Here is a 114,219-nt window from a genome sequence, read left to right as displayed (position 1 = left end):
GATCTATCTGGTGGCCGCGCTCGCGGTGGTCCTGATCGCGATCGGCGCGGTGTTCCTGGTCAAGGGTTTGCCGGGCGGCGGCGACAGTCCGTCGAAGACGGACGAGAAGCAGGGCGGCCAGACCACCGGCGGCGAAGGCGGGCAACCGGCGGCGTCGGTCGGTACCACCCCGGACACCAACAACAAGTCGACCCCGACCGCGCCGCCGAGCAGCCCGCAGCAGACCTGGCGGTCCACCTCGACGCCGACGAGCACGTGGCGGGATACGGGCGGGGCCTCGTCGGGGCAGACCCACGCGCCGAGTTCGCCGCCGCCCACCAAGCCGTCGGAGACCGGCAAGGCGACCTCGTCGGCCACCACGAAGCCCGGCGACAACACCTCGGGAAGTTCGGCCGGCGGCGGTACGCCGCCCGCGAGCAGCGGTACCACCAACTGACGTCCCAGGACGCGGAACCCGCGCGGGTCACCATCGGTGACGCGCGCGGGTTCTCGTCTTCGGGGAGCGGCGGCCACTCGACCGCTCAGCCCAGGAAGGCTTCCAGCACCTCGTCGTAGGACATCGTCCACCACACGATCAGCGCGGCGGAGGCGGGAAACAACGGGGCACAGCGCGGGTCGTGTTCGAGGTAGTGCCGGGTGAGCATCCAGAAGTCGTTCAGCCGCTCCCACCACAACCGGTGCACGGCGGCGGCGAGTTGGGTCGGCCCCGGATCCAGCATCGCCCGGTATCCGCCGACGAAGCCGCGCACCCTGTCGAGGTCGAGCGTGCCCGAGATGCGGTCGGTGAAGAAGATCAGCGCGGCCCGGACCAGTTCCTCGGTGTGGGGCAGCGCGGCGAGCCGGTCCCAGTCGATGATCGCCACCGGGTCGTTGCCCTGATAGAGCACGTTGAGCGGGTGGAAGTCGCCGTGTACGTAGCCCGTATGCGGTGCGTCGTGGTCACGAGGTCGCCGGTGTGCGTGCCGCAGCAGCAGCGCGCGCCGCTCGATCAGGCGCAGTTCGGCGAGCCGGTCGAAGGAGTCGCTGTCGGGTCGGGCCCGGATCCCGGTGAGCAGGCGCTCGATGGTGGCCAGGGATTCGTGCGGGTCGGCGGTGGGGACGAGGAGCGGCTGCTGGATGGGCGGCAGCAGGCGCGGCAGCGTGACATGTACGCCGCCGAGCAGCGCGCCCACCCGCGCACACCCCCGGGCGTCGAGTTCGGTGCCGCGCCGATGGATGCCGTCCACCCAGGGATACAGGGCGAACCAGCGGCCGCGCGAGGACAGTACGGTGCGCCCGCGCCGGTCGGTCACCGGTGCGATCGCGGGTATGCCGCAGGCGGCGAGCCGCTGCGTGGTCCGGTGCTGGAACCGGATCGTGTCGGGTCGTTGGTCCAGATAGTGCTTGAGAAACCAGCGTCCCCTGGTGGTGACGACCTCGTAGCCTCGGTTGAGCAGGCCCTCGGCGATGGGCCGGAACGAGAGAGCCTGGCCGACCCGATAGCGGTCGATCGTCACAGCCAGTGGGGACCCTGGCCGGGAGGGGGAGTACACGGCGTCAATCTATGTCACGGAAAGCAATCGGGTAACTACTCTGTGCAACCTTCACGCGTAAGCGTGTCTTCGGCGTCACGCGTTCGTGGAGCCGGTTGGTCCGTACACCGAAACCGGCCGCCATGCCGCCCTCTCAGCCGAACAACTTTTCCAATACCTCGGCCACGCCGTCGTCCTGATTGCTCCCGGTATGCCGGGTCACCGCCGCCAGTACGTCGGGATGGGCGTTGGCGACCGCGTAGGCCTGTCCGGCCCAGGCGAGCAGCGGCAGGTCGTTGGGCATGTCGCCGAACGCCACCACGTCCTCGGTCCGGATACCGCGCTGCGCGCAGAACCAGGCCAGCGTACTGGCCTTGCTGATGCCGAGGGCACTGATCTCGACGAGAGCGATCGAGGAAGAGTGGGTGAACTCCGCGTACGCTCCCGCCCGGTCGCGGGCCAGCGCGAGGAACACGTCCGGGTCGAGGCTGTGGTGTCGGGCGAGCAGCTTGAGCACCGGGCCGGTCAGCAACTCCTCGACCGGGCCCACCGCGTGCACGATCGACACGTCGCGTTCGAGTGCGGGATAGCTCGGCTCGTGCATGAAGCCGGTCTCGGTCTCCACCGCGAAGCTGACGTCGGGCACCGCCTCGCGCAACAGCCGGCTGACCTTGCGCGCGGCGGTGACGTCCATCGTGTGGGTGCCCACCACCCGCTCGCTGCGCAGGTCGTAGACCACCGCGCCGTTGCCGCAGATGGCCAGTCCGCGGTGGCCGGTGACGTCCGCGACGCGCTTCATCCAGCGGGGCGGGCGGCCGGTGACGAAGACCACCTCCGCACCCGAGGACTCGACCAGCTCCAGGGCGGCGAGCGTGCGCGCGGAGATGGACCCGTCGTCACGCACGATGGTGCCGTCGAGGTCGGTGGCCACTAGGCGTGGGCGATTCGTGATGGTCACGGGTACATCCTCGCTCGAAAACGATTCTCCACTCGCGGCGGTCCCCACCCCACCCGAGGCGGGACCGCCTCTGACGGAGCCGCAGAATTCGGGTCGGGTGGCCCGGAGCGAAGCGGAGGGACACCCGACCCCTCGCGAGCCGGAGCGAAGCGCCCGATCAATCGAGTTGCCGCAGCCCCTCCTGCGCGATGCGCTCGAACAGTGCCTGGTCGGCGGCGAAGATCGATTCGGGAACCGGCCAGTGGATCGCCAGCTCGGTGATGCCCAGTTCCCGGTAGCGCCCCGCGTAGTCGACGAACGCGTCCATCGAGTCGAGGGGGCGCTCCAGGGTCGAGCCCTGGAGGAGGACCCGCTCCAGCTCCTCCGGCTTGCGACCCTCGCTCGCGCAGATGTCGGACAGCCGGGCCAGTTGCTCGGCGATCACCTTCGGGCAGACCTCGGCCGGCACCCCCTTGGGGTCGCGGGTGTCCCCGTAGGTGATCCACCCCTGGCCGTGCCGGGCGGCCAGGCGCATGCCGCGCGGTCCGGTGGCCGCGAGGTAGATGGGTACCCGCGGCCGCTGCCGGCCGCCCGGGATCATCCGCACGTCCTCGGCGGTGTAGTAGGTGCCCCGGGAGGTCACGGCCGGCTCGGACAGCAGCCGGTCGAGCAGGGGGACGAACTCGGCGAGCCGATCCGCGCGCTCCCTCGGGGTCCACGGCTGCCCGCCCAGGGCGGTGGCGTCGAAGCCGTTGCCGCCCGCGCCGACCCCCGCGATCAACCGGCCACCGGAGATGTCGTCGATGGCCGCGAGGTCCTTGGCGAGGGTGACCGGATGGCGGAAGTTGGGCGAGGTGACCATCGTGCCCAGGCGCAGCCGCTCGGTGACCGCCGCGGCGGCGGTGAGGGTGGGGAGCGCGCCGAACCAGGTGTGCTCCCGGAAGCTGCGCCAGGACAGGTGGTCGTAGGTGTACGCGGCGTGGAAGCCCAGGTCTTCGGCCTGCCGCCAGATCTTTCGGCCTTCGGTCCAACGGTGGATCGGGAGGATCACGGTGCTCAAGCGCATCCGTCGACCATACGTGCCCGGTCGGGGCGACCCCACGGCCCGGCCCGCCGCTACCGTACGAACGCCCCCGCCCGGGTGGCCGTCTCGGCCGCCGCCGCCGCGCGGTCCGCGCTCGCCTCGTCGAGCGGGTCGCCACTGGCCAGGAGTCGGTAGTACAGCGGCGCCGACACCGCCCTGATCACCTCGTGTGGATCCGTGCCCACCGGCGCCTCGCCGCGTTCGATCGCGGCCGTCACGCAGGGCGCCCATTCGTCCACCCGCGTGGCGTAGAAGGCGTGCAGCGCCGCCGCGGCCCGGGCGTCGCAGGTCGCCGCCGCGATCACCGCTTTGAACAGCGCGCCCTGGCGCTCGTCCACCAGCGTGCGGCGGACCAGGTGTGCGTTGGACCGCAGGTCGCCCAGCAGTGAGCCGGTCTCGGTGCGCGACACCGAGCTGTCCGCCATCTCCACCAGCAGGTCCGCGACCAGGCCGGTGGCGCTGCCCCAGCGTCGGTACACGGTGGTCTTGCCGACCTCGGCGCGCTGTGCCACCTCGGCCAGGTCCAGCCCGGCGAAGCCCCGCTCGGCGAGCAGGTCCCCGGCCGCGCGCAGGACCGCCTCGCGTACCCGGGCGGTGCGTCCACCGGGGCGGACGGTGCCTTCCGATGTCATAACGGGACTCCTGTTCCATTAAGTCGATCCATCGTGCTACCTTCTGGGCATCTTAACGGGAAAGCAGACCCGTTAATACCTTGCCTTGGATTCGCTCGGGAGGCGCACATGTCCACGCTCGATCACCGCACCAGGCCCGTCGAGGCCCCACCCGTCACCCCGGTCGAGCCGACCGACGCGGCCGGCTCGACCGACGCCCGGATGACCGGGCAGCAGAAGCTGGTGCTGACCCTGCTGCTCGGCGCCCAGTTCATGATCGCGGTGGACTTCTCGATCCTGAACGTCGCGCTGCCGGTGGTCGGCGAGGGCCTGGGCTTCTCGCTGAACAACCTCCAGTGGGTGGCCACCGCGTTCGCGCTGACCGCCGCAGGATTCACCCTGCTGTTCGGTCGGGTGGCCGACCTGTTCGGCCGCAAGCGCCTGTTCCTGGGCGGCATGGCCCTGCTCGGCGCCTCCTCCGCCCTGGGTGGCTTCGCCATGTCCCCCGAGATGTTGCTGATCGCCCGGGTGCTCCAGGGGCTGGCCACCGCGGCGGTGACCCCCGCCGGTCTGTCGCTGCTGACCACCGCGTTCAAGGAGGGGCCACAGCGGGATCGGGCGCTGGGGCTCAACGGTGCGCTGATGTCGGCCGGCTTCACCGCCGGCGCGGTGCTCGGCGGGCTGCTCACCGATCTGCTGTCCTGGCGCTGGGCCTTCTTCGTCAACGTGCCCGTCGCCGCGCTGGTGCTGATCCTCGCGCCGTCCGCGATCACCGACTCGCGGCCGAGCGGGCGGCCCCGGCTCGACGTGCCCGGCGCGATCGCGGTCACCGGCGGTCTGCTGGCCCTGGTGTTCGGCCTCACCCAGGCGGGCGCCGAGGGCTGGGGGGAGCCCACCACGCTCGGCGCGCTGGTTTCCGGCGCGGTGCTCCTGGTCGCGTTCTGGTTCATCGAGCAGCGCTCCGCCTCGCCGCTGGTCCCGGTCGGCATCATGAAGCGCCGCACCGTGCTGTGGGGGAACATCACCGGCCTGATCGCCTTCGTCACCGAGACCTCGCTGGTCTTCCTGCTCACGCTCTACCTGCAGGAGGTCCTGGGCTACTCGCCGCTGGCCACCGGGCTCGCGTTCGGCGTCCTGGGCATCGGCACCGTGCTCGGCGGCACTCTCGGCGGCCGGGTGGTGGGCCGCTTCGGCACCCGCACCACGATCGTCGCGGGCGGCGTGGTCCAGGCCCTGGCCACCCTGTCGCTGGTCGCGCTCGGCAGTTCCGGCGGCTGGATCCCGCTGCTGCTCGCGGCCACCTTCGTCGGCGGGGTGGGCAACATGCTGATGATCGTCGGCTTCATGATCACCGCGACCTCCGGCCTGCCGGACGCCGAACAGGGCCTGGCCACCGGCCTGGCCACGATGACCCAGCAGGTCGGCATCACGATGGGCATCCCGATCATGAGCGCGATCGCCACCGCCCGGATGAGCTCGCTCGGCGACACCGGGCCCGACGCGGTGTTGTCCGGGGTCGCCGTAGCGATCCTGGTCGACGCGGCCCTGGTCCTGATCGGCGCCCTGCTCGCGGCGGTGTTCCTGGCGCCGCGCCGGGACCGCGACCGGGTCTGAGGGTGGGGGCGGACCGAGGTGGGGGCCGGGATCGGCCCTCACCTCGATTTCGCATGTGGTGTGCAGCTACTTGTAGGATGACTGGGCAATCCCACGAATCCAGGAGGGTCCATGTCGCTCCAGGCCGCCGGCAGACGCTCGCTCGTCGACGACGCGATCGACCAGCTTCGCGCCCAACTCACCGCCGGAACCTGGCCGGTCGGGTCGCGCATCCCCAGCGAGAGCGTGATCGCCGAGCGGCTCCGGGTCGGCCGGAACACGGTGCGCGAGGCGATCCGGGTGTTGGTGCACGCGGGGATGCTGGAGTCCCGCCAGGGCGACGGGACCTATGTCCGCTCCCTCACCGACCCCGGCGACCTGGTGCGCCGGATCGAACACGCGGACCTGCGGGACATCTTCGAGATGCGCCGGGCGCTGGACGTGGAGGCCGCCCGGCTCGCCGCCCAGCGGCGCGACCTCGCCGACCTGGAACGCATTCGCCGCGCCCTGGTCAGGCGCGGCGCGGCCGACGGCAGCGCGGACACCCCGGAGCCGCACGACTTCGACCGCGGCGACGTTGCCGAGGGCGAGTTGGACGACCTGGTCGAGCAGGACGTGGCCTTCCACACCGCGATCGCGCGCGCGTCGCACAACTCGGCGATGGTGGCCACGTACCGCTGGTTCAGCGACTCGTTGTGGCGTGCCATCCGCACGGTGGTCGGCGACGGCACCCTGCCGGACGCGTCGCACGCGCTGCACGTGGCCCTGGCCGACGCGATCGAGGCGGGCGATCCGGACGCGGCCGAGCGGGCGGTACGGGACATCCTCGAGCCCGCCGTGGTGGCCCTGGACACCCTGCTGCACGACCGTGCCCCGCACGACCACCCGACCGAGCACCATCCGATGGAGCACGACGCATGAGCACGACCGACCTGCGGATGTCCCCGAACACCAAGACCACCGCGAAGGCCGGCGGCGGCGCGCTGTTGCTCGCGGGCATCGTGTTGATCGCGCTGAACATGCGGGCCGGACTGTCCAGTGTGTCGCCGCTGGTGGGCGAACTGCGCGACGTGTTCCACCTGTCCGCGACCACGGGCAGCCTGATCACCGCGATACCCGTGCTGTTCCTGGGCCTGATCTCGCCGCTCGCGCCGGTCGCGGCACGGCGGTACGGCACCGAACTCGTGCTGCTCGGCGCGCTCGTCGTGGTGGGCGCCGGGATCCTGCTGCGGATGGTGCCCGCGTTGGGCGCGCTGTTCGCGGGCGGCGCGCTCGTGGGCGGTGGGATCGCGGTGCTGAACGTGCTGATGCCGGGCGTGGTCAAGCGCGAGTTCCCGGACCGGGCGGCGGTCATGATCGGGGTCTACAGCGCGGCCATGGTGCTCGGCGCGGCGGTCTCGGCGGGGGCGACGGTGCCGCTGGAGAACGCGATCGGACACGGCTGGCAGCCGGCTATGGGCTGCTGGGCGCTGCTCGCCGTCGCGGCGGTGGCGGTCTGGCTGCCGCACGTGCGGCGCCGGCGCGGGGCCGCGGCGGTCGCGATGCCGCGTGTGGCGGGGTTGTGGAAGTCGCCGCTGGCCTGGCTGGTGACGGGCTTCATGGGTCTGCAGTCGTTGCTGTTCTACGTGTTGCTGGCCTGGATGCCGACGATCCTCACCGACCACGGCATGAGCAAGGGCACCGCGGCAGCGATCTTCGCGTTCAACACCTTCGTGCAGATCCCGTCCTCGCTCGCGGGGTCGATCATCGCCGGTCGGATGCGCAACCAGAGCGCGCTGGTGGTCGGCTCGGTCGGTCTGGTCGCGGCCGGGTACGTGGGGCTGATGCTCGCGCCCACGGGCGGGGCGTGGCTTTGGGCGGTGTTGTTGGGGCTGGGCCAGGGGGGCGCGGTGTCGCTGGCGCTGACCCTGATCGTGTTGCGGTCGCCCGATCCGCATACGGCGGCGCAGCTGTCCGGGATGGCGCAGGCGGTCGGCTACGTGGTGGCCGCGTTCGGGCCGTTGGCGGCCGGGGCGCTGCGGCAGGTCACCGGGGGGTGGACGGTGCCGATCGTGGTGATGCTGGTGCTGTGTGCTTGCGCGATGGGGTGTGGGGTGGGGGCTTCGCGGCCGGGGCATGTGCGGGTGGGGTGAGGGTTTTTTGATGCCCACCCGCCCGGCCCGTTGCGTCAGCCGGGAAGGCTGCGGGATTCGGGCATCGGGGACGCCCACAGGGGCCTCGCGCCGGATGAGGCGCCTCGGGCCTCCGGGGTGCGCTCGGGCTCCGGGGCCGGGGCTCGGGCGTTGGGCTCCGGGCTTGGGCTGTAGCACTCAGGGGCCGGGCTCGGGCGTTGGGCTCCGGCTCGGGCCCAAGTGTCGGGCTCGGGTGCAGGCCGCGGGCCGTGGCGTTGGGCTCAGGCTTTGGGCTCGGAGTGTTGAGCTTGGCTCCAGGCTTGGGCTCAGGCTGCGGCCTCGGGCCTCGGGCTCGGGTGCAGGCTGCGGGCCGGGGCGTTGGGGTTTGGGGCTTGGGCTTCGGGTCAGGCGGTGGGGAACAGGCGTTCCAGGACTACCGCTACGCCGTCTTCCATGTTGGACAGGGTTACCTCGTCCGCGACGGCCAGTAGTTCGGCGTGGGCGTTGGCCATGGCCACCCCGTGGGCCGCCCAGCGGAACATGGTGACGTCGTTGGGCATGTCGCCGAACGCGATGGTGTCCGCGGCCTTGGCCCCCAGCCGGCGTGCCGCCAGGGACAGGCCGACCGCCTTGCTCAGGCCCATCGGCAACGCCTCGACGATGCCGGTGCCGGCGTGCGTGACGTCGACCAGGCCGGCGCAGATCTTCCGGGCGCACGCGGTCAACCGGTCGTCGTCGTAGTCCGGGTGGTAGAGGTAGAGCTTGAGGATCGGCTCGGACCACAACTCCTCCCGGTTCGCCACGGTGTACACCGGCAGCAGGGATTCGTAGCGGTAGCCGTCCTCGATCACCACCCGACCGGCAAGACCGTCGCGGCTGACCGCGAACCGTACCTCGCCCAGTTCGGCGGTGAGTCGTTCCACGGCCAGCCGGGCCAGTTGCCGGTCCAGGGTGACCGAGGTCAACAGCCGGTCCTCGCCCGCGTGGTAGACCTGCGCGCCCTGCCCGCAGACGGCGAGCCCCCGGTAGCCGAGCGCGTCGAACACCGGACGGGTCCACCCCACGGCGCGGCCCGTCACTATCACGTGCCGCGCACCGGCCTCGGCGACCCGGACGAGCGCCGCGCGATTGCGCGCGGAGACCGTGTGGTCCTCGCGCAGGAGCGTGCCGTCCAGGTCGGTCGCGATCAGGGTGAAGGTCACGCCTGCACCGGTTCGAGGACCTCACGACCGCCGAGGAAGGGCCGCAGCGCCTCGGGGACGACCACCGAGCCGTCCTCGCGCTGGTGGTTCTCCAGGATCGCCACGATGGTGCGGGGCACCGCGCACAGCGTGCCGTTGAGCGTGGCGAGCGGGCGGGCGCCCTGCTCGTCGCGCATCCGCACCTGGAGCCGGCGGGCCTGGAACTCGGTGCAGTTCGAGGTGGACGTGACCTCGCGGTACTTGCCCTGGGTCGGGATCCACGCCTCGATGTCGAACTTGCGCGCGGCGGAGGCGCCGAGGTCGCCCGACGCGACGTCGATCACCCGGTAGGGGAGTTCGAGCCGGTTCAGGAACTCCTTCTCCCACGCGAGCAGGCGGCGGTGCTCCGCCTCGGCCTCCTCCGGTGCGACGAAGGAGAACATCTCCACCTTGTCGAACTGGTGCACCCGGATGATGCCGCGCGTGTCCTTGCCGTACGTCCCGGCCTCGCGACGGAAGCACGGCGAGAAACCGGCGTAGCGCAACGGCAGTTCGGCGGCCGGGATGATCTCGTCCATGTGGTACGCCGCGAGCGGTACCTCGGCGGTGCCCACGAGGTAGTAGTCGTCGGCCTCCAGGTGGAACACGTTCTCCGCGGCCTGGCCGAGGAACCCGGTGCCCTCCATCGCGGCCGGACGCACCAGCGCGGGCGTCAGCATCGGCGTGAAACCGGCCTCGGTCGCCTGCGCGACGGCCATGTTGACCAGCGCCAGTTCGAGCAGCGCGCCGACGCCGGTGAGGTAGTAGAAGCGCGAGCCGGACACCTTCGCGGCCCGCTCGACGTCGATCGCCTTGAGCATGCGCCCGAGTTCGACGTGGTCACGCGGCTCGAAGCCCTCGACCGCGAAGTCGCGCCGGGCGCCGATCTCCTCGATCGTGACGAAGTCCTCCTCGCCGCCGACCGGTGCGTCGGGGGCGATCAGGTTGGCCAGCGACTTGAGCAGCCGGTCGGTCTCCGCCTTGGCCTCGGCCTGCTCGGCGTCGGCCGCCTTGACCTCCGCGGCCAGCGTCTGGGCGCGCGTCAGCAGCTCCTGCCGCTCGTCGCCCTTGGCCTTGGAGACCTGCTTGCCCATCGACTTCTGCTCGTTGCGCAGCGCGTCGAACCGGGAGCCGGACGAGCGGCGGAGCTCGTCCGCGGCGAGCAGCGCGTCGACGATGGTCTCGTCCTCGCCGCGGGCACGCTGCGAAGCGCGGACACGGTCGGGATCCTCACGGAGCAGTCGCAGGTCGATCACGGGCAAAGCCTACCGGGGCCCCGCCAACGGATTTCGCGACCGCGGGGTCCCCGGACGATTCCGGGCGTCCCGTGTACGACTTCTGCCGAGGAAGTGAACGTGCGGGACCGGATTCGGGTTATGAATGAACAATGACCTCCTCCCCAGGCTGGGTCGGCAGGCGCCTCGACCCCGACCGGCGTTTCGGACTCAGGATGACCCTGGCCGCGCTCGCCCTGCTCGTCGGCGCGTTGCCGTTCGGGGTGCTCGCGGCCCTGGTGGAGACCAAGTGGTCGCCGCTGCTCGACCTCGACCGGGACGTCGCGACCGACCTCAACGACTGGGTCCGCGCACACCCCGCCTGGCAGCACACGCTGCTGTTCCTGACCGACTGGGTCTGGGATCCGAACGTGTACCGGGTGCTGGTCGCGATCATGTGCGGGTGGTTGTGGTGGCGCGGCGCGCGGCGGCTCGTGGTGTGGGCCGCGACGAGCATGCTCGTCGCGGGGCTGCTCGGCGCGCTGCTCAAGTTCGTTTTCACCCGGGCCCGGCCGGACCTGCCGCATCCGGTGCACCACTCCGACGGCTGGTCCTTCCCGTCCGGGCACGCGCTGACCGGCGTGGTCGGCCCCGGCGTGCTGCTGCTGGCGCTGCTGCCGCTGATCCCACGGGTGTGCCGGCCGTTCGCATGGATGCTCGCGATCGGCTCGGCGGTGGGTGTCGCGTTCACCCGGGTCGCGCTCGGCGTGCACTACGTGACGGACGTGGTGGGTGGCGCGGTGCTCGGCCTGATCGTGCTCGCGGTGACCTCCGCGGTGTTCGAGTGGTGGCGCCGCGACGCCGGACTGCGCCCGGTGGACGCCACCGACGAGGGCCTGGAGCCGGAGCTCGACGGCGACGATCCGGATCCGGAGATTGCGCACATTCGCCCCGGAACCGACCGTGACTCCCCGCACGGGCGGAACTGAACGATCCGTCGCCGGGTAAGAATGTCGGTCATGCTGACCGAAGCAGGACGGTTCCTGCGCCGTATCGTCCTGCCCCTCGCCATATTGACGTTCGTCATGGTGGGTCTCGGTCTGCTCGTCACCAGGACGCTCGACGGCGTGTGGCCGTTCACCGCCGAGGACGACCTGGAGCGCACCCTCGCCGAGCACCGCTCGGGGACCTGGAACGACGTCACCCACGCGTTCTCCACGCTGGCCGACACCGGTGTGATCATCGCCACCACGCTGGTCGCGATGGTGCTGATCCGGATCGTCGGCCGCTCCTGGCGCGGCCCGCTTTTCCTGGCCGGGGCGGTGGCCGGGCAGGCGCTGGTGTTCTGGCTCGTACAACTCTTCGTCTCGCGCGATCGCCCGGGCGTCTCGCGCCTGGAGCACGCCGCCGCGACGTCGAGCTTCCCGTCCGGGCACACCGGCGCCGCGTTCGCGCTCTACGGCGGGCTGGCCGTGCTGCTGGCAAGCCGGCTGCGCCCGCGCGCGGCGGTGGTGTCGGTCTGGGTGCTGCTCGGCGCGATTCCGCTGGCGGTGGCCGGGAGCCGGATGTACCGGGGCATGCACCACCCGAGCGACGTGTTGTCCTCGCTGCTCTACGCGGGCGTCGTGCTGGTCGTGATGAACCGCGCGCTGCTGTCGCCGAAGTCGATCTGGGGGTATCGGGGACGACGCGCTCGGCGCGAGGCGCCGACGGGGGCCGACGGCGGGCGGCCGCGGGCGGCCGTGGTGGTCAATCCGATCAAGCTGGACGTCGCCGAATCACGCACTCGGATCGACCGGATCATGCACGACACGGGCTGGGCCGAGCCGCTGTGGCTGGAGACCACGGTGCTCGATCCGGGGGCCGGGGTGACCGCGAAGGCGCTGGCCGAGGGCGTGGATCTGGTGATCGCGGCCGGCGGCGACGGCACCATCCGCGAGTGCGCGGGCGCACTGGCCGGTACCGACACCCCGCTCGCGGTGATCCCGGCCGGCACCGGGAACCTGCTCGCCCGCAACCTCGGCCTGCCGATCGACATCGCCGACGCGTTGCACGTGGCCATGCACGGGCGCGATCGGCGGATCGACCTGGGCATGGTGGAGGCGAACGCGGACGGGGCCGCGGACGCCGGGGCGGGCGAGGCCGAATCCCGCTGCTTCACCGCGATGGCCGGCATCGGCCTGGACGCGGCGATGGTGGCGGACGCGCCGGACGCGCTCAAGAAGAAGGTCGGCTGGCCCGCCTACGTGGTCTCCGGTGCCCGGCACCTGCGCGACCGGCGGATGCGGGTGACGCTGACCGTGGACGACGGCGAGCCGATCCGCCGGCGGGCCCGGATGGTGCTGGTGGGCAACGTCGGCGCGCTCCAGGCCGGCATGCAACTGCTGCCCGGGGCCGCGCCGGACGACGGGCTGCTCGACGTCGTGGTGTTCGCGCCGTACGGGATGACCGGCTGGGCGCACGCCACGGTCCGGGTGATAGGCCGGCGGCGCGACCAGGAACCGGCCGTGGTGCCGGTCAAGCAGCAACGGCTGCGCCCGATCGAGCACTTCACCGGTCGTACGGTGCTGATCGAGACCGATCGCCCCGAGCCGCGCGAGGTGGACGGCGACCCGATCGGGCCCGGCACCCGACTGGCGGTCCGGGTCCGGCCCGGGGCGCTGACGGTGCGCGTCCCCTGAGCCGGCCCCGGTGGGTGCTCGGGTCAGATCTCGCCGCCGCCGCGGGCGCGTGCGAGCCATTCGGCGGCGTTCGCGAACTCGGCGTCGGAGGTGCCGCGGCGCAGTTGCGGACGGACCCGGTCGGCGCGCGGGTAGGAGCCGAGGAAGCGCACGGCCGCGCACACCCGGCGCAGCCCCATCAGGGCCTCGCCCACCCGGGCGTCGGCGACGTGGCCCTCGGCGTCCATCGAGAAGAAGTAGTGGCCGAGGCCGTCCCCGGTGGGGCGCGACTCGATCCGGGTCAGGTTGACGCCGCGGACCGCGAACTCCTGGAGGATCTCCAGGAGCGCGCCGGGGTGGTCGTCGACGATGTAGGCGACCACCGTGGTGCGGTCCGCGCCGGTGGGCACGGTGGGCCGGTCCGGGCGCTCGACCAGGACGAACCGGGTGACCGCGCCCTCGACGTCGTGGATGTCGGTGACCAGCGGCACCAGACCGTACGGGCCGGCCGCGAACTCGCCGGCCAGGGCCGCGTCGTAGCGGCCGTCCTGGACCAGGCGCGCGGCGTCGGCGTTGGACGCGGACGAGAACCAATGCGCGTCGGGCAGGTTGGCCGCGAGCCAGTTGCGCACCTGCGGCTGGGCGTGCGAGTGACTGGAGATGGTCTTGATGTCGTCCAGGGCCGTGCCGGGACGGACCAGCAGCGCGAAGGCGATCGGCAGCAGGATCTCGGCGGTGATCACCAGCGGCGCGCCGGTGGCCAACTCGTCCAGCGTGATGGACACCGCGCCCTCGACCGAGTTCTCCAGCGCGACCACGGCGCCGTCGGCGTCGCCCCTGCGGACCGCGTCCAGGGCGACCGGCACCGACTCCATCGGCGTGGCCTCGGCGTGCTCCGCACCGGGCAGCATGCGCAGGGCGGCCTCGGTAAAGGTGCCCGAGGGGCCGAGGTAGGTCCAGCGGGGCGCGGCTGCGGGGGTGGGGGCGTCGGACATGTCGTCACTGTACTGAGCCGGCCGGTGTGCTCGTCGTGCGTTCCGTGGTGTGGACGCGGGGACGCGATGGGGTCGCTCGCACTGCGCGGTACCGCCGAGGGGGTGAGGCTGGGCCTGTGGAAAACGCCTCGACGTTGTTGCCGGTGACACCGGCCCTGGGGGTCGTCGCCGTGGTGCTCCTGACCGCCGCGACGGCGGTGGCCGCACTGGCGCGGCTCGGCCACGGGCGGGCGGTGGTGCTGTCCGGGGTGCGGGCGACGGCGCAGTTGCTGGCGGTGTCGTTCGTCATCACACACGTGGTGGACCGGCTCGGGTTCGCGGCGCTGTTCGTGGTGATGATGTACACCGTCGCCGCGCTGACCGCGGCCGGGCGGGTGACCGCGACGCGCCGGTTGTTCTGGCCGGCGGTGCCGATCGTGGCGGCGACGGGGCCGACCCTGGTGCTGCTGTGGGCGAGCGGACTGGTGCCGGCGAAGGGCATCGTGCTGATCCCGATCGCGGGGATCCTGATCGGCGGCGCGATGACCGCGACGGTGCTGGCGGGGCGCCGTGCGCTGGAGGAGTTGACACAGCGTCATGGCGAGGTGGAAGCCGCTCTGACCTTGGGTTTCACCGATCGGGACGCGGCGATGGAGATCTGTCGGCCGGCCGCTTCGGGGGCGCTGATCCCGGCCCTGGACCAGACCAGGACGGTGGGGTTGGTGACCCTGCCGGGGGCCTTCGTGGGGATGTTGCTCGGGGGTGCGACGCCGTTGCAGGCGGGGGCGGTGCAGCTGTTCGTGTTGGTCGCGCTGCTTCAGGTCCAGGCGGTCGCGGTGGCCGTGACGATCGAGTTGGCGGCGCGGGGGCGGCTGGTGCGGGCGGCCTCGGGTCAGGGGGACGGGGGCGGCTCGGGCACGTAGCGGTAGGTCTGCCCGCGCACCGCCGAGCGCATGGTCGAGTCGCTCACGCCGTACTCGCGGGCGAGCCGATAGACCGACACACCGTCCCGGGCCCGACGCCGGCAGGCGGCCACGGCCTCGGGGGTGAGGCGACGTCGATCGCCGGGTGTGGGGAAATCCACGGGCCTGTGGATAACCCTGTGGATATCGCTGTGGAGAACCTGGGGATCGCTGTGGGTTTCCGAGGTGGGAGGGGTCGTGTCACGAGTGTCTGTGGACAACGGGGCGGCCGACTCGAAGCCGGCGGTGAGGCGGGCCACGGCCATGGTGTTGATCTCGACGGCCTTGGTGAGATCTCCGGTGCGCTCGGCGAGATCGGCGATCGAGCCGATGGCGCGGGAGAGGAGAGCGTCCATGTTTTCGCTGGTGGCGGGCGTGTAGCGGCCGGTGCGGCGGATGGTGGGGAGGACGTCGTGGGTCACCCAGCGGCGGAAGGGCTTGGCCTGGGGTTTGTTGCTGCGGATGATCAGCGTGTAGAGCCCGGACTCGCTGATGAATGTCATGTTCGGGTTGCCACCCCGGTTGGGGGTTCCTGCAAAATTGTTTCGGGAACCCTGCTGACCTGCGGTTTTATCGATGCGGACGATGGTCCTCTCGTCTTGATCGAGATTTGCCACCGCCATCCGCGAGTTGGAGTGATCCAGCGCGGCGCAGATGTCGAACACACAGAACCAGGGGTCGCCATCGATCATCGTGACGCGCACATGGTCTTTTCCGGCGAATGTGAAGATCTCGATGGTGCCCTCGTGACTCATACCAGCTTCCTTTGCTTGAGTTCGGCCGTTCGGTTTGCCCTGATCTATTCCGTACGGATTTGACACGGTATTCGTCTGACCTGCGGTTTCGAGGACTTTTTGGTGCTCGCCGCGATGTGCTCGCAGCGGCCACCGTCGTTCTTGCCCGACGATCCACCCGTGTCCCCCGAACGGCTCATTGCGTTCGCCCATACGTATGAACGAGCGGGGTGACGGCCCGGTTACGCCTTGGTTGGCTGGTTTGTTCGCTCTCCGGGGATTCGCGAGATCGGGTGACCGACGATGGTTATCGTTGATCCCACTGTGTGATCAGGCGACCACGGGGAGGGGTCTTGGCTGGTAGCGGGGGTGGGGCGGGGCGGATTTGGGTGGACACCGGGGCTCTGCGGCAAGGGGCCGGGGTCGCTCGGGACGTTGCGGAGGGGTTGCGGCGGGCGGCCGGTGGTCCCGATGGGGTGGTCGCCGGGTGTCCGGGGTTGGCGATCGTGGCGGCGGTCGAGGCGGTGACGGCCGCGTGGGTGGCGCATGTGCGGGCGCTTGCCGACGGGTATGCCGGGATGGGCGACCTTCTCGTAGCCAACGCCGACGCGCATGATCGGGCCGATCGGGCGGTGGCCCGTGTGTTCGCCGAGGGTGGGCGCCGATGGTGACGGTTTCCGGCCTGCGGGACGCGGCCCTGGGCGGGCTGGATCGGGCGGTGGCCGAGTGGGCCGAACTGGCCGCCGCGTTGGACGCGTTGGCCGGGCGGGCGACGACCGGTGTGGCCGGCCCGTTGCGCGCCTCGCACTGGACGGGCGCGGATGCCGACGCGGCGGCGCGGGCGGTGGCCGTGCGCGGTGAGCAGGTCGCGGTGGCGGCGCAGGAGGCCCGGTGTGTGCTGACCGTCCTGGACACGGCCGCCGAGCAGCTGCGAGCCGCCCAGCGTGAGGTGCGGGTCGGCTTGGCGGAGGCGGCGAGCGCCGGGTTCACCGTGTCCGAGGCCGGGCGGGTCCTGCCGGCCGACCCGGGCCGGGGAGCCGAGGGGGCGACGGTCGAGCGGCGCTTGGCCGAGCCGGTTCGGCGGGCGGCCGAGATCGACGACCGCTGCGCGCGGGCACTGGCCCGGTTGTATCCGACCCCGGCGGCCGACTGGGCGGATACGGCCGCCGACCGGGTGGCCGTGACGGCGTTGGCGGGGTTGCGTCCCGGTGCGATCCCGAAGGGCGATCCGGCCGCGGCTGCCCGCTGGTGGGCGGGGCTGAGCGCGACCGACCGGGCGCGGTACCAGGCGGCGTACCCGGCGCTGCTCGGTGCGACGGACGGGCTGCCGACGGAGGTGCGGGACCGGGCCAACCGGGTCGCGCTGGCCGAGGCGAAGGCCGCCGTGACCGCCGAACTCGCGAAGGCCCGGGCCGAGCGGGACATGGCGGGCCGGATCGACGACGCCCGCCGGCGACTTCGGGTCACCGAGCTCAAGGGTCGCCTGGCCGCGATCGAGTCCCTGGAGGCCGTCCTCGGCTCCGCCGCCGACCTGTTCCTGATGGGCTTCGACGCCCGGGACGACGGCCGGGCGATCGTGGCCATCGGCAACCCGGACCGGGCCGCCCACACCGCCGTGTACGTCCCCGGCACCGGCGCGCGCTTGGCGCACATCGGCTCGGACGTCGCCCGGATGCGCAGCCTGTGGCAGGCGGCCGGTCGGCTGACCGACCCCGGCGAGGTCTCGGCGATCACGTGGGTCGGCTACGACGCGCCGGACACCCTGGTCCACGCGACGACCACGTCGTACGCGGACACCGCCGCGCCGGCGCTCGCGAAGTTCCTGCGCGGCGTCGGGGTGGCCCAGGGGATCGAGACGAACCGGCATCTGACGGTGATCGGCCACAGCTACGGCTCGGTCGTGCTCGGGCAGGCCGCACGGCGCGACGAAGGGCTGTTCGCCAAGGACGTGATCGTCGTCGGCAGTCCCGGGATGCACGCGACCCGTGCCGCGGATCTCGACCTCGATCCGCGGCACGTCTGGGTGGGCGCCGCGCACGACGACATGGTCGTCGCCCTCGGCTTCGGAGCGCACGCCCCCACCGTGGACGGCAGACCCCGGGGGGTCACCCCGGACGACGCGGGGTTCGGCGCCAACCGCTTCACGACCGACGGCGCCGAGGGGCACAGCGAATACTGGTCCACGCGCCGGCCGACCGCCCTGGACAACCAGGCCGCGATCGTCGTCGGGAACTACGCGGCCGTCCGACTCCTGTGGGGAGTGCGTCCGTGAGGGTCAGGGCGTCACCGGCGGCCGGGCCGGCCGAAGGCGGAAGGTCGCCCAGAAGAGCACGGACAGTACGGCCGCCCCGGCGAAGAGGTACATCGAGCGCAGCCACATGGTCCGGGTGGTGCCGCCGGCGACGCCGGTGGGGTCGAGCAGGGTCAGCGTGAACAGGAACAGGGCCGCCACGTAGATCGCCGCCCAGGCCCAGCGGTTCCACCGCCACAGCGCGTGGCCGTCCATGAAGCGCATCGGGAGCAGGCCGAAGACCAGGCCGACCACGGAGGCCACGAAGCACTGGGTGAGCAGGTCCTCCGCGAGGACCCACCCGAAGGGTGCGCCGTCGGAGTCGTTCAGGACGTGGGTGACCGGGATGCGCCACACCCACGAGACCACCGCGAGCCCGGCCAGCGACCACGAGCCGAGGGCGATCGCGCGGCCCTCGTCGGCCGGCGACAGTCGGCGCAGTCCCGCCGAGGTGAAGGCCAGGAACAGGCCGTACACATAGCCCGGGGCCAGGCCGAGCAGTCGCGACGCCGCCGCGAGGAGCACGGCGACGACCAGCGCCCCCGGCACCAGATGCGGCAGGGCCCGGATGCGCGAGACCCGGCGCCGATACGCCTCGGCCGGGCCCTCGTACACGAGCACCCCGAGCGGCACCGCCGCCACCAGCGCCAGGGCCAGCGCACCGGTCCCGGCGTTCCAGCCCGTGCCGGGTTCCACCGCCACGCACGTGGCCGCCGAGAGCACGACGAAGGCCAGCACCTGCAACTCGGGCACCCGGGGCTGCGATCGTGGTCGGGCCGCGCCCGGCCGCAGTCGGCGCCGGATCCGCAGCCGGTTCTCCGCCCACGTGCGGTTGAACAACTCCGCCGAGAAGCCCAGCACCGGCAGTGCCGCCAGCGCGGTCGCGCCCGCCACGAGCACCGGCCGGGGCTCGTCGAACAGATCGGCCGGACTCGGCAGGTTCACCGCCGCCTCCGAACGATCTCCGACCGGCTCCGCGTCCTTCGTCGCGGCCACCACCGCGAGCTGCACCGACACGTCGCCGTCGTACCCGGCCCCACCCACACAGGCGACCGTCAACGCGCCCTCGCCGTCCGCCAGTCCGCTCGGCACGGTGACCTCGCCCGAGAACCGCCCGTCGGCCGTCACCGGCACCCGCCCGAACTCGTTCGGGCCGTGCCGTACGGTCAGCGCCCCGGCCCCGCCGTCGACCGGCCGGGCACACCCGACGAACCCGCTGCCCTCGACCCGCAGCGGCCGACCTGCCGTCGCCTGCGTGGGCGTCACGGTCAACTTCGGTTCGGGAACCTGGAATTCGGTCCGCAGCGTGACCCCGTTGTCCGGCATCCCGGCGCCCTGGGCGAAGCAGCTCACGGTGATCGGCCGCGGTCCGCGCGTCGGACCCTCGGGCACGATGAAGCGATACGAGGTGCCGGCGGGGTCGAAGATGCTGAGCTTGGCGAGGAAGTGCCCATCCCACGTCACCTCGGCGTCGTCGTCCGCGTTCGCCGGTCCACAGCGCAGGTTGGTCCACAGCGTGACCTCGGTGCCCGGCAGCCCCGTGGCGGGCTCCACGAGGATGCGCCGGGTGCGCAGATCGGCCGGCGGGCTCGCGGTCTCCTCCTTGCGGAACGCGTTGATCTCGATCGGGGTCTGCGCGAGGTTGTCTTCCCGGCCCGGGCAGCGCACCACGATCCGGTTCACCGCCGGGACGTTTTGCCCCGTCGCTCCGTTCGAGCTGTAGATCGGGGTGGGTACGGCGTGCCGGAAGGCGATCGAGTGCCCGTGCGCCGCATCCACCGGCAGTCCCGCGGCGAGCAGGTCGTCGTACTCGCCGGAACTGCCGCCGTTCACCGACGCGAGGTACACATCCACCGTGTTCGTGGGGCAGCCGCTCAGCCCCGAACCCCGGATCGTCACCGTGTCCCCCGGCCGCACCTCCCCGGTCGGCCCGCTCACCGAGGGCCCGTCGGCCGCCGACGCCGCCGATCCGCCCACCCCGATCGGCGCGAGCGTCAGCGCGATCGCCCCGATTCCGCACCCGACCGCAACCCGGAGCGCGGTTCGCCGCCGCGCCGGTGTCTCGTCCATGATCCCCGCCGTCCCCGACCCCCGTGGCCGAGCACCGATGATGACGCCGGCGGGCCCGGGTCACAACCGTTCCCGGCCATGGCCACCCTCCCGGGTCAGGTCCGGCGCTCGACGAACGCCTCCAGGCCGTCCAGAAGCAGGCGCAGGCCGAACTCGAACTCCCCCTCGCCGTCCGCGAGGAAGCTGTCCTGGGACAGCGCGGCCAACTCCGGGTAGTTCCCGCTCGTCATGGCCGCGTTCAGGATCGGGGCCTGGGCCGCCCAGAATTGTTCGTCGCTCACCCCGGTGCGCTGCGCCGCGTGTTTGGCGTTGAAGTGGGTGCGGGCCATGCCGCTGACGTAGCCGCCGTCGATGATCGTCAGGACGGTCATCTTCTCCCGGTCGCTCAGCGCCGCGTCGCCGATCGCGGCGAGGGTGAGCTCCAGGGCCCGGAGCGAGTTGGGGCCGAGCACCGGCCGCGCCTGGTCGACGTTGAGCAGCCACGGATGCCGGTTGTACATCTGCCAGATCCCGCGCGCGACCTGCTCCAGCGCGCCGCGCCAGCCGAGTCCGGGCGGGAACTCGGTTTCGCCGGGGCTGTTGACCTTGTCGACCATCAGATCGAGCAGTTCGGCCTTGCCGGGCACGTAGCGGTAGAGCGACATCGTGCCCGCCCCGACCTCGGCGGCCACCCGCCGCATGGACAGCGCGTCCAGCCCCTCGGCGTCGGCGACGGCGATGCCCGCCGCGACGATCCGGTCCAGGGTCAGCGCCGGCTTGGGGCCTCGGGTCGGCTTCCGGTCCAGGCCCCACATCAGTTCGAGACTGCGGGCCAGGTCGCCGCTGCCGGTGTGGTCGGTGCTCGTCATGGTGCCTCCCATCGTAGGAGCCCCGCCCGCACCGGCCCGGATCGGCGTGCGGGCTCGCGTGACATCGGCCGATTTAAAACTGGGTACTGCGTACGCGAGTCGGGTACGGTGTACTCGGTTGAAGGAGGCTGATGGAAACGACGAGTCACGCGGTCCTCGCCGAGGGCCTGACGAAGCGGTACGGCGCCAAGAGCGCCCTCGACGATTTCGATCTCACCGTGGCGCCGGGCACGGTCCAGGGGCTGCTCGGCCCCAACGGCGCCGGCAAGACCACGGCGGTCCGGATCCTGTCCACCCTGCTGCGCCCGGACGGCGGTCGCGCGCTGGTCGCCGGGCACGACGTGACCACGGACCCCAGGCGGGTGCGCCGGCACATCGGCCTGGTCGGGCAGAACGCGGCGTTGGACGAGGCGGTGACCGGGCGGCGCAACCTGATCCTGTTCGGCCGCCTGTTCCACCTGGACAAGCGCCACGCCGCCCGCCGCGCGGACGAACTGCTCGAACGGTTCGACCTGGTCGAGGCCGCCGATCGGGGCGTCAAGCAGTACAGCGGCGGCATGCGCCGACGGCTCGACCTGGCCGCGAGCATGATCCTCGCGCCGACCGTGCTCTTCCTCGACGAACCGACCACCGGCCTTGACCCGCGCGCCCGCAACGAGGTCTGGGAGGCGGTGCGTTCGCTGCTCGCTGGCGGTACCGCCGTGCTGCTGACCACGCAGTACCTGGACGAGGCGGACAAACTCGCGGACCGCATCGCGGTGTTGGACCGGGGACGCAAGATCGCCGACGACACCCCGGAGCGGCTCAAGCGCGAACTGGGCGGCGACCGGATCGAGATCGTGGTCCGCGAGGCCGCGCACCTGCAGCCCGCGCTGCGGGTGCTGGCCGTGGTCACCGAGGCCGGCGGCGAGCCGCTGGTCGACGCCGAGGAGCGGCGGGTGACCGCTCCGGTGGGGGACCGGGTCGCGGCGCTGACGCATGTCGCGCGGGCATGTCAGGAGGAGGGCATCACGATCGAGGACATCGGCGTCCGTCGCCCCACCCTGGACGAGGTCTTCCTGCGCCTGACCGGGCATCGGGCACACGAGGACGACCCGGATCCGACCACGCCCGCGCGGCCCGATTCCTCGGGTCCGGGTGATCCGGACGACCCATCCGACCCATCCGACCCATCCGATCCGTCCGCGCCGTCCGGAAAGGAGGTGGCGCGCCGGTGAGCGCCGCGACCGTACCCGCCGAGGCCCCCGAGCGTCGGCTCTACTGGGCGATCGCGGACTGCCTGACCGTGGTCCGCAACGAACTCGTCCACATCGCCCGCCAACCGAGCATGCTCGCCTGGCAGTTGGGCTTTCCGATCGTGTCCGTGCTGCTGTTCGTGTACGTCTTCGGCAGCGCCATGAACGTGGGCGGGAGCGTCGACTACAAGGACTACGCGCTGCCGGGGATGTTCGCGATGACCATGGCGCAGGGGTTCATGAACACCGCGACGATCGTCGCCTTCACCCGGCAGCTCGGGGTGATGGACCGCTATCGCTCGATGCCGATGGCCCCCTCGGCGGTGGTCAGCGGGCGCGGGGTGGCCGACGTGCTCGGGGCGAGTCTCGACCTCGCGGTCCTGGCGTCGATCGCGCTCGTGGTCGGGTGGCGACCGCATGGTGGGGTGCCGCAGATCCTGGCCGCGTTCGCGCTGCTCCTGCTCCTGCGCTTCGCGCTGACCTGGGTCGGGGTCTACCTGGGATTGCTGGTGCCGAACGCGGAGGCGGCGGGCAACCTGTTCGCGATCGCCCTGCCGTTCGGCATCGTCTCCAGCGTCTTCACCCCGCCGTCGATGATGCCGCAGTGGCTGGGCACGGTGGCGATGTGGAATCCGGTCTCGTCCACGGCGAACGCGATCCGGGACCTGTTCGGCGATCCGGCCCCGCACGGCGGCGGTTGGATCGAGACGCACGCGCTGCCGATGGCGATGGTCTGGCCGCTGGTGATCACCGCGATCTTCCTCCCCCTCGCGGTGCGGCGGTTCCAGGCGCTGGGACGCTGACGAGAGATCTATTACGAAACAATCTGTCGGCATACCTATCTTGTTACGCTGATCGCATGACCACCGAGCCCCTTGCCCCCACCGTCCTGGATGTGACCGGCATGGTCGTACACGCCGGGCACGTGCTGAACACCCGGCTGGCGGCGGCCCTCGCGGCCATCGACGTCTCGCCGCGCAACTACTGCGTGCTCGTCCACGCGGTCGATCGCGACCTGACCCAGGCGCAGGTGGCCGAGCTGTCCGACCTGGACAAGACCACGATGGTGGTCACGATGGACGAATTGGAGCGGACCGGGCTCGCCGAGCGACGGCCCGCGCCGAGCGACCGCCGGGCGCGGATCATCGTGGTGACCGACGCCGGCCGCGACCTGATCCGGGCCGGGCGCGGGATCGTCGACGGCGTGCACGCCGAGGTGCTGGGCACGCTGCCCGAGGACGAACGCGCGATGTTCCTGTCCGCGCTGTCGCGCCTGGTCGGCGGTGTGCTTGCGAAGCCGGTCGAGTCCGAGGTGAACGTACGCCGGGCCCGGACGCCCAAGCGCTAGCCCGACCGGCCGCGAGCCGAGGACCCCCGCCGTCGGTCGCGGCGGGGGTCCTCGGCGCATGTCGGTTCAGAGCGCCTCGACCCGGTGTGCCTCCGCCTCCGCGTAGGCCAGCTTCGCCGCCGCGATCTCGTCGATGTGGCTCTCGGACCAGTTGCGGATCTCCGCCATCAGGCCGCTCACACTGGTCCCGAGTTCGGTGAGCGAGTATTCGACCTGCGGCGGCACCGTGGCGTAGACCGTGCGGCGGACCAGGCCGTGCCGTTCCAGGTCCCGCAGGGTCTGGGTGAGCATCTTCTTGGTGATCCCGCCGAGCCGCCGGCGCAGCTCCGCGTAGCGCAGGGTCTGCGGGTGGAGGGCCCCGACCACCAGTGCGACCCACTTGTTCGCGATCAGGTCGAGTACGGCGCGGGAGGCGCAGTCGCTGAGGTAGACGTCGGCGCCACCGAAGGGGCGCAGGTCGGGAGGGGTATGCATGAGGTACCCAGGTACCAGGAAGGTGCCTTCTTCACAATGGTGACCGCCACGTCGATGCTTGCCGCATGACGACGAACACGATCGACACGACGGCGAAGATGCGCAAGGCACACCAGGACACACTCGGCGGGCCCGAGGTCCTGCGCGTGATCGAGACCGCGATACCCACGCCCGGACCCGGCGAGGTACTGGTCGAAGTGCGCGCCGCGGGGGTCAACCCCATCGATACCAAGATCCGGGCCGGCGGAATGTGGCTGGTGCCGCCGTTCACGCTCGGCTGGGACGTCTCGGGCGTGGTCGCCGCGGTCGGTGCGGACGTCTCGCGCCTCGCGGTCGGCGACGAGGTGTACGGCATCCCCGACTTCCCGCATCTCGCCGGTGGCTACGCGGAGTTCGTGGTGGCCTCGGAGCGCTCGTTCGCGCGGAAGCCGAGCACCCTCGACCATGAGCACGCCGCGGCTCTGCCGCTGTCCGGCTCGATCGCCTGGCAGGCCTTGGTCGAGGTTGCGCAGGTGGGTCCCGGTCAGCGGGTGCTGATCCACGCGGCGGCGGGCGGCGTCGGGCACCTGGCGGTACAGATCGCCAAGTCGCGCGGCGCGTACGTGATCGGCACCGCGAGCGCGGCCAAGCACGCCCTGCTGCGCGAGCTGGGCGCGGACGAGGTCGTGGACTACACCACCGTCGATTTCGGCACCGCGGTGCGCGACGTCGACGTGGTTCTGGACCTGATCGGCGGCGAGTACGAGGACCGCTCGGCGGCCACGCTGCGGCCCGGCGGCATCCTGCTCAACATCACCAACCCACCCGCGGCCGACGCCACCGCGGCCAAGGCCGAGGCAGCCGGCGTCCGGGGCATCACGGTCGACCTGGACCCGAACCCCACCCGGCTGGCCCTGTTGGCGGAGCTCGCGGAGGCGGGCGAACTGCGCACGATCGTCGCCGAGACCTTCCCGCTGGACGAGGTGGTCAAGGCGCACGAGACGGCCGAGGCGGGCCGCACCACCGGCAAGATCGTGCTGATCCCCTGAGGTCGACCCGCGCCCGCGCGGCGCTGCGGTCGGACCACCCGGCCGCGGCGCCGCGAAACGGCCCATCCGTGGGCGCGATGCGGCTACTCGGTGATCTCGATCGTGCCCGCCATGCCGCTGCCCACGTGATACATGCAGTTGAAGGTGTACGAACCCGCCTTGCCGAAGCTCAGCTTGATGTCCTGCGACGTGCCGCCCTCCGACGGCGCGACCGGCGCACCGCCGGGCAGGATCATCTGATGCGGGGTGATCCCGGTGTCCGCGAGGGTGATCACCAGCGGCCCGGTCCGGGCCCGGATCACCGACGGCGAGAAGCGCAGCTTGTCGTCCACCCGCAAGACGATTCGCTGCACACCGTCGGCGCCCAGCGCCGCGACACCCTCGGACGCGGCGGCGGTCGCCTCGGCCTCGCTCATGTAGGAGCCCGGCCCGCCCTCCGCGCCCCAACTCCCGCAGCCGGCGAGCAGGAACGGCAGGGCGATTGCCCCGACCCACCGGCGACGCCGCCTCGGCATCGGCTCCGCACGCCTCGGCATCAGCCCTCCAACAGGGATTGACCGACGTATCCGCCCGGGGCGCACCCCGGCGGGACGACGAAGATCGCACTCGCCTCGTGCCGCAGGAACGGGGACAGCGCGTCGCCCCGGGCCAGTTTGCGCTGGATCGGTACGAAGCCGTCGTCCGGGTCGTGCTGCCACGCGACGAACAGCAGCCCCGCGTCCGGCGCGCCGTCGGTGCCGAAGCCGTCGTGGTAGGAGTAGCCGCGGCGGAGCATCGTCGCGCCCCGGTTGAACTCCGGCGCCGCCACGCGCATGTGGGCGTTGGCGGTGATCACCAACTCGCCGTCGGGACCACGCTTGCCGAAGTCCGCCGCGCTGTGCTCGCCACCGCCGGTCAGCGGCGCGCCGGTGTCCTTGCTCCGACCGATCACCCGCTCCTGATGGGCCTTGTCGATGCCGTCCCAGGCGTCCAGCAACATCCGGATCCGGCGGAAGACCACGTAGGAGCCGCCGACCAGCCAGCTCTGCTCGGTCCCGGCCGCACCGACGAAGACCTTCTCGTCGAACTTCGGGTCGGACTGCTTGGGGTTGTTGCTGCCGTCGATCTGCCCCATCAGGTTCCGGTGCGTCATCGGCTTGGCCGTGGCGCCGGGCGAGCGGGCGAAGCCGTTCATCTGCCAGCGGATCCGGGCCACACCCTTGGCCGCCTTCTGCAACGCGCGGACCGCACCGAAGCCGACCAGGCCGTCGTCCGCGCACACCTGGACGAACAGGTCGCCGTCGCTGCGGGCCGGATCCAACGCGTCGTCGGGGAACGGCGGCAGCGGCTTGAGCGCCGCGGGTCGTCGGGCGGCGAGGCCCAGCTTGTCGAACAGGCCCGCGCCGAATCCGAAGGTGACGGTCAACGAGCAGGCCCCGGCGTCCGCCGCGACCTGGTCGTCGTCCGGCGCCGACTGCCCGGCGGTGAGCCGCGCGGCGGTGTCCGACCAGCGCCGCATCAGCGCGGCGACCGCGGCCCGGTCCGCACCCGGCTCCAGGTCCCAGGCCAAGAAGACCGCCTTGGCCTGGGCCGGGGTGGTGATGCCGGCCTGATGTTTCCCGTGAAACGGCACCACGGTGGCACCGAGCCGGGTCATCGCCGGGCCGCCGTCGTCGCCGGACTCGCCCGCGAACGCCACCGCGCCGCCGGTCGCGCCGACCACCAGGCCGCCGGCGCCGGCCGCGCTCGCGACACCGACGAAACGACGCCGCGAGACGTGCGCGCCGATGCTCGCTCGCTCGGCGGACGGGTCCGCTCCGTCGGGCGACCCGCTCGCTCGATCGGAGGAATCGTTCGTTCGATTTCGGGAGCTGCTCATCACGTCGTCCCTCACAGGTTCCACCACGTCTTCCACCGCGCCGCGCGCGCCGACCGGCGCATCGGACACGTTCGTCGTCGGCACGGCCGATTCGGCCGACTCGACGGAGTCGACCGGCGCTCCTGCGCCCGCCGGCACCGCCCGGTGCGATCCGCGCCGTACCACCACGACCAGGGCCAGCGCCGTGCCGAGCCCGGCGCCCAGGACCAGCACGGTCAGCGTGCGATCGAGCCCGATGCCGCCCACGAACGGCGACGACGAACGCCACAACACCGGCAGGTCGTACCCGGCCACCCGCAACGCCAGCACGCCGAGCGCCGGCGCGGCCAACCACGCCCCGCCCATCCGGCGCCGCACCAGCAGCACCGCGCCCGCGAACGCCACCGCGCTCGACAACAGTTGCAGCAGGTTGCCGTCGAGGAAGGCGGTCGCCCATGCCCCCGCCCCGCCCGCCCGAACGCCCGCGACCAGGGCCAGGTGCAGCACGCTCGCCGCCGCCACCACCCCCGCGAGCAGGCCGTAGCCGAGCAGGGCCCGGCGCCGGACCGGCGGCAGCCACGCCGCCGCGAACACCAGCGCCGCGAGCCCGATCGAGCCGACGATGCCCGGCCACGGACTCGGCCCCGGCACCCAGCGCAACTCGCCGGTCGCGGCCACCTCGCGGTCGCCGATCCGCATCGGCACGGTCCAGGACTGGACCTTCTGCGCCCGGTCCGGATCGGCCATCACCCGTGGTGGCAACCGCTGTTGCACGATCCAGTGCACCCGCTGGTCGTACCAGCGCGCGACCGGCTCGGCGGAGATCCGGTGCCACTGCGGCGCCCCGGTCGGTTGCAGGTTCGACTTCTCGTCGACCGAGCCCCACCGCTCGCTGCTGAGCGGCACGGCCGGGGACTGGCGGTTCTCGAACACCCCGTCGGGGCCGATTCGCAGGAACGGCTCGCTCATGTAGCCGAGCACGATCACGTCCTGCGGACCGGTGTTGCGCACCTGCATGCGCGCGCCGTTCTCGATCACCCGCACCGTCAGGCCCGGCGCGAGATCGCCCGGCGAGGTCATCACGGTGTGGAAGTTGCTCGGCCCCTGGCCGGACAACTCCTGCGCCACCGCGCTGCCGGCCGGCGCCAGGCAGAGCAACACCCCGACGCACAGCAGCAGGATCCGGCGTACGTGCCTCACCTGACCTCCACGGGCACCGTCACGGTGATCCGGTCGACATCGGAGGTACGGATCGCGAACGACAACTCCCAGCGACCGGCCATCGGCATGGACAGATCGCCCAGCCAGTGCCCGGGACCGCCCCGACGCACCTGGACGTCGGCGCCGTCGATGCCCTTGCCCGGCAGTGCCATCGACACGGTCAACTCCTCGACCTCGCGGATCTGTCCGATCGGGTCGGCGAGGTAGATGTGCAACTCGTTGGGACCGACCCGGGCCGGGTCGACGGTGATGTCGAGCCTGCCCTTGCCCGCCGCGCCGCCGGCGTCGAACGGGACACTGCGGCTGACCGGCCCCGCCGCCTCCACCTGCTTGCGCTCGTGCGCGGTGCGGCCCGGTTCGGTGTCCGTGAGCACCGTGGTGACCCCGAGCACGGCGATGGCCAGCGCGGCCTCGATCACCACCGCCTTGCGCAACACCGCCCACTTCGGGCCGCCCGCCGCGCCCTTGCCGATCGGGGATCGGCCGGCCGTCGCCTCGATGTGCCGCATCAGCCAGCGCCGGGAGACCCAGGCACCGGCCAGCATCAGCAGCACCAGGTCGACCTTGAACACCAGGAGCAGGCCGAACGTGGTGTCGAACAGCGCGGCGAACGAACCCACCTGCCGCCAGGCCGCGTACAACCCGGTGGCCACGAGCACGCACACCGATACGAACGCGGTCCGGGAGAAGACCCGTACCGAGGGCACGTCGAGCCCGGTGCCCGGCGCCGGATCGCCCGGTCGCACCACCAGCGTGACCACCATCGCCAACCCGCCCAGCCAGGTGGACATCGCCAGCAGGTGCACGACGGCCGCGGCCATCGCCGGCTCCACCTGACGGCCCACCGACGCGTGGTCGGCGATCGGCCAGGTGATCGCGATCGCGGTGCACAACACCGCCCAGCCGCCGACGACGATCCGCCGGGTGCGCACGGAGGCGTCCGCGAGCGAGGCGATCAACCAGCCGAGCAGCGCGCCGGCGGCGCCCAGGAGCAACACCCGCGCCGCGATCGCCTTGCCCAGCTTGGTGTCCAGCGTGGCGCGCAACACGTCCGCGTCGAACGCCGACGACAGACCGAGCCCGGACGCGTTCGGGCCGTGCAGCATCAGCACCGCGAGCGAGGACAGCAACAGCCCGCCCCACGCGCCGGACACGAGCAGCCAGACCCGGAACCGACCCATCGCGGCGGGCCGGGCGATCAGCAGGAACAACACCGCGCCGCCGAGCACCGCGAAGGACAGATACGCGACCCCGGTCGCGGCCCGCTCCAGTACGTCGGTCGCGGTGGAGCCGTCGTCGGTCAGATCGCCGACGTTCACCCCGCCCGAGGCCTGGCCGATGTTGAACGTGAACGCGCCGGAGATCGGGTGCGAGTCGGCCGAGACCGCGCGCCAGGCGACGGTGAAGGTGCCGGTCGGCAGGCCGCCCCGGAGCGGGGCGACCACGGTGGTGTCGCCGTCGGGGCCGTGCTTGGTCTGGTTGTTGTCCACCCGGGTGCCGCCGGGGTCGAACACCTTGACCCCGCCGAGCCCGATCTCCACGCCCTCGCTGAACCTCAGCGTGACGGAAGCCGGCGCGGCGGTCAGGGTCGACCCGGACGCCGGGTTGGACGACTCCAGGACGGCGTGCGCCGACGCGGCCCCGGCGCCGCCGAGCACGAGCGCGGCGAGCAGCACGGGCAGCGCGAGCACCCATGCGAGCACCCGCCGGCCGCCCCCGCCACGCATCGGGGCCGGGGTCGACGCCGGGACCGGTCGCCCGGCCGGGTCAGTGGCCCGCATGACCCGTGTGGTCTTCCGCGGGCGTGCCCGTCGCCGGAGCGGGCGGCGCAGCGGGCGGGCCGGCCTCCGATGCGCCCGGCGCGGACGCACCCGGGGCCGGCGCGTCGCCGGGCCGTTCGGTCACTCCGAGCACCGGCACCTGCACGGTGACCGGCCCGGTGTGTTGGAACGTGAGCGTGAGCGGCACGGTGTCGCCCTTCTTCACGGATTTGTTCGGATTCATGAACATGATGTGGTTGCCGCCGCGGGCCAGGACACCCCTGCCGTGCGCGGGCACGTCCAGGCCCGGCACGTGCTGCATCGAGTTCCCGCTGGTCTGGTGCAGCATCACCTCGCCGGAGAGCGGGCTGGCCACCGACAGCAGGCGGTCGGCCGTGTCGCCGTCGTTCTGCACGATCAGGTAGCCCGCCGCGACGTCCGCCGAGGAGGGTTGCGGGATGTACGGGTCGACGATGCGCAGCCGGGGCGCGCCCTGGGCGGCGCCCGCGGCGGTCTTGCGGTCGTCCGTCTTGGCCGACGACGAGGAGCCGGAGTCGGCGCAGGCCACCAGCACACCGCCGATCCCGAGCGCCAGCACACCGCCGACCGCGAGCGGGACGGCCTTGCGGGGGAGGGGGAAGAGCTTCACTTCTTGGTGTCCTCGGGGTGGATCAGCAGGGGCAGGTCGTGCGCGAAGTCGTCGGACGAGTTGCCGTTCGGCGTGCCGTCCGGGGTCAGCCCGCTGCTCGCGCTGTACATGACCGGGCCCTGGTTGTCCGGGCCGAACGCGATCACCTGGGTGCCGTGGGTGCTGACGACCTTGCCGTCGGGGCCGGTGGTCGCCGGTTCGATGGAGACCCCGACCTGGCGGGCCGCGGCCTGGATCCTGTCGAACGGGCCGGTCAGCCCGACGAACGACTTGTCCAGCGAGTCGAGCCATTCGCGCAGGGCCGCCTGGGTGTCCCGCTCCGGATCGGTGGTCACGAACACCACGTCGACCGTGGCCCGGTCCTGCGGGGGCAACTTGCCGAGCGCGCGCACGATGTCGCCCATCACGGTGGGGCACGCGTCCGGGCAGTGCGTGTAGCCGAAGTAGAGCAGGGTGGTGCGCCCGGCCGTCTTGGCCCGGAAGTCGTACGGCTGTCCCGAGGTGTCGGTCAGCGTGAGTTCGGGCTTGGTCCACGGCGGGTCGACCGCGATGCCCTTGTACTTGGACTTGCTCTCGCGCACCTTCACCGGGGCGCCGCTGTCGCTCTTGCCGGAATCGTTGCAGCCCGTGGCGAGCAGCAGCCCGGCCGCGGCCAGGGCGGCGAGGCGAAGACCGGTGCGGCGGCCCCGGCCGAGGGACTTGCTTGCGTTGCTCATCGTTCTCCAGGTCGTTGCTGCCGGGGGCTCGTGCCCGACGCGTCCGGCGTCGGCGCGGGCCCGGTGGCCCGGGTCGCGGGCACGGAGCACATCCGTGCGGGGCGACCCGGGCCGGGACTTCTCCGCCGCGGACCGCGGTGGCGACCGCGGTCCGCGGCGGGACCGCGAGGATCAGGCCGAGCCGGGGCGCCGCGACGCGCGCAGGACGGCGAACACACCGGCGCCCAGGCCGAGCACGCCGACCACGATGCCGACCACGCCCAGGGTGCGCGCAGTGGAGTCGTCACTGTTGTCCTCGGCGACCGCGGCGACGCTCGCCTTGCCGTCGGCGGGCTTGGTCGCCTGGGCGGTGGCGGGTGCCGCGGCGGGTGCCGTGGCACCGGTCTTGGCGGCGAGCTTGAGCACCGGCGCGGGGTACTGCGGCTCCTTGCCGTCGGCGCCCGCCAGGTCGATCCAGCGCACCACCTCGCCGCTGTCGTAGGTCTGCACCGCCTTGAAGACCAGCTTGTCGGTGTCGGTGGGCAGCTTGCCCATGGACACCTCGAAGTCCTCGAACGTGCCCGGGTTGACCCGGGTGCCGGCGTCCGCGGTCCAGGTGATCTTGGAGACCACCTCGGTGAGCGGCTTGCCGTGGTTGTCGATCGGGGTGGTCAGCTTGGTCTTCTCGACCTCGGCCTTCCAGCCGGGCATCGCCCTGGTCTGCACCGAGGTGAGCGGCTTGTCGGCGGGCAGGGTGACCTCGAGCTTGGTGGTCCCCGCGTCGTCGCGCTCGTTGGGGACCCGGAAGGCGACCTTGGCGTACGAGCCCTGGTCGGCGGTGCCCGGCTGCACGCTCACGTGCGCGGCGGCGGAGCCGGCGAACAGCAGCACACCGGCGCCGGCCGAGGCCGCGATCACGGACAGGCGGCGACGCGTGATGGACATGGTCATGGGATGTCTGCTCCATGGATGATCCGGCCGCGGGCGCACGAGGGCACCCCGCGGTACGGGTGGGGACGACGGGAAGGCGGACGCGCGCCACCGCCGATCCGGCACCCGGTGGGCGGGATCAGCAGGCGAGCGCGTACTCCACCGGCGGCCCGCGCCGGGTCACCGCGTGCCGGAGCAGAATCTGATTCGTGGCCGGGTCCGCCGCCGCACCGGTGCGCCGGGCCAGGCCCGGGGTCGCGGCGACCGGGACGACCGGGCCGAACAGCACCGCGAGCACCACCCGCAGCGGCGCCGACGCCAGCGTGATCAGGGCGAACAGCGCCGCCTCGCCGCGCCGCAACCACCAGCCCGTGAGCAGCGCCGCGACCAGGTGCGCGCACAACATGCCGGTGCCGCCGTCGAGCAACATCGGCCCGGAGCCGGACATGTGGTGGTGTCCGCCGGCCGGTTCGCTCGCGAGCAGCGTCGGATCCACCCGGGTGCTGCGCACGATCGCCTCGGGCGTCCAGCCGGCCGGCAGCAGGACGTGCCCGGCCGAGTCCCGGGGCCCGCACAGGAGCCGGTCGAGCAGACCGCTCGACGTCGAGCCGCCCGCGCCGACCGTGCCGGCGGCCCGGGCGGCGGCCGCATAGGTGAAGAGGGTGTGCAGCGCGAGTTGGCCGACCGCGAGCAGCGCGGTGATCGAGCCGAACGAGCGTTGTCGGCCCGCGCCGGCGAAGGCCGACACGAACACCACGCCGAAGCCGGCGACCGGCGCCCACAGCGGCAGCGGCGCGGTCGACATCCACGCGTGACCGCATGCCGCGAGCGCGGCGCAGACCGCCGAGAACACGGCGGCGCGCACGGCGCGGAAAGGTACGGACACGGCCTGCATGACGCCCCATCGTCTCATCGCGCGACGCGCCTTCGACCCCGGGGCCGAAAACTTTCCGTCCGCCCCGACGGGCGGCCGAGCCCGACCCCGACGGCCCGCGAGGTCCGCGCGATGCGGCCGAACGAATCGTCTTTACAGCGTATTGACGACCGATCGCGTGAGGTGCGCATACCGGGACCGACCGGCGGCAATAAAACCAGGTGTGCCTGCCCGTCGATGCGGTGGGCCGGATTCGGCCGCAGTTCCGGAGATGTCGAAAGGCCGCTCATGGACATGAGGTGGACTGTCCACCTGCCACGGGATACGGCGAGCGTGCCGATGGCGCGCAGACTTCTTGTCGGCGCGATGGAGACGGCGGGGGTGGATCGCGAGATCGCGATGGAGATCGGCCTCGCCCTGTCCGAGGCCTGCGCGAATGTCGTGGAGCACGCCCGGGGCGGACCGTATTCGGAATACCAGATCCGGGCCGGGATCACCGGTGACTGCTGTCGGGTCGAGATCATCGACGGCGGCCCGGGGTTCCCCGTGGAGCGCCTGCGCGGCCTGCCGGCGATGGCCGGTCCGGGCGCGGAGAACGGTCGTGGCCTGATGCTGATCCGGGCGATGACCGATCACGTGCAACTGAGCAACCATCCCCGGCGCGGTGCGGTGTTGCGCTTCGAGAAGACGCTGCGTTGGCGCAAGGACGCGCTGGTCCCGGTCTCCTGACCGGCCGCCGGCGCGGCTGCAACGGGTGGGCGTGGCAGGGCTGTTCGGGTCCAGGGCTACGATCGGGGCAGTGAACCGGGCCGAGGTGAGGGAACTGCTCGACCGCGTGGCCGCCGGGGAGGCGGGCGTGGACGAGGCGCTCGACGACCTCGTACGGGCGCCGACGGCGGGTTTCGCCGATCTCGGCTTCGCCCGGGTGGACACCCACCGGGAACTGCGCACCGGAGACCCCGAGGTGGTCTTCGCGGCCGGGAAGACCCCGGAGCAGACCGTCGCGTTGTTCCACCGGCTGCGTGCGGCAAGCCGGCGTCCGGCGTTCGCGACGCGCGCGTCGGCCGCCGTGGTCGACGCGGTGTACGCGGCGTTTCCCGGCGAGGCGTACACCGACGACAGCGGCACGTGTGTCGCGGTGGGCGAGCCGCCCGCCACGCGCGGCCTGGTCCGGGTCGTCTCGGCGGGCACCTCCGATGTGGCGGTCGCCGGCGAGGCCGCGTTCACCGCGCGGCTGTTCGGCGCCGAGGTGGAGCGGATCGAGGACGTGGGCGTGGCCGGCATCCACCGGCTGCTCGCGGTACACGCCGAACTCGACGCCGCGGACTGCCTGGTGGTGGTCGCGGGCATGGAGGGCGCGCTGCCGAGCGTGGTGGCGGGCCTGGTTTCGGTACCGGTGCTCGCGGTGCCCACCAGCGTGGGCTACGGCGCCTCCTTCGGCGGACTGGCCGCGCTGCTCGCGATGCTCAACTCGTGCGCGCCCGGGGTCGCGGTGTGCAATATCGACAACGGATTCGGCGCGGGCGTGTTCGCCGCCCGGGTCGCGCGCGCCGCCGGTCCGAAACGAGGCGGCGCGACGCCGTAGGCGGTATCCGAATATTCGGCGGGATTACGAATTTCGGGCGCGCCGCCAACCACGCGGCAAAATGCACCGTCAAGGGCAAGAAACCGGTCGCTTTCGGTCGCTTCACCGTTTTTCCGGCAGGACCTCCCGATGGCTGCGAAAGTGGCGGCGACGGGAGGTATCCGCTTGGCCATCGCATGGTTTCAGTGCCAGGCCGGTGCGAGCGGCGACATGCTGCTCGGGGCCCTGATCGACGCCGGCGCCCCGCTGGAGGCCGTCCAGCAAGCCGTCGACGCGGTGGGCGTCGAACCGATCCTGATCACCGCCGAGCGCACCGATCGACACGGGATCGCGGCCACCCGCGCCCGGGTCAAGACCGTGCACACCCACGTGCACCGCACCTGGCACGACGTGCGGGTGCTGCTCGACCGTGCCGATCTGCCGGAGCCCGTGCACGAGCGCGCGCACGACGTGTTCGACCGGCTCGCGCGCGCCGAGGCCCGGGCGCACCGGTGCCTGCCGGAGGAGGTGCACTTCCACGAGGTCGGCGCGCTCGACGCGATCGCCGACGTGGTCGGTACGTGCACTGCGCTCCACGCGCTCGGGATCGAGGAGGCGGTCGGCTCGCCGGTCGCGCTCGGCAGCGGCAGCGTGCGGGCGGCGCACGGGGTGCTTCCGGTCCCGGTGCCGGCGGTCCTGGAGTTGATGCGGATGGCCGCAGCCCCGGTCTACGCGGGCCCGGCGCCGTACGAGATGTGCACGCCCACCGGGGCGGCCCTGATCACCTCGGTCTGCCGGTCCTGGGGGCCGCTGCCGGCGCTGCGGATCACCGCCGACGGGACCGGTGCGGGCAGTCGGCGGGTCGAGGAGGTGCCGAACATCCTGCGGGTCGTGCTCGGCGAGCGCTACGCGGTCGAGCGGGAGCGGCCGGCCGGCGAGGATGTGCTGATCGAGACGAACGTGGACGACCTCGACCCGCGCCTGTGGCCGGCGGTGCTGAGCAAACTGCTCGCGATCGGTGCCGGCGACGCGTGGCTGGTGCCGATCCTGATGAAGAAGGGCCGGCCCGCGCACACCCTGTGTGTCCTGGTCCCGGCGGATCGGGTGGACGCGGCGCTGCACACGGTGTTCGTGGAGACCTCGACGATAGGCGCGCGGATCGTGCCGGTGGCGAAGCGGGCCCTGGACCGCGAGTTCGGCACGGTCCGGGTGGAGGGCCTGCCGGTGCGGGTCAAGACCGCGATGTTCGAGGGCCGGGTGGTCAATGCCCAGCCGGAATACGAGGACGTGGCCGCAGCGGCGGCCACGCTCGGCCGCCCGGTCAAGGTGGTGATGGGCGCGGCGACCGCGGCGGCGTACACGGCCGGTCTGCTGCCCTGAGCGTGGCGGCGGACGGCGACGCATAGCCTGGGGCGACCATTCATCCCCGTGTAGGCCGCGTACGTCGAGGAGCAGCACCCGTGATCGCTCGTCCCCTCCGGTTGCTGCCAGGCCCTGTCCGGTGGGGCCTCGCCGCGCTCACGGCGCTGATCGCGCTCGTGGCGCTGCCATCGCAGGCCGGTGCCGCGCCGGCCCGCGCGGCCGGCGCCGACCACGTCGTCCTGCTCGGGATCCCGGGGCTGAGCTGGGCCGACATCGACGGCCGGGGCACCCCGGCGCTGGCCGCGCTGGCCGGTCGTTCGACCTCGGCCGCGATGTCGGTACGAACCGTGCATCCGCGCGCGTGTCCCGTCGACGGGTGGCTCACCACCGGCGCGGGGGCACGCTCGACGGACAACCGCACCAGCGCGAAGAGCGCCGAGCCGTGTGCCGAGCCGCTGCCGCCGACGCTCGCCCCGGACGGGTCGGCGACCGTGCCGAACATGCGCGCGATCGTCAAGCGCAACGACTCGTTCGGCTACAACCCCCGGTTCGGGCAACTCGCCGCCTCGGTCGCCGAGCACGGCGGGGCGGTCACCGCGGTCGGCCCCGGCGCGGCCTACGCGAGCGCGGACAAGGCCGGTCGCGTCCGCGCCGACTACCGGCCCGACCCGGCCGCGGTGGACACCGCCCTGATCGAGCGCTCCGCGCTGACCCTGGTCGACCTCGGCGGCCTGACCGGCCCCGGGATCGCGCGCGCCGACCGGCTGCGCGCGGTGGACGCGCAGGTGGGCCGGATCGCCGCCCTGCTGCCGCCGCGCACCCAACTCGTGGTGGCCGGCCTCGCCGACGACACCGGCACCCCGCACCTGCGCGCACTGCTCGTGTCGGGCCCAGGCACCTCGGCCGGTCATGCCTTCGACTCCGGCTACCTGACCGCGACCTCGACCCGCGACGACGGCATGGTCCAGCTCACCGACCTGGCCCCGAGCCTGCTCGCGCCGCTGGGCATCGACGCGCCGAGCGAGTTGGTCGGCGCGGTGTACACGCGCGTCTCCGGACCCTCCGGGCAAAGCGCGATCGACGAGTTGGGGCTGTTCGACGTGGGCGCGCAGGCGTCGCGCACGGTGCGCGAGGTCTGGTACTTCTTCACCTGGATCACCCTGCTGCCGCTCGTCTGCGCGGCCGTGGCGCTGTGGCTCGCCGTGCGGTTCGGCCGCCGAGGGCGCACCCGGGCGCGCGCCGCGGTGATACGCGCCGCGACCGGGATCGGGGTGTTCTTCGGCGCCATCCCCGGGGGGTCCTTCCTGGTCGGTCTGGTGCCGTGGGAGAAGAGCGGCGACCCGGCGTGGGCGCTGCTCGGGCTCACCGTGGCGTTCGCCGCCGCGTTGACTGCCGGCGCGCTGCTCGGGCCGTGGCGCCGGCATCCGTACGGCCCGGCCGGCGCGGTCGCCGCGGCCACCGCGGTGATCCTGGCGGGCGACGTGATGCTCGGCTCACCGCTCCAGATGAACACCCTGTTCGGGCTGTCCCCGCTGGTCGCGGGCCGGTTCTACGGCTTCGGCAACGTCGCCTGGACGATCTTCGCGATGGCCGTCGTGCTCGCCGTCGCGTGGCCCACGGCACACCTGCTCGCGGCCGGCCGGCGGCGGGCGGCGGTCGTGGTGCTCTCGGTGGTCGGGGCGGTGGCGGTCCTGGCCGACGGATGGCCCGCGTTCGGCAGCGACTTCGGTGGCGTGCTCGCGCTGATCCCCGGCCTGGCGGTGCTCGGCCTGCTGCTCACCGGCACCCGGATCTCCTGGGGCAGGGTCGGCCTGGTCGCGCTCGGCGCGGTCGTGGTGATCGGTGTCATCGCGGTGCTGGACTGGCTGCGCCCGGCGGCGAGCCGCTCGCACCTGGGCCGCTTCGTCCAGGAGGTTATCGACGGCGCCGCCGGCGACACGCTCCACCGCAAGGTGATGGGCAACCTGCACTCGTTCACCACGCCGTTCACGTTGCTGATCCCGGTGGCGTTCGTCCTGCTCGTGCTCGCCGTGCGTGATCCGCTCAAGTGGCGCGCGCCGGCCCTGGCCCGGGCCTTCGCGGCGGTGCCGTGGCTGCGCTCGACGCTGATCGCGTGCTGGGTGACCGCGGTGGTCGGCTACGCGGTGAACGACTCCGGCATCCAGATCCCGGCGGTCGCGCTCACGATCGCGGCACCGCTGGCGATCGCGGTGATCGCGGCAGTGGAGGCCCGCCCGCGCGTCGACTGACCAGCACCACCGCGACCAGGATCGCCGCGCCCGCCCACGGGCCGACGGTGCCGCGCACGGTGCGCTGGAGGGTGTCCACCACGTCCGGCAGCGGGACCACCCGGCCCGGGACGTAGGCGCACACCAGGAGCGTGGTGCGGGCCAGGAGCAGCCCGTCCAGCGCGGACGGGGCCAGCAGCACCAGCGGCGCCCACGCGGCCACGTCGTACCAGGGCAGGCTGTACGGGGTGGTCAGCAGCCAGGCCAGGGACAACAACGCGGCCGCGGCGGCGCTGTCGCGCAGGACGGCGTCCATCGCCGCGGGCCGGGCCCGGGCGGCGGTGCGGGCCAGCAACCACACCACCAGCGCGCCCAGCACCCAGCCGAGCAGCCCGATCAGCGAGCGCGCCGGGTCGTGCCCGAAGGCGGACTCCATCGGCTTGAGCACCAGCCGCAGCGGGACCGCGAGCGAGACCAGCTTCGTGTTCTCCCGCAGCTGGTCGAACGCGCCGAGCCCGACCGGCAGATAGGTCGCCACCCCCACCGCGAGCGCCGAGCCGAGCAGCGCGGCGAGCGCGCGCGGACGCCCGCGCAGGCCCCACGCGAGAGCGAGGACGTACAACCCGAGCGACACCTTCGCCGCGCAGGCGAGGCCGACCAGGACACCCGCGAGCACGGGCGAGCGGCGCACCGCGAGCAGCGCGCCCACCGCGAACACCAGCGCGAACGCGTCCAGATGGCCGGCGCCCACCGCGACGAACAACAGCAGCGGATTGGCCGACCACAGGATCGCCACCCGCGCCCGGGCCACCCGATCGGCGCCGGCCGCCCGCTGGAGCAGCAGCCCGGTCAGCACGAACGTCGCCGCGCCGAGCAGGGTCAGCACCAGCACGATCGTGTGCACCGAGGAGCCGCCGAGCCGGGCGGCGAGCCACTGCTCGGCCGTGGCCACCGGCCCGTACACCGACGGCACGTCCGTCCAGGGTGCCTCGACCGCGCGCCCGACCGGATCCCCGTCGCGCACCAGCGTTGCGGCGGTGTCCCGATACGGGTCGCCGCCGGTGGCCGCGAGTCGGCCGTACGCGGCGTAGACCAGATGGTCGGCCGACCCCATCGGCGGCACGCACACCACCGCGAGCGCGGCCGCCGCTCCGCCGACGGTGAGCCGACCCGGATCCGGCGCCCAGCCGCGCCGGAGCTCGCGCAGCGCCAGACCCAGGCCGAGCGCGCCGAGCAGGGCCGACGCGAGCAGCAGGCCGGTGACCGTACCGGCGGCGGGACGGGCGGTGAACCGATACGGCGGCAACCACGACGGCCCGCCCGGCAGCGGTGGCTGGGCGGCGGAGGGCCCGAGCAGCCCGGTCAGCACGAGCAGGCCGACCGCGAGCGCGCACAGGCCCAGCGCGATACACCCAAACGGGTGTTCCACGTGAAACATCGACGGCCGACGTGCCTGGGTGCGCCGTGCGGTCACCGGTTCAGCCACGCCCGCGGATCGCCCCGGGCAGCGCTCCGGCCGCGCCCCGCGCGGCCAGCGCGCGGGCCACGTGCGCGTACTGCCGGGCCCGATGGCGCTGCGCGGCGAAGTCGGTGCCGGTGACCCGGTGGTGCAACTCGACCTCGACCTCCTCGACCGCGAACCCCTTGCGGACCAGGTCGATCGTCAGCCCCGTCTCCACGCCGAACCCGTCCGCGAGCGGCAGCGCCGCCTCGAACGCCTCGCGGGTCAGACAGCGCTGCCCGGACAGCGGCTGGGTCGCGGCGAACCCGCTGGCCCGGGCGATCCCGTCGCGGGCGGCGCGCACCACGAACCCGTGCCCGCCGCCGGCCCGCGCCTGCGGCGGCAACACCGCGATGGTCATCGCCGCCCCGCCGGCCCGCACCGGCTCGACCAGCGCCGCCGCGGCGGCGGCCGTACCCTCCAGGTCCGCGTCCAAAAACAGCAGGTGACGCGGGCGCTCCCGGCCCTCGCGCAGGTCGATCGCGGCGACCACGGCGGCGCCGGTCTCCATCGCCCCGGCCTTGCCGCGATTGCGGCCGTGTCGGGCGATCACCGCGCCGGCCGCCCGGGCGAGCCCGGCCGTGTCGTCCGCGGACCCGTCGTCCACCACCACCACGAGATCCACGCCCGTGATCGAGCGTGCCGCCTCGACCGTGGCCGTGATCCGCCGTGCCTCGTCGTATGCCGGGATCACCACGGCCGTGTCGCCGGTCGATGTGCCGGTCGTGTGCTCCGCCATGGCGTGATCCTACGAGTCGCTCGCCATTGATCCGGATGACACGGGTTCCACCCGTACTGCCCAACGCCGCGGCGCGGCGGCGTGAAGGTCCGAGGGGATGGGGGTACAACGGAAGGGAGCCACATCGCGGGTATGCTCCAGGAGATCCTGTGATCGCGGTCTCGTGACATCTGCGGAACCTCCGAGGGCCGGCCGTTCGTCGTCCTCGGTGAGGAGTGCTGGAACAGGCGCGGTGTCGATTCGGACGCGGTGCCGGCGCAGGCAGAGACCAACCGACCCAACCGCAGCGCAAACCGCAGCAACGGATGGCACAACGGTCCGCTCGGGAGCCCCCATCTCCCGCCTCGGGGCCGATTCGCGAGGGCAACACCCGTACCGGGCGCCGTAATTCGCCACCCCTGCGCCACCTCGCGCCATGTGCCGCCAAGCGGCCTCGTCATGGTCGGCTGCGGAGTACCTGAGTATCACGCATAGTGCTTCCACGTTCACGGAAAGGAACGAGCGCATGCTGCGCGAGATCCTCGGAAGACGACGGAGGGAACGCACCGCATTGATGTCGGCCGTGCTGACGTGTGCGAGATGGCGCTGGCCCGTGGTTCCCGGCGTCGGATACGACCGCTGGTCGGGCGTGTGTCGATGTGGTGCGACCGATTGCCGTGTGCCGGGCGCCCATCCGGGTGAACCTCCCCTGCTCGCGGCCACCTGTGATGAACGCATGGCGCGTTGGTGGTGGCAGCAGTCACCGGACGCGTCGGTGATCCTGGCGACGGGTGGGCGGGTGGCGGCGTTGAGTGTGCCGTCGGAAGCCGGTGCCCGCTCGCTCGACCAACTCGCCCGGCTCGGTGTGCGTACCGGACCGGTCGTCGCCGCGCCGGGCCGCTACGCGTTCCTGGTCGAGCCCTACGAGTTGGGCGAACTGGGTGACCTGCTGGACCGATACGGGCTCGATCGGTACGGCATGGTGCCCTCGACCCTGCGCTTCCACGGCGACGGCGGCTATCTCGCGCTGCCGCCGTCGCGGGTGCAGGGCGGCCAGTTGCGCTGGGCCCGACCACCGGCGCCGTCGGGTGATCCGACGGCGGGCGGGCCGTGGTTGCCCGCCGTGGCGGACCTGGTCCGCACGCTGGTGGACACCTGCCAACACGCCGAGCCCAGAGCCTGATCCGTACAGTCGACCCGTACAGCCCGATCCGCGGAGCCCGAACCCGGGTGCGAAAAGGGCGCGCCGTCACGCGGTGGAGTGATCGTTGTGGCGTAACCGCAACATGTGGTGATCGCTGCACGTCGTGGCGGCGCGATAGGCTCGGCGCGCCGATCATTCCGGCCCCGTTCCGCACCGAAGTCCCGCTCGTCGGGCCGGATGTGGAAGGGGGCTTCGCGCGCTAGGAGACACCATGCAGCGCCCACGCACCGGTCACGTCCGCACCGTGGCCCTGGGCGCGGTCGTGGGCCTGTGCCTCGTCGTCCCGCTCGCCGCCGCCTCTGCGGACTCGGTGGGCTCGGACAAGGGCCGCCACACCGCCGACTCGGGACCGAGCACCCGCCCGAGCGCGAACAAGGCCGCCGACTTCGGCAACGGTGTCGCCGAGGGCGACCGTTCCGGCTCGGCCGGACTGCTGGAGTTGCTCGGCGGCAAGCCCGCCGCCAAGTCCGGTACACCCGCGGCCACTTCGCCGGCCGCCGGCACGGAGAGCGTGTGCGGCAAGGCGATCGACGGTCCCAAGGGCGTCCGTGCGCAGACCTGTGTCGAGCGCGACGGCTCGGAGGCCTGGGGCCGGGTCTACTACCGAAACCCCACGCCCGACCCGCTGTTGTTGGTGATGAGCGTGCTCCAGCCCGGCGGCACGACGCTGCGGGTGACCTGCACGGTCGAGCCCAAGGACACCGAGGGTCGCTGCGACAGCCCGCGCGTGCGCACCGCCAAGAGCCTCGACGGCTGGTCCGCGGTGGCCGAGTTGGCCTCCAAGGACGGCCTGAACAAGCTGCTCCGTGCGGGGTCGGCGACCGCTCAACGCTGACCCGCGGCACCGCGACACGCCGGTCCGGCGGCACGCCGAATACGACCGGGGCAGTGACCGACGAATGCGGAGAATTCACCGGGGAACGTGGAAAAAATTCCGGTCGGTCGATGCGGAAAGCGCGCGGCGCGAAAGCGGAAAAGGCCCGGAAAATCGAAGGGCCCGGCCGCTGAAGACGGGGGATGCATCAGCGACCGAGCTGCTTCAAAGGTAACAACAAGCCGGCGGATCTCCAATCCGGGGCCCTCCTCGGCCGGTCGTGACCGAGCCCGCACGCCCGATTGCCGGGCGTGCGGGTGATTTTCGGTCCGGCGCCGACACGGGCACGCCGGCCGGATCCGGTCCGCTATCGACCGGCCGGAACCATCTCTTCGCGCGGGTCCTCCTTGGTGCCCGGCGAGTCGCCGACGGGCCGCTCGGGCGGGTCCACCGCCACGTGCGGCAACACCCGGTCGAGCCATCCGGGCAACCACCAGTTGGCGCGGCCGAGGAGATGCATCAGGGCGGGGACGAGCAACATGCGCAGGATGAACGCGTCCAGCGCGACCGCGCCCGCCAAGCCGAGCCCGGCCATCATCGCGCCGCGGTCGCCGCTGAGCACGAACGAGGAGAACACGAAGATCATGATGAGCGCGGCCGAGTTGATCACCCGCCCGGTGCCGGCCTGACCCACGCGTACCGCCCGGGCGTTGTCGCCGGTGTGCAGCCACTCCTCGTGCATCCGGCTGACCAGGAAGACCTGGTAGTCCATCGACAGCCCGAACAGCAGCGGCAGCATGATGACCGGCAGGAAGGAGATGATCGGCCCCTCCTTGCCCAGCCCGAGCAGGTCCATCCCCCAGCCCCACTGGAAGATCGCGACCAGCAGGCCGAACGACGCGCACGCGGCGATCAGGTTCATCAGCGCGCCGGTCAGCGGTACCAGCACGCTGCGGAAGGCGATCAGCATCAGCAGCGCGCCCAGCCCCACGATCAGGGCGATGAACCCCGGCATACGGTCGCCGACCACGGCGGCGAAGTCCTTCTGCAACGCGGTCTCGCCACCGATGTGCACCTTCAGCGTGCTGCCCTCGGCGGCGGTGGGCACGGTGCGGTCGCGCAGGGTGTCGATCAGCTTGTCGGTGGCCTCGGCCTGCGGCGAGGTCGACGGCACGACCTGAATGGCCCGGGTCTCGGCGGCGAGGCCGCCGGCGTCGGCGGGCACCGGCGCCTCGACCACACGCACCACGCCGGGGGTGCGGCGGACGTCGGCGATCAGCGTGTCCAGCGCCTGCCGGTCCTGCGGACCGTGCAGCTCGGCGACCATCAGCAGCGGGCCGTTGAAGCCCGGACCGAAGCCCTCGGCGAGCATGTCGTAGGCCTGTCGCACGGTCTGGGAAGTGGGCTGATTGCCCTGGTCGTTGGCGCCGAGCCGGAGCGACAGGGCCGGGATCGCCAGCAGCCCCATGACCACCAGCGCGACCAGACCCAGGGTGCGGGGGCGACGCTGCACCAGGCGGGCCCAGCGCGCCGCGGTGCGCCCGACCTCCTCGCCCGGCAGGGCGGCGCCGGCCGCGGACCGCGCGGCCAACTGCCGGCGTTCGCGGCGGCTGAGCACACGCGGGCCGAGCAGGCCGAGCAGCGCGGGCAGCAGGGTGGAGGAGGCGAGCACGGTGAGCACCACGACGAGCGTGGTGCTGATCGCGATGCCGTCGAACAGGGTGATGTCGACGGTGAACAGCGCGAGCAGCGCGACGCACACCGTGCCGCCGGCGAACACCACGGCCCGGCCGGAGGTGTCCAGCGCGCGCACCGCCGCCTCCTCGGGCGTGAGCCCCGCCTTGAGGCCGTTGCGATGCCGCGTCACGATGAACAGGGCGTAGTCGATGCCCACGCCGAGCCCGATCAGGCTGCCAAGGAGCGTCGCGGTCTCGGGAATGTCGGTGACGTGGCTGAGCAGGATCACCGACGCGATCCCGGTACCGACCGCGAACACCCCGCTGATCAGCGGGAGCAGCATTGCGAACAGGGATCCGAAGGCGAGGAAGAGGATGACGCCCGCCGCGACCACACCCACCGTCTCGGCGAGTCCGGCCGGCGGTTCCTGAGCGGCCTCGATCGCGGGTCCGCCGAGTTCGACGCGCAGTCCGGGCGCCCGAGCCGCCTCGGCGCGGTCGATCAGGTCCTTGAGATTTCCGGTCTCCAGCTCGAACTGCTGCTTGACGAAGGTGACCTGGGCGAACGCGATCCGGCCGTCCTTGCTGACCTGGCCGGCGCCCTCCGCGTCGTACGGGCCGACCACCCGGCCGACGTCGGGCATCCGCGCGATGTCGGCGAGCAGCGCGGTCATCCGGTCGCGGACCGCGGCGTCGTGCACGCTGCCCCGCTCGGTCTGCCACACCACGTTGTCCACATCGCCGGAGGCGTCGGGGAAGGCCTTCTGCAGGCGCTCGTACGCGGTCGAGGACTCGGTCCCGGGGATCTTGAACACGTTGGAGTACGCGCTGCCCGCGGCTGCGCTCGCCGCGACCGTTCCGAACAGCGCGGCCGCCCACAGCAGCAGCACCGTCCACCGATGTTTGAGACACCATCGCGCCCAGGCGGCCATGCTCGATTCCTTCCTCGTGCGGGCCTCGCGGCCCGGTCGTGCGTCCTGGGCCCAGACTGGTTCGGCGCGATGGGTCGCCCGGCGGGCGCACGGTCGACTCACAGGAAGCTCTCAAGCTGTCCCATGGGGTTCCGCAAACTTCCCCCGGATACTGGGCACATGAGCAGCAGTCAGCCGCGCGCGGGCGCCACGGTCCTGGTCGTCGAGGACGAGCCGAGCATCGCCGACGTCCTGGCGATCACCCTGCGCTTCCACGGGTTCGAGGTGGTCACGGCCGACGGTGTGCACGCGGCGCTGGCCGCGGCCCGGACGGCGCGGCCCGACGTCGTGCTCCTCGACATTTCGCTCCCCGACGGCGACGGACGCCAGGTGTGCCGCGTGTTGCGCGCCGAACGACCGGAGATCGCGGTCGTGTTCCTCACCGCCCGGGACTCGCCCGCCGACGTGGTCAAGGGGCTCACCCTCGGCGGCGACGACTACATCACCAAGCCGTTCAACGTCGACGAGCTGGTCGCCCGCACGCGTGCGGTGCTGCGGCGCACCCGGCCGACGCCGGACGAGAGCACGCCGCCGCCCCCGCCGCCCGTACTGCGGCACGGCGACCTGGAGTTGGACGAGGCGACGTACACCGCACGCCGGGGCGGGCGCGGCGTGGAGCTGACCCCGACCGAGTTCGCGCTGCTGCGCCACCTGATCCGGCACGGCGACCGGATCGTGCCGAAGGAGCAACTGCTGCGCGAGGTGTGGCGGTACGAGCACATGGTGGAGTCGACGGTGGTGGAGACGTACATCTCCTACCTGCGCCGCAAGCTCGACCCGCTCGTGCCGGACGGGCCGCCGCTGATCACCACGCGGCGGGGTGTGGGGTACGGGCTGCGCCGGACGGCGGACCGCGGGGCATGAGCGGCGGGCGCGGGAAAGAGAGCTGCAACGAGATCGTGCCGCCGGGTTCGCGGGGGCGGGGGTTCCTGCGCCGGGCCCGGCAGCGTCCGCACATCGTCGCCATGCGGGCGCACCTGGCGCTGAGCAGCATCGCGGTGCTCGCGATCGGGCTGGCGCTGCTGATCTGGTTCAGCATGATGGGCATTCGGCACTACCTGGAGTCCCGCGTCGACGAGGACCTGACCGCAGGCCGGACCGGCATCGAGCGCACCGGTCTGAACACCGCGCAATTGTCCGTACTCGCCTCGACCGCGAGTCTGCGTGAGGTGCTGATGTCGGCCGGTCTCGACGGCAAGACGTTCGCGCTGGTGGACGAGCGGGGCGTGGCCCTGCCGGTCGGCGACCGCATGCCCGACGCCATGCAGCGGGCCCTGGCGGCGGTGGTCCGGGATCCGGGCGCCCCGGCGTGGCACGACAAACCGCGTGCCATCTCGCTCGCGGGTGAGCACTACCGGGTCGTCTCGGCCCGCCTCGGCGACGGCCACTACATCCTGCTGGCCCGCTCGACCGAGGACGTCGACGGTGTGGTGGACAAGGTGGTCCACTTCGAACTGTTGGCCGGAGGCGCCCTGTTGGTGCTGCTGGGCGCGTTCATGTACTTCGGTGCCCGGTGGCGGCTGCGACCCCTGGAGGACATGGTCGAAACCGCGTCGGGCATCGCCGAGGGTGGCCCGGACCGGCCCGACCTTTCCGCGCGTGTGGGTACGCGCAAACGTTCGTTCAGCGAGGTCGAGCAGCTGCGGACCGCGTTGAACGCGATGTTGCAGCAGGTCGAGTCGGCGTTCGAGATCCGCGAGCACGCGGCGTCGCACCTCAAGCGGTTCGTGGCCGACGCGTCCCACGAGCTGCGTACGCCGCTGGCGGCGATTCGCGGCTACCTGCAGCTGTACGAGAAGGGCATGCTGGCGTCGGAGGAGGAGCGCACCCGGGCCCTGGGCCGGATGGCGGCCGAGGCCGAGCGCATGGCCCGGCTGGTGGACGAACTGCTGGCGCTGGCCCGGCTGGACCAGCGTCCGCGGTTGTTGTCGCGGCCGATCGACCTGGTGGGCGTGGTGCGCGACGCGGTCGCCGACCTGAGCGCGCAGCAGCCGGACCGGCCGGTGCACGTGGACACACCCGAGGTGTGTGTGGCGCTTGCCGACGAGACGACGCTGCGCCAGATCGTCGGCAATCTGCTGGCCAACGTGCGCACGCATACGCCGGTGTCCGCGGCCGTGCACGTGTCGGTGTCCGAGGGCGAGGGCGAGGGCAAGGGCGACGGCGGGGAGCGGCGGGTCGTGTTGCGGGTGCGCGACGAGGGGCCGGGGATGCGGCCGCAGGACGCCGAGCGCATCTTCGACCGCTTCTTCCGGGCCGCGCGGGAGCACGGTGCGAACGGTACGGCGGGCGGCGCCGGCGCCGCCACGGGCAGTGGTCTCGGCATGGCCATCGTGTGGGCGGGCGTGGCCGCCAACCGGGGCGAGGTGCGGATCGAGACCGCGCCGGGGGCGGGCCTGACGGTCGTGGTCGAGCTGCCGGGGGCGGTCGTGGAGGCACGGTCGGAGGACGGCGGGGCGTCGTCCGGGACGAAGGCGGAGGCTGCCGCGGTGAAGGGCGAAGGGGCCGGGGGGAAGGGCACGGTCGTGGGTTCGCCGTCGCTGGTGCCCCGAGTCGCGGAATCCGGCTGAGCCCCCAACCGAGTTCGGCGTGGTGGGCGCGGATGTGCCCGAGCACCCGGATCGGGGTCGATCCGGGTGCTCGGGTAGGGGTTTGCCTCGGGTCAGTTCAGGGTGATCTGGCGGTTCAGCAGACCGTTGCGGGCGCTGCGCTGACGCGGCGTCAGCGGGCTGGTGTCGGCCATCGCTGCGGCCAGACGCTCGCCGAACTCGCGGGCCGGCTTCTCCACGTCCTCGGCGGACATCGAGGTCGGCAGGTCCCACACCGGGACGAGCAGCCCGTGCGCGCGGAACGAGCCGACGAAGCGGGTGCCCTCGCCCAGGCTCGACTCGCCGGCCGCGTGCAGCCGGGCGATCGCGTCGAGCAGTTCCTCCTCCGCGTGTGGCATCACCCAGCGCAGGTGGTTCTTCTCGGTGGTGCCGCACCAGTACGCGGCGTCGACCGAGGTCAGCCGTACGGTCGGCATCGCCGCGGCGTTCGCCCGCTCCAGCGACGCGCTCACCTCGGCGTTCATCGCGGTCGGGTCGTCCACCCAGAAATCGAAGCCCTGGTGGACGGTGATCTCCAGCGGGTGGGACAGGTCGAGCAGGTCCTGGAGGCGGTCGCCCGACTCGGGCAGCGGGCCGGGGGCCACCGACGTGCCGTCCTCCTGCGCGAGCGCGCGCTCCAGCGCGTGCGCCAGGTCCCGGGAGACGTCGCCCGAACTGGTGTGCGTCTGCAGGCCGACCAGGATGGTGCCGTCGGCGCGCCGCAGCGCGGGCCAGGCCATCGGCAGCACGGTCGCAAGCGTGACGGTCTGCTCGGCGTGCTCGCCGGTGAGCTTGAGCTGTGCGGTCGCGGCCGGGACCAGCTCGCGCAGCGCGATCCAGTCGCACTCGTTCGGCAGTCCCTGGAAGGGACGCAGGACGAGCGTCTCGGCGGCGGAGGCCGCCTCGCGCCCGTGACACGCCTTGTACCGGCGGCCCGAATTGCACGGGCAGGGTTCGCGACCGCCGACGGCCGGGACGGATCCCGTGGCGGCTGCGGTCTGGGTCTTGTTGCCGGTGTGGCCCTTCAGCGCGGCCTTCTTGCCCATGCTGCGGTCTCTCCGCCTCGGTGTCGGGGGGATGGTGGTCGACGACTCACCGGATCCGAGGGTACTGAGTTCCGCGGGCATGGGGTGACGCTCGAACACGCGGCCGACGGGGGTGGGTGGTCGGGACGGTCGGGGGCGGGCCGGCCGGGCGAGTCAGTCGAGGGGGTCCACCGCGTCCAGGTCGAATTCGTCCCACAGGCGGTCGGCGGCGCTCGACTCGATCGGGACCAGCGCCCACACGGTGACCTCGTCGGGGGTGCCGCGCACGCCCCAGTCGGCGGCGAGGGTGCCGATGATCGACAATCCTCGGCCGCCGTGCGCGCTCAGGGACGGACTGGCCTGGCGCGGGCGGGTCGAGCTGCCGCCGTCGGTGACCTCGATGGCGAGGAGGCCGTCGGGGCGCACCCACCACGCGGCGCGGACGTTGCCGGAGGGCAGCGCGCGAGCGTGCCGCAGCGCGTTGCTCAACAATTCGGAGAGGATCAGCACCGCGTCGTCCACGACGCCCCGGGCGATGCCGCGGTCGTCGAGGTCGGTGGCGAGACGGTGCCGAGCCGCGGACACCCCGACCGGAGCGTGCGGTACCAACACCGCCGCGGAATCGGGCACCCCACGGGCCACGACCATTGCCACCCCCGGCCTCCTTCGTGCACACGCCTGCCTCGCGCACATCTCGCGCGCGTCGGGCTTGAGATGCCCGATGCCGGAGGACGGGAAACGGCGGCGCGCCACGCGCTCCGACTCGCTCAGGGGCGTATAGGGGTATGCGATCCCGCCAAGTCGGATATAACGCCGCGAAAGGCTCCAGCGTACGCCCCCCAATGGGGGCTAACCGGACACTTGGGCCAGGACCTGTCGTGGCCGATTCGTGATGATGGCATCCACGCCGAGTCGCAGGCACAGCTCGACGTCCTCGGGGGTGTCCACGGTCCACACGTGCACCCGGTGCCCGGCCCGGTGCAGGCGGGCGACGTAGCGCGGATGGGCCCGGACGATGTCGATGCTGGGGCCGGCGATCCGCACCTCGCGGGGCAGCGTGCCGTCGCGGTAGAGCAGCGGGACGTGCTCCATCAGGAACACGGTGGGCAGCGAGGGCGCCATCAGCCGCATCCGGCGCAGGGACAGCTGGGAGAAGCTCATCACCCGGATCAGCGACGGGTCCTCGTCGGCCGGCTCGGCCAGGCCGAACCGCTCCAGCAGGTCGACCAGGCGGCGCTCGACCAGGCCCGCGTACCGGGTGGGGTGTTTGGTCTCGATCGCCAGGCGCACCGTGCGCGGTGCGTCGACCACGAGTTCGAGCAGGCGTTCCAGGGTGAGTACGGAGGTGCGGTCCCAGTCGGGTGCCTCCGGCTCGTCCGGGTGCTCGCGGTCGACGCCGGATTCCCGGCCGGATTCCTTCCAGGAGCCGAAGTCGAGCGCGGACAACTCCGCGAGCTCCAGCGTCGAGACGATGCCGCGGCCGTTGGAGGTGCGGTCGACCTTGCGGTCGTGGACGCAGACCAGGTGGCCGTCGGCGGTCAGTCGGATGTCGCATTCGAGTGCGTCGGCGCCGTCCTCGATGGCCTGGAGATAGGCCGCGAGCGTGTGCTCGGGGACGGTGTCGGAGGCGCCTCGGTGGGCGACGACCTGCACGTTGGCGCGCAGTGGGCGCGCTCCGGTGGTGGACACGCCACAATCGTGCCATCCCGAGGTGAGCGTGGGGTGACGCCGGGATGTCGGGCGGTGGCGCGGGTCGCGGATCGGCTTCCCCGGGGCTGAGAATCGCTCTCCGGCACGCCGCGGGCGGTGGAATTTCCGCCGGTTTCCGCGCTGTTTCCGTTCCGGTACGGGCGGTCCGACCTGCGTGGATAACCCCGGGATAAGGGGCGTGGGCGGCCCGGGCCGTCGGCGCTTACGGTGTTCAGACAGCGTGTCGGGAAGTCTGTCACCAACAACTATTCCGAAGTGTGTGGGAGGAAGACCGTGAGTGACGATCGCGACGTGACCGGCGAAGTCGGTTCACCGGTGCCGGGGGAGGCCCACGGATCGTCTCCCGCCACACCGCAGCCGGCTCACCCGGAGGGGCGGTCCGACGTGTCGGCGGAGCCGGAGTTCCGGGCCGAGGTGCCGGCCAAGCCGGTGCAGGCGCCCACCGTGGGGCAGCCGCAGGATGAGGCGGTGCCGCCGACGCCGGTCGGGCCGCCGACCGCGCAACTGCCGCCGACGGGTGAGCCGGGCGCCGAGGTGCCGGCGGCGTTCGCGGCCGGGTCGGGTGCGGGTGGTGCGGGTGCTCCGCCGTTCGGGACGGGCGGTGCCTATCCCGGCTACCCGGGCTACCCGGGCTTCGGCGCGCCGCCCAAGCCGAAGCGCCGCCCCTCGGGGATCCTGGTCGCGGCCGTGGTGGCCGCGCTGCTCGCCGGCGGGGTCGGCGGCGGCGTGGGCGCGTGGATCGTGGATCGCGACGACAAGCCGTCCTCGGCCGGCGTGAGCCCGTCCTCGTCGCCGGTGGACCCGGCTTCGCTGAACCGCTCGCCCACGAGCGTGGCGGGCATCGCCAAGCAGGCGGTCCCCAGCACGGTGACGATCAAGACCAAGGGCAAGGTGTCCGGGCAGGGCACCGAGACCGGCACCGGGGCCGGCTTCGTCTACGACAAGCAGGGCCACATCCTCACCAACAACCACGTGGTGTCGCTGGCCGCCGCCGGGGGCGAGCTGTCGGTGACCTTCTCCGACGGCACCACCAAGCCGGCCAGGATCGTCGGCCGGGCCGAGGGTTACGACCTCGCCGTGATCAAGGTCGACGACATGCCGGCGAGCGTGCAACCACTGCCGCTCGGCGACAACGACAAGGTCGCGGTCGGCGACCCGGTGATCGCGATCGGCGCGCCGTTCACCCTGTCCAACACGGTGACCACGGGCATCGTGAGCGCCAAGGACCGCCCGGTGGCCTCCGGGGACCAGCAGAAGGTCTCCTACATGAACGCGATCCAGACCGACGCGGCGATCAACCCCGGCAACTCCGGCGGCCCGCTGCTGAACGCGGCCGGCGAGGTGATCGGGATCAACTCGGCGATCCGCTCCACCGGTGGCGGCGGCCAGTCCCCGTTCGGCCAGCAGCAGGAGTCCGGCAGCATCGGCCTCGGCTTCGCCATCCCGATCAACCAGGCCCGGTGGGTCGCCGACACCCTGATCCAGGGCAACAAGCCGGTCTACGCGCAGATGGGCATCCTGCCCGACTCGCGCTACACCGGCACCGGCGCGCAGATCGTCGCCCAGAGCCCCAACGGCCAGGACCCGGTCACCGCCAACGGCCCCGCCGCCAAGGCGGGCCTGAAGGCCGGCGACGTGATCACCAGGCTCAACAACCGCGCGATCGGCTCCTACGAGGACCTGTTCAGCGAGATCTGGAGCCACCGCCCGGGCGACAAGGTCAAGGTCACCTACCAGCGCGACGGCAAGGAGGCCACCACCGAGGTCACCCTGGGCCAACGCGTAGGCGACAACTGACCCGCCGCCTCCGAACGTGTCGGCCCGGAATCCCCAGTGATCCCACGCATCGCTCATGAGAGACTGATGCCGCCCGCACCCGACCAGGGTCGCGGCACTGGAGGACTCGCCTAGTGGCCGATGGCGGCAGTCTTGAAAACTGCTAGCAGGGGTGACTCTGCTCGTGGGTTCGAATCCCACGTCCTCCGCTGAACCGCGGTAATGCGGAGATGAGAGACCGCCGGCGCGTGTCTCGGGACCTACGGTGTACCCGAGGTGTGCCCGGCGGTTTTCTCGTTGGCACGCGGGACGAACTGCTCGGCGGCTTGGGCCGGCGCGGCTGCGACCTCCTCGAAGAGGCTCGCGTGGACGTCTGCGGTGAAGGCGTACGTGGAATGGCCGAGCATGACCTGGGCGCTTGCTTCAGACGTTGGCGCCCGAGGGAACCGTCGACCGAGGCATGCGGAACATCCTCGCGCTTTGCATCATCTTCTCCTGGAATCGCATCGGCTTGCCGCCCTCGACGCGAAGCCTCCTCGCCCGCGCCGCCAGGGGGGTGGTCATGCGTTGGTAGCGGCAAGGGGGTTCCTGTCCTGGGGATCAAGAGCGGAAGCCCGCTTGCGCCGGGCGTTTACGCGGCGGTCGCCGCACCGAAGTAGGGGGCGAAGTGGTCGGCCACCTCTGCAGCCACCGCCGTTGCGTCGAGCGTGCCATCTATTTCGATGACGCGGATGCCGAGGCGGCGCGCGTTCTGTACCACGTCCTCGGCGATCAGCCGGTCGCGGGCGACGCGGTTGGCTTGGGCGCGAGCCTGGTTGGTGACAGGGACGTCGAGGGTTCCTGCGCGCGGAAGGGTGCGGAGTTGGTGGCGACGGAAGTCTTCGGTGGGGACGAGGACGACCATTCGTCGGAGTGAGTCGAGCAGCGGCGCGACGAGCTCCGGTCGCAGTCCCCATCCCTCGGCGATCGCCGGTCGGCCCGTGAACAGTGCGCGTAGGTCGTCCAACGCCCACTCGAAGCGGACCGGGAAGTCGGCCAGCGTTTCGGAGGCCATCTTCTCCGGGCTCTGTTCCACCCAGACGTGGTCGGGGGTGGGATTTCCTACGGGCTCGCCCAGGGCGACTCGGCGCGCGATCCGGCGATCCTGGTGGCTGCGGGCGTCGTGGTAGTCGTAGTGATACACCGTCAGGCCATGCCCCTTGGCGATGGCTTGTGCCACCGTGGTCTTGCCGGACCACTGTGCGCCGCCGATCCACAGCGTGCGTTGCAGGCTGCCATGCGGATCCCGGATTTCTGACATGAGCATCCTCCCGTCGGAAAGCGGAGCAGAGCTCCGCCCGGGGACGAGTGTCCGGGTTTGATGGCAAAAATTGCAGCCTTGTTTTCAATGGATGGTTGGCAGAGAGTGGAAGGGAAGGGAAGATCGTTGCCCGCCGCGCACTTGGTCGTGGCCGCTGTTCAGCGTTTCGCGTGCGCGTCGCGGAGCACGACGCCTTGAAGACACGCCTCAGGGGACTCGCCACTGTTGGGAAGGGCTGCCGGGGGTGCAGGTGACCACCGACAGCGGCTTGCCGTTGCCGTTGTTGGTGAGGCAGGTCTGGCCGCCGAAGTCCTTGATGTAGACCGCGCCCGATGTCGGGGCGGTGACCAGGCGCCAGTTGGTGGAGTAGCCGAAGCCGATGGCGAGTTCGGCGCGGTCGACGTTGCCGTACGGCTGGCCGAGGGCCGGGCCGCTCAGGCTGCAGGTGTTGAAGGAGTCCCAGGTCGAGGTCGAGTGCACCCAGCCGTATCGGGTGTGGCCGCCCATGATCACCTCCTTGCCGGCGGTGGGGCCGTCGGCGGCGAGGCCGATTTGGAGGCCGTCGGCGACGCTGGTGATGGCGCCCCAGTTGGCGCCGCCGCAGCCCTGGGGGGCGGATTGGGCCGGGGGCGCGGCGGGGGTGGTGGGCTTGGGCTTGGTGCCGGTGCCCGCGCTGCTGCCTCCGCCGCCGCTTCCGGCTCCGCCTCCCGGGGAGCCGCCCGCGCCGTTGGAGGTGGACGTGTTGGGGGCGCCGCCGGTTTCGGGGAGGGGTGCGCCGTTCGGTGGTCGGCTGCCGGTGGGGTTGCCGCTCGGGGCAGCGGGGGTGGGGTTCGAGGGGGTGGGTGAGCCCGCGACGGGATCGGCGGACGTGCCTGCGGACGTGTGGATTTCGGCCGGGAAGGTTTTTGCGTCGGCTGCGTTGGGGGTTCGGTCCGCCTGGGCCTGCGAGGGTTTGAGGTACAGGACGGTGACGATGACGCCGGCGATCACGCCGAGTACCAGGAGTACGGCGGCCAGGCCATGCCGCTTCCAGGCTCGGGGGGCCGATGACCCGGGCGGTGCGGCGGGTGGGCCGGCCTCGCCGGCGGGCGTCGGGGGCGGTGTCTCGGCGGGGGCGGGGGTGTGGTCGGCGGTACCGGGTGGCGTGGGCGGTACGGACTTCGACGGAGTGGGCGTCTCGTCGGTGGAGGCGGGTGTCGCAGCCGGATCCGGCTGCGCGGCGTCGGGCTCCGAGGTCGGAACCGACGGCTCCTCGGAGGGCGTAGGGGGCGTGCCCGATGGCTTCTCGATCGACACGGGCGGCGAACCCGGTTGTTTTCCGGTGGTTCCGGGCGTGTCGTCGGTGGTGAGTACGGCGGCGGCCGGCGCCGGCGCCGGGGTCGACGTGCTCGCCAGCGCCTCGCGGGCCGCCGTTGCCATGTGGGCCGCGTCGGGGAATCGATCCTCCGGTTCCTTCGCCAGTGCCCTCGCCACGAAGGCGCGGACCGGCTCGGGGAATTCGGCCGGGAGTTCGGGCGCGGGCTCGCGGATGTGCCGGAGTACCACCTCGAATACCGCGTCGCCCGTGAACAGCGGCTCGCCGGTCAGCAGTTCGTAGCAGACCACGCCGATCGCGTACTGGTCGGACGCGGGCACCGCTCCTTGGCCCCGGGCCTGTTCGGGGGCGATGTAGCGGGCCGTGCCGAGCACCGAGTGCGACGCGGTGAGCCTGGTGCCCGCCGTCGTGGAGTGGGCGATGCCGAAGTCGGTGACGGTCACTCGGTCGTCGGCGCCGATCATCAGGTTCGACGGCTTGACGTCGCGGTGCACGATGTCGCGCCGATGGGCCGCGTGCAGCGCGTCCAGGGCCTGGGCGACGATGCCGAGCGCCCGGTCGGCGGGCATGGTCGCGGCGCCGGCGGCGGCCGACACCGCGTCCAGCGGCAGGCCGTCGACGAGTTCCATCACGATGTAGGCGACGCGCGGCTCCGATCCGCTCTCGCCGTAGTCGTGTACGTCGACGATGCCCGGGTGGTCGAGTGCCGCCAAGACCTTGGCCTCACGTCGGAACCGCTCGGCGAACCTGGCGTCCTCGAGCAGCGCGGGCAGCAGGATCTTGACCGCGACCGGCCGTTCCAGCACGCCGTCGTCGGCGCGCCACACCTCGCCCATGGCACCACCGCCCAGCCGCTCGGCCAGCGTGTAGCGGTCGCCCAGCACCGTGCCCCGACCCCACATGCCCCGTTCCCCCGTAGGCTCCAGAGTTTCCGCGCGTCGGCGACGCACGATTCGTCGGGGGCGCTCTCTCCGGGTCCGGAACCCGGAAGTGCCCTCGGCAGGCGATCATTTCATCGCACCGTGACACCGGGGTCGCATGGGACTCCCTCGATCGGCTTCGGGATCATGGATCCGGTTCCGTCGCCGACGGCACGCGGTCGCATCGGGGCCGGGGCAGGCCCGGGTTCGGGCGGACTGAACGGGGAACGCGCATGATCGATCCGTTGCTACCCGACGACCCTCGCGACGTCGCCGGATATGTGCTGCGCGGCAGGCTCGGGCAGGGCGGCATGGGCAGTGTCTACCTGTCGCATACGCGGGGCGGGCAACCGGTCGCGCTCAAGGTCGTCCGGCCCGAACTGGCCCGGGACGCGGAGTTCCGCAGGCGGTTCGAGCGCGAGGTACAGGCCGCACGGCGCGTGCACGGGCCGTACACGGCGCCGGTCCTGGACAGCAACACCGACGGCCCGCTGCCGTGGCTCGCGGGCGCGTATGTCGCGGGCCCGCCGCTGTCCGAGGCGGTTCGGGTACACGGGCCGCTGCCCGTCGAGTCGGTGCTGCTGCTGGTCGCCGGTGTGGCGGAGGCGCTGGAGGCGGTACACGCGGCCGGCGTGATCCACCGCGATCTCAAGCCGTCCAACGTGCTGTTGGCCGCCGGCGGGCCGCGCGTGATCGACTTCGGCATCGCCCGGGCGGCGGACACCACCGCGCTCACCGGCTCCGACGTGATGGTCGGCACACCCGCGTACATGTCGCCGGAGCAGGTGTCGGGAAAGCCGGTGGGGTTCGCGAGCGACGTGTTCTCGCTCGCGCTGGTCGGGCACTATGCCGCGACCGGGGACCACCCCTTCGGGCAGGGCCACGCCCAGGCGCTGATGTACCGGATCGTCGGCCAGGCCCCGGACCTGAGCGCGAGCCCGGCGGTGTTGCGCGAGCTGTTCGCGGCGTGCCTCGCGAAGGAGCCCGCCGACCGGCCCTCGCTCGCGGACGTGATCGAAGGTTGTCGGCGCGGTGCCGACGTGGCCGTCCTCGTGCGGGGCGCGAACTGGCTGCCGGCGGGCGTCGTCCGGGAGATCGCCGAGCGTGAGGCGGCCCCGTCGCCGGCCGCCGCGGACCGGGCGGTGCCGGCCGGCGCGGCGATCCCACCGCCGCCGAAGCCGGCCGGCCCGCCGTGGGTCCCGCCGCAACCGTCGACGTCGCCGGCGCCACCGGTACGACCGCCCATGGTGGGCCCGGGTCCGTACGCGGCCGGCGCCGCCGGTGTCGGCCCGGCCGGCCCCGTCGCCCCGGCGGGCCCCGTCGGCTTCGCCGGCCCGCCACCCCCGCCCCTGCCCGCCCACCCGCACCCCGACGGCGCCACCCGCCGCCGCCCATGGGCCCGCATCGCAATGGTCGCGGTCGCGGCGGTGGCCGTGGTCGTGGCCGCCGTCCTGGTCGTACCGCCACTGCTGGACGGGGACGGTGACGGAGACGGCGGCAAGGACTCCGGGTCGGCCGACGGCTCCGGCACCGACCCCACCACCGGTCTGAAGCGGATCCGTTCGAAGGTCACCATGGTGATCGAGGCCCCCACGATTCCTGCGGCCTCCTTCCTCGAAGACGACGTCTGCAAGGGAGGTTTCGCCACACTGATCGACCTGGAGAAGCTCGCGGTCACGCCCCGCCGGCCGGACGCCGAGGACCGGGATCTGCTGCCGACGACCACGCTCAAGTACGTGGCGTGCCATACCGATTCGGGTACCGACGCCGACCGTTCGATCACGGCCGAGCTGCGGTTCCTGGACCCCCAAGCCGTCGCGGGCCTGGTCAGCCGCCCCGACGCGACCGCCGCGGAATGCCGGGCCGCCGCCCGCACCGCGGCGTTGCCCAGTTCGGTGCCGCTGACCGTGCTCAATTCGAGTGTCGCGTCGGGCAAGGTGGGGTTCTGCGTCGAGACCGCTCGGCAGACCCTGGTGCTGGTGTGGCTCACCGGAGTCCGGGACGCCGAGGCCGGACACGGCCTGCGTACCTTCACCGTCGACGCCACCCAGTGGAAGCCCGGATCCTGACGGCGCCCCGACCACGGCGCCGGCGGTGACCCTTCCGCGCCGGGGCGCGCCGGATCGCCGTGGAGCACGGCGGAGCACGGTGGAGCACGAGTGGTGCACCCCTATATAAAGGGGCGCGCCCGGCGCGACTTTCGGCGCGAGGGAATCCGCTTTCCCGACGGCCCGGATCGTGATAACACCGGGCCTTTCCCCGGGCCTCGGCTTCCGGAAGGATGTCTTCCGTGTCGGCGTCCTTCGAAAGGGGCGCAAATAGCCCCTCGTACGGGTGAAAGTGGCGCGGGTCACAACTTTCGATGTGGCCTGGATCGCATTCGGCATACTTTTCCGGCCGGTGGTGGAACGCTCTCGCAGCGTACATATGCGCAGGTTGGAAAGGGTGTCCCGGTCGACTGCCGGCCGGTTATACCCGCTGTGCCCACCGACTGCCACGGTCGGATTTGTGATGCCGCTCACTCCACACGTGTAAGTCGGACATAAAGGTGCTTAAGGATCCGGCGAAATACCGCCTCCGGGCCGCTCGGGTGCGTGATCGTTCGATCGCATCCGGTGATAATTCGACACTGTGTCACAGCATGAATGCGTAGCGTGTAGAGCTGGTGGTCAAAACGGGCAAAAGGTTCCCAGGTTTGCGGCCCGGTAAACGCGAATCCGGCCCGGAAGAGGCTCCCGAGCGGTGCTCTCGGCATTTCCGGTACCTATCCTGACCTGCGTAAATGCAAGAGCGGGTTGATAAGGGCCGGATCACCTGTTTATGGTCCTGGCGATGTGCAAATCGCACCTCCTGGGTTCCCGCCGGCACGGCATGGCGGAACTCGCGGTCTGGGAGGGCCGCGGGGTTGCGGCATCGGACATCACGTCTCCGGCGTGAACGTTCGGTTCCGGGCAGGGGTGATCCGCAAGGATCGCGCCGGTCCATCCGCCCCAGGGGAATTCCGAGAGGAATGTATGTCTCTCCGCAACGCTTTCGGTCGCACCAACACGCACCGCGGCATGGGCCGTACCCAGCGCCGCCTGCGCACCGCGACCATCGTCGGCGTCGTCGCCGCCACCCCGCTCGTCGGGCTCGCGACCGCGACCTCGGCCGGCGCTGCCACGACGTCCACCTGGGACAAGGTCGCCGAGTGCGAGAGCGGTGGCAACTGGTCCATCAACACCGGCAACGGCTACTACGGCGGCCTGCAGTTCACGCAGAGCACGTGGCGCGCCAACGGCGGTACGGGCAGCCCGCAGGGCGCCTCGAAGGCCGAGCAGATCCGGGTCGCCGAGAACGTGCTCAAGTCCCAGGGCCCGGGCGCCTGGCCGGTGTGCTCGAAGAAGGCCGGTCTGACCCGCGGCGGCGGCAGCCCGTCCGACTCGGGCAGCACCACCTCCTCGAAGGCGTCGACTCCGAAGAGCACGACTTCGAAGACCACGCCGAAGAAGGCCGTCGCGCCGCAGAGCGAGACGCCGAAGAAGTCCGCTCCGGTCACCAAGTCGGAGCCGACGACCGCCAAGGTCGAGACCACCACCACGGCGACCGAGGGCACCTACGTCGTCAAGACCGGTGACACCCTCAGCGCGATCGCCGCGGCGAACAACGTGAGCGGTGGCTGGCAGTCGCTGTACGCGAAGAACCAGGGCGTGGTCGGCACCAACCCCGACCTGATCCTCCCGGGCCAGAAGCTGGTCCTGCGCTAGAACCACCCGGGGCCGTGGGTCCCGAACGGTTCGGCGTACGCCGTGTGTCGGTCGCGACGCGGTGCACGGCGGTCGAGTGAAGAGCGCGAAGACGGTCGGGGGCGGCCGCATCTCCTGTGTGTACACCGGGAGATGCGGTCGCCTCCGGTCGTTGTGGGAAGACGGCCGCCCGCGGCCGTCATGGGGAACATGTTTCCGGTTCGGTCACCACGGCACCGGCAGCACTACGGCGTGCCGTGGAGGGGACGGAACGTCGCGAGGGCCCCGGGCCGGTCTCGAACAGGCCCCGGTGGTCCGACAGTCGGCCCGGGCGGCACCGTCAGGCGCGGCCCGGGCCGCGCTGCCTCGCGGCCGCCTCGGCGGCGCACAGCGACTCCAGGCGGCGGGCGATCGAGGCCGCGCGCTCGACCAGCAGCCGGGCACGCTCGTGCTCGGCGTCGCTCCACTCGCCGGGGTCCGCGCGATGGCCGCCCGGATGATGACCGTTGTTGCCCATAACCGCTTGGTTCCCACCTGATGGGGAAAATCATTCACGATGTGCCGGCCGATCACTCGTGATGCCGATCACGTCCACCTTCCGGGCGGTGCGGACACCTCTGCGGGAGGCCGCCCGTTCGGGCCACACTGGCGACCATGACGACTCTGATCGCCGGGGCGAACATCCCGGTTCCCGCGGGTCCGTTGACCCTGGTGATCCGCCGTGCGGCGGACGCGCCGAGTGTGGACGCCTCGGCGCTGCTGCTCGGATCGCACGGCAAGGTGCGTACGGACGCGGACTTCGTGTTCTACAACCAGCCCACCGGCGCGGACGGCGCGGTGCGCCACGTCGGTTCGGACGCTGAGGGCGAGAGTGTTCGGGTCGATCCCGGTGCGCTGCCCGCCGATGTGGAGCGGGTGGTGCTGGCCGCCTCCGTGCATGAGGGCACGTTCGCCGGCGTGGGTGGGTTGTCGCTGGTGGCGCTGGACGCCGCGGGCGCGGTCGCGGCGACCTTCGAGGTGCGGGCGGGCGGGGCCGAGACGGTGATGGTGCTCGGCGAGTTGTACCGGCGGCAGGGCGCGTGGAAGTTGCGCGCGATCGGGCAGGGGTACGACAGCGGGCTGGCCGGGCTCGCGAGCGACTACGGCGTGGACGTGGGCGAGGAGGACCAGGTCGCGGAGGCCGCCGGGGCGCCGGTCGGGGCCGCGGTGCCCGTCGGGACGCTGCCGGTGGTGCCGGTGGGCGGTCCGCCGTTGGGTGTCACGCCCGGGTGGGCGCCGCCGCCGTACAGCGACGAGCCGACCATGCGGCTGCCCGCGCCGTCGGACGACCCGCAACTGGCCGGGCTGCCGCCGGAGGTGGGCGCGCGGATCTCGCTGCGCAAGGAGGCGGTGCGGATCTGCCTGGAGAAGAAGGGCCTGCACGGGGTGCGGGCCCGGGTGGCGATCGTGCTCGACCGCTCCGGCTCGATGCGCGCGCAGTACGCCGGGGGCGCGGTGGGGCGCCTGGTGGAGCGCATGGCACCGATCGCGGCTCGGCTCGACGACGACGGCGAGTTGGACGCGTGGATCTTCGCCGACGAGTACGCGCCGCTCGACCCGGTGCGGATCCCGGAACTGCCGCGCTGGATCGCGGACAACGTCTACATCGACGGCGGTGGCCGCCGCCCGCAGTCGCCGCCGCTGCCGGACGGGTCGCAACGTTCGCCGGACCCGCTGGCCGGGGTGTACGGGGGCAACAACGAGCCGGCGGTGATCGAGGACATCATCGCGCGTTACCGGCGTGAGCCGGGCGCGCCGGTGCTGGTGCTGTTCTTCTCGGACGGCGGGGTCAACCGGAGCAAGCAGATCCAGCGGTTGTTGACGGACGCCGCCGGGTTGCCGATCTTCTGGCAGTTCGTCGGTCTCGGCCGGTCCGACTACGGGATCCTGGAGCGGATCGACACGATGCCGGGGCGGCTGGTGGACAACGCCGGGTTCTTCCAGGTGGACGACATCGACCGGATCTCCGACGTCGAGTTGTACGAGCGCATCCTCTCCGAGTTCCCGCAGTGGCTGACGGCGGCGCGGACGGCGGGCGTGGTGCGCTGAGTCGGGGCTCGGGCGGGGTTCGCCTACGCCGTGTGCCGTGTGTCGTGTGTCGCGCGTTTGTGGAGTGCCGCGTGCCCGACGTGATTGGGGGCTGACGCGACGTCACCGGGGCGGTCACAATGGGACATTGCGCCGTCCTTTCACACCACGTCGTCGGGCAGTCGAGGCACGCGGAGGGATTCCATGGCGATATCGGGCGAATTCGCCGATTGGGCCACAGAATTGACGATGCGTCATATTCCGGTCACGGTACGGCGGGCGACGGGTCGGCGGATCCTGACGGCGATCGCGGGCGGGGTCGGCGCGGCCCGGGTGGGCGTCGTCGACCCGGCCGTACACGTCGCGGTCGGCATCGGCGGCCCGCCCGAGGCGGAACTGATCGGCCATGCCGCCGGCCGGCTCGCCGCGCCCGCCGCCGCGCTCGCGAACGGGATGCTGATCGGTGCGGCGGGCCCCGCGCCCGCCGACACCCCGGCCGGCGCGATGGCCGTGGTGCTGCCGGTGGCGCTCGCGGTGGGCCAGGAGGTCAAGGCGCGCGGCGACGAGGTGTTGGTGGCGGTGGTCGCCGGGCACGAGATGGCGTGCCGGCTGGCCGACCGGGACGGCTCGCCCTCGATCGGGATGCTCGGCGCCGCGCTGGCGGCGGCCCGGCTGATGACGCTCGACCGTCGCCGGATCCGGGACGCGGTGGGCATCGCGGGGGAGTTCGCGGGCGGCCCGGTCGGTCGGGGTGGTACCGTCGGGGTGGCCGAGGGGGTCGCGGCCGGCAACGCGGTGATCGCCGCCCGCTTGGCCGCCTCCGGCGCGAGTGGCCCGGTCGGCGGCATCGACGAGTTGTGCCGGGCCCGACGGCTGCGCCCGGAGGCGGTACTCGACGGCCTGGGCGGTCTCGGCGGCAGCTGGGCCTGCGAGCGGCACCCGGCGGCCGAGGTGACGGACTACCAATTCGATCTGGAAACCTGCGAACTCCTCGGCGGCCGGCGCCGCGACGCCAGGGCCTTGGTCGCCGAGATCCGCGCCCTGGCCTTCGCCCCGTCCCTCGACTCGATCCTGTCCCTGACGGTAAAGGTCGCAGCGGGCACGTGACATTGGGCCGATCCGCGCCCGACACCCTCGACGACGCCCCACCGCCGACCGGGCGCGTGGGCCTCGACGCGTTACCAGTCGCAGCCCCAGTCGATGTGGCGCAGGGGGCCGCCGATGTCGTGGCGGGTGACGCGGTGGGTGTTCTCCAGGCCGCGCAGGTGGAGGAGTCGACGGTCGTCCAGCAGGCGGGCGCGCTCGGGGGAGACGTCGCCGACGATGAACCACGACGTCGGCCCACGCTTCGGCGTGAACCACCCACACTCGTGATGCGCCCAGCCGTCGGCGAGCGAGGCGACCACGGCGAGACCGCGACCGAGTTCGAGCCGCCGACGAGGCAAGTGGGTGACCCCGACCTCGCGAAACACCACGGCCAGCACGGGCCGCCCCTCGTCGGTAGCGCCCGTAACGTCCAGGACGTACGAGGTGGCCTCGGCCGCGAAGAGCGCTTCGCTCACCAACTCGGTAACCATCAACCCGACATCGCCCCGCCGCCCATCCCCGATCCCGACCCCGTCACCCACCTCCCACACGAGACGCCGCGCAACCCCCGCCGCCTCCGCAACGGCCGGCAACGACCGCGACACGACGATGAGCACCGCCTGCGGCGCGGCGGGCGCCGATGTCGTGACGTGGCCGAACGACGTGAATGGCTTGCTCACGACGAGCCCCTTTCCGAGATGTTGTTCGCCGAGCCACGGCCCGGGCCCGAACGGGTCGGCACGACTCGGGCGAAAGCGACGTGATGCGGCACTCGACGCCCGGCAATGTCCGTGTGGGTAGCATCAGGCCGAAAATGCGGCGACCGGGGACGGATTGTCCCCGGTCGCTTTGTGTACCCGCTTCGCTACGCGGCGATCAGGCCGATCCGGTCGGCCAGCCGAAGAGCGTCCTCACGCACGGTCGCCCCGCCGTGGTCGACCAAGCCGGAGACCAGCGTCCGGCCGATGGGAGAGTAGGTGAGCGTCTCCGAACTGGTGCGCCAAGACCGATCGAGCAGGCTTGCCGCCGCGAGTTGGTCGCCACGGTGATGGGCACCCCGAGCCAGCTCGATCCAGTGCCGGGCCCGCCGTTCGACGCTGGGGATCGAGAGCGGGTCCAGTCGGTCGGCCTTGCGTTGCGCCTCACCGGCTTGCCCGAGTTCCACGTCGATCATGACGTCGTAGAGGTCGACGATCGCGTGACCGAAGCCGTGCCACGGATGCGAGTATCCGTCCGGCAACTGCGGCACCACTGCGGCAGCCTTGTCGAAGTAGCGGCGCGCTTCGCCCTCTTGGCGCTCCCGTGCTGCGGTCAGTGCGGCACACAGCCACAAGTGCCCGTACATCGGCAACAGCCGATTCGCCGCATCGTCGAGTTGTGGGCGCAACAGTTCGAGGGCACGGAGCACCAAGGTCTGCGCATCCTCTCCCCGGTCGCAGGCACGGATGAGATGGGCGAGGTAGAAGGCGGAACCGGCAAGGGCCAGTGGGTCGTCCGATGCGCGGGCCGCCGCCATCGCTCGATCCGCGACGAGCCAGACCAGCCGCGGCTCGGCCTGCCATGCCAGATACGCCTGCGCCAAGTGGTAGACCTCGGACAACAGCGCCTGTGCGGTCCGCCGTTCCTCTCCGTCGTAGGTCTCGGCCGCTCGCTCGGCCTCGTGCATGAGCCCCGGAAGGGCCCGGCCGATCTCGGTCCGCTGCTGCGTCGATGTGTGCCAGGTCCGCCATGCGCTGTCGAGTTGGGCCCTTACCCGGTCGAGCGTCGGCGGCTCTTCGGTGGCAGCGCCGAGTGGGTACGCCATGAGTGCGCGGCGCACCTTGTCGAGCGTTTCGTGTCCGGGGCGGGTGTAATCCATGGTGCGCACCTGGCGGCCGACCAACTCGGTCAGATCCGCCACGTGCAGTACCTCGGCGAGACGAAGCAGCATCGGCAACGGTGTGCTGCGCTTCCCGATTTCGATCGACTTCAGCCATTCGGCACTTTTGCCGCAAGCCGCCGCGACGGCAACGCGGGTCATGCCCTGTCGGGTTCTCCGGTCGCGGATGCGCCGGCCGATCTCGTGCGCGTGGTCGTCAGCCACTGTGTCCCCTACCCGTGCGTGCGGGTTCGCCCCCGTGGGCGGTGCGGTGTGACGTAGGGCGGGGGCGGTACCCTGCCTGTGATGTGAGTCATCGTCAGGTTACGCCTGCTGGTGACGGATACGGCCCCGTCGTCCGGTTCGTCACCGACGCGGGGCCGTTGTCTCGATGCTGTACCGACCACGGAAAAGGCCCTCTCCGGTTTCCCGGAGAGGGCCTTTGATCTGCTGTGCGCTCGGCAGGATTCGAACCTGCAACCTTCTGATCCGTAGTCAGATGCTCTATCCGTTGAGCTACGAGCGCTTGGTCGGCTTGACCGAGGTCAACAATACATGGTCCCCCGCTCGGGGTGAAATCCATTGTCCGGTGGTGGTGTGAACAGGGCATTTCGTGAGCAATCGGGTTCGGTTGGTGGGGGATCCGCAGCCGAACGGGTGAGTGTGGGCGAGGGGGGCGACGCGTGGTGGGGGCTTGGGTCGTGCGGATGGGTGGCGCGGCGCGTGAGTGTGGCTTGGTTGTGTTCGCTGCCGGCTGAATTGGGCCTTTCGGGCATGTCGGCGGACGGGGGGTATGGCGGGTGTGATCGGCCGGCGCGAAGTCGCGGCGGTGTTCGCTGTGATGGCGGATGTGCGCGGGTCCGGGCGAGGGCTTCGGATATGAGCCTTATATCGGACATCGTGGCCTGAGTCGTGACCCGGGGTCGCCGCGCGATCACGGAAAGGTCACGACGATGGGCGCGAAACAGCCCGCCTGGTGGGACCAGACGGGCTGTTCGTCGAGCGGAGGCTCCGGGATTTGAACCCGGGATGGGGATGAACCCAAACCGCATTAGCAGTGCGGCGCCATAGACCGGACTAGGCGAAGCCTCCATCGGTGTTTGCCGACGAGGAACAGATTACTAGGCTCGTCAACGTGACTGCAAAAACAATGGGATAGTCGGTCGTGACATGCCCCGGCGGCGACGGGCAAGATGGCCGTCGCGCAGTCCGAGGACCGGAGGAGGTACGCGCTTCGTGAGCAGCAGGCCATCCCGAGGCGCTGCTCGCCTCGCCGCCATACTCGACGCCCTGCCGGACGCCCTCCTGCTGGTGAATCGCAACGGCACCGTCGTCAACGCGAACGCCATGGCACTGGAGGTCCTGGAGGCGCCGGGCACTCCCGTGGTGGGTCGCGGTCTCCTCGACCTGCTCCCGTCGTTCGACCACCGGCGTATCCCGGGATCGGTACGGGCCACCAACGACACCCGCGACACCCGGACCAAGCCGACCCGGATGTCCGCGCACCGCACCGACGGCGGGGTCTTCCCGGTCGAGGTGACCAGTGCCAACCTGCCGGCGGGATACGACGACGAGTTGCTGATGATCGTCGTGCGCGACCTCACCGGCAAGGTCGACGTCGAGGCCGAACTCGCGCGCCAGCAACGGCAGACCGAGATGATCCTGCGCGCGGCCTGCGAGGGCATCATCGGCATCGACGCCGAGGGCGACATCGTGCTGGCCAACCCGGCCGCCGCCCGGATCCTCCGCCACCGGGCCAGCGACCTCGGCGGCCGGAATGTGCACGAACTGCTCATGCACGCCCGCGCCGACGGCTCCCCGCTGCCCGCCGAGGAGTGCCCGCCGCTGGTGACCTTGGGCAACGGCCGCCGGCAGCGGCTGCGCGACCAGGTGTTGTGGCGCGGCGACGAGGGCTTCGTGACGGTGGACATGATCACCGCGCCGATCCTGCTCGGCGGTGCCGTGGTCGGTGCCGTGATGACCTTCAGCGACACCGCGCGCGAGAAGTCGCTCGGCGAACGCCGGGCACAGCTGGCCGAGTTGGTGGACACGGAGATACTGGGCCGACTCGAGGCGGTACGCGGTCGGCTGAAGAAGGTGGCCGACGGCGGCGCCGGCGAGGTCGGCCACGGCGCCCGTCGGATGGTGCGTCAGGTCGCGGGCGAGTTGGAAAGCCTGGAGGAACTCGCGAGCGAGGTGCTCGCCCACCAGGCGGCCGACGCCGACCCGACCCCCGCGGCGGACGACGCGGAAACCCCGGCCGAACCCGAGCGCATGCCGACCACGGTGGACGACCTGGTCGACCGCGCCATGGAAACGGTGACCTATCTCGCCCGCGGCGCGGGTGTGGAGTTCGCGGTCAACGCGTCCCCCGTCGGAGTCCGGGTGGACGTCGACGCGATGACCCGCGCCCTGGGTCACCTGCTCGCGGACGTGGTCGCGGCCGGCCCCGAGGGCTCCACCGTCGTGGTCGCGGCGGCCCAGCGCGGCAACCTCGCCCGAATCGAAGTACGCGGCCCCGAGAGCCGCAACAGCAGCGTCCGCGTGCCGCTCGCCCGCGCCGTGGTCGAGGCGCACGGCGGCACGATCGAATCGCACACCGTGGCCGGCCGGGGCAGCACGTACGTCGTCGAACTGCCCGCCGACGAGGAGGCCGCCGAACTGGTGGTCAGCTCCGGCGAACACCGCGCGGCCAAGGGCCGCCGCGCCCGCCAGTCGGGCCGCCCTGACCCGGGCACCGACAAGACCGGCAAGGCCGGCAAGAGCGACAAGACGGATGAGGCCGGCAAGGCGGCCAAGGACGAGCAGGACGCGGACGGCGACGAGGCGGCGAAGCCGGGCAAGGCCGCCGCCGGCGCCCCGAAGCAGGCCGACGAACCCGACGACTCCGACGACTCCACGCCCGCCGCGGACGAGTCACCCGACTCCGACACGGACACCGCGCCCGCATCGACCCCGGCGAAGCAGGCGGCGACCGCCGACCGCACCGCCGCCCCCAAGCGCCGCATCGGCGCGGCCGTCACCCCCCGCAAGTCCGCGACCCCCGACGCACCGGCCGCCGCCGACCGCGAGAGCGCCGACCACGACCCCGAGGACCGCCCCGCCCCCGGCGCCGGCGTCGAACTCGCCGTCCGTGGCCGCGGCGCCCAGCCCCCACGGGCCCGCCTGGAGCCGGCCGGCTCGTCCACCCCGCCCGTACCCGCGCCTCCGCCGCCCGGCTCGGTCGCCCCCGCACCGCAGGGCCCGTTCGCCCTGCCCGCCGGCACCGTCGCACCGGTGCCCCTGGTGCCCGCGAGCGCAGGCTCCGACGAGGGCCGGCACGAGCGGCCCGACGCCGACGCATACGACGAGGCCGAGGAGGCCGCGCGCAACAACAGCGGCGCGTTCGAGGCGGTCTACCCGCCCCGTTCCCGCCGCGGCCGCGCCGCCCGCGAGCTGCCCGAGGCCGCCGACAACCCCGCCGGGGCATCCGGTTCGCACCGCGGCGCCGCCCACCAGGACCCGGCCACCACCCCGGGCCGGCAACCCGCGACCCCGGCGACCCCCGCCGCCGGCGGCCGGCTCAACGGCGCGCACACCCCGCAGGGCGCCCAGACCCGCCGCCGCCTGTCCACGCCGCCCGCGCCGATCCCGGCGCAAAACCGCGCGGCCGACCCGACCGGGCGCACCACCAGCGTGCAGGACCGCCCCGGCCGCCCGGCCGCCGCCGACATGCCGACCGAGGTGTTGCCGCCGATCCCGGCCGCGCCGGACCAGCCGATCCCGTTCCAGGGCCGACGGCCCGGATTCCCGGCCGGCCCGCCCGGTGACGCCGAGGCGATGTCCGGCGCCGACCTGCCGACCATGGTCAGCCCGGCGCCGGACGGACAACCGCGTCGGCTGCTGGTCTGGCCCGAGCCGGACACCGCGACCGCGGGTGCGCTGACCGCGCGCGGCTGGAGTCCGCTCCTGGTGCGCTCGCGCGAGGAGGTCGACGCGAGCGTCCCCGTGCAGCCGGCCGCGCTGTTCGTGGACCCGCTCACCGGCCCGATCACCCGTACCGCGCTCCAGTCGCTGCGCACCGCCGCGACCGCCGCGCAGATCCCGGTCCTGGTCACCGCCGGCCTGATGCAGGCCACCCGCGACGCCGCGTTCGGCGCCGACCCGGCCGTACTGCTGCGCTCGCTCGCCCCCGCGGACAGCGCCGGACACGCCTCGCGGGTGCTGCTCGTCGAGGCCAACCCGGACATCGCGGCCGCGTTCACCGCGTCGCTGGAGCGGCGCGGGATGGACGTGGTGCACGCGGCCTCGGAGAGCGAGGCGGTGTCCAAGGCGTCCAGCGTCGAGCCCAACCTCGTCGTGCTCGACCTGATGCTGGTGCGCCGGCGCCGGATGGGCGTGGTCGACTGGCTGCGCAACAACGCGCGGCTGCACTCGACGCCGATCGTCGTCTACACCACGCTCGACCTCGTCGAACACGACCTGCACCGGCTCCAGACCGGCGAGACCGTGCTGTTCCTGGCCGAGCGCTCGACCCGCGACGACGTACAACAGCGCATCGTCGACCTGCTCGGCAAGATCGCCTCACCCAAGTAGGGGACGACCCCGAGCACCCCGGCCGAGCAAACCGAGCAAACCGAGTAAGCCGAGCAAACCGAGTAAGCCGAGCAAACCGAACAAGCCGGCCGAACCGCCCCGCTCGATCACCCGCACCGCCGCCCCGGCATCCCGGTCCGGCGGCGCGGAATCGTGCACGTCCGCACTCGGATCGCCGGTACCCGCGGCCCGCACGGCACCCGCCTTATCCGCACCGACCCACAACGCCTCACCATGCCGCCGGCCCCCGTGCGTGCAGTCGGCGACTCATCTCACCGACGGTCAGCGCCAGTTCGGTGCCGAGGTCGATCGCCTGCGGGTGATCGTGGTGTTCGCGCATCCACCAACACATGACCTGCACGATAGGCCCGGCGGACTCCGGATGTCCGATGATCGCGGTGCGCGCGCACAACGGCCGGGCCGGGCCGTCCCGGCCGATGTGGAACCAGTAGCCGTTCCGGAAGCCGAGCACGGGGTGGCCCAACGCGTCCGGCAGTACGACGTCGTACGGCGGGTGCGGTTCGGGTCGGACCTCCAACGGGTACACGAGGTGCCCTCCAGGGGGACGTCGAGGGCTCGCCGGTCCCCCTCCGGAAGAGCGGAAAACGGGAGTTACGGAATGCTCGCCGCGTTCCGTCGAAAACGATGTGCCATCCGGAGCAACCGGGACACCGTCGCATTCTTCCGTCCGGCTAGCCCGGTTGGCCGATCGCCACGCCTGGTTCACCCGTACGGGCGCATGGCGGATCGCGACGGGCGCGTGGGTCGGCGCGTGATCCGGCGTCGGTCCGGAAACCGAGCCGCCCGGTCCGCAAACCGAAACGCGCCGCTCAAAGGGCTGACAACGACCCGATCGGCGAGAAAGAATCCCCTACACCTCGACCGGTCCCCGTCCGGCGAACGCAGGGAGGCTCCACTGTGCTGAGCACGATGCAGGACGTGCCGCTGACGATCGCTCGCATCATGCGACACGGCACCACGGTGCACGGCGGCTCGGAGGTGGTGACCTGGACCGGCGGCGCGCCGCGCCGGGCCTCCTACGCCGAGGTCGGCCGACGCTCCGCGCAACTGGCGCACGCCCTGCGCGAACTCGGCGTCACCGGCGACGAACGGGTCGCCACGTTCCTGTGGAACAACCAGGAGCACCTGGAGTGCTACCTGGCGATTCCGTCGATGGGCGCGGTGCTGCACACGCTCAACCTGCGGCTTCCCCCCGAGCAGCTGGTCTACATCGCGAACCACGCCGACGACCGGGTCCTGGTCCTGGACGGCTCGCTGGCCGCGCTCGCCGCCCCACTGCTGCCCATGCTGAGCACGGTCGAACACGTGGTGGTCACCGGCGCGGACACCGACCTGGCCCCGCTCGCCGACTGCGGCAAGCAGGTGCACCGCTACGACGACCTGCTCGCGGGCCGGCCGACCGAGTTCGACTGGGCCGAGGACATCGACGAGCGCCAGGGCGCCGCGATGTGTTACACCTCCGGCACCACCGGCAACCCCAAGGGCGTCGTCTACAGCCACCGGTCGACCTACCTGCACAGCATGCAGGTGTGCACGATGGAGGGCTTCGGCCTGGGCCCCGGTGACCTGCTGTTGCCGGTCGTACCGATGTTCCACGTCAACGCGTGGGGCCTGCCGTACGCGGCGATGTTGTGCGGCGCGTCGATCCTGATGCCGGACCGGTTCCTCCAGCCGGAGCCGCTGGCCACGATGATCGCCGCGGAGAAGCCGACGTTCGCCGCCGCGGTGCCGACCATCTGGACCGGGCTGCTCGACTACCTCGACGTACACAAGACCGACGTGTCCTCGCTGACGGAGGTCGTGGTCGGCGGTTCGGCCTGTCCGCCGGGCCTGATGCACGCGTTCGAGGAGCGGCACGGGGTCCGGATCATCCACGCGTGGGGGATGACCGAGACCTCGCCGCTGGGTTCGGTGGCCCGCCCGCCGGCCGGGCTGACCGGCGACGAGGCGTTCCCGTACCGGATTTCGCAGGGTCGCCTGCCCGCGTCGGTGCAGGCCCGCCTGGTCGGCCCGGACGGCGCCGACATGCCGTTCGACGGCGAGGCGGTGGGCGAACTGCTGGTGCGCGGGCCGTGGATCGCGGGCGCGTACATCGGCGACGAGGGCTCGGCGGACGCCAGTGGCGGCGGCCGGTTCAAGGACGGCTGGCTGTACACCGGCGACGTCGGCACGATCACCGCCGACGGCTTCCTGCGGCTGACCGACCGCGCCAAGGACGTGATCAAGTCGGGCGGCGAATGGATCTCGTCGGTCGAGTTGGAGAACACGCTGATGGGCCACGAGGACGTGGTCGAGGCGGCCGTGGTGGGCGTACCCGACGACAAGTGGGGCGAACGCCCGCTGGCGACGGTCGTGTTGCGCGAGGGCGCGCAGACCACCGTCGAGCAACTGCGCGACTACCTCGCCGGGCAGGTGGCCCGCTGGCAGGTGCCCGAGCGGTGGAGCCTGATCGCCGCCGTGCCGAAGACGAGCGTCGGCAAGTTCGACAAGAAGGTGATCCGCCGGCAGTACGCGGAGGGCACGTTGGAGGTCAGCGAGGTCGACCGCGGCTGACCCGGGGCATCCGTCGGCCGGACCCGTCAAGGGCCCGGCCGACGGCCCGAAAACGCTCAGAACACCCCGACCGGCCCGTCCACCGCGTTGCGGTCGATGGACATGGTCCGGCCGCCGTACGTCTCGGTGACGTTGCCGCTGTACTGGTGCACCCGGCTGCCGTGCCAGTGCCCGTCGGGCAGCGCGCCGTCGCCGCTGGTCACCGCCTTGTCGTCCCAGCGGGCGTACCAGATCGCGTCCGGGATCGAGCGGCTGCCGACCGCCTGGACCACGTCGGCGACGCCGGAGTCCAGGCTGCTGTAGTAGCCGGCCACGAAGCCGCGCTCGCGGACCCGGTCGGACCACGCCGAGACGAAGTCGAGCACGGCGGTGCGGCACGCGGCGTCGGTGTTGTCGTACGCCTCCATGTCGAACCAGACCGCGCTGCCCCGCCGGAACCCGAGTGCGGTGCTGCGGTCCACCATGTCGTCCGCCTCCGCGACCCCCTGGCCCGCGGCCTGCGCCGGATCGATCCGGCCCGGTTTGCGCGACTGCGAGCACGGCGCCTGCAGGCCGACCTGGATGGGCAGGAAGTCCCAGCCCTGGTCGTGCACGGCGGTGACCCAGTCGCGGGTCAGCCGGGTGCTCTTGCAGGCCCGGTTGTCGCCCGCGACATAGATGCCGACCACCTTGTACGGCGACTCGCGCCAGGCCTGCATGGTCTCCACGGTGGGGGTCTCGCAGGTGTCGAAGCCCGGACCGGAGACGAAGAACGACCGCCCCGACCGTGCGGCGGCACCCTCGGCGAGCCCGGCGGGCAGCAGGCCGAGCACGGCGATGAGCAACACGGTCGAGGCGATTCGACGAGTGAGCAGAGGACGCACGAGACCTCCTGGCATGGCGGGAAGGAGCGCTTCCACCACGCTGGGCATGGCCGGCGGCGAAACCGACGGACCGCCCGGACGACACGCCGAAGCGTCACCCGGGCGGCCCAGTGCGGGCGGGCCGGCCGCTACTCCACGCCCAGCACCAGCCCCGACGTCGGCACCCCGGTGCCCGCGGTCACCAGCACGTTGTGCACGTTCTCGACCTGGTTGACCGAGCTGCCCCGGATCTGCCGCACGCCCTCGGCGATGCCGTTCATCCCGTGCAGGTACGCCTCGCCCAGCTGCCCGCCGTGCGTGTTCGTCGGCAGCTTGCCGCCCAGCTCCAGGCCGCCGTTCGCGACGAACGCCGGCGCCTCGCCGCGCCCGCAGAAGCCGAACTCCTCCAGCTGCATCAGCACGAACGGGGTGAAGTGGTCGTAGAGCACCGCGGTCTGGATGTCGTCGGGGGTGAGCCCGGACGTCTGCCACAGCTGCTTGGCGACCACGCCCATTTCGGCCAGGCCGGTCATCTCGTCCCGGTAGAAGCTGGTCATCTGGTCCTGGAGGCGACCCGCGCCCTGCGCCGCCGCGTTGATGATCGCGGGCTTTTGCCTGAGGTCCTTCGCCCGCTCGGCGCCGACGACCACGATCGCCTGCGCGCCGTCGGTCTCCTGGCAGCAGTCGAGCAGGCGCATCGGCTCGACGATCCACCGCGAGTTCTGGTGGTCCTCCAGGGTGATCGGCTTGCCGTGGAAGTACGCCTTCGGGTTGTTCGCCGCGTGCTTGCGGTCGGCCACCGCGACGTGGCCGAACGCCTCGGTGGTCGCGCCGTAGACGTGCAGGTAGCGCTGCGCGAACATGGCCACCCACGAGGCCGGGGTGAGCAGGCCGTGCGGCATGTTCCAGCCCAGGCCCACCCCCTCGACGGTGGGGTCGCGCTGGAGCACGCCGGAGCCGAAGCGGCGGCCGGAGCGCTCGTTGAACGCGCGGTAGCAGACCACCACGTCGGCGACGCCCGTGGCGACCGCCATCGCGGCCTGGGCGACGGTGGCGCAGGCCGCGCCGCCGCCGTAGTGGATCCGGCTGAAGAAGGTCAGGTCGCCGATCCCGGCCGCGGCGGCGACCGCGATCTCGGGGTTGGTGTCCATGGTGAAGCTGACCAGGCCGTCCACCTCGGACGGGGCGATCCCGGCGTCGGCGAGCGCGGCGCCCACCGCCTCGACGGCCAGGCGCAGTTCGCTGCGGCCGGACTCCTTGGAGAACTCGGTCGCGCCGATCCCGGCGATGGCGGCCTTGCCGCGCAGGTTGTCGGCGTGCTTGAGGCTCACGCGTCGGCTCCTTCCAACAGCTTCACCGTGACCGTGCCGGTGACGTGGTTGCCGAGCTTGTTGGCGCCGACGACCGCGATCTCCACGAGCGGGGTGCCGTCCTCGGCGGTGGGCTTGGCGGTCACCGTGCCGGTCAGGGTCATGGTGTCGCCGGGGTAGTTCGGGGCGCCGAGCCGGATCGCGACCTTGCGCAACTCGGTCTCGGGGCCTCCCCAGTCGGTGATGTAGCGCCCGACCAGGCCGTTGCTGGTCAGGATGTTCATGAAGATGTCCGGCGAGCCCTTTTCCGCGGCCAACTGCGGATCGTGGTGCACGTCCTGGAAGTCGCGGGTGGCCAGGGCCGTGGCGACGATCAGCGTGCGGGTCAACGGGATGACCAGCGGCGGCAGTTCGTCGCCGACGGACACCTCCGCGTGGGTCAGGCTCGCCGGGTTCGCGGTGGTCATCGGTTGCCTCCCTGGGCGGGCACGTGGGCGAGCAGGTCGCCGAGCGCGGCGAGGTGCTGGATGCCGCTGCCCAGGGTCACGTCGATCTGACGGCCCCACAGGAAGTGGCGGTGAATCGGATGGTCGATGTCGGAGCCGGTGCCGCCGTGCAGGTGCTGGCACGCGTGCACCACGCGCTTGCCCGCCTCCGAGGCGTACCAGCGGGCCACCAGCGCCTGCTCCGTGGCCGCCTCGCCGCGGTCCATGCGCCACGCGGCCTCCAGCGTGGTGACCCGGATGGCCTCGGTGTCCATGTACGCCTCGGCGGCGCGCAACATCACGCCCTGCTTGGTGGCCAGCGGCTTGCCGAACTGCTCGCGGGTGTTCACGTGTTCGACCGTGCGGGCCAGGCCGCGCTCGCACACGCCCACCTGCTGCGCGGCCAGCGCGACCCGCGCGCGGTCGACGATCCAGTCGGCGATCTCCGTGCCTGCCTCGGCGGTACCGAGCAGCGTGGCCGGCGCGTCGGCCAGCGTCAGGTTGCCCGACGCCCACGGCGCGGTGGTCGGCGCGGCCTCGATCGCCACGCCCGCCGCGTCGGCGTCCACCGTGAACACCGCGAGCGCACCGTCCAGCGACGCGGTGACCAGGATCCGGTGGGCCACGGTCAGCCACGGCACCGCCCGCTTCGCCCCGTCGAGCCGAAAACCCCCGCCGTCGCGCCGGGCGGTGGTCCTCGGCACCGCGGGCAGCGCCGCGCCGACCTCGGCGAGCGCGCCGGCCACGATCCGCGAACCGTCCAGCAGGCCGGGCAGTTCGCTCTCGACGGCCGCCGGCGTACCGAACCGCAGCAGCGGCAGCAGCCCGTAGACGACCGTGTCCAACAGCGGGATCTGCGCGGTGAATCGGCCCTGCTGCTCCACGAGCAGCGCGAGCCCGACCAGGCCCAGGTCGCCGCCGCCGTGCTCCTCCGGGATCAGCGCGCCGACCAGGCCCGCCTCGGCGACCCGGCCCCACAACTCGGCGTCCAGGTCCGCGCCGGACTGGGCGAGCTTCTTCAGCCGCTCGTCGGTGGACTGATCGGCGAAGATGCGCTCGGCCAGCGAGACCAGGTCCCGCTGGTCCTCGGTGAGGTTGAAGTCCATCAGTTCTCCCCGACCACTCGGAACGCGGGCACGGTCAACTCGGCGTCGTGGGTCACGAATTCGACCTGCACGCGCTGTCCGATCCGCACCTCGTCGTGCGCCACGCCCAGCACGTTGCCGAGCATCCGGACACCCTCGTCGAGTTCGATCAGGCCGACCGCGTAGGGCATGTCGAACGCCGGGAACTTCGGGTAGTGCATGGTGACGTGCGAGTAGACGACGCCCGCGCCGGCCGACTCGACGCTCTCCCACTCCAGCGATGCGCAGTGGTTGCAGCCGGGCGCGAACGGGAAGCGCGGGGTGGCGCAGGCCGTGCACTTCTGGAACAGCAGTCTGCCTTCGGCCACGCCGTCCCAGTAGGCCCGGTTGTCCTTGTTGACCACCTTGCGCGGGCGCAGCGCGCGCTCCGCCGGCGCGGCCTTCGGCTTCTTCTTGTGCGGCGTGTAGCGCAGGATCCGGAAGCGGTGCGTGCCGACCAACTCGCGGCCGGCCTCGCCCTCGACGTAGATGTTGACCAGCGTGGTGATGAAGTGGCCGACGCCGAGACCCGTGGTCTTCTCCTCGGACACCGTCTCGATCAGCTGGTCGTACTGCACCACCTCGCCCAGCCGCAGCGGTCGGATGTACTCCTGCTCGCAGTTGGTCGCCACGACCGAGCCGAAGCCGTTGTCGGTGAAGTGTTTGTACAACTCGCCGGTGACCGTGTTGACCGTCAGGCCCGCGTCCATCCCGCGCATGATCCACACCTGGAGCATGGTCGCGGGCGCGACCACCTCGCCGAAGTGGGTCGCCGCGGCGGCCTCGGGATCGGTGTAGACCGGGTTCTTGTCGCCCATGGCCTCGGCCCAGTGCCGGATCATCGGCCCGTTGACCGGATCGAGCGCGAGCACGCCCGACTGGTCGTGCACACCCTCGTACTTCTTGACGACCGCGAGGAAGGCGGCCTTGTCCCGGCTGGTGGTGTCCGTCATGTCGTCCTTCACCGCTTCACTCGCGTCATGCCAAGGCGGACCATGGCGACGATCTCCCGCTGGACCTCGCTGACGCCGCCGCCGAAGGTGTTGATCTGGGCGCGGCGATTCATCGCCTCCAGGAGTCCGTCGCCGAACGCGCCGGGCGACCTCGGTCGCAGCGTCGCGTCGGGGCCGACGATCTCCATCAGGTTGCGATATACCTCGATGGCACCTTCGGTGCCGAAGAACTTCACGCCCGACGCATCACCCGGGTTGAGCGTGTTGTTGCCGACGTCGTGCACCAGACGCCAGCTGAACATGCGTACGGCGGACAGGCGCGCGTAGGTCTCGGCCAGCTTGAGCCGCACCCACGGCTGGTCGATCACCTTGACGCCGGGTTCCACCTCGGTCTCGCGCGCCCACGCCAACACCTCGGCGAAGAAGTCCTCGGCCTGCATGCCGAGCGCGGCGAGCGCGACCCGCTCGTGGTTGAGCTGGTTGGTGAGCAGCTTCCAGCCCGAGTTCTCCTCGAACACCAGGTTGTCGTAGGGCACCCGGATGTCGTCGTAGTACGTCGCCGTGGTGGTCATCCCACCGACGGTGACGATCGGGGTCCAGGAGAAGCCCGGGTCGGTGGTCGGCACCAGGATCATCGTGATGCCCTTGTGCTTGGGGGCGTCCACGTCGGTGCGGCAGGCGAGCCAGATCCAGTCCGCGCCCTGGGCGGTGGAGGTGAAGATCTTCTGCCCGTTGATCACCCACTCGTCGCCGTCGCGCACCGCGCGGGTGCGCAGCGAGGCCAGGTCGGTGCCGGCCGAGGGTTCGCTGTAGCCGATCGCGAAGATGATCTCGCCGGCCAGGATGCGCGGCAGGTAGTAGCTCTTCTGCGCCTCGGTGCCGAACTTCATCAGGGTCGGGCCGACGGTGTTGAGGGTGACCATCGACACGGGCGCGCCGGCGCGATACGCCTCGTCGAAGAAGATGAACTGCATCTCCGGGCCCTTGCCCTGCCCGCCGTACTCGGTCGGCCACCCGATGCCGAGCCAGCCGTCGGAGCCCAACTGTCGGCGCACCCGCCGGGTGGTCGGACCGCCTGCCTCGCCCTCGCGGTCGAGGTCCGCGCGGACGTCGGGGGTGATCAGCCGGGTGAAATAGTCCCGCAGCTCTGCCCGCAGAGCGTCCTGCGCCGGGGTCGGGGCGAGATGCACGTCACTGCTCCTTCACGTGCGTGGATCGCGTGGTCGCGACGCGGGTCGACGCCCGCCGGGCACGGAAGGGTCGCGGTCGGGTCTGCCCCGCGCTGCACATCGATACGGACCGGGAACGCGTGTCACCCGGCACGTCGAATCTCTCCGACTCGGGATCGCTTGTCAATATCAAGCATTTTTTCGATGCCGGCGGACCCGCGGAAAACGGGTGGTTCGGGCCCGGGTGGGGCCGCCACACTGGCGGGCATGGACATACCCGCCCGGCAGATCCGTGCGCTGTGGAGCGAGGACACGATCACCGTGTACCAGGCGTACAAGCCGCAGATCGCCGACGCGGCCGTGCGGGACGGGCGATTTCCGGACACCTGGAGCCGGGAGCGGATGACCTGGGTCAAGCCCAGCTTCACCTGGATGATGTACCGCTGCGGCTGGGCGACCAAGCCGCGCCAGGAGCGGGTGCTCGCCCTGGAGATCGACCGCACGGGTTTCGAGGCGGCGCTCGCGGGGGCGTGCCTGAGCCACTACGAGCCCGGCACCTACCCCGACCGCGACGCGTGGGGCCGACGGCTGCATGCGACCGCGGTGCGGATCCAGTGGGATCCCGAACGCGACTTGGACCTGCGGCCGTTGGCGCATCGTTCACTGCAACTCGGGCTGGCCGGATGGGCGACGCGCGCCTACGCCGACGAGTGGACACGCCGGATCACCGACGTGACCGCGCTCGCGCATCGGGTGCACGACCTGGTCCGCGCCGGTGATCACGACGGCGCCCGCGCGTTGTTGCCGGTCGAGACGGTGTACCCGTTGCCGGCGGAGCTGGTGCCGGTGATCGGGGCCTCGCCGGTGGGCTGAGGGCCTGTCGCCGGGAGCCGTCCGCGGCCCGGCGGCCGGCTCAGTGGACGGTCAGCCCGCCGTCGATGCTGACGATCTGGCCGGTCATGAAGCTGCCCGCGTCGGACGCGAGCAGCAGGGCCAGGCCGGTCATCTCCTCCGGCGCGGCGATTCGGTTCAGCGGCGCCGCGCCCCGCATCCGGGCCATCGTCTCCGGGCCGGTCTTGCGGACCATGTCGGTCTCCACCGCGCCCGGGGCCATCGCGTTGACCCGGATGCCGTGCGCGGCCAGCTCGCCCGCCATGGTGCGCGTGAACGCGACGAGGCCGGCCTTGCCCGCGGCGTACAGGCCCTTGCCCTCGGCACGGGTGAACACGGCCGCGCTGACCACGTTGACCACCGAACCGCGCCCGGAGGCGATCAGGTGCGGCAGCGCGTACTGGACCAGGAACACCGGTCCGCGCAGGTTGACCGAGAACGACTTGTCCCACGCCTGCGGGGTGATCGCGCCGAGCGGCTGGGCGAGTTCGTTCGCCGCGTTGTTGACCACGATGTCGATGCCGCCGAAGTGCGCGACGGTCGTGTCCACCAAAGCGGCCAACTGCTCCAGTTCCCCGCAGTGCGTGGCCACCGCGAGCGCCCGGCCGCCGGCGTCGGTGATCTCCTTCGCCACCGCCTCGCAGGCGTCCGCCTTGCGGCTGGCGATCACCACCGAGGCGCCCGCCGCGGCATAGGCGTGCGCGATGGCCCGCCCGATGCCCCGACTGCCTCCCGTGACGATCGCCACCCGACCACTCAGGTCGAACATCGCGTTCGCGTCCCGTACTTCGCGCGTGTCGCCGCTCATCGGCCACCCGTCCCGTCCGCCACCTCGGTGGCTCGTCCTCCGTGCGTGCCCGTGGATGCGACACGTGTGGAGATTTGTATTGCACAGTCAACTACTTCGGGGCAAGGTGTCGGGCGAATCGACGACCGGCGGAAGGCACGTACATGGCGGGGCTGATCGACGCGCGACGCACGTGGGAACTCGCCGAGAAACGACTGGCCGAGGAGCGTGATCCGCGCCGCCGCGCGATCTTGACCACGCTGGTCGCGCACATGCACGCCGAGCACGAGGGCGATCTCGACGCGCTGATGGCGACCGTCGCACCGAACGCGTGTTATCACCAGTGGGGCGCGTCGGTTGTGGACAGGGCCCCCAAGAGTCACGCCGAGGTCCGCGAGTTCTATCGTGCCGTGGTCGAGAACGACTGCGGCCGACTCGCCCACCACATCGACCGGTTGACGGTGGATCGGGACACCGTGGTCACCGAGGGGATCCTGCGGATCGCCTACCCGGGCCGGGTCCTGGTCGGGATGGGTCGGTCGGTGCCGGACGTCGACGCGTTCTACCTGTACGAGACCCGAATGGCGATCGTGTGGGCCTTCGACGAGCAGGCGCTCGTGGTGTGCGAGGACAGCTACTCCACCGGCGACGGGTTCGCCGACATGCGCCGACTCGGGCCGGACGAGGTGCCCGCGCGGATGGGCGTCTGACGGCGTGTCACCGGGGCCGGCGGCGGCGCCCCGGCCCACCATGGGACTCCCGCGCGGCGGCCGACGCGGGCGGTTCGCGGTCCTGTCGGTGCTGTCGTTGTCCACAGGAGCTGCGCGGCAACCCCCACATATTTCCACAGCCTGTGGATAACTTATGCACAGATGGGATCCCGATCTGTCGGTGGGCCGGCGGATCGGTGATCGCTCGTGTCCACAGGGGCTGGCGGGAATGCATTCATGGTTGGCGTTTCCGCCACTCACTTCGACTTCGCCGCACCGGTCAGGATCGGAGGCGAGCCGGAGGCCCCCCGCTCACCTCCCGACCGCAAGCGCGTTCCGGGGTGAGGACGCCGATCGGCTCGCTCCCTCCATCGAGCACGGGGTCGTTGGAGGAGAGTGCTCCACGGGGGATGGGTCCGCGCACACACGCCGTCGCGGATCGAGGTGCGGCCGTTCCCCGCATCTCCGCGCCGGCCGCGGTCGCGACCGTGAGCCTCCCCCGGTTCGCGGGTCGCACCGGGCCGGCGCGCACACCCACCGCACCTTCGTGAGGGATAGGTTGCCGCCATGCGTCGCGTGGGGATCGTGCTGTTCGACCCGGTTCGAGTGTTCGAGTACGCGGTGGCCTTCGAGGTCTGGGGCGTCGACCGCACCGCCCGGGGCGTGCCGCCGTTCGAGGTGCGCGTGTGCGGCCCGGGGCGGGCGGCGGTCGAACTGGGCGCGGGAGTGGTCTGCGTCCCCGATCACGACCTCGACGGCCTGGCCGACTGCGACCTCGTCGTCGTCCCGGGCAACGAACACCGGACCGCGCCACGCCGCGAGGAATTCCCCGAGGAGGTCCTGGCCGCCCTGCGCGCCGCGCACGCCCGCGGCGCCACCATCGCCTCCCTGTGCTCGGGCGCCTTCGTCCTGGCCGCCGCCGGCCTCCTCGACGGGCGGCGGGCGACGGCGCACTGGATGGACACCGAGGACCTGGCCCGACGCCACCCGGACGTCGCGGTGGACGCCAACGTGCTGTTCGTCGGCGACGGTTCGATCTGGACCTCGGCCGGTTCCGCGGCCGGCATCGACCTGTGCCTGCACCTGGTCCGCCTCGACCACGGCGCGGCCGCCGCCGCCGAGATCGCCCGCACGATGGTGACCGCGCCGTTTCGCTCCGGCGGCCAGGCCCAGTTCATCGACAACCCGGTGCCGGCCGCCCCCGCCGACCCGGGCGACGCGCTCGACCGGCTGCGCGGGCGGGTGCTCGACGACCTGGGCCACCCCTGGACGGTGACCGAACTCGCCGCGCTGGCCGGGATGTCCGAACGCAGCTTCGCCCGCCACTTCGTCCGCGGCACCGGCACCTCGCCCCTGCAATGGTTGTGCACCCAGCGCGTCCTGGCCGCCCAGCGCCTCCTGGAGATCGGCGACCTCTCGATCGCCGCCATCGCCCGCCACTGCGGCTTCGGCTCCCCCCTGACCCTGCGCCAACACTTCACCCGCCGACTCGGCGTGGCCCCCAGGGACTACCGCGCCGGCTTCCGCGGCGTCGGTCCCGCCCGGCCCGGCTAGATCGAATTGCGGCGACCGGTGCGTCGATCGGCGCCGGCGGACCCGGGCCGAATGGCTGAAAGGCCGTTCGAGCGCCCCGTGTCGGGGCACCCCTCCCTTCTCGGACCGTGTGTTTCCAGGGAGGCCGGATTTGCCCGCCAGTCATGTCGCACCCCGGCCGCGCTCCGGCGTACTGCGGACGAAGCCCGTGGACGCCATCCTCGCGGAGAGCGGCCACGGCGAGGGGGAGGCCGGTCTGCGGCGCTCCATGGGGCTGCTCGAACTGACCTTCTTCAGCGTCGGCGCGACGCTGGGCACCGGGATCTTCGTGATCCTGGCCGAGGCGGTGCCCAAGGCCGGCCCGGCGGTGGTGATCTCGTTCGTGCTGGCCGCGGTCACCGCGCTGTTCTCGGCGCTGTCCTACGCCGAACTGGCCGGGACCATCCCGGTGTCCGGCTCGTCCTACTCCTACGCGTACGCCACGCTCGGCGAGGGCATCGCGTGGGTGTGCGGGTGGTGCCTGCTCCTGGAGTACGGCGTGTCCATCTCCGCCGTCGCCGTCGGCTGGGGGCAGTACGTCAACGAACTGCTCGACTCCGCCTTCGGAGTGCGCCTGCCCGACGTGATCAGCCAACCCCCGGGCGACGGCGGCACGTTCAACGTGCCCGCGGTCGTCGTCGTGCTGCTCGCGGTCCTTTTGCTGGTGCGCGGGGTGTCGGAGAGCGCCGTGGCCAACACGATCATGGTCTTCATCAAGCTGATCACCCTCGCGTTCTTCTGCGCCATCGCGTTCACCGCGTTCGAGCACGGCAACCTGACCCCGTTCGCGCCGCTGGGGGCTGCCGGGATCAGTGCCGGCGCGTCCCAGGTGTTCTTCTCCTACATCGGCTTCGACGCCGCCTCCACCGCCGGCGAGGAGGCCAAGAACCCGCGCCGCGACCTGCCGCTCGCGATCCTGATCTCGCTCGGCATCGTCACCATCGTCTACGTGGCGGTCGCCCTCGCCGCGCTCGGCGCCATGCCGTGGGACCAGTTCGAGGGCAGCGAGGCGACGCTGGCGCAGATCGTCACCGACGTCACCGGCGGCTCGTGGGCGTCGACCATCCTGTCCGCCGGGGCGATCATCTCGATCGCCAGCGTCGTGCTCACCGTGCTGTACGGGCAGACCCGGATCCTGTTCGCGATGGCGCGCGACGGCCTGATCCCGCCGATCTTCGCCAAGGTCGACAGCCGCACGCAGAGCCCGGTGGCCAACACGCTGATCACCGGTGCGTGGGTGGCCCTGCTGGCCGCCCTGGTCCCGCTCGGCCGACTCACCGAGGCCACCAGCATCGGCACCCTGTTCGCCTTCACCCTGGTCAACATCGGGGTGATCGTGCTCCGCCGCACCCGCCCCGACCTGCCGCGCGGCTTCACCTCGCCGTTCTTCCCGATCACCCCGCTGCTCGGCGTGGGCTTTTGCATCTACCTGATGGCCCGGCTCTCCGGGACCACCTGGCAGGTCTTCCTGGTCTGGATGGCGGTCGGCGTGGCGATCTACTTCCTGTACGGCTACCGCCACTCGCGCTGGCGCGCCGAAGCCGGCGCAGAGGCGGACCGGTGAGCGCGGACATGCGGATCGTGGTGGGCTGCCGGCCCGAACCGCGCGGGCGGGACGCACTCGCGCTGGGCGCGCTGCTCGCCCGCCAGGCGGGTGCCCGCGTCGTGCTCGCACACATCCGCCCACCCGCCCAGCCCGGCGCCGGGGTCGGCGCGGTGGACGCGGAGTGGCGCGCGTTCCTGCGCGAGGAGACCGATCGGCTGCTCGACGACGCGGAGCGGCAACTGCGGGAGCGGGACCCGGACCTGCCGGTCGAGCGCGCGATCGGCGACAACCGGGGCAGCGGCCGGGGACTGGCCCGGATCGCCGAGGAGCACGACGCCGCGCTCGTGGTGATCGGTCCCGCGCCGGGCGGCCGGACCGGGCGGGTCGCGCTCGGCAGCACCGCGGACCAACTCCTGCACGGCTCGCCGGTGCCGGTGGTGCTGGCGCCGCGCGGCTTCGCCGAACATCCGCCGCCGCGCATCGCCCGCTGCACGATCGCCTACCAGCGCGGCGTGCAGTCGGACCAAGTGGCGGCCTGCGGCGTCGCGTTCGCCCGGCTCCTGGACGCCGACGCGCGGCTGCTCACGCTGGTGTTGCGACCGGTCCGGCTCTACTCGGGCAAGCAGCACCAGACGGCCGAGCAGCAGGTGTTGCGCGCCGTGCGCGAGCAGGCCCGGCAGGACTTGGCGGCGGCGATCGCCGACCTCGACGGGGCGGTCGACGGCGAAACGGTCGAGGGCGACGACGTACGTGCCGCGCTCGACGCCGTCACCTGGGCCGACGACCTGCTGATCTGCGCGTCCGGCACGGTCGGCCCGGTCAAGCGGGTGTTCGTCGGCGACGTCTCGCACAAGATCGTCCGCAACGCCCGCACCCCGGTCATGGTCCTCCCGCGCGGCGTCCGCGCCGACGCCTGGAAGACACCCGCCCCGTCCACGCCCTGACCCACCGCACCCGCCGTCCCGGCCGGCGTAGCCACCCTCCGCGCCTCAGCCCGCCGGCACCGCGGACCCGCTCGACACCGCCGGAATCACCACCGGCTCCACCGTCGCCTGCTCGGCCGGCGCCGCCGGTGCCCAGCGCTCCGGCGCCGCCGCCACCTCGCGCCACCATGGCTCCACCTCGGCCCCGTCCACCAGGGCCGGTTCGAACAGCGCGCCGGGCCGCGGGACCACAAGCCCGGTGCCCAGCGCCCGAGCCGCCGCCACCGACCGCTCGGCCGGCTCCTCCCACGCGTGCGGCGCCAGATCGAACGTGCCCCAGTGGATGGGCAACATCAGCCCGCCGCCCAGATCCGCGTGCGCTTGCACCGCGCCCTCCGGGTGCAGATGCACGTCGGGCCACGCCTCTGCGTACGCCCCGGCCTGAATCATGGTCAGGTCGAACGGCCCATGTTCGCGGCCGATGTCGGCGAAGCCCGGGAAGTAGCCGCTGTCTCCGCTGTGGAAGACCCGGTGTCGGGGCCCGGCGACCACCCACGACGCCCACAACACGGTGCCCAGCACCCGCGCGCCGCGATTGCAGTAGTGCCGCGCGGGCGTCGCGGTGAAGGCGAGCCCGGCGACCTCGGCCGACTCGTGCCAGTCCAACTCGGTGATCCGGTCCTCGGCGACGCCCCACCGCTCCAGATGCGCGCCGATCCCCAACGGCACCACGAACAACACCCGCTCACGCCTGGCCAGCGCCACGATGGTGGCCAGATCCAGATGGTCGTAGTGGTCGTGCGAGACCACCACGACGTCGGGGTCGGGCAGATCGGCGAAGCGCACCGGCACCGCGTGCAGCCGGGCCGGGCCGAACGCCGCCGACGGCGAACATCGGGTGCTCCACACCGGGTCGAACAGGACCCGCACCCCGTCGATCTCCACGAACACCGTCGCGTGCCCCAGCCAGGACGCCCGCAGCCCGGTCGCCGGTGCCGGTGCGAAGTCCGCCGCCGACGCGGTGACCAGGGGAATCGCCCCGGCCGGTCGACGCAGTCCGGACGCGGCCCGTTGCGCGCGCATCATCTTGCCGAGCGCGCCCGGACTGCCACGGCGCGTCGGCACGGGATTTCGGAACGCGCCGTCGCGGAAGTGCGGCGATCTGCGGACACGCTCCAAGCGCTTGCCGGCGGGTCTGGCGCCGAACGCCGCGGGAGCCAATGACGTGAACACGTGCCCGGCCACATGGACTCCTCGGGCAAGCGGGGTCTTCGGCCGACCGTACTGGGGTCGAACCGGCGACCGGTGATCGGGACGAGTGGAGATTAACCCCGCGCCCGACGCTGAAACGTCGTCCACGGGGAGGGGTCGCGGCCCCGATGATCCTCCCGGCGGAGTAGGGGTCGGGAGTACGTCGGAGCACTTTGCCCGACAACGAACCCGTCGGTCCCGAGATGCGCCGGCCGGGTGAACGGGCCCACCCGGCCGGGGGAAGGGGCACCGCGTCCGGGCAACCGTCCGCCCGCCCCCACGCTGTCGGCCGACGTGAGTAGTGTTCGAGTCGTCGCCACCGGGGATGACGGGGCATCAGCCCCCTTGCAACAGCACGGTTTTCCCGCCCCGTCGTGGAGGTTCGGCATCCCCCAACCCACTCAGCGGAGCCAGGAGTCGTCATGCCCGAGACCCGTACCTACCTTGAGCTGTCCGAGGAAGGCGACGGCGCGCACAAGTACTACGAAGTGGTCGTCGACGGCTGCGACGTCACGGTCACGTACGGGCGGATCGGGGCCAAGGGCCAGACCGGGACGACCACCCACGCGACGCCGCAAAAGGCCGAGGCGGACGGCAAGAAGAAGGTCGCCGCGAAGCTGCGCAAGGGCTACGAGCCGGCCGTCCAGGGAGTGCGCAAGCCCAGGGCGATCACCCGCCGCGAGATCGTCTCCCGGCCCAGCACGGCCCGCAACTCGGCGCCGGTGTTGTGGCGCTACCGCACCGGCTCCTCCGCGTTCGGCATCTTCGTCGACTCCGAGCGGGTCCTGGTCGGCAACCAGCGCGGCGACGTCTGGTTCCTCGACCACGCCGGCGAGGTCACCGGCCGCTACCAACTGCCCGACGGCGTCAAGTGCATCGTCGCCGACGACTCGTGGATCTACGCCGGGTGCGACAACGGCAACGTGTACGACGTCGGCGGCAAGGCCCCGCGCGTGGCGTACGAGATCACCGACAACATCGACATCTACTGGCTGGACATCCACGACGGCGTGCTCGGCGTGTCCGACTCCAACGGCGGCTGCACCACGATCGACCACGAGGACGAGTCGCTCTGGGCCGCGGCCACCAACGGCACCGGCGCGTGGATGGTGCGCTGCGACGAGAACGCGATCTACCACGGACACAGCGCCGGGGTGCAGGCGTTCGCCGCCGGCGACGGCAAGGAGTTGTGGACCACCAAGACCAAGGGCGGCGTGCTCTTCGGCTGGCAGGAGCGCGACGACGTGTACGCGGGCACCACCGGCAACAAGGTGCACCGGATCGCCAAGTCCGACGGCAGCATCCGCACCACCTACGACTGCGACGCGTCGGTGTTCTCCTGCGCCACCGCCGAGAACGGCAAGTACGTCTTCGCCGGGGACAGCTCCTCGACGGTGTACTGCTTCACCGAGGACGGCAAGCGGCTGTGGAAGCTGGGCACCACGTGCGGCTCGGCCTTCTCCATGCAGTACCACGACGAGAAGCTGTACATCGTCACCACCGACGGCTCGCTGGCCTGCATCGACGTGAGCGAGGCGGCGATCGCGGCGGCCCAGGACGGCACCGTGCCGCAGGTGCGCGACGTCAAGGTGGCCGCGATGGAGGCCGTGGTGCCGACCACCGAGGTGGCCACCACCACCGAGGCCGGCACCGGCGTGGTGGTCGAGTGCGTCGACCAGGGCAACGGCCGGCTGCGGGTGCACGTGGTCACCGCGGGCTACGAGAGCGGCTGGAACGTGCAGTTCCCGAAGAACGTGCGGGTCGCGGGCGCGCGCTTCGTGGTGGACGCGGTCAGTCCGGCCGAGCGCGGCGGGTTCTACCGGGTACGCGGCGAGATCCGCCGCCTGGTCTGAGCCGACCCGGAGGACCCCGAAGACCCGAACCACACCGAAGTCCCGAACGACCGAAGGGCGGCACCCCCGCGAGGGTGCCGCCCTTCGGCGTGGCCGAGCCCGGTGGTCAGGGCTGCTTGTGCTCGGCCGGCTCGCGCTGCTCCGCGGTCCAGCCGTCCAGCGGCGGCGTCGCCTCGGCGGCCTTGCGCTTGGTCATCGAGGCCACCCGCTGCTCGTGCCGGGCGCCGAACAGCTGCGGCAGCGTCGGCGTGGTCAAGAAGCCCTCGGCCCGGGCGCTCGCGATGCCGATCCGCGGCAGCTCGCTCGCCTTGCGGAAGCAGATGTAGCGCGGCTCCCAGATCGGGCGGTACTTCTCGTTGGCCCGGTACAGCGACTCGATCTGCCACCAGCGGGAGAAGAACACCAGGACCGCGCGCCACAGCCGCAATACCGGCCCGGCGCCGAGCTTGTTGCCGCGCTCGAACACCGAGCGGAACATCGCGAAGTTCAGCGAGATGCGCTCGATGTCGATCGGCGAGGACGCCTCGGCGGGGGCCTCGGCCTCCGGCTCGGCCGGCTTGCCCTTGCCCTTGCCGCCCTTGGCGGGCTTCGTGTTCGCCGCGGCATACGCCTTGGCGCCTTCTATGACGTCGAGCACCATGAACTCGATCAGCCCGTTGTCCGACTCGCGGTCGCGACGCATCAGGTCGAGCGAGACGCCCTTGGCACCCCACGGCACGAAGCTGAGCACCGCGCGCAGCCGTCCCTCGTCGTCCATGCACTCGACCATCAGGCAGCGCCCGTCGTCGGGGTCGCCGAGCCGGCCGAGCGCCATCGAGAAGCCGCGTTCGGTCTGCCCGTCGCGCCAGTGGTCGGCGAGGTCGAGCAGTTCGCGCATCTCCCCCTCTGGGATGTCCTCGTGGCGGCGCACCCGGGTGGTGTACCCGGCGCGCTTGACCCGGTTGTACGCCTGCCGGACACCGCGCATCGCGCGGCCCTCCAGGCTGAACTCGGACACCTCGACGATCGCCTCGTCGCCCAGCTCCAACGCGTCCAGACCGTGCCGGGCGAAGATCGTGCCGGCCTCCTCGCTGGCCCCCATCACGGCCGGCACCCAGGCGCGGTCCTCGGCCTCGGCGAGCCAGCGGTCGATCGCGCCGGGCCACGCCTCGGGGTCGCCGATCGGGTCGCCGGAAGCGAGCGAGACGCCGCCCACGACCCGGTAGGCCACCGCCGCCTTGCCGCTCGGCGACCACATCACCGCCTTGTCCCGACGCAGCGCGAAGTAGCCGAGCGAGTCCCGCTCGCCCTGCTTGTCGAGCAGCTCGCGCAGCAGCACCTCGTCGTCGGGGGTGAGCAGTTCACGACCCTTGGGCGCGCGGAAGAGTACGTAGAGCACCAGCAGGAACAACACCACGCCGGCCACGTTGATCACGATGTCGACCCAGCGCGGCACCGAGACGCTGCCCAGGTCGCTGTCCGGGGCGAGGGTGAAGATGCGCAACACCGCGTACAGGATCCGGTCGCCCATGCTGGAGTCGGCGATCCGGTCGGTGGCGTTGACCAGCGTCGAGCCCAGGACCACACCGACCACCGCGCCGCCGGCCAGCACCAGGCCGGCCTTGAGCACGTTGCCCCGGTCGCCCTTGGCGCCGAACTCGGCGAAGCTCAGCAGCAGCGCGACGCAGATCACGAACGTGAGGATCGTGGAGAACCAGTTGAACGGGTGTTGCCGCAGGTCGTCGAACCACAGCGCCCAGATGTAGACCGCGGTGGACGGGACGAGCAGGATCGCCGTGAACGCCCAGGCGGCCCGCTTGCGGCGGGCGAGCATGATGGCGAGGAACGCGGCCAGCGCGGCCGACGTGAATCCGGACGTGACCAGGAACGGCGTGTAGTACTCGCCCGTGTCGTGGTGACGCACCCGGTCGCGCAGCGGCACCGAGACGGCCGACACGAAGTCGAGTGCCGCCACGATCCGCAGGTACCAGATCAGCACCCCCGCCGAGATCCCGCGCACGCGCTCGGCGGCCGGGGTGCCGGTGCCGTTCTTGTTGTGGCCGTTCGCGGCGGCCCGCGTCGTGGCAGACACCGTGCTCCTCGATTGTGGGGTGGTGGAAGAGTCTCATGGCCTATGTCCAGAATTGCGACTCTTCGTAACGCTCGCAGAACAGCGTAGACACCCACGAAGTAATTTGGATGCGCACGATGGCCCTTTGGTACGTCATCCCACGGAGGGATACCCGATCGTTTGCTAATCCCAATGGTGGACAAGCGCGGTTCGGACATACGGCGGGGCCGGTGCGGCATCAATGGACACGCCGCACCGGCCCCACCGGTTTCACCGGGCTCTCAACCGAATGAGAACCGGTTCGATCAACCCCCGATCGGGAGTCCGCCGAGGGAGGGCACGGCGGGCAGGGACGGCGCCGCGGGGGCGCCGCCACCGGTGAGCTGACCGGCCGCGGGGGCGGCCTGGCCGATCGTCTGGCCGGCGGCGGGAGCGACCGCCGCGGCGCCGTCGCCGACCGTCTTGTTCGCGTTCGTGGCGGTGGTAGCGGCCGTCTGACCTGCGGTCTTCGAGGCTGCGGGGACGGTCTTGGACGCCGTTCCACCGGCCGCGTTGCCCGCGCCCTCGGAGGCCGCGGGGACCTTGTCGGCGAGGCCGCCGACGTCCGGCTGGGTCAGCGCGCCGAGGCCACCCGTGGGCAGTTCCGCCGCGTGCGCGGCGGACGCGCCCAGGATCGGCGCGGCGCCGGCGGCGATCAGCAGGGCGGCCTGGGCTACGCGGCGCGAGATGTGCGTCATGGTGCTCCTCGTGGTGTCACGGTGAGGTCGGGCCCCTCCGGCACCGACCACACTGACTACCGCTCGAAGCACGATCGGGATGCGGGCGCTGTTGGCAAAGTGTTGGCAATGAGCAGGCGTGTCGTCACTATTTGCGGCTGACCGGCTGTTTGTCGGGATCATCCCGCGAATCTGGATCATCCTGCTTTGACTCCGGCAAACGAGTGATCACATCCGACTCACCCGCCCCAGCCGTCACCGGTGTGCTAATCGCGTCGGCGACCCCGACCCCGACCCCGGGTCCGGCCCCCGCCGCGACGGCGACCGGCTCGGCGTCGGGTGCGGCGACCGGGTCGACCGAGAAGGCCGAGCGGCCGGTCAGCAGGTACTGGACCACGAAGCCCAGGGTGACCACCGCGGCGCCACCGACCGCGTCCATGATCCAGTGGTTGGCGGTGCCCATCACCACGATCGTGGTGGACAGCGGGTAGAGCAGACCCAGCCAGCGCCAGCCCTTCGGCGCGATGGCCAGGATCATCAACCCGCACCACAACGACCAGCCCACGTGCAGCGAGGGCATCGCCGCGTACTGGTTGGAGATCTTGGTGAGCGCGCCGAAGTCCGGGTTGTTCAGGTCCTGCACGCCGTGCACGGTGTCGATGTAGTCGTAGCCCGGCATCAGCCGCGGCGGTGCGAGCGGGTAGAGCCAGAACCCGACCAGGCCGGTGAGGGTGGCCACGCTCAGCACGGTGCGCGCCGAGCGATAGGCGGCGGGCTTGCGTACGTACAGGATGGCCAGGATGGTCAGCGGCACGATGAAGTGGAACGTCTCGTAGAAGAAGTTCATGCTGCTCTGCAGCCAGCCGACCTTGGCCACGAAGTGGTTCAGGCCGCGCTCGACGTCGACGTGCAGGAACTTCTCCAGGTCGATGATCTGCTGCCCGTGCTCCTCGGCCACTTGGCGCTGGTCGGGCACCGACGCCCGGATGAACGAGTAGACCTGGTAGCCGACCCGGATCATCAGCAGTTCGAGCAACAGGTTCGGCCGGGACAGCGGACGCCAGCCGAACGGCAGCGCCGGGATCCAGGCGAACCGGCCCTTGTCCGCGACCCCCTGCGGCACCGCCCGCGGACTCCACTTGGCCGACGCCTTGGTGATGAACGGCACCGCGCACGCCGAGGCGATCGCGAGCAGCAGCGGCCCGTTGTCGGCGATCGTGCGGACGGCGGCCAGCTTGCCCCAGACCAGCGTCTTGCTGTCGAAGGTCATGATCATGAAGACCGCGACCGGCCACACCATGCGGTCCGTCTGCCTGGCGCCGAGCCGGGCGACCGCGACGAGCAGGATCCACAACTGCTGGTGCTGCCAGGACACGGGGGAGACCGCGACCATCACACAGCCGGCCAGCGCGGCGCCGAGCAGCGCCTGTCCGTCCTTGGCGTAGGCCACCGCGCGCGGCACGCCGAACCACAACACGGCGGCGGACAGCAGCACCACGAGCACGATCTCCAGCGGCCCGGACAGGCCGACCCGCAGCAGCAGACCGTGCAGCGACTGGTTGGACAGCGCGTCGGCGTCGCCGCCCAGGCCCGCGCCGGCGACGTGGTGCACCCAGTACGTGAAGGAGTCGTGCGGCATCGTGACCCAGGCCAGCGCGGTGCAGCCGAGGAAGGTGGCCGTCGCGTTCGCGGCCGCGCGCTGCTTGCCGGTCAGCCACAGGTGGACGGCGAACAGCAACATCGCCGGATGCAGCGCCGCGGCGACGCCCATCGCTATCGAGGCGACCCGGCCCGGAGCGGCCCTGAGCATCGCGGGCAGCGCGAGCAGGACCGGGAGCAGGCTGAGCTGGCCGAGCGACAGGTTGCCGCGCACCGGAAGGGACACCACGAGCAGGGTGATGATCAGCGGCGTCGCGAGCAGCCGGGCGCGGCGGGTGCGCAGGCCCGGCACCGCCCCTGCGACCAGCACCGCGATCGCGGCCACGATGAGCAGGGTGGCCACCGTCCAGGCGACGCCCAGCGTGTGCTCCGCCGCCCGGGTGAGCGGGCGCAGCACCCAGCCGGCGAAGGGTGTGCCATTGAAGGTGGTGCCCCGCGCGTCGGCGTCGTAGAGCGAGCCCGGCAGGTGCAGTACGCCGTCGGGACCGAGCCACGCGTCCAGGTCCGGCAGCCTGCGGTCCTCGGGTCGGTCGAGTACTTCGTTGGCCTGTCGGACGGCGACGCATGCGGCGAGCAGCCACAGACCCACCAGGGCCAGGGAGAGCCTGGTCCTCCGTATGTCCAGCAGCCGGCGAACGCCTGCCCTCACCATGTACGGCTTCTCCCGTTTTCCTGGAGTTTCTGGGTTTCCCGGGTTTGGTCCTGATTCGTCGCCCGGTGACCCCCGATTCATGGCGGGGCCATCCGGTTGCCGGCTTCCGGACACCTTGTCACCGCCCGACCGCGACCGAAAGCGGAGGGCCCCTCTCGGGACCCACGCCGTACGCTCGGGGACGGCATGGAACACATTGCCGAATCGACGAGGGGCGAGAGACAACCATGGTGCCGCAGGACGCGTGGACCCGAACGCAGGAGTCCCCCGACGAGGTCGTCGCCGTCGGCTTCCGGCAGGCCGGACCGGCGGATATCCCTGCCCTGCTCGAACTGGTCGAATCCGCCTACCGCGGCGAGGCGAGCCGCGCGGGCTGGACCACCGAGGCCGAACTCCTGGAGGGGCAGCGCACCGACGCGGACGGCGTCGCGGCGGTGGTCGAGGGCTCGGACAGTGTGATGTGGATCGCCGAGCGGGACGGCGTATTGCTCGGCTGCTGCCAGTTGGAGCGGCATCCGGATTCGGTCGTGTACTTCGGCATGTTCGCCGTGCGACCCGGTCGCCAGGGCGGCGGCCTGGGCCGAGCGCTGCTCGCCGAGGCGGAGCGGGTCGCGGTACGGCGGTGGGACGCCAAGCGCATGCGGATGACGGTCATCCGCCAGCGCGAGGAGCTGATCGCCTGGTACGAGCGGCGCGGTTTCGTCCGCACCGGGGCGCGCACCCCGTTTCCCTACGGCAACGAGCGGTTCGGCAGGCCACTGCGCGACGACCTGGAGTTCGAGGAGCTGACCAAGGACCTGTGAGCCGCGCGCGGGACGCGGCCGGGCGGTCGGCGCGGCGCGTTCGTCCGGCGGCCCGCGCATCGGCGGTGGTCGGGGTGGGGATTCCCTCGAATCGGTGCTCACTTTGCCCGGACTTCGGTGGACCGGCTCCGGCACGTCCGGATCGTGACAGCATGGATGTTCGGGGACAGTTCGCCCCCGGCACCGGTCGCCTTGGGGGTCGAAGCCCGTGTCGCACCACGAACCGCCGCCGTATCCGCAGCAGCCGCACCGACCGCCGCCGACGCAGGGCGGCGGTCGCCGCGGCAACCCGCTGATCATGCTGGTGATCGCGCTCGTGCTGGTGGCGGGCGTGGTGACCGCGGTCATCCTGATCAGCCGCGGGGACAGCGACGACGACGGTCCGAAGAAGACCCCCTCGACCCAGGGACCCAAGCAGCCGGGTCTGCCCTCGGGGGTGTTGCCGAGCGGGTTGTTGCCCTCGGACATCGACAGCCTGTTGCCGGACCTGCCGTAGGCCCGGTCGGGCGGATCGACGGGCCGTCTCGGCGCGGATCGGCGCGGATCGGCGGGCCGTTTCCGCGCGGCCTCGGTCGGGACGGCCCGACCGCCCGGTGTGGTGCGGGCGTTGCGACAGCCGGGTGATTCCGCGGCCCGCCCCCGGTCGGGTCCCCGGATCGGCGCGCGGGCTGCCTACAGTCGGCTGACATGGCCAAGCTGATCATCCGATCGTCCGTGGTTGTCCTGCTCGCCGGCGTCCTGGGCGCCGGACTCGTCGTGGGGCCGGCCGCGCCCGCCGAGGCGGTCTCGGACGACGTCTGGGACCGACTCGCCGAGTGCGAGAGCAGCGGCCGCTGGAGTCTCGACTCCGGCAACGGCTACTACGGCGGACTCCAGATCCTGCCGAGCACGTGGGACGAGGCGGGCGGACAGGAGTACGCCGACCGGCCGGACCGGGCCACCCGCGAGGAACAGATCGCCGTCGCCGAGCAGATCCTGAGCATGCAGGGCTGGGAGGCCTGGCCGCAGTGCGCCCGACAGATCGGCATGCTCGGCTCGCGGTACACGGTCAAGGCGGGCGACACGCTCTCCTCGATCGCGCGCGACCTCGGCGTGATCGGCGGTTGGCAGGCGCTCTACGCGGCGAACCTGGACGTGATCGGCCCGGATCCGGAGCGCCTGGTGCCGGGCACGGTCCTGAACGTGCCGAAGGCCGCTCGCAGGAGCGGCCCTCGATTGATCAGGATCACGAAGTGATCGGTGCTCACGACTGGGATCGAACCAGTGACTTCCTCGGTGTGAACGAGGCGCTCTCCCGCTGAGCTACGCGAGCGTGCGTAGTTGCGTGCCCATCTTAACCAGTAGTGGCGCCGGGGTTAACCGGCCCCGGGTGAGTGGGTCGCCCCCTCCCCGTGACGGGGCGGCCCACTCGTACTCACCGCCGAGTGGTGCAGACTCCAGGGTGCGGCCTTCGGCGGGGTCGATTCAACCGGATTTCCCCGCCCGGTCCGGCCGCGCAGCGCCACCAGCAGACCGGACAGGCCGAACACCAGGGTGACCAGTGGCGCCGGTTGCCGCAGCAGCCCGATCAGGTTCGGATTCGCCGGGAGCCCGGACCGATGGACCGCCGCCAGGCACAACACGGCGCCGGCCACCGCACAGAGCGCACAGGTGACGAGCGGGGTCGAAATCGGGTGCCTGCGGTCGGTCTGTCGAGCTGTCACGGTGAACTCCCGGACGGGCTTGGCGCGTTTCCTCCAGCCTGGCCGGACGGCCGCCGCGCGACCAGGTAGGTGCCTGGCCGATCGGGGGTGGGGCCAGCCCCACCCTGCGCCGGGTCCCGCCGAAACCGCCACCGTGTCGGTGCCGTGTGCCTATCCTGGCTGCCCGTGATCGCCGACCGGAGGCGCCCCGCTTCATGAAGCTGTTGCACGCCGCCGACCTGCACATCGACAGCCCGCTCCGCGGCCTCTCCGGCTACGAGGGCGCGCCCGCGGCACAGATCCGCGGCGCGGCGCGGCGGGCCGTGGTCAACCTCGTCGACCTGGCGCTCGCCGAGGCGGTCGACGCGGTGCTGCTCGCCGGCGACATCTACGACGGCGACTGGAAGGACTACCACACGGGGTTGTTCTTCGGCGTGCAGATGCGCCGCCTGGAGGAGGCGGGCATCCGCGTCCTGCTGGTCGCGGGCAACCACGACGCCGACAGCCGGATCACCCGGGAGTTGCGGCTGCCGGCCAACGTGCACCGCTTCTCCACCGCGCGCCCCGAGACGGTCGCCTTCGAGGACTTGGGCCTGGCCGTACACGGTCAGGGCTTCGCGGTCCGGGACGTGACCGACAACCTCGCGCTCGCCTATCCCGCGCCGCGCGGGGGGATGTTCAACGTCGGCCTGCTGCACACCGCGCTGACCGGCGCCGAGGGGCACGCCACCTACGCGCCGTGCAGCGTCGGCGACCTCGTCTCGCGCGGCTACGACTACTGGGCGCTCGGCCACGTGCACGCGCGCGAGGTGGTGCACGAGCGCGAGCCGTGGATCGTCTTCCCGGGCAACATCCAGGGCCGGCACGCGCGCGAGACCGGGCCCAAGGGCGCGACGCTGATCACCGTCGACGACCACGGCCGGGCCGCCGTCGAGCACCGCGACCTGGATGTGGTGCGCTGGGCCCGCCTCGACGTCGACGCCTCGACCGCCGGCGGTGTCGACGACGTACTCGACCTGGTTCGGCGCGCCGTGGCCGAACAGCGCGGCGCGGCCGGCGACCGCCTCCTCGCCGGCCGGGTGCGGATCACCGGCGCCACCGACGCGCACGAGGCGCTGTGGCGCGACGAGCGCCGATTCGTGTTCGAGACCCGGGCGCTGGCCGCCGAGTTCTCCGGGGTGTGGCTGGAGAAGATTCGCCTGGAGACCCGACACGCGGACCTGGCCGACGCCGGGTTCGAGGTGCCGACGTTGGTGGAGGACCTGGCCCGGACGGCCAGGGCGCTGCGCGCCGACCCGACCGCGCTGGAGCAACTGGTCCGGACCGTGCCCGGGATGCGCACGCTCGACCCGAAGGTCGCCGAGGAGGGCATAGCCCCCGCCGACGCGGCCTGGCGCGCCGACATCTTCGATCAGGCCGTGGAGTTGCTCACGGCGCTGGTCACCGGGACCGACGGGGAGCACGCGTGAGGATCGACCGGCTCGACCTGATCGCGTTCGGCTGCTTCACCGACCGCCACATCGAACTCGGCGCCCCGGGCGTGCACGTGATCAGCGGCCCGAACGAGGCCGGCAAGTCCACCGTGCGGCACGCCCTGGACCAACTGCTCTACGGGATGGACCGACAGACCTCGTACGACTTCGTCCACGCGATGCGCGACCTCAAGCTCGGCGCGTTGGTGCGCGACGAGCACGGGCGGGTGCTCGACGTGGTGCGGCACAAGCGCGACCGGGATCCGCTCACCCGCGCCGACGGTTCGGTCCTGGCCGAGGCCGAGCTGACCCGGATGCTGGCGGGCGTGGGCCGCGACGACTTCCGCCAGGTGTTCGCGCTCGACCACGCCGGGCTGCGCGCGGGCGGGGCCGAACTGCTGCGCGGCGAGGGCGACGTGGGCCGGGCCCTGTTCGAATCGCGCTCCTCGGCCCGGCTCGGCGAGGTGCTGACCCGCCTCGAGGAACGTGCCGCGCAGTTGTACAAGATCCGCGGCAAGAACCAGCGGATCAACGCGGGCCTGGTCGAACTCGGCCGGCTGCGCAAGCGGGTGCAGGACGACGGCCTGGCCCCCGCGGTCTTCGGCGAGGCGGTCAAGGAGAGCCGGCGCGCCGAGGAGGAGCGCGACCGGCTGGGCCGCGACCGCAGCGACGCGCGGGTCCGGTTCGAACGCCTCGACCGGGTCCGCCAGGCGCTGCCGGTGCTGGCCAAGCGGGCCGAACTGGACGCCGCGCTGGCCGAGACGAGTGCGGGCGGGCCGCCGGTGGGCCCCGACGTGGCGGCAGCGCTGGCCGCGCTCGACGCGCGGGCCGCAGAGGCGGCGGCGGAACTGGCCCAGATCGAGCGGGAGTCGGCCCGGGCCCGGGCCGAGTGGGCCGAACCGGGGGCGGACCGCGACCTGTTGGCGGCCGGCGACGCCGTGGACGCGCTGCACGCCGACGTCGCGGCGATCCGCGACGCGGTCGAACAGGCCGACTACGCCGACGCCGAGGCCACCGAGGCCCGGGGCGTGGCCGCCGAACTGCTGGCCCGGGTGCGCCCGGACCGCGCCCTCGACGACCCGACCGCCTACGAGCTGCCCGCGGGCGTGGCCGCGCGGGTCACCGCGCTGCGCGACGACCTGACGGTGTGCGAGGCCCGACTCGCCGGCGCCGTCGAGCAGGTCGCGCACCGCCGGGCCCGGCTCGACGCGGCGCGCGCGGCCTGTGCGGCGATCCCCGAGCCCGCCGACCCGGCCGTGCTGCGCGCGCTGTTGCGGTCGGTGCCGGGCGATCCGGTCGAGGACGTTGCGCGCGACGAGCGTCGGCTGGCCGAACTCGACCACGAGGCCGCCGATCTGCGGGGCCGACACGGCCTCGCCGACCTGGACGTGCGCGCCGACGAGCACCCGGCGCGGCTGCGGCTGCCGGGGCGGGAGTGGGTCGCCGACCGGCTGGGCCGGCTGCTGCGGGTCCGGGCCGAGCTGGAGGAGACGGCGGCGGCCGAGCGGGCGCTGCTGAGCGAGCACGACCGGCGCCTTCGTGAACTGGCCGAGTCGTCCCTGGCCGACCCGCCGCCCACCCCCGACGACTGGACGGCGGCCCGGGCCGAGCGCGACCGGCTGTGGACGCTGATCTGTGCGAGCCCGCCGCTGACCGACGACCGGATCGACGCCTACGAGCGGGCGGTGGCCGCGGCCGACGAGATCGCCGGACACATCGGGCGACGGGCCGAGGAGGCGGTGCGGCGCGGCCGCTTGGAGGCCGACCTCGCCCACGACGAGCGCACGCTGGCCCGGCTGGCCGAGCAACGGGCGGCGGCGACCGAACGGGCGGCCGAGCTCGACGCGGACTGGGCCCGCGCGTGGGCGCGCAGCGGCCTGCCCGCGCCCGACCCGCACGACGCCGTCGCCGTCCTGGACGCGATCGCCGAACTGGCCCGGGTCGAGGTCGAGGCGCGGGGTGTGCGCGACCGGCTGGCCGCCGGCCGGGCCCGGGTCGCCACGCTGGTGGCCGATTTCCGCACCGCGCTGGCCGAGTCCGGCGCGCCCACCGGGACGAGCACGCTGCCCGCGTTGATCGCGCAGGCCGACGCGCGCCGCGACGCGCTGGTCGACGCGGTGCGCGAGCGGGAGGCGGCGGTCGCGGCGGTACGCGAAGCCGAGGCCGAACTTGCCGAGGCGGTCGCCGAGTCGGAGCGGGCCGAGGGCGAACGGGCGGCCTGGGAGCGGCGGCGGCACGAACTGGCGAGCGAGCTGGACCTGCCCGAGGGCGGCCCGGACACGATCGCCGCCGCGGTGGCCACGCTGGCCGAGGTGGCGGCGGCGGTCGGGCGAACCGACGAGGCGGACCGACGGCGCGTGCGCGCGGCCGACCGGGTGGCCGGATTCGGCGCCCGCGCGGCCGAGGCGTTCCTCGCGTGCGGGCGCCCGGCGCCGAGCGAGCCCGCCGGTCGACCCCCCTTCGCTGCGGTCTTGGACCTGCATCGCGAGCTGACCGCGGCGCGCGGCGTGGAGGCGGCCCGCACCGGCCTCGCCCAGCGCATCGCGGACCTGGACCGGGCGTTGCGCGCCGGCCGCGACGCCGTGGCCCGGATCGAGGCCGAACTCGCCGCGCTGGTCGCCGCGTCCGGTGCCGCCGACCTCGGCGACCTGCGCGCCGCGGTGGAGCGTTCGGCCCGGGTGCGCGAGCTCGAAGCCGCGCTGGCCGAGCACCGCGCGCTGCTGTCGCCCGAGGTCGAACAGGAGGCCGCGCGCTACGCCCCCGACGAACTCGACGTGGAGATCGAGGACGCCGCACGCCGCGTCGAGGAGGCCGACGCCGCCTACGCGCAAGCCGGCGAGACGCTGGGCCGACGCCGACAACGCATGCTCGACCTGGAGCGCGAGTCGGTGGCCGCGGCACAGGCGCAGGAGGAGGTGGCCGGCACGGTCGCCGCGATCGCCGAGGACACCGAGGAGTTCGTCCGGCTGCGGCTGGCCCGCGAGGTGCTGCTGCGGTGCATGGAGGACTACCGCAAGGAGAACCAGGCCCCGGTCCTGGCCCGGGCGGAGGAGGTCTTCACCGCGCTCACCGGGGGCCGCTTCGACCGGCTCGTGGTGGAGACCGAGGGGCGCAAGGGCGCGCCGGTGTTGCGCGCGCGGCGCGCGGGCGCCGGGTCGGGGGCCGGTGTGCTCGGGGTGGACGAGATGAGCGAGGGCACCCGCGATCAGCTCTACCTGGCGCTGCGGCTGGCCTCGCTCGACGCCTACGCCGACGCCGGGCGGGCGATGCCGATCGTGCTCGACGACGTGGCGATGACCTTCGACGACGGCCGCACCCGGGCGATGCTCGCGGTGCTGGACGCGATGGCCGACCGGTTCCAGGTGGTGGTCTTCACCCACCACCCGCACCTGGGCCGGCTCGCCGTGGACACGCTCAAACCGGGCCGGGCGCACGTGCACGAACTGCCGGTCCACGTACCGCCGTCCCGGGCGGGCGTACCGGGGGAGTGACCCGGGCGACCGGGGCCGGCGTGCGGGCCGGCGCGGGGACCGGCGGCGGGTCAGGCGGTCATCGCGAGCCGGAAGCGCACACACTTGCCGCCGGGCTCGGGCACCGATTCCCAGCCGTCGGACAACGATTCGACCAGTATCAGGCCGCGGCCCGTGGTGTCGTCGTCGGCAGCCTCGATCACCTGGGGCGCACGGGCGTCCGTGTCGTGTACCTCGATCCACACGCAGGCGGCGCCGTCGGGCGCGCGATCTCGGCGGACCACGACGCTGAACGGGCGTCCGAGACCCGCGTGACGCACGGCGTTGGTCGCCAGTTCGGAGGCGAGAAGTACGGCGGTGTCGGACAAGGAATCGAGATCCCATACCTGCAGCGCCACGCGGACATGCTCCCGCACGGCGGACACGCACGCGGGCATCGCCGGCAGCGTGATGGTCGGGCTGACCTCGTCCGCTTCGTCCGCCACTTCCGGATCGGCCAGGGTGGTCATGCAGCTACCTCCTGTTGCGTGGGCTGCGTTTGCCCCCGCAAGCGGCCCCGCCCCGTCCCGTCGCTTTAAGTGATCTTGTAAGCGCGTAAAGTGAGGGTGCTCGGTAGGATGCTCCACGAAACCCGGCGGTGCAACTCTCGCCGCCACTTCGGTGTCCGCGTGTACACGGTTCACCCGATCGGGCGATGTCCCTGACCCTCACATGGAGGTCGGCTCCCACCTGGGGGAGGGGTTCGTGTCGCCCGGCGGCGGGACCTCGACAAGTCAGGGGTGACGGGCCGATGGCGACCTGGTCGCAGGAAACCTACGCACCGACGTGGCGACGGAGCTCCTACAGCAGCGTGCAGGGAAACTGCGTCGAAGTGGTGAACCGGCGGCCCAGTGAGGTCGCGGTGCGCGATTCCAAGCAACGGGCCTGCGCGGTCCTGCGGTTCACCGATCGTGAGTGGACCCACCTGTTGGTTGCCCTTGTCTCGCACCGGATTTGATGGCCAGTCAGATCACTCTCCGGGCAGATCGTCGGTAAGCACCGGGGATTGGCTCCAGCGGAAGACGTGAGCCAGTACGGGTTCCACGATCGCCCCGGGTATCTCGCCGTCGAACCAGCGATCCACATGCGCCCAGTGATACGGGTTCAGCAGATATTCGCCGGTCAACCCCTCGATCGTGGCGAACTCCTGTTCCCACGCGTGGGTCCACGCGGTGTCGCCCCCGACCGGGTCCACCCGGGACAACGCCCAGGAGCGGATGGTCCCGATGTGCTCCGGCATCGCGATCAGATCCGATTCGAACTCCGCGAGCACGTCGGCGGGAGTGCCCGCGCGCACGGTCAGCAGCAGGGTGCGCTTGATTCGCGGACCGGTCAGCGGCACGAACCCGGCGCGCACCGGGCGCAGGGCGATCGCGTCGGCGGACGCGGGCAGTTCGGGCCGCGCGTCGGCGCGCAGATCCCACGACCAGCCGAGCCCGCCGACGCTGCCGGGCAGATCCGGCCCCGCCGACAGACCCTCGGCCGCGAGTACCGAAGACCCGGGAGCGGGCGGCCCGTCCGCGCGGACCACCCACCGCCTCACGCGGACACCCCCGAGCCGCCCTCGGCCGGTTGCAGCGCCCGCCGCTGCCGCTCCAGCGCGTAACCGTCGGTAGCCGCCCAGAACGCCGCCACCTCCGGATCGGCCGCCGCGGCCCCGCGCATCGCGTAGAACGCGCGGATCCCCGGCAGGATCCACAGGATGTGCACGGTGGTCGCGTCCCGACCCGCGGGCGAGCGCCAGACCCGCTCCAGGCGCATCCCGCGCCGTTGCGCGCCCGGCAGATAACGATCATGGAACTGGCCCAGCCACCAGGCGACCTGATCGTTCGTCAGGGTCACGTGGTCGAGGATGCTCACGGTCTGTGGGACGGGCGTCGCGGGGGTGTTCACAGCTTGTCCGCGACGGTCTCGCGGTAGTGCGCGATCCGCTCGCGCAACACCCGCAGCCCCCGCGGCCCGGCCAGTTTGGCCGGGTTGGGGGCGAACACCAGGCGGCTCGCGCCCGCGTCGGTGAACCGGCGCACCCAGTTCGGGTCGTACTGGAGGTCGCGATCGCACGAGCCGGGCCACGCGGTGATCTCCACCGCGTCCGGGGCCCGACCGGCCGCGGCCATGCTCGCGCGCAGCACCTCTGCGCGCGCCTCGAACTCGTCGGGGGCGATCGTGTACGGGAACCAGCCGTCGCCGATCCGGCCCGCCCGGCGCACCGCCGGCTCGCTGTTGCCGCCGAGCACCACCGGTACCGCGCCGCGTTCGGGGCGCGGCAGACAGTGCACCCGCTCGAACGTGGTGAACCTGCCGCGGAACGTGGCGGGCGCGTCGGCCCACAGCGCGCGCATCGCGCCCACACACTCCTCGAGCCGGGCGCCGCGCTCGGAGTACGCCGCGCCGACCGCGGCGTACTCCTCCTTCTGCCAGCCGATGCCCAGGCCGAGCAACAACCGGCCGTCCGAGTGCCGGTCGATGGTGGCGGCCCGCTTGGCCAACACCACCGGGCTGTGCAGCGGCGCGACCACCATCGCGGTGCCGAAGCGCAGGGTGCGCGAGGCGCCCGCGAGGAAGGCGATGGTCTCCAGCGGGTCGGGCATCGGCACCACACCCGCCGCGCTGGGGGTGCGGCCGGAATCCGAATACGGGTACAGGGGCTCGTAGTCCTCGGCGACCACGACGTGTTCGACGGTCCACACGGACTCCACGCCGCACTCCTCCAGCGTGCCGGCGAAGTCGCGCAGGAAGCCGCCGGAGGTGATCAGACCGTCCGCGAAGGGCGCCATCACGCCCAGCTTGATCGTCATTCTGACGCCCTTTCAGATCCCGTGTCCGCACCCTGCCCCGGTGGGCGTGCGAGCGCAAGACCCGACCGACGGTGTCGTTGGACACGCGGCCGAGGGGTCGTTCGGGCGGTACGCGCGGCCCGCCGCATGCCGCGCGCGCCCGCCGTCGGGGTGCGGGCGCACGCGGTGGCCGCGAGCGGGCCGGGCGGGAGCGACCTACGAAAGCTCGACCAGCTCGTCGTGGCGGTACAGCGGGCGCAGGCCGTCCGCGAAACGCACCGAATACCACTGATACGGGGACAGCGGTGGCCGGTGTGCGTCCGCGAACACCTCGCAGACCTCGCCGATGTGCCCGGTGCTCAGGCCCACCTGCACCCGTACCCGGGTGCCGACCTCGAATCCCTGCCAACGGGTCGCCCCGCCCCCGAGAACCTGCTCCCGATCTTTCGTCGTCGCGTCGCCCATGACGGGCACCGCCCTTCTGCCGATGGGTAGTTCCTCGACTGTCGAGACAATTCCCCTACCCGATATCGGCCCCGGCGCTCGCCCGCTTGACCGGAGGACTCCGTTCGCGCGCGGACTTCACCCGGAAGGAGCGCCCGGGTGGCGCGACGGAGCCGGCAGGCTTCCGATGTGGACGTCTTGTTGTGGATCACCGCCGTTTCCGGTCTCGCCTGGGTCTATCTGACCCTGTTTCACGGCTGGTTCTGGCGCACCGACGTGCGCCTGGCACGGCCCGCCGCGCCACCCTCGGACAGCGCCTCGGTGGCGGTGATCGTGCCCGCGCGCGACGAGGCCGCGGTGCTCGGGGAGAGCCTGCCCACGCTGCTCGCGCAGGACTTCCCCGGCCGGGCGCGGGTGGTGCTGGTAGACGACGGCAGTACCGACGCGACCGCCGAGGTGGCCCGCTGGTTGGGGGCCGATGCCCGGGTGTCGCTGACCGTGACCTCGCCCGGGGAGCCGCCCTCGGGCTGGACCGGCAAGCTGTGGGCGCTGCGGCACGGCGTGGAGTCGGTCGGCGAGGTGGACTGGATCCTGTTCACCGACGCGGACATCGCGCACGCGCCCGATTCGCTGGCCCGGCTGGTCGGCGAGGCCGAGCGGGACCGGCTCGACCTGCTGTCGGTGATGGCCCGGCTGCGTACGCACACCCGGTGGGAGAAGTTGATCGTGCCGGCCTTCGTGTACTTCTTCGGCAAGCTCTTCCCGTTCCGCCGGGTGAACCGGCCGACATCCCGCGTGGCGGCAGCCGCCGGCGGATGCGTGCTGGTGCGGCGCACCTCGCTGGAGCGGGCCGGCGGGGTGGCGGCGATCCGGGACGCGGTGATCGACGACGTGTCCCTCGGCGCGGCGCTCAAGCGCTCCGGCGGCCGGATCCGGCTGGTGCTCGCGGACGGCCCGGCGCGGCACGTGGACAGCGTGCGGCCCTATCCGGGGCTGGCCGACCTGTGGAACATGGTCGCGCGCAGCGCGTTCGCCCAGCTCCGGCACTCGTGGCTGCTGCTCGCCGGCACCGTGGTGGGACTGGCGCTGGTCTATCTGGCCGCGCCGGTCGCGCTGGTCGCCGGGCTCGTCGGCGGCGATGTGCCGCTTGCGCTGCTCGGGCTCGCGGTATGGGCGCTGATGACCGCGACCTATGTGCCGATGGTGCACTATTACGGACGGCCTGCGGCGGAGGCGGTGTTGTTGCCGGCGGCGGCCACGCTCTACCTGGGGATGACCGTGCACTCGGCGGTGCGGCACGCGCGTGGGCGCGGTGCGGCGTGGAAGGGTCGAACGTACCCGGCGCCGGCCGAATAGGCTCCCTTCGTGCCCAGACCGGACTCCACAGCCCGTCCCTATCGCGACGGCGTTCCCGAACACGGCCGCGTGCCCAAGTCGCACACGGTGAAGATGCGCCTGCTCCAACTCATGGACGAGTTGGGCGAGGACGCCCTGCTGCCCTCCGAACGCGAACTCGCCGCCGACTACGGCGTCGCCCGCTCCACGCTGCGCGCGGCGATCGGCGAGTTGGTGATGGAGGGCCGACTGCGCTCGGCGCGCGGGCGCGGCACCTACGTCGCGCCGCCGAAGCTGATGCAGCCGGTGAGCATGGGCAGCTACACCGAGGCGGTGCGCGCGATGGGGCTGACCCCCAGCCGACGTGTGGTCACCCTCGAACACCACGTCGCCAAGCCCGACCTGGCCGAACGGCTGCGGATCCGGGCCGGCGACCTGACCGTGCACGTGGAGCGGGTGCTGCTCGCCGACGACGAGCCGATCGGCCTGGAGAGCACCTACCTGCCGCTGGACCGGTTCCCCACGATCCTGGACGTGCTGCGCCCGGAGGGGTCGTTGTACAAGTGCCTGCAGGACGACCTCGGGGTGGTCTTCGCGGAGATGCACGAGACGGTGGAGACCGTCCTGGCCGCGCCGCGCGAGGCGCTGCTCCTGGAGACCAACCCGGCGCTGCCGATGTTGCTGGTCATGCGCACCTCCTACGACCCACAGGGGGTGCCCATCGAGCGGGTGCGGGCGCTGTTTCGTGGTGATCGGATGGGATTCGCGACGCGTATGCGGGCCTGACCGACCGACTTTGATAACGACGAGGTAACAGGTTCGGACCTTAACGGACTGTTCACCCGGACGACATACCGCCTCCGTGTGCTCGGCATCGGCCACTCCCAAGCTGGTCGCATTCGCCCCCGAGAACACGGAGGAAGCCGGTGCGAGTCATTGTCGTCGGAGGTGGCGTGCTGGGCACCATGCACGCCTGGCAGGCCATCGAGCGAGGCCACGAGGTCGTGCACATCGAGCGCGAGCGCGAGGCGCGCGGTGCATCGGTGCGCAACTTCGGCCTGGTGTGGATCGGTGGCCGCGCCGGCGGCGACGAACTGGACACCGCGCTGCGGGCCCGCGAGATGTGGGAGCGCATCGGCGCCGACGTGCCCGGCATCGGCTTTCGCCCGGGCGGCTCGCTCACCGTGTGCCGCGGCGCCGAGGAGGTCGCGGTCGCCGAGGCGGCGCTCGCCCTGCCGGACGCCGCCGAACGCGGGCTGAAGCTGCTCACCCCGGAGGAGGCGCGCGGCCACAACCCGGCCCTGCGCGGCTCCTTCGACGCCGCGCTGTGGTGCGAGCGCGACGGCGCGGTCGAGTCCCGCGTCGCGCTGCCCGCGCTGCGCGGCCGGATGGCCGGCTCCGGCCGGTACACCTGGCTGCCCGGACGTGAGGTGCGCGACCTGCTGCCCGCCGGCACCGGGGTGCGCGACGACCACGGGCAGACGCACGAGGGCGACCTGGTGGTGCTGTGCACCGGCGCGTGGCTGAGCGGCCTGGTCCGCGAGCTGGCCCCCGCACTGCCGGTGCGCCGGGTGCGCCTGCAGATGATGCAGACCGACCCGCTCGACGAGGCGCTGACCACCTCGGTCGCCGACGGCGACAGCTTCCGCTACTACCCGGCCTACGCCGGCACCGCGCTCGAGGCGCTGCGCGCCGCCCGCCCGCAGGCGCCGGTGCCCACCGAGCACCGCATGCAGCTGCTGATGGTCCAGCGCCTCGACGGCGGGCTGACCATCGGCGACACGCACGAGTACGACGAGCCGTTCACCTTCGACGTCGACTCCGCGCCCTACACGCACCTGGTCGAGGTGGCCGAGGCCCTGCTCGGCCGACCGCTGCCGGCCGTGCGCCGCCGCTGGGCCGGGGTGTACGCGCAGACCGTCGACACCACCCGCGTCGTGCACCGCGAACAGGTCGCCCCCGGCACCTGGCTGGTGACCGGCCCCGGCGGGCGCGGGATGACCTGCTCGCCCGCGATCGCGGAACGCACCGCCGACACCGTCGGCCTGTGACCCGGCCGCCCCTTCCCGCCCCACCCGTCGTCCAAAGCCCCCCGGAGCACCACTCATGACGAACTATCAGCTCGCCGTCCTGGACATGGCCGGCACCACCGTCGCGGACGACGGCCTCGTGGTCGAGGCGTTCACCCGGGCGATCGGCGCGGTCGGCGTCGAGCCCGGCACGGCCGACTTCGAGCGCAAGCTCGGCTACGTCCACGACACCATGGGCGAAAGCAAGATCACCGTCTTCCGGGCCCTGCTCGACGGCGACGAGGAGCGCGCCCAAGCGGCCAACCTCGCGTTCGAGGGCGCCTACGCCGACCTGGTCGCCGAGGGCCGCTGCGCGCCGATCGAGGGCGCCGAGGACACCATCCGCGCGCTGCGCGCGGCCGGCGTCAAGGTCGCGCTGACCACCGGCTTCGGCCGCCCCACCCAGGATGCGATCCTGGCCGCGCTCGGCTGGGCCGACCTCGCCGACCTCACCCTGTGCCCGGCCGAGGCCGGGCGCGGGCGGCCCTACCCCGACATGGTGCTCACCGCGGTGCTGCGCCTGGGCGTGGACGACCTGCGCGCGGTCGCCGTGGTCGGCGACACCGCGTTCGACGTACTCACCGGACTGCGCTCCGGTGCCTCCATCGCCGCCGGTGTGCTCACCGGCGCGCACGACCGCGCCGTGCTCGAAGCGGCCGGCGCCACCCACGTACTCGGCTCCATCCGCGATCTTCCCGCCCTGCTCCAGGGCTGATTCGACGTCTCGAAAGGGCGATTCCCCATGCGACGCATCCTCGGCCTCACCGCCGCCGCCACCGTGGTCGTGCTCGGCGCGAGCGCCTGCGGCGGGACCGGCGGGAGCGGCTCGGACGACACCAAGCCGGCCGCCAACGCCGCCCCCGGCGGCGCGCCCGCCAAGGGCTCCGGCAGCGTCACCGTCTACTCGGTGGACGGCCTCGCCGACTGGTACACCAAGCGTTTCGCGGACTTCGAGAAGAAGACCGGGGTCAAGGTCAACCTGGTCGAGTCCGGCTCCGGCGAGGTGGTCACGCGCATGGAGAAGGAGAAGGGCAACCCGCAGGCCGACGTGGCGATCACGCTGCCGCCGTTCATCCAGCGCGCCGCCCAGGCCAACCTGCTCACCGCCTACACCCCGGCCGGCTCCGACAAGGTGCCCGCCACCGGCAAGGACGCCCAGGGCCGGTTCACCGCCGTGGTGAACAACTACGCCTCCTGGATCTACAACCCGGACACCGCCAAGCCCGCGCCGACCAAGTGGGCCGAGCTGACCGACGGCCGGTTCAAGTCCAAGCTCCAGTACTCCACGCCCGGCCAGGCCGGCGACGGCACCGCCGTACTGATCCAGCTCCAGCACCTGTACGGCAAGCAGGGCGCGCTCGACTACCTCAAGCGGCTCGAATCCAACAACGTCGGCCCGTCCTCGTCCACCGGCAAGCTCCAGCCCAAGGTCGGCAAGGGCGAACTCAGCGTGGCCAACGGCGACTTGCAGATGAACCTGGCGTCGATCCACAACGACAAGTCCAACTTCAAGGTCTGGTTCCCGGCCGACGACGCGGGCAAGCCCTCGACGTTCGCGCTGCCCTACTTCATGGGCCTGTCCTCGGGCGCCCCGCACGCCGACAACGGCCGCAAGCTGATGGACTACCTGCTCTCCACCGAGGCGCAGACCTCGGTCTCCGCCGACGCGCTCGGCCTGCCGGTCCGCGAGGACGTCAAGCCGACCGACGCGAACGCCGCCGAGATCACCAAGGCCCTGGAGGGCGTGGAGATCTGGGCTCCGGAGTGGGACACCGTCCTCAAGGACCTGGACGCCGACCTGGCCGCCTACAACAAGGCCGTCGGTCGCTGAACCGCCGGCGCACACGTCCGAAATCAACCGCGGACAGGGAGGGAACCCGCATGACCGCACCAGCCATCGAGCGCACCGCGTCCGCCGTCGCGAGTGCCGCGCCGACCGAATCGGCGATCGGCATCCAGGATCTGACGGTCCGTTATGGATCCGTCACGGCCCTGGAGGGGCTGACCCTGGAGGTCGCCCGAGGCGAGACGGTGGCCCTGCTCGGGCCCTCGGGCTCGGGCAAGTCCACCGCGCTCAAGGCGGTCGCGGGTTTCCTCCGGCCCGCCTCGGGCCGGATCACCCTGGCCGGCCGCGACGTCACGTACGAGCCGCCGAACAAGCGCGGCATCGGCGTCGTGGTGCAGAACTACGCGCTGTTCCCGCACATGCGGGTCGCCGACAACGTGGCGTTCGGGCTCAGGGCCCGCCGGGTCTCGCGCGCCGAGGTGGGCCGCCGGGTCACCGAGGCGCTGGACATGGTGGGGATGGCCGGCTACGCCCGGCGCTATCCCCGCGAGTTGTCCGGCGGGCAGCAGCAGCGGGTGGCGATCGCGCGGGCGTTGGCCATCCGGCCGCCCGTGCTGCTGCTCGACGAGCCGCTGTCCGCGCTCGACGCCACGCTGCGCGCCGATCTGCTCGGCGAACTGCAGCGACTGCGCGGGGAGTTGCCCGACGTGGCGATCATGTACGTGACGCACGATCAGACCGAGGCGCTGGCGCTCGCCGACCGGATCGCGGTGATGCGGGACGCGCTCCTGGTCGACCTCGACGCGACGGACCGGCTCTACCGCCGGCCGCCGAGCGAGTTCACCGCGTCCTTCCTGGGCGCGGCCAACCTGCTCGACGCGCGGGTGCTGGCGGATTGCACGGCCGGGGACGACGCGGTGCGGGTGGCGGTGGGCGGGCTGACCGTCGCGGCCGATCCGACCGGGGCGTTCGTCGAGGGCGCTCGGGCGCTGCTCGTGGCCCGCCCGCACACTCTGGGGGTGACCGAGGCCGACCGGGCGGACACGCTGCCCGCGCGACTGGTCGCGACCCAGTGGCGCGGCGCCGACTACCGGCTGACCTGCGTGTTGGAAGGCGACGCCGAGCGGGAGATCCGGATCGACGTCACCGACCTGGCCGCGGTGCCCGCGCTCGGCGAGCGGTTGGGCGTCGCGCTGCCCGCCGAGCCGTGCGTCCTGGTCCCGGCGGGAGCGGGCGGATGACCGCGACGCTGACCGAGCCGCCGATCGCGACGAAGCCGGCCCCGGCCCCGGTCCGCGAGCGGCGGGCCCGCGGCGGCGCGACCCGCGCGTTGTGGGTGCTCCCGCCGCTCGTGCTCGCCGCCGGGTTCTTCCTCTATCCGCTCGCGCTCGTGGTCAAGCAGTCCTTCGTCGACAAGAACGAGAACGTCGGCCTCGACGTGTGGCGCGACGTACTGAACTCGCCCTCGTTCGGCGACGCGCTGTGGAACACGGTCGAGATCGCCGTGTTGTCCACGCTCGGCTGCCTGGTGGTGGGCTTTTTCCTGGCCCTGGTGTTGTCCTTCGTGCCCTTCCCCGGCTCGCGCGCGGTGAGCAGGATCGTGGACACCGTGCTGGCCTTCCCGTCCTTCCTGATCGCGCTCGCCTTCACCTTCCTGTACGGCACGGCGGGCGTGGTCAACGCGGCGGCGGACAAGCTCGGCCTGGGCGAGCCGCTGGTCGGCTTCCTGTACTCGCCGTGGTGCGTGGTGCTGGCCGAGATCACCTTCTACACCCCGTTCGTGATGCGTCCGCTGCTCGCGGCCTTCGCGCTGGTGCCCCGGGAACGCCTCGACGTGGCGGCCTCGCTCGGCGCGGGTCCGCTGCGGGTGATCCGGCAGGTGCTGCTGCCCGAGGCCTGGCCCGCGCTCGCGGCCGGCGGCAGCCTGACCCTGCTGCTCACCCTCAACGAGTTCGGGATCGTGCTGTTCATCGGCGCCAAGGACGTCACCACGCTGCCGATGCTGGTGCACGCCAAGGGCGCGGTCACCTTCGACTACCCGGGCGCGTGTGTGGTCGCGGTGGTCGAGGTCGCGCTGTCGCTGACCCTCTACACCGTGTACCGATTCGTCTTCTCCCGGACAGGAGCCGGCCGTGCTGGTCTGGTCGCGTAGCGGACGCGCCCTCGTCTGGGCGCTGTTCGCACTCGTCTTCGCCCCCCTCGTGCTCGCCCCGCTGGCGATCCTGGGCATCGCCGCCTTCGCCGGCGACTGGAACAGCGTGCTGCCGGCGTCCTGGACGAGCGAGAACATCCGCGAGGCCACCGCGGGCACCAACTACGACAGCCTCGTGGTGAGCATCGAGACCGCGCTCGGCGCGTCGCTGATCGCGATCGTGGTCGGCACGTGGGCGGCGATCGCCGCGCGCGGTGCGCCGCGCCTCGTACGCCGGCTCACCGACGCGGTGTTCCACCTGCCGGTCGCGGTGCCCTCGGTGGTGGTCGGCCTCGGCATGCTGGTGGCCTTCAGCGACGGTCCGATCCTGCTCAACGGCACGAAGTGGATCGTCATCGCGGCGCACGCGGTGCTCGTGGTGACCTTCGCCTACTCGACGGTGTCGGCGGGCCTGGATCGCACCGACGCGGCCTTCGCCGAGGTCGCCGCCTCGCTCGGGGCGAGCCCGGCCCGGGTGCTGCTGCGGGTGCGACTGCCGATGTTGCTGCCCTCGATCACCGCGGCGGCCAGCCTGGCGATCGCCCTGTCCATGGGCGAGGTGGGCGCGACGATCATGGTCTACCCGGCCGAGTGGCGCACCCTGCCGGTGTCGATCTTCACCCTCACCGACCGGGGCAAGGTGCTCCTCGGCTCCGCGGTCACCGTCGTGCTGCTGGTCGCGACCCTGGTCGTGCTCATGGTCGTCGGCCTGCTGAAGGGCCGGGTGGAGGAGCGCCGGCGGCGACGGTAGCGGGTCGGGGCCGGCCCACCGCTCAGTTCTTGCCGAACGTACGCGCGGGCGGGGCCGGCGACGCGACCGCCGTGGTGTCGTGGACCACGGCGGCGCCGCCGGTGAAGTCGGCCAGCGCGGGACCGTGCTCGACCCGGCCGGGGAACGGATCGGCGGCGGTACGCCGGGCCAACTCGGCGATCGGCAGGTCGCCGTGCGAGGCGACCAGCACGACATTGCCGAACCGCCGCCCGCGCAACACCGCCGGATCGGCGACGAGCAACAGGTTCGGGAAGACCGACCGGATCGTGGCCACCTGCGTGCGAACGAAGGAAAGCGGCCCGCCGTCGGCCAGATTCACCGCGTACACCCCGCCGGGGGCCAACGTCCGGGCCACCTCGCCGACGAACTCGGCCGAGGTCAGATGCGCGGGCACCCGCGAGTCGGCGAACACGTCCACCACGGCCAGGTCGAACGCGGCGTCCGGTGCCCGGGCGGCCACCTCGCGGGCGTCACCGGTGCGCACCCGGATCTGCCAGGCGCGATCCCACGGCAACGCGCGCCGAACGAACTCGACGAGTTCCCCGTCCAACTCCACCACCTGCTGCCGCGAACGCGGCCGGGTGGCGGCCACGTAGCGGGGCAGGGTCAGCCCGCCGCCGCCGAGGTGGAGGGCCCGCAGCGGCTTGCCGGCGTCCGCGATCAGGTCGACCAGGTGGCCGAGCCGGCGCACGTACTCGAACTCCAACCAGGTCGGGTCGTCCAGATCCACGTGCGACTGCGGCGAACCGTGCAGCCGCAGCGTCCAGGCCCCGGCCCGATCCGGATCGGGTTCGAGCTCGACACTGCCGGACGCCACCTCGGCCCGGACCGGCTCGGGGGCGCGACCGCGTCGCCGCTGCTTGTCTGCCATCGGTCCAGTATCGAGCCGCCGTGTGCCCCACCCCCGCGGCAGGTCGGCCGGCGTCAGCGGCCGGTGGTGACGAACCGCTCCAGGCGATCGTCCTCGCCGCCGCGCAGCGTCCGGTCGCCGGTCACGGCGGAGACGGTGATGTTCCCCTTGTTCAGTTCGGTCCAGTCGGCCCGCCGCTTGGTCTCCGGACGGCAGAAGGTGCCGGGCGACGCGCAGTCGCCCTGGCCGATCGCGAACGTGGCGCCGTCGGCCTCGGCCGTGTAGCGGATCGCGACCACGGTCTCGGTGCCGATCTCGGTCCAGACCGGTCGGCCGATCCGCTCGCCCGGCACCACGTTCGGGTGGTTGATGTTGACCACGTACCGGTCCGACAGCACGTTGCGGTCCTTCAGCTGTGCCACGTACGAGGGCAGGAAGTCGGCGAACGCCCGGTAGGTGGCCGGGGTCACCTTGAACGTCTCCATGTCGAAGCCGCCGCTGAGCGCGATGGCCGGCTTGCCGTTGTCGTTCGCGGCGATGGCGGCGCCCAGCGTGCCCGAATCGTTGGTGACCGAGGCGACGTTGGGCCCGGAGTTGATGCCGGTGAGCACCAGGTCGGGACCGTCGTGCCAGCCGACCTTGGCGGCGAGGCCGCCGCGCAGGGCCAGTCGTACGGTGTCCACCGGTGTCGCGCTCGGGGTCGTCGGGCCGCACGGGGCGTTGCCCTTGCACACGCCGAAGACGGCTCCCTTGCTCGGTGCCCCGGCACAGTCGCCCTCGAAGCCGGCCGGCAGCGCGGTGCGCCTGGACACGGTGAGCGCGCCGCCGCCGGTGGCCGCGGTACCGAAACCGCTCATGTACTGCCACGGTGCCATCACCACGACGTCGGCCCCGGCGGTACACAGCGCCCGGCGTACCTCGTAGATCCCACGGCCGTCGGCGCCGTCCGGCGTGGCGTTCTGCATCGAGTCGTCGTTGCTCAGCAGGATCCGCATGCCGGCCACGGAGGGGCGGTGGTCACCGTGCTTCGGGGCGGCGTCGGCGCTCCCGGCCAGGGCCAGGAGCAGGGCGCCCGCGCCGAGGGCGGCGGGCAGGGCGGCGATGCGCTTCCGCTGGAGCTTCATGGGTCCTCGACTCGACTTCGTACCGAATGCGGAGGAATCAGTCGGCGAGCGTTCACGACTCGAACACTCGCCACCGATTCGGGTGCGAGTGAACGTAGAAGCTGAACCTAGTGAGTGAAAGGTTTGAGATCTAAACGTTACCGATGAGCTTCAGTCGAGGGCTCTCCGCGGGCGGCAGGGCCTGCCACGAACAGCTCTCCGCGGCGAAGAAGCACTGCGACCGACCGACGACATCGCCTGCGTCGACCGGCTCGTAGGCTCCGGGCCCGTCGACCGGATCGAAGTCCAGATAGAACAGATCGCCGTAGGTCTCGTCGGTGAATCGCGAGAGCACCGGGTCGAAATAGAGCATTCCGGAGAAACCCTTGCCGTGTTCGACCCGATAGTCCCGAAGCCCCGTAAGAGTGAACTCCACGGGAATCCACGGCCAGCCGTGTTCCCGATCCCTGGCATCGACCAGGACGCGGGCGGTGGCGCCGTTCGGACTGAACGGATCCTCGATGTGGACGCGGGTGACACACCCGTTCCCGAAGTCGAACAAGCCCAGGAGGTCGCCCAGGCTGTCCGGGGTGAGCAGCGACATGGGGCCCTCCGGTCGGTGGCGGTGCGATGCGGTCCTTGCACCCATCATCGCGACTGGTGCGCCGCCACCGTACGGAAGTATCGAGCCGATCGTGATCGCGCTCAGACCCGGCGGGCCAGGCGCTCCAGCAGTGCGGCGGCCCCGAGGTACACGAGAACGGCCAGGCCGCAGTTCACCGTGACCCGGACCTTGGGGTTGTCGGGGGTGAAGAAGTCCTTCGCCCAGCGGGTGAGCCAGTCCGACCAGTCGGCGATCGTGTCCACCGCGTCGTTGGCGGGATTGGCCTCGAAGACGAACAGAACGATGTGCAGGACGATGATGACCACGATCACTGTGACCACGGCGCGTATGACGGTCACGATCGGGTTCGCTCGTCGTGCTCGGGAGGTCACCATGCCGGGAGTCTGCTCGCGTTCGAACACCCGAAACGGAGCCCGTCCGCGCCGGTTTGCGGTCGGGACCGGGCACCGGTAAGGTCCTCCAAGTTGCCCGACAGGGAGACCTGAGACAGACACGAGCCTAGGTGCTTGCGCTGGCTGGTCCCGGGGCGGCGAATCCGATCATTCGAACGAAGTGTGCTGCGCCCTGCGCATCACACGCGTAGTTCCGTGCTCGGGTGTCCCCGCAGATTGCCGGAACGCGAATTGCCACCGATTAGACGGTGGGAAATGCGATCCGCTAATGTTCGGGGGTCGCGGAAAGCAGCGGGAAGAACAAATTTCCGAAGCCGAAGCGGTGAGCGAAGCGGGTCGGAAGACCTGCTAGGCTCGAAGGGCCGGAAGCCGAAGGAACGAAAGTCCCGAAGGTGGAAAGCAACAGCAGGAACGGACGAAAAGCGGGTCGGAAGATCTGCTAGAGTCTGAAAGGCGGAAAGCGCGGGAACGCGCCGGACGCCGAAAGCG

The 114,219-nt window shown here is 72.1% G+C and carries 100 protein-coding genes and 4 tRNA genes (1 of these 104 only partly in view); 49 read left to right on the top strand and 55 right to left on the bottom strand.

Going from position 1 to position 114,219, the window contains the following annotated elements; translation table 11 throughout:
- Positions 1-436, top strand: the 3' portion of a protein-coding gene (locus ACFXKZ_RS25280; RefSeq protein ID WP_380003266.1) for a protein kinase. It extends 1,136 nt beyond the left edge of the window; only the last 436 of its 1,572 coding nucleotides appear in the window; its start codon lies off the left edge, out of view; it ends in the stop codon at positions 434-436.
- 85 nt (positions 437-521) lie between these two features.
- Here ACFXKZ_RS25280 and ACFXKZ_RS25275 read toward each other — a convergent pair whose 3' ends face one another.
- From ACFXKZ_RS25275 to ACFXKZ_RS25260, 4 genes are all read right to left on the bottom strand, one after another.
- On the bottom strand, positions 522-1,496 hold the full coding sequence (locus ACFXKZ_RS25275; RefSeq protein ID WP_380003265.1) for a phosphotransferase: 975 nt from the start codon (positions 1,494-1,496) through the stop codon (positions 522-524).
- Positions 1,497-1,665: 169 nt separating this feature from the next.
- Positions 1,666-2,469: an HAD family hydrolase gene (locus ACFXKZ_RS25270; RefSeq protein WP_380003263.1), complete on the bottom strand. Its 804-nt coding sequence runs from the start codon at positions 2,467-2,469 to the stop codon at positions 1,666-1,668.
- A gap of 157 nt (positions 2,470-2,626) precedes the next feature.
- Positions 2,627-3,514 (bottom strand): LLM class flavin-dependent oxidoreductase, encoded by an 888-nt coding sequence (locus ACFXKZ_RS25265; protein ID WP_380003262.1) that lies wholly within the window; start codon positions 3,512-3,514, stop codon positions 2,627-2,629.
- Positions 3,515-3,564: 50 nt separating this feature from the next.
- Entirely contained in the window at positions 3,565-4,164 is a 600-nt protein-coding gene (locus ACFXKZ_RS25260; protein WP_380003261.1) for a TetR/AcrR family transcriptional regulator, read from the bottom strand.
- Positions 4,165-4,365: 201 nt separating this feature from the next.
- Here ACFXKZ_RS25260 and ACFXKZ_RS25255 point away from each other — a divergent pair, with 201 nt between their 5' ends.
- The 3 genes from ACFXKZ_RS25255 to ACFXKZ_RS25245 all read left to right on the top strand — a co-directional run bounded on the left by ACFXKZ_RS25255 (position 4,366) and on the right by ACFXKZ_RS25245 (position 7,868).
- Positions 4,366-5,757: an MFS transporter gene (locus ACFXKZ_RS25255; protein WP_380003529.1), complete on the top strand. Its 1,392-nt coding sequence runs from the start codon at positions 4,366-4,368 to the stop codon at positions 5,755-5,757.
- Positions 5,758-5,868: 111 nt separating this feature from the next.
- Positions 5,869-6,657, top strand: coding sequence for a FadR/GntR family transcriptional regulator (locus tag ACFXKZ_RS25250; RefSeq protein WP_380003260.1), 789 nt, complete (start codon positions 5,869-5,871; stop codon positions 6,655-6,657).
- Entirely contained in the window at positions 6,654-7,868 is a 1,215-nt protein-coding gene (locus ACFXKZ_RS25245) for a CynX/NimT family MFS transporter (RefSeq protein WP_380003259.1), read from the top strand. The genes ACFXKZ_RS25250 and ACFXKZ_RS25245 overlap by 4 nt, the downstream gene beginning before the upstream one ends.
- Positions 7,869-8,251: 383 nt before the next feature.
- Here ACFXKZ_RS25245 and ACFXKZ_RS25240 read toward each other — a convergent pair whose 3' ends face one another.
- Positions 8,252-9,049 (bottom strand): HAD family hydrolase, encoded by a 798-nt coding sequence (locus ACFXKZ_RS25240; RefSeq protein WP_380003258.1) that lies wholly within the window; start codon positions 9,047-9,049, stop codon positions 8,252-8,254.
- On the bottom strand, positions 9,046-10,323 hold the full coding sequence (serS, locus tag ACFXKZ_RS25235) for a serine--tRNA ligase (protein WP_380003257.1): 1,278 nt from the start codon (positions 10,321-10,323) through the stop codon (positions 9,046-9,048). Before serS ends, ACFXKZ_RS25240 begins: the two co-directional genes overlap by 4 nt.
- A 131-nt stretch (positions 10,324-10,454) precedes the next feature.
- Here serS and ACFXKZ_RS25230 point away from each other — a divergent pair, with 131 nt between their 5' ends.
- Together ACFXKZ_RS25230 and ACFXKZ_RS25225 are read left to right on the top strand one after the other, a co-directional pair.
- Positions 10,455-11,270 (top strand): phosphatase PAP2 family protein, encoded by an 816-nt coding sequence (locus tag ACFXKZ_RS25230; RefSeq protein WP_380003256.1) that lies wholly within the window; start codon positions 10,455-10,457, stop codon positions 11,268-11,270.
- A gap of 30 nt (positions 11,271-11,300) precedes the next feature.
- Positions 11,301-12,962 (top strand): diacylglycerol kinase family protein, encoded by a 1,662-nt coding sequence (locus tag ACFXKZ_RS25225; RefSeq protein ID WP_380003255.1) that lies wholly within the window; start codon positions 11,301-11,303, stop codon positions 12,960-12,962.
- A 23-nt stretch (positions 12,963-12,985) separates the two neighbouring features.
- Here ACFXKZ_RS25225 and pheA read toward each other — a convergent pair whose 3' ends face one another.
- Complete coding sequence (gene pheA, locus ACFXKZ_RS25220; RefSeq protein ID WP_380003254.1) at positions 12,986-13,936, bottom strand: prephenate dehydratase; 951 nt, start codon at positions 13,934-13,936, stop codon at positions 12,986-12,988.
- A gap of 116 nt (positions 13,937-14,052) precedes the next feature.
- Here pheA and ACFXKZ_RS25215 point away from each other — a divergent pair, with 116 nt between their 5' ends.
- Entirely contained in the window at positions 14,053-14,838 is a 786-nt protein-coding gene (locus ACFXKZ_RS25215; RefSeq protein WP_380003253.1) for an ABC transporter permease, read from the top strand.
- Here the strand turns inward: ACFXKZ_RS25215 and ACFXKZ_RS25210 are convergent.
- Complete coding sequence (locus ACFXKZ_RS25210; protein WP_380003252.1) at positions 14,808-15,632, bottom strand: Bro-N domain-containing protein; 825 nt, start codon at positions 15,630-15,632, stop codon at positions 14,808-14,810. The two genes, ACFXKZ_RS25215 and ACFXKZ_RS25210, sit on opposite strands and share 31 nt — an antisense overlap.
- Before the next feature lie 476 nt (positions 15,633-16,108).
- Between ACFXKZ_RS25210 and ACFXKZ_RS25205 the strand changes: the two genes are divergently transcribed.
- Together ACFXKZ_RS25205 and ACFXKZ_RS25200 are read left to right on the top strand one after the other, a co-directional pair.
- A complete protein-coding gene (locus tag ACFXKZ_RS25205) occupies positions 16,109-16,282 on the top strand; it encodes a hypothetical protein (RefSeq protein ID WP_380003251.1) in 174 nt (57 codons plus the stop codon).
- The gene (locus ACFXKZ_RS25200; protein ID WP_380003250.1) at positions 16,276-17,883 is read left to right on the top strand and encodes an alpha/beta hydrolase; all 1,608 of its coding nucleotides are present in this window, start codon (positions 16,276-16,278) and stop codon (positions 17,881-17,883) included. The genes ACFXKZ_RS25205 and ACFXKZ_RS25200 overlap by 7 nt, the downstream gene beginning before the upstream one ends.
- Before the next feature lie 3 nt (positions 17,884-17,886).
- On the opposite strand, the gene ACFXKZ_RS25195 is transcribed toward ACFXKZ_RS25200, so the two are convergent.
- Both ACFXKZ_RS25195 and ACFXKZ_RS25190 read right to left on the bottom strand, forming a co-directional pair.
- Positions 17,887-19,971 carry an FGLLP motif-containing membrane protein gene (locus tag ACFXKZ_RS25195; RefSeq protein WP_380003249.1) on the bottom strand — a complete coding sequence of 695 codons (2,085 nt, stop codon included), beginning with the start codon at positions 19,969-19,971 and terminating at the stop codon, positions 17,887-17,889.
- Between the two features lie 95 nt (positions 19,972-20,066).
- Positions 20,067-20,819, bottom strand: coding sequence for a TetR/AcrR family transcriptional regulator (locus ACFXKZ_RS25190; protein WP_380003248.1), 753 nt, complete (start codon positions 20,817-20,819; stop codon positions 20,067-20,069).
- Positions 20,820-20,950: 131 nt separating this feature from the next.
- On the opposite strand from ACFXKZ_RS25190, the gene ACFXKZ_RS25185 reads away from it, so the two are divergent.
- From ACFXKZ_RS25185 to ACFXKZ_RS25175, 3 genes are read left to right on the top strand one after another with little or no spacing between them, the layout of a single operon-like run.
- Positions 20,951-22,036, top strand: a complete 1,086-nt coding sequence (locus tag ACFXKZ_RS25185; RefSeq protein WP_380003247.1) for an ATP-binding cassette domain-containing protein — start codon at positions 20,951-20,953, stop codon at positions 22,034-22,036.
- Positions 22,033-22,857 (top strand): ABC transporter permease, encoded by an 825-nt coding sequence (locus ACFXKZ_RS25180; protein WP_380003246.1) that lies wholly within the window; start codon positions 22,033-22,035, stop codon positions 22,855-22,857. Before ACFXKZ_RS25185 ends, ACFXKZ_RS25180 begins: the two co-directional genes overlap by 4 nt.
- Positions 22,858-22,913: 56 nt before the next feature.
- Positions 22,914-23,402: a MarR family winged helix-turn-helix transcriptional regulator gene (locus tag ACFXKZ_RS25175; protein WP_380003245.1), complete on the top strand. Its 489-nt coding sequence runs from the start codon at positions 22,914-22,916 to the stop codon at positions 23,400-23,402.
- A gap of 66 nt (positions 23,403-23,468) precedes the next feature.
- On the opposite strand, the gene ACFXKZ_RS25170 is transcribed toward ACFXKZ_RS25175, so the two are convergent.
- Entirely contained in the window at positions 23,469-23,876 is a 408-nt protein-coding gene (locus ACFXKZ_RS25170) for a winged helix-turn-helix transcriptional regulator (protein WP_380003244.1), read from the bottom strand.
- 65 nt (positions 23,877-23,941) lie between these two features.
- Here ACFXKZ_RS25170 and ACFXKZ_RS25165 point away from each other — a divergent pair, with 65 nt between their 5' ends.
- Positions 23,942-24,904, top strand: a complete 963-nt coding sequence (locus ACFXKZ_RS25165; RefSeq protein WP_380003243.1) for an NADP-dependent oxidoreductase — start codon at positions 23,942-23,944, stop codon at positions 24,902-24,904.
- 83 nt (positions 24,905-24,987) lie between these two features.
- Here ACFXKZ_RS25165 and ACFXKZ_RS25160 read toward each other — a convergent pair whose 3' ends face one another.
- The 7 genes from ACFXKZ_RS25160 to ACFXKZ_RS25130 form a co-directional block, all read right to left on the bottom strand.
- Positions 24,988-25,440, bottom strand: a complete 453-nt coding sequence (locus ACFXKZ_RS25160) for a hypothetical protein (protein WP_380003242.1) — start codon at positions 25,438-25,440, stop codon at positions 24,988-24,990.
- The gene (gene efeB, locus ACFXKZ_RS25155) at positions 25,440-26,762 is read right to left on the bottom strand and encodes an iron uptake transporter deferrochelatase/peroxidase subunit (RefSeq protein WP_380003528.1); all 1,323 of its coding nucleotides are present in this window, start codon (positions 26,760-26,762) and stop codon (positions 25,440-25,442) included. The genes ACFXKZ_RS25160 and efeB overlap by 1 nt, the downstream gene beginning before the upstream one ends.
- A gap of 1,175 nt (positions 26,763-27,937) precedes the next feature.
- Positions 27,938-29,689, bottom strand: coding sequence for a copper resistance protein CopC (locus ACFXKZ_RS25150; protein ID WP_380003241.1), 1,752 nt, complete (start codon positions 29,687-29,689; stop codon positions 27,938-27,940).
- Positions 29,690-29,729: 40 nt separating this feature from the next.
- Positions 29,730-30,371 carry a copper chaperone PCu(A)C gene (locus ACFXKZ_RS25145; RefSeq protein ID WP_380003240.1) on the bottom strand — a complete coding sequence of 214 codons (642 nt, stop codon included), beginning with the start codon at positions 30,369-30,371 and terminating at the stop codon, positions 29,730-29,732.
- Positions 30,368-31,087, bottom strand: a complete 720-nt coding sequence (locus ACFXKZ_RS25140) for an SCO family protein (protein WP_380003239.1) — start codon at positions 31,085-31,087, stop codon at positions 30,368-30,370. The genes ACFXKZ_RS25145 and ACFXKZ_RS25140 overlap by 4 nt, the downstream gene beginning before the upstream one ends.
- A 171-nt stretch (positions 31,088-31,258) precedes the next feature.
- Positions 31,259-32,017, bottom strand: coding sequence for a YcnI family protein (locus tag ACFXKZ_RS25135; RefSeq protein WP_380003238.1), 759 nt, complete (start codon positions 32,015-32,017; stop codon positions 31,259-31,261).
- Positions 32,018-32,135: 118 nt separating this feature from the next.
- A complete protein-coding gene (locus ACFXKZ_RS25130; RefSeq protein WP_380003237.1) occupies positions 32,136-32,909 on the bottom strand; it encodes a hypothetical protein in 774 nt (257 codons plus the stop codon).
- Positions 32,910-33,164: 255 nt separating this feature from the next.
- On the opposite strand from ACFXKZ_RS25130, the gene ACFXKZ_RS25125 reads away from it, so the two are divergent.
- The 4 genes from ACFXKZ_RS25125 (at position 33,165) to ACFXKZ_RS25110 (ending at position 38,045) form a co-directional block, all read left to right on the top strand.
- Positions 33,165-33,599, top strand: coding sequence for an ATP-binding protein (locus ACFXKZ_RS25125; protein ID WP_380003236.1), 435 nt, complete (start codon positions 33,165-33,167; stop codon positions 33,597-33,599).
- Positions 33,600-33,669: 70 nt separating this feature from the next.
- A complete protein-coding gene (gene larB, locus ACFXKZ_RS25120; RefSeq protein ID WP_380003235.1) occupies positions 33,670-34,455 on the top strand; it encodes a nickel pincer cofactor biosynthesis protein LarB in 786 nt (261 codons plus the stop codon).
- 129 nt (positions 34,456-34,584) lie between these two features.
- Positions 34,585-35,814, top strand: a complete 1,230-nt coding sequence (gene larC, locus ACFXKZ_RS25115) for a nickel pincer cofactor biosynthesis protein LarC (RefSeq protein ID WP_380003234.1) — start codon at positions 34,585-34,587, stop codon at positions 35,812-35,814.
- A gap of 80 nt (positions 35,815-35,894) precedes the next feature.
- Positions 35,895-38,045 (top strand): hypothetical protein, encoded by a 2,151-nt coding sequence (locus ACFXKZ_RS25110; protein WP_380003233.1) that lies wholly within the window; start codon positions 35,895-35,897, stop codon positions 38,043-38,045.
- Here the strand turns inward: ACFXKZ_RS25110 and ACFXKZ_RS25105 are convergent.
- Together ACFXKZ_RS25105 and ACFXKZ_RS25100 are read right to left on the bottom strand one after the other, a co-directional pair.
- Positions 37,978-39,453, bottom strand: a complete 1,476-nt coding sequence (locus tag ACFXKZ_RS25105) for a hypothetical protein (RefSeq protein ID WP_380003232.1) — start codon at positions 39,451-39,453, stop codon at positions 37,978-37,980. The genes ACFXKZ_RS25110 and ACFXKZ_RS25105 overlap by 68 nt on opposite strands.
- A 49-nt stretch (positions 39,454-39,502) precedes the next feature.
- The gene (locus tag ACFXKZ_RS25100; protein WP_380003231.1) at positions 39,503-40,264 is read right to left on the bottom strand and encodes a glycosyltransferase family 2 protein; all 762 of its coding nucleotides are present in this window, start codon (positions 40,262-40,264) and stop codon (positions 39,503-39,505) included.
- A gap of 415 nt (positions 40,265-40,679) precedes the next feature.
- On the opposite strand from ACFXKZ_RS25100, the gene ACFXKZ_RS25095 reads away from it, so the two are divergent.
- Entirely contained in the window at positions 40,680-41,426 is a 747-nt protein-coding gene (locus ACFXKZ_RS25095) for a bifunctional DNA primase/polymerase (RefSeq protein ID WP_380003230.1), read from the top strand.
- A 232-nt stretch (positions 41,427-41,658) separates the two neighbouring features.
- Positions 41,659-42,282: a hypothetical protein gene (locus tag ACFXKZ_RS25090; RefSeq protein ID WP_380003229.1), complete on the top strand. Its 624-nt coding sequence runs from the start codon at positions 41,659-41,661 to the stop codon at positions 42,280-42,282.
- Positions 42,283-42,628: 346 nt separating this feature from the next.
- Here the strand turns inward: ACFXKZ_RS25090 and ACFXKZ_RS25085 are convergent, their stop codons facing one another.
- Entirely contained in the window at positions 42,629-44,869 is a 2,241-nt protein-coding gene (locus ACFXKZ_RS25085) for an MMPL family transporter (protein WP_380003228.1), read from the bottom strand.
- Positions 44,870-45,028: 159 nt separating this feature from the next.
- Between ACFXKZ_RS25085 and ACFXKZ_RS25080 the strand changes: the two genes are divergently transcribed.
- Both ACFXKZ_RS25080 and ACFXKZ_RS25075 read left to right on the top strand, forming a co-directional pair.
- The gene (locus ACFXKZ_RS25080; RefSeq protein WP_380003227.1) at positions 45,029-45,772 is read left to right on the top strand and encodes a response regulator transcription factor; all 744 of its coding nucleotides are present in this window, start codon (positions 45,029-45,031) and stop codon (positions 45,770-45,772) included.
- Positions 45,769-47,478, top strand: coding sequence for a sensor histidine kinase (locus ACFXKZ_RS25075; RefSeq protein ID WP_380003226.1), 1,710 nt, complete (start codon positions 45,769-45,771; stop codon positions 47,476-47,478). The genes ACFXKZ_RS25080 and ACFXKZ_RS25075 overlap by 4 nt, the downstream gene beginning before the upstream one ends.
- Positions 47,479-47,570: 92 nt before the next feature.
- Here the strand turns inward: ACFXKZ_RS25075 and ACFXKZ_RS25070 are convergent, their stop codons facing one another.
- From ACFXKZ_RS25070 to ACFXKZ_RS25060, 3 genes are all read right to left on the bottom strand, one after another.
- Complete coding sequence (locus ACFXKZ_RS25070; protein WP_380003225.1) at positions 47,571-48,542, bottom strand: DUF5926 family protein; 972 nt, start codon at positions 48,540-48,542, stop codon at positions 47,571-47,573.
- 153 nt (positions 48,543-48,695) lie between these two features.
- A complete protein-coding gene (locus ACFXKZ_RS25065) occupies positions 48,696-49,169 on the bottom strand; it encodes an ATP-binding protein (RefSeq protein ID WP_078976390.1) in 474 nt (157 codons plus the stop codon).
- 201 nt (positions 49,170-49,370) lie between these two features.
- Positions 49,371-50,210 carry a glycerophosphodiester phosphodiesterase gene (locus ACFXKZ_RS25060; RefSeq protein WP_380003224.1) on the bottom strand — a complete coding sequence of 280 codons (840 nt, stop codon included), beginning with the start codon at positions 50,208-50,210 and terminating at the stop codon, positions 49,371-49,373.
- A gap of 294 nt (positions 50,211-50,504) precedes the next feature.
- Here ACFXKZ_RS25060 and ACFXKZ_RS25055 point away from each other — a divergent pair, with 294 nt between their 5' ends.
- Together ACFXKZ_RS25055 and ACFXKZ_RS25050 are read left to right on the top strand one after the other, a co-directional pair.
- Positions 50,505-52,028 carry a S1C family serine protease gene (locus ACFXKZ_RS25055; RefSeq protein ID WP_380003223.1) on the top strand — a complete coding sequence of 508 codons (1,524 nt, stop codon included), beginning with the start codon at positions 50,505-50,507 and terminating at the stop codon, positions 52,026-52,028.
- A 99-nt stretch (positions 52,029-52,127) separates the two neighbouring features.
- Positions 52,128-52,216 (top strand) — tRNA-Ser (locus ACFXKZ_RS25050).
- 51 nt (positions 52,217-52,267) lie between these two features.
- On the opposite strand, the gene ACFXKZ_RS25045 is transcribed toward ACFXKZ_RS25050, so the two are convergent.
- The 3 genes from ACFXKZ_RS25045 to ACFXKZ_RS25035 all read right to left on the bottom strand — a co-directional run bounded on the left by ACFXKZ_RS25045 (position 52,268) and on the right by ACFXKZ_RS25035 (position 55,524).
- A complete protein-coding gene (locus ACFXKZ_RS25045; protein ID WP_380003222.1) occupies positions 52,268-52,414 on the bottom strand; it encodes a hypothetical protein in 147 nt (48 codons plus the stop codon).
- A 224-nt stretch (positions 52,415-52,638) separates the two neighbouring features.
- Positions 52,639-53,307: a hypothetical protein gene (locus tag ACFXKZ_RS25040; RefSeq protein ID WP_380003221.1), complete on the bottom strand. Its 669-nt coding sequence runs from the start codon at positions 53,305-53,307 to the stop codon at positions 52,639-52,641.
- A gap of 207 nt (positions 53,308-53,514) precedes the next feature.
- Positions 53,515-55,524, bottom strand: a complete 2,010-nt coding sequence (locus ACFXKZ_RS25035; RefSeq protein ID WP_380003220.1) for a protein kinase — start codon at positions 55,522-55,524, stop codon at positions 53,515-53,517.
- Positions 55,525-55,775: 251 nt separating this feature from the next.
- On the opposite strand from ACFXKZ_RS25035, the gene ACFXKZ_RS25030 reads away from it, so the two are divergent.
- Positions 55,776-57,611, top strand: coding sequence for a protein kinase (locus tag ACFXKZ_RS25030; protein ID WP_380003219.1), 1,836 nt, complete (start codon positions 55,776-55,778; stop codon positions 57,609-57,611).
- A gap of 945 nt (positions 57,612-58,556) precedes the next feature.
- Entirely contained in the window at positions 58,557-59,288 is a 732-nt protein-coding gene (locus ACFXKZ_RS25025) for a transglycosylase family protein (protein WP_380003218.1), read from the top strand.
- Positions 59,289-59,607: 319 nt separating this feature from the next.
- On the opposite strand, the gene ACFXKZ_RS25020 is transcribed toward ACFXKZ_RS25025, so the two are convergent.
- Entirely contained in the window at positions 59,608-59,784 is a 177-nt protein-coding gene (locus ACFXKZ_RS25020; protein ID WP_380003217.1) for a hypothetical protein, read from the bottom strand.
- A 137-nt stretch (positions 59,785-59,921) separates the two neighbouring features.
- On the opposite strand from ACFXKZ_RS25020, the gene ACFXKZ_RS25015 reads away from it, so the two are divergent.
- Together ACFXKZ_RS25015 and ACFXKZ_RS25010 are read left to right on the top strand one after the other, a co-directional pair.
- Positions 59,922-61,355 (top strand): VWA domain-containing protein, encoded by a 1,434-nt coding sequence (locus tag ACFXKZ_RS25015; RefSeq protein WP_380003216.1) that lies wholly within the window; start codon positions 59,922-59,924, stop codon positions 61,353-61,355.
- A 183-nt stretch (positions 61,356-61,538) separates the two neighbouring features.
- Positions 61,539-62,441 carry an MmgE/PrpD family protein gene (locus ACFXKZ_RS25010; protein ID WP_380003215.1) on the top strand — a complete coding sequence of 301 codons (903 nt, stop codon included), beginning with the start codon at positions 61,539-61,541 and terminating at the stop codon, positions 62,439-62,441.
- 71 nt (positions 62,442-62,512) lie between these two features.
- On the opposite strand, the gene ACFXKZ_RS25005 is transcribed toward ACFXKZ_RS25010, so the two are convergent.
- The 4 genes from ACFXKZ_RS25005 to ACFXKZ_RS24990 form a co-directional block, all read right to left on the bottom strand.
- Positions 62,513-63,100, bottom strand: coding sequence for a hypothetical protein (locus ACFXKZ_RS25005; RefSeq protein ID WP_380003214.1), 588 nt, complete (start codon positions 63,098-63,100; stop codon positions 62,513-62,515).
- Between the two features lie 185 nt (positions 63,101-63,285).
- Positions 63,286-64,503 carry a helix-turn-helix domain-containing protein gene (locus ACFXKZ_RS25000; RefSeq protein ID WP_380003213.1) on the bottom strand — a complete coding sequence of 406 codons (1,218 nt, stop codon included), beginning with the start codon at positions 64,501-64,503 and terminating at the stop codon, positions 63,286-63,288.
- A 228-nt stretch (positions 64,504-64,731) separates the two neighbouring features.
- Positions 64,732-64,804: transfer RNA gene (locus ACFXKZ_RS24995), tRNA-Arg, on the bottom strand.
- Positions 64,805-65,281: 477 nt separating this feature from the next.
- Positions 65,282-65,370: transfer RNA gene (locus ACFXKZ_RS24990), tRNA-Ser, on the bottom strand.
- 144 nt (positions 65,371-65,514) lie between these two features.
- Between ACFXKZ_RS24990 and ACFXKZ_RS24985 the strand changes: the two genes are divergently transcribed.
- Positions 65,515-68,853 carry a PAS domain-containing protein gene (locus tag ACFXKZ_RS24985; RefSeq protein ID WP_380003212.1) on the top strand — a complete coding sequence of 1,113 codons (3,339 nt, stop codon included), beginning with the start codon at positions 65,515-65,517 and terminating at the stop codon, positions 68,851-68,853.
- Between the two features lie 229 nt (positions 68,854-69,082).
- Here ACFXKZ_RS24985 and ACFXKZ_RS24980 read toward each other — a convergent pair whose 3' ends face one another.
- Positions 69,083-69,400 (bottom strand): hypothetical protein, encoded by a 318-nt coding sequence (locus ACFXKZ_RS24980; RefSeq protein WP_380003211.1) that lies wholly within the window; start codon positions 69,398-69,400, stop codon positions 69,083-69,085.
- A gap of 371 nt (positions 69,401-69,771) precedes the next feature.
- On the opposite strand from ACFXKZ_RS24980, the gene ACFXKZ_RS24975 reads away from it, so the two are divergent.
- Positions 69,772-71,427 carry a long-chain fatty acid--CoA ligase gene (locus ACFXKZ_RS24975; protein WP_380003210.1) on the top strand — a complete coding sequence of 552 codons (1,656 nt, stop codon included), beginning with the start codon at positions 69,772-69,774 and terminating at the stop codon, positions 71,425-71,427.
- A gap of 56 nt (positions 71,428-71,483) precedes the next feature.
- On the opposite strand, the gene ACFXKZ_RS24970 is transcribed toward ACFXKZ_RS24975, so the two are convergent.
- The 6 genes from ACFXKZ_RS24970 to ACFXKZ_RS24945 form a co-directional block, all read right to left on the bottom strand.
- Positions 71,484-72,290: a DUF1906 domain-containing protein gene (locus ACFXKZ_RS24970; RefSeq protein WP_380003209.1), complete on the bottom strand. Its 807-nt coding sequence runs from the start codon at positions 72,288-72,290 to the stop codon at positions 71,484-71,486.
- Between the two features lie 128 nt (positions 72,291-72,418).
- Complete coding sequence (locus tag ACFXKZ_RS24965) at positions 72,419-73,600, bottom strand: lipid-transfer protein (protein WP_380003208.1); 1,182 nt, start codon at positions 73,598-73,600, stop codon at positions 72,419-72,421.
- Positions 73,597-74,046: a MaoC family dehydratase gene (locus ACFXKZ_RS24960; RefSeq protein ID WP_380003207.1), complete on the bottom strand. Its 450-nt coding sequence runs from the start codon at positions 74,044-74,046 to the stop codon at positions 73,597-73,599. The genes ACFXKZ_RS24965 and ACFXKZ_RS24960 overlap by 4 nt, the downstream gene beginning before the upstream one ends.
- Positions 74,043-75,170: an acyl-CoA dehydrogenase family protein gene (locus tag ACFXKZ_RS24955; protein ID WP_380003206.1), complete on the bottom strand. Its 1,128-nt coding sequence runs from the start codon at positions 75,168-75,170 to the stop codon at positions 74,043-74,045. Before ACFXKZ_RS24955 ends, ACFXKZ_RS24960 begins: the two co-directional genes overlap by 4 nt.
- Positions 75,170-76,141: a bifunctional MaoC family dehydratase N-terminal/OB-fold nucleic acid binding domain-containing protein gene (locus tag ACFXKZ_RS24950; RefSeq protein ID WP_380003205.1), complete on the bottom strand. Its 972-nt coding sequence runs from the start codon at positions 76,139-76,141 to the stop codon at positions 75,170-75,172. The genes ACFXKZ_RS24955 and ACFXKZ_RS24950 overlap by 1 nt, the downstream gene beginning before the upstream one ends.
- 8 nt (positions 76,142-76,149) lie before the next feature.
- Entirely contained in the window at positions 76,150-77,331 is a 1,182-nt protein-coding gene (locus ACFXKZ_RS24945) for an acyl-CoA dehydrogenase family protein (protein ID WP_380003204.1), read from the bottom strand.
- Between the two features lie 246 nt (positions 77,332-77,577).
- Between ACFXKZ_RS24945 and ACFXKZ_RS24940 the strand changes: the two genes are divergently transcribed.
- A complete protein-coding gene (locus tag ACFXKZ_RS24940) occupies positions 77,578-78,183 on the top strand; it encodes a DUF4291 domain-containing protein (protein WP_380003203.1) in 606 nt (201 codons plus the stop codon).
- 40 nt (positions 78,184-78,223) lie between these two features.
- Here the strand turns inward: ACFXKZ_RS24940 and ACFXKZ_RS24935 are convergent, their stop codons facing one another.
- Positions 78,224-79,009, bottom strand: a complete 786-nt coding sequence (locus tag ACFXKZ_RS24935; RefSeq protein WP_380003202.1) for an SDR family NAD(P)-dependent oxidoreductase — start codon at positions 79,007-79,009, stop codon at positions 78,224-78,226.
- Positions 79,010-79,152: 143 nt separating this feature from the next.
- Between ACFXKZ_RS24935 and ACFXKZ_RS24930 the strand changes: the two genes are divergently transcribed.
- From ACFXKZ_RS24930 to ACFXKZ_RS24915, 4 genes are all read left to right on the top strand, one after another.
- Positions 79,153-79,698 carry a nuclear transport factor 2 family protein gene (locus tag ACFXKZ_RS24930; protein WP_380003201.1) on the top strand — a complete coding sequence of 182 codons (546 nt, stop codon included), beginning with the start codon at positions 79,153-79,155 and terminating at the stop codon, positions 79,696-79,698.
- A gap of 567 nt (positions 79,699-80,265) precedes the next feature.
- On the top strand, positions 80,266-81,252 hold the full coding sequence (locus tag ACFXKZ_RS24925) for a GlxA family transcriptional regulator (RefSeq protein ID WP_380003200.1): 987 nt from the start codon (positions 80,266-80,268) through the stop codon (positions 81,250-81,252).
- A gap of 130 nt (positions 81,253-81,382) precedes the next feature.
- Positions 81,383-82,834 (top strand): amino acid permease, encoded by a 1,452-nt coding sequence (locus tag ACFXKZ_RS24920; protein ID WP_380003199.1) that lies wholly within the window; start codon positions 81,383-81,385, stop codon positions 82,832-82,834.
- Positions 82,831-83,760 (top strand): universal stress protein, encoded by a 930-nt coding sequence (locus ACFXKZ_RS24915; protein WP_380003197.1) that lies wholly within the window; start codon positions 82,831-82,833, stop codon positions 83,758-83,760. Before ACFXKZ_RS24920 ends, ACFXKZ_RS24915 begins: the two co-directional genes overlap by 4 nt.
- A gap of 45 nt (positions 83,761-83,805) precedes the next feature.
- Here the strand turns inward: ACFXKZ_RS24915 and ACFXKZ_RS24910 are convergent, their stop codons facing one another.
- Complete coding sequence (locus tag ACFXKZ_RS24910) at positions 83,806-84,984, bottom strand: MBL fold metallo-hydrolase (protein ID WP_380003196.1); 1,179 nt, start codon at positions 84,982-84,984, stop codon at positions 83,806-83,808.
- A 428-nt stretch (positions 84,985-85,412) separates the two neighbouring features.
- Here ACFXKZ_RS24910 and ACFXKZ_RS24905 point away from each other — a divergent pair, with 428 nt between their 5' ends.
- Entirely contained in the window at positions 85,413-86,843 is a 1,431-nt protein-coding gene (locus ACFXKZ_RS24905) for a PQQ-binding-like beta-propeller repeat protein (RefSeq protein WP_380003195.1), read from the top strand.
- Between the two features lie 106 nt (positions 86,844-86,949).
- On the opposite strand, the gene ACFXKZ_RS24900 is transcribed toward ACFXKZ_RS24905, so the two are convergent.
- From ACFXKZ_RS24900 to ACFXKZ_RS24890, 3 genes are all read right to left on the bottom strand, one after another.
- A complete protein-coding gene (locus tag ACFXKZ_RS24900) occupies positions 86,950-88,914 on the bottom strand; it encodes a phosphatidylglycerol lysyltransferase domain-containing protein (RefSeq protein WP_380003194.1) in 1,965 nt (654 codons plus the stop codon).
- Between the two features lie 284 nt (positions 88,915-89,198).
- On the bottom strand, positions 89,199-89,630 hold the full coding sequence (locus tag ACFXKZ_RS24895; protein WP_380003193.1) for an ATP-binding protein: 432 nt from the start codon (positions 89,628-89,630) through the stop codon (positions 89,199-89,201).
- A gap of 127 nt (positions 89,631-89,757) precedes the next feature.
- On the bottom strand, positions 89,758-91,920 hold the full coding sequence (locus ACFXKZ_RS24890) for a bifunctional glycosyltransferase 87/phosphatase PAP2 family protein (protein WP_380003192.1): 2,163 nt from the start codon (positions 91,918-91,920) through the stop codon (positions 89,758-89,760).
- A 227-nt stretch (positions 91,921-92,147) separates the two neighbouring features.
- Here ACFXKZ_RS24890 and ACFXKZ_RS24885 point away from each other — a divergent pair, with 227 nt between their 5' ends.
- The 3 genes from ACFXKZ_RS24885 (at position 92,148) to ACFXKZ_RS24875 (ending at position 93,959) form a co-directional block, all read left to right on the top strand.
- Positions 92,148-92,723: a GNAT family N-acetyltransferase gene (locus ACFXKZ_RS24885; RefSeq protein ID WP_380003191.1), complete on the top strand. Its 576-nt coding sequence runs from the start codon at positions 92,148-92,150 to the stop codon at positions 92,721-92,723.
- A 208-nt stretch (positions 92,724-92,931) separates the two neighbouring features.
- Positions 92,932-93,219, top strand: a complete 288-nt coding sequence (locus ACFXKZ_RS24880; RefSeq protein WP_380003190.1) for a hypothetical protein — start codon at positions 92,932-92,934, stop codon at positions 93,217-93,219.
- Between the two features lie 191 nt (positions 93,220-93,410).
- Entirely contained in the window at positions 93,411-93,959 is a 549-nt protein-coding gene (locus ACFXKZ_RS24875) for a transglycosylase family protein (protein WP_380003189.1), read from the top strand.
- 4 nt (positions 93,960-93,963) lie between these two features.
- Here the strand turns inward: ACFXKZ_RS24875 and ACFXKZ_RS24870 are convergent.
- Positions 93,964-94,035 (bottom strand) — tRNA-Val (locus tag ACFXKZ_RS24870).
- 43 nt (positions 94,036-94,078) lie between these two features.
- Entirely contained in the window at positions 94,079-94,426 is a 348-nt protein-coding gene (locus ACFXKZ_RS24865; protein ID WP_380003188.1) for a hypothetical protein, read from the bottom strand.
- 194 nt (positions 94,427-94,620) lie between these two features.
- On the opposite strand from ACFXKZ_RS24865, the gene ACFXKZ_RS24860 reads away from it, so the two are divergent.
- Both ACFXKZ_RS24860 and ACFXKZ_RS24855 read left to right on the top strand, forming a co-directional pair.
- Entirely contained in the window at positions 94,621-95,874 is a 1,254-nt protein-coding gene (locus ACFXKZ_RS24860) for an exonuclease SbcCD subunit D (RefSeq protein WP_380003186.1), read from the top strand.
- Positions 95,871-99,368 (top strand): AAA family ATPase, encoded by a 3,498-nt coding sequence (locus ACFXKZ_RS24855; protein ID WP_380003185.1) that lies wholly within the window; start codon positions 95,871-95,873, stop codon positions 99,366-99,368. The genes ACFXKZ_RS24860 and ACFXKZ_RS24855 overlap by 4 nt, the downstream gene beginning before the upstream one ends.
- 50 nt (positions 99,369-99,418) lie before the next feature.
- Here ACFXKZ_RS24855 and ACFXKZ_RS24850 read toward each other — a convergent pair whose 3' ends face one another.
- Positions 99,419-99,856 (bottom strand): ATP-binding protein, encoded by a 438-nt coding sequence (locus ACFXKZ_RS24850; protein ID WP_380003184.1) that lies wholly within the window; start codon positions 99,854-99,856, stop codon positions 99,419-99,421.
- Positions 99,857-100,041: 185 nt separating this feature from the next.
- Here ACFXKZ_RS24850 and ACFXKZ_RS24845 point away from each other — a divergent pair, with 185 nt between their 5' ends.
- On the top strand, positions 100,042-100,344 hold the full coding sequence (locus ACFXKZ_RS24845; protein WP_380003182.1) for a DUF397 domain-containing protein: 303 nt from the start codon (positions 100,042-100,044) through the stop codon (positions 100,342-100,344).
- Between the two features lie 12 nt (positions 100,345-100,356).
- Here the strand turns inward: ACFXKZ_RS24845 and ACFXKZ_RS24840 are convergent, their stop codons facing one another.
- The 4 genes from ACFXKZ_RS24840 to ACFXKZ_RS24825 form a co-directional block, all read right to left on the bottom strand.
- Entirely contained in the window at positions 100,357-100,929 is a 573-nt protein-coding gene (locus ACFXKZ_RS24840) for a Dabb family protein (protein WP_380003180.1), read from the bottom strand.
- Positions 100,926-101,228, bottom strand: a complete 303-nt coding sequence (locus tag ACFXKZ_RS24835; protein WP_380003178.1) for an NIPSNAP family protein — start codon at positions 101,226-101,228, stop codon at positions 100,926-100,928. The genes ACFXKZ_RS24840 and ACFXKZ_RS24835 overlap by 4 nt, the downstream gene beginning before the upstream one ends.
- A 47-nt stretch (positions 101,229-101,275) precedes the next feature.
- Positions 101,276-102,184, bottom strand: a complete 909-nt coding sequence (locus ACFXKZ_RS24830) for a TIGR03619 family F420-dependent LLM class oxidoreductase (protein ID WP_380003176.1) — start codon at positions 102,182-102,184, stop codon at positions 101,276-101,278.
- A 195-nt stretch (positions 102,185-102,379) separates the two neighbouring features.
- A complete protein-coding gene (locus ACFXKZ_RS24825) occupies positions 102,380-102,628 on the bottom strand; it encodes a hypothetical protein (RefSeq protein WP_380003175.1) in 249 nt (82 codons plus the stop codon).
- 168 nt (positions 102,629-102,796) lie between these two features.
- Here ACFXKZ_RS24825 and ACFXKZ_RS24820 point away from each other — a divergent pair, with 168 nt between their 5' ends.
- The 8 genes from ACFXKZ_RS24820 to ACFXKZ_RS24785 all read left to right on the top strand — a co-directional run bounded on the left by ACFXKZ_RS24820 (position 102,797) and on the right by ACFXKZ_RS24785 (position 110,739).
- Positions 102,797-103,963, top strand: a complete 1,167-nt coding sequence (locus ACFXKZ_RS24820; RefSeq protein WP_380003527.1) for a glycosyltransferase — start codon at positions 102,797-102,799, stop codon at positions 103,961-103,963.
- A gap of 87 nt (positions 103,964-104,050) precedes the next feature.
- On the top strand, positions 104,051-104,728 hold the full coding sequence (locus ACFXKZ_RS24815) for a GntR family transcriptional regulator (protein ID WP_380003526.1): 678 nt from the start codon (positions 104,051-104,053) through the stop codon (positions 104,726-104,728).
- 140 nt (positions 104,729-104,868) lie between these two features.
- Positions 104,869-105,993 (top strand): TIGR03364 family FAD-dependent oxidoreductase, encoded by a 1,125-nt coding sequence (locus ACFXKZ_RS24810; protein WP_380003173.1) that lies wholly within the window; start codon positions 104,869-104,871, stop codon positions 105,991-105,993.
- Positions 105,994-106,048: 55 nt separating this feature from the next.
- Positions 106,049-106,726, top strand: a complete 678-nt coding sequence (locus tag ACFXKZ_RS24805; protein ID WP_380003172.1) for a phosphonatase-like hydrolase — start codon at positions 106,049-106,051, stop codon at positions 106,724-106,726.
- A gap of 27 nt (positions 106,727-106,753) precedes the next feature.
- Complete coding sequence (locus ACFXKZ_RS24800; protein ID WP_380003171.1) at positions 106,754-107,842, top strand: 2-aminoethylphosphonate ABC transporter substrate-binding protein; 1,089 nt, start codon at positions 106,754-106,756, stop codon at positions 107,840-107,842.
- A gap of 50 nt (positions 107,843-107,892) precedes the next feature.
- Positions 107,893-109,038 carry an ABC transporter ATP-binding protein gene (locus ACFXKZ_RS24795; protein ID WP_380003170.1) on the top strand — a complete coding sequence of 382 codons (1,146 nt, stop codon included), beginning with the start codon at positions 107,893-107,895 and terminating at the stop codon, positions 109,036-109,038.
- The gene (locus tag ACFXKZ_RS24790) at positions 109,035-109,949 is read left to right on the top strand and encodes a 2-aminoethylphosphonate ABC transporter permease subunit (RefSeq protein ID WP_380003169.1); all 915 of its coding nucleotides are present in this window, start codon (positions 109,035-109,037) and stop codon (positions 109,947-109,949) included. The genes ACFXKZ_RS24795 and ACFXKZ_RS24790 overlap by 4 nt, the downstream gene beginning before the upstream one ends.
- Positions 109,930-110,739, top strand: a complete 810-nt coding sequence (locus ACFXKZ_RS24785) for an ABC transporter permease (protein WP_380003168.1) — start codon at positions 109,930-109,932, stop codon at positions 110,737-110,739. The genes ACFXKZ_RS24790 and ACFXKZ_RS24785 overlap by 20 nt, the downstream gene beginning before the upstream one ends.
- 22 nt (positions 110,740-110,761) lie before the next feature.
- Here the strand turns inward: ACFXKZ_RS24785 and ACFXKZ_RS24780 are convergent, their stop codons facing one another.
- From ACFXKZ_RS24780 to ACFXKZ_RS24765, 4 genes are all read right to left on the bottom strand, one after another.
- Positions 110,762-111,631: a spermidine synthase gene (locus tag ACFXKZ_RS24780; protein WP_380003167.1), complete on the bottom strand. Its 870-nt coding sequence runs from the start codon at positions 111,629-111,631 to the stop codon at positions 110,762-110,764.
- A 53-nt stretch (positions 111,632-111,684) separates the two neighbouring features.
- Entirely contained in the window at positions 111,685-112,734 is a 1,050-nt protein-coding gene (locus ACFXKZ_RS24775) for a 5'/3'-nucleotidase SurE (RefSeq protein WP_380003165.1), read from the bottom strand.
- A gap of 130 nt (positions 112,735-112,864) precedes the next feature.
- A complete protein-coding gene (locus ACFXKZ_RS24770) occupies positions 112,865-113,317 on the bottom strand; it encodes a hypothetical protein (protein ID WP_126640126.1) in 453 nt (150 codons plus the stop codon).
- 101 nt (positions 113,318-113,418) lie between these two features.
- Positions 113,419-113,676 (bottom strand): hypothetical protein, encoded by a 258-nt coding sequence (locus ACFXKZ_RS24765; protein WP_380003164.1) that lies wholly within the window; start codon positions 113,674-113,676, stop codon positions 113,419-113,421.
- Between the last annotated feature and the right edge of the window lie 543 nt (positions 113,677-114,219).

The sequence above is a fragment of the Embleya sp. NPDC059237 genome, assembly GCF_042754105.1.
Taxonomy (GTDB): Bacteria; Actinomycetota; Actinomycetes; order Streptomycetales; family Streptomycetaceae; genus Embleya.
The sequence above is the reverse complement of the archived record's forward strand: the minus strand, read 5'-3'. Positions and strand labels throughout refer to the sequence as shown.

Coding starts and splice junctions, on each gene's coding strand:
- ACFXKZ_RS25195 (WP_380003249.1), bottom strand. CDS start 19,971: ATGGACGAGACACCGGCGCGGCGGCGAACCGCGCTCCGGGTTGCGGTC.
- ACFXKZ_RS24890 (WP_380003192.1), bottom strand. CDS start 91,920: ATGGTGAGGGCAGGCGTTCGCCGGCTGCTGGACATACGGAGGACCAGG.
- ACFXKZ_RS25260 (WP_380003261.1), bottom strand. CDS start 4,164: ATGACATCGGAAGGCACCGTCCGCCCCGGTGGACGCACCGCCCGGGTA.
- ACFXKZ_RS25165 (WP_380003243.1), top strand. CDS start 23,942: ATGACGACGAACACGATCGACACGACGGCGAAGATGCGCAAGGCACAC.
- ACFXKZ_RS24795 (WP_380003170.1), top strand. CDS start 107,893: ATGACCGCACCAGCCATCGAGCGCACCGCGTCCGCCGTCGCGAGTGCC.
- ACFXKZ_RS24955 (WP_380003206.1), bottom strand. CDS start 75,170: ATGGACTTCAACCTCACCGAGGACCAGCGGGACCTGGTCTCGCTGGCC.
- ACFXKZ_RS24775 (WP_380003165.1), bottom strand. CDS start 112,734: ATGAAGCTCCAGCGGAAGCGCATCGCCGCCCTGCCCGCCGCCCTCGGC.
- ACFXKZ_RS25075 (WP_380003226.1), top strand. CDS start 45,769: ATGAGCGGCGGGCGCGGGAAAGAGAGCTGCAACGAGATCGTGCCGCCG.
- ACFXKZ_RS24805 (WP_380003172.1), top strand. CDS start 106,049: ATGACGAACTATCAGCTCGCCGTCCTGGACATGGCCGGCACCACCGTC.
- ACFXKZ_RS25250 (WP_380003260.1), top strand. CDS start 5,869: ATGTCGCTCCAGGCCGCCGGCAGACGCTCGCTCGTCGACGACGCGATC.
- pheA (WP_380003254.1), bottom strand. CDS start 13,936: ATGTCCGACGCCCCCACCCCCGCAGCCGCGCCCCGCTGGACCTACCTC.
- ACFXKZ_RS24885 (WP_380003191.1), top strand. CDS start 92,148: ATGGTGCCGCAGGACGCGTGGACCCGAACGCAGGAGTCCCCCGACGAG.
- ACFXKZ_RS24940 (WP_380003203.1), top strand. CDS start 77,578: ATGGACATACCCGCCCGGCAGATCCGTGCGCTGTGGAGCGAGGACACG.
- ACFXKZ_RS24800 (WP_380003171.1), top strand. CDS start 106,754: ATGCGACGCATCCTCGGCCTCACCGCCGCCGCCACCGTGGTCGTGCTC.
- ACFXKZ_RS25125 (WP_380003236.1), top strand. CDS start 33,165: ATGAGGTGGACTGTCCACCTGCCACGGGATACGGCGAGCGTGCCGATG.
- ACFXKZ_RS24770 (WP_126640126.1), bottom strand. CDS start 113,317: ATGTCGCTGCTCACCCCGGACAGCCTGGGCGACCTCCTGGGCTTGTTC.
- ACFXKZ_RS24930 (WP_380003201.1), top strand. CDS start 79,153: ATGGCGGGGCTGATCGACGCGCGACGCACGTGGGAACTCGCCGAGAAA.
- ACFXKZ_RS25130 (WP_380003237.1), bottom strand. CDS start 32,909: ATGAGACGATGGGGCGTCATGCAGGCCGTGTCCGTACCTTTCCGCGCC.
- ACFXKZ_RS25040 (WP_380003221.1), bottom strand. CDS start 53,307: ATGTCAGAAATCCGGGATCCGCATGGCAGCCTGCAACGCACGCTGTGG.
- ACFXKZ_RS25140 (WP_380003239.1), bottom strand. CDS start 31,087: ATGAGCAACGCAAGCAAGTCCCTCGGCCGGGGCCGCCGCACCGGTCTT.
- ACFXKZ_RS25175 (WP_380003245.1), top strand. CDS start 22,914: ATGACCACCGAGCCCCTTGCCCCCACCGTCCTGGATGTGACCGGCATG.
- ACFXKZ_RS24960 (WP_380003207.1), bottom strand. CDS start 74,046: ATGACCACCGCGAACCCGGCGAGCCTGACCCACGCGGAGGTGTCCGTC.
- ACFXKZ_RS25230 (WP_380003256.1), top strand. CDS start 10,455: ATGACCTCCTCCCCAGGCTGGGTCGGCAGGCGCCTCGACCCCGACCGG.
- ACFXKZ_RS25170 (WP_380003244.1), bottom strand. CDS start 23,876: ATGCATACCCCTCCCGACCTGCGCCCCTTCGGTGGCGCCGACGTCTAC.
- ACFXKZ_RS25070 (WP_380003225.1), bottom strand. CDS start 48,542: ATGGGCAAGAAGGCCGCGCTGAAGGGCCACACCGGCAACAAGACCCAG.
- ACFXKZ_RS24830 (WP_380003176.1), bottom strand. CDS start 102,184: ATGACGATCAAGCTGGGCGTGATGGCGCCCTTCGCGGACGGTCTGATC.
- ACFXKZ_RS25225 (WP_380003255.1), top strand. CDS start 11,301: ATGCTGACCGAAGCAGGACGGTTCCTGCGCCGTATCGTCCTGCCCCTC.
- ACFXKZ_RS25245 (WP_380003259.1), top strand. CDS start 6,654: ATGAGCACGACCGACCTGCGGATGTCCCCGAACACCAAGACCACCGCG.
- ACFXKZ_RS24850 (WP_380003184.1), bottom strand. CDS start 99,856: ATGACCACCCTGGCCGATCCGGAAGTGGCGGACGAAGCGGACGAGGTC.
- ACFXKZ_RS25010 (WP_380003215.1), top strand. CDS start 61,539: ATGGCGATATCGGGCGAATTCGCCGATTGGGCCACAGAATTGACGATG.
- ACFXKZ_RS25190 (WP_380003248.1), bottom strand. CDS start 20,819: ATGACGAGCACCGACCACACCGGCAGCGGCGACCTGGCCCGCAGTCTC.
- ACFXKZ_RS24905 (WP_380003195.1), top strand. CDS start 85,413: ATGCCCGAGACCCGTACCTACCTTGAGCTGTCCGAGGAAGGCGACGGC.
- larC (WP_380003234.1), top strand. CDS start 34,585: ATGGCTGCGAAAGTGGCGGCGACGGGAGGTATCCGCTTGGCCATCGCA.
- ACFXKZ_RS25150 (WP_380003241.1), bottom strand. CDS start 29,689: ATGCGTGGCGGGGGCGGCCGGCGGGTGCTCGCATGGGTGCTCGCGCTG.
- ACFXKZ_RS25035 (WP_380003220.1), bottom strand. CDS start 55,524: ATGTGGGGTCGGGGCACGGTGCTGGGCGACCGCTACACGCTGGCCGAG.
- ACFXKZ_RS25210 (WP_380003252.1), bottom strand. CDS start 15,632: ATGAGTCACGAGGGCACCATCGAGATCTTCACATTCGCCGGAAAAGAC.
- ACFXKZ_RS25255 (WP_380003529.1), top strand. CDS start 4,366: ATGACCGGGCAGCAGAAGCTGGTGCTGACCCTGCTGCTCGGCGCCCAG.
- ACFXKZ_RS24790 (WP_380003169.1), top strand. CDS start 109,035: ATGACCGCGACGCTGACCGAGCCGCCGATCGCGACGAAGCCGGCCCCG.
- ACFXKZ_RS24780 (WP_380003167.1), bottom strand. CDS start 111,631: ATGGCAGACAAGCAGCGGCGACGCGGTCGCGCCCCCGAGCCGGTCCGG.
- ACFXKZ_RS25135 (WP_380003238.1), bottom strand. CDS start 32,017: ATGACCATGTCCATCACGCGTCGCCGCCTGTCCGTGATCGCGGCCTCG.
- ACFXKZ_RS25185 (WP_380003247.1), top strand. CDS start 20,951: ATGGAAACGACGAGTCACGCGGTCCTCGCCGAGGGCCTGACGAAGCGG.
- ACFXKZ_RS25065 (WP_078976390.1), bottom strand. CDS start 49,169: ATGGTCGTGGCCCGTGGGGTGCCCGATTCCGCGGCGGTGTTGGTACCG.
- ACFXKZ_RS25080 (WP_380003227.1), top strand. CDS start 45,029: ATGAGCAGCAGTCAGCCGCGCGCGGGCGCCACGGTCCTGGTCGTCGAG.
- ACFXKZ_RS25045 (WP_380003222.1), bottom strand. CDS start 52,414: ATGCTCGGCCATTCCACGTACGCCTTCACCGCAGACGTCCACGCGAGC.
- ACFXKZ_RS24875 (WP_380003189.1), top strand. CDS start 93,411: ATGGCCAAGCTGATCATCCGATCGTCCGTGGTTGTCCTGCTCGCCGGC.
- ACFXKZ_RS25265 (WP_380003262.1), bottom strand. CDS start 3,514: ATGCGCTTGAGCACCGTGATCCTCCCGATCCACCGTTGGACCGAAGGC.
- ACFXKZ_RS24825 (WP_380003175.1), bottom strand. CDS start 102,628: ATGGGCGACGCGACGACGAAAGATCGGGAGCAGGTTCTCGGGGGCGGG.
- ACFXKZ_RS25090 (WP_380003229.1), top strand. CDS start 41,659: ATGCAGCGCCCACGCACCGGTCACGTCCGCACCGTGGCCCTGGGCGCG.
- ACFXKZ_RS25085 (WP_380003228.1), bottom strand. CDS start 44,869: ATGGCCGCCTGGGCGCGATGGTGTCTCAAACATCGGTGGACGGTGCTG.
- efeB (WP_380003528.1), bottom strand. CDS start 26,762: ATGAGCAGCTCCCGAAATCGAACGAACGATTCCTCCGATCGAGCGAGC.
- ACFXKZ_RS25020 (WP_380003217.1), bottom strand. CDS start 59,784: ATGGGCAACAACGGTCATCATCCGGGCGGCCATCGCGCGGACCCCGGC.
- ACFXKZ_RS24935 (WP_380003202.1), bottom strand. CDS start 79,009: ATGAGCGGCGACACGCGCGAAGTACGGGACGCGAACGCGATGTTCGAC.
- ACFXKZ_RS25200 (WP_380003250.1), top strand. CDS start 16,276: ATGGTGACGGTTTCCGGCCTGCGGGACGCGGCCCTGGGCGGGCTGGAT.
- ACFXKZ_RS25030 (WP_380003219.1), top strand. CDS start 55,776: ATGATCGATCCGTTGCTACCCGACGACCCTCGCGACGTCGCCGGATAT.
- ACFXKZ_RS25100 (WP_380003231.1), bottom strand. CDS start 40,264: ATGGCGGAGCACACGACCGGCACATCGACCGGCGACACGGCCGTGGTG.
- ACFXKZ_RS24895 (WP_380003193.1), bottom strand. CDS start 89,630: ATGACGCACATCTCGCGCCGCGTAGCCCAGGCCGCCCTGCTGATCGCC.
- ACFXKZ_RS25160 (WP_380003242.1), bottom strand. CDS start 25,440: ATGCCGAGGCGTGCGGAGCCGATGCCGAGGCGGCGTCGCCGGTGGGTC.
- ACFXKZ_RS24845 (WP_380003182.1), top strand. CDS start 100,042: ATGTCCCTGACCCTCACATGGAGGTCGGCTCCCACCTGGGGGAGGGGT.
- ACFXKZ_RS24950 (WP_380003205.1), bottom strand. CDS start 76,141: ATGACGGACACCACCAGCCGGGACAAGGCCGCCTTCCTCGCGGTCGTC.
- ACFXKZ_RS25095 (WP_380003230.1), top strand. CDS start 40,680: ATGTGCCGCCAAGCGGCCTCGTCATGGTCGGCTGCGGAGTACCTGAGT.
- ACFXKZ_RS25025 (WP_380003218.1), top strand. CDS start 58,557: ATGTCTCTCCGCAACGCTTTCGGTCGCACCAACACGCACCGCGGCATG.
- ACFXKZ_RS24925 (WP_380003200.1), top strand. CDS start 80,266: ATGCGTCGCGTGGGGATCGTGCTGTTCGACCCGGTTCGAGTGTTCGAG.
- ACFXKZ_RS24860 (WP_380003186.1), top strand. CDS start 94,621: ATGAAGCTGTTGCACGCCGCCGACCTGCACATCGACAGCCCGCTCCGC.
- ACFXKZ_RS25015 (WP_380003216.1), top strand. CDS start 59,922: ATGACGACTCTGATCGCCGGGGCGAACATCCCGGTTCCCGCGGGTCCG.